The sequence below is a fragment of the Janthinobacterium violaceinigrum genome (genome assembly GCF_009208555.1).
In the GTDB taxonomy this organism is placed as follows: domain Bacteria; phylum Pseudomonadota; class Gammaproteobacteria; order Burkholderiales; family Burkholderiaceae_D; genus Janthinobacterium; species Janthinobacterium violaceinigrum.
In genome coordinates, this window is record NZ_WFLI01000018.1 from 1 (window position 1) to 114,026 (window position 114,026).

The 114,026-nt window shown below is 63.8% G+C and carries 105 protein-coding genes, 1 tRNA gene and 2 pseudogenes (1 of these 108 running past the window's edge); 85 read left to right on the top strand and 23 right to left on the bottom strand.

All coding sequences use genetic code 11. From position 1 onward, the window contains the following. The 8 genes and pseudogenes from GCN75_RS16060 to GCN75_RS16095 form a co-directional block, all read left to right on the top strand. A partial coding sequence (locus tag GCN75_RS16060; RefSeq protein WP_226941421.1) for a pilus assembly protein PilP occupies positions 1-471 on the top strand: 471 nt, incomplete at its 5' end. A gap of 98 nt (positions 472-569) precedes the next feature. Continuing rightward, a pseudogene (locus GCN75_RS16065) lies at positions 570-1,895 on the top strand (type IV pilus secretin PilQ); the annotation flags it as partial. Positions 1,896-1,992: 97 nt separating this feature from the next. Further along, the gene (locus GCN75_RS16070; protein WP_226941422.1) at positions 1,993-4,188 is read left to right on the top strand and encodes an Ig-like domain-containing protein; all 2,196 of its coding nucleotides are present in this window, start codon (positions 1,993-1,995) and stop codon (positions 4,186-4,188) included. A gap of 39 nt (positions 4,189-4,227) precedes the next feature. After that, the gene (aroKB, locus tag GCN75_RS16075) at positions 4,228-5,847 is read left to right on the top strand and encodes a bifunctional shikimate kinase/3-dehydroquinate synthase AroKB (protein ID WP_152256837.1); all 1,620 of its coding nucleotides are present in this window, start codon (positions 4,228-4,230) and stop codon (positions 5,845-5,847) included. Position 5,848: 1 nt separating this feature from the next. Next, positions 5,849-6,985: a deoxyguanosinetriphosphate triphosphohydrolase gene (locus tag GCN75_RS16080; protein WP_152283375.1), complete on the top strand. Its 1,137-nt coding sequence runs from the start codon at positions 5,849-5,851 to the stop codon at positions 6,983-6,985. Positions 6,986-7,202: 217 nt separating this feature from the next. Next, a complete protein-coding gene (gene dsrO / locus GCN75_RS16085) occupies positions 7,203-7,922 on the top strand; it encodes a sulfate reduction electron transfer complex DsrMKJOP subunit DsrO (protein WP_152283376.1) in 720 nt (239 codons plus the stop codon). Between the two features lie 3 nt (positions 7,923-7,925). Beyond that, positions 7,926-9,038 carry an NrfD/PsrC family molybdoenzyme membrane anchor subunit gene (gene nrfD, locus GCN75_RS16090; protein ID WP_152283377.1) on the top strand — a complete coding sequence of 371 codons (1,113 nt, stop codon included), beginning with the start codon at positions 7,926-7,928 and terminating at the stop codon, positions 9,036-9,038. Between the two features lie 10 nt (positions 9,039-9,048). Then, on the top strand, positions 9,049-12,276 hold the full coding sequence (locus GCN75_RS16095; RefSeq protein WP_152283378.1) for a molybdopterin dinucleotide binding domain-containing protein: 3,228 nt from the start codon (positions 9,049-9,051) through the stop codon (positions 12,274-12,276). On the opposite strand, the gene GCN75_RS16100 is transcribed toward GCN75_RS16095, so the two are convergent. The 5 genes from GCN75_RS16100 to mutM are packed head-to-tail and all read right to left on the bottom strand — an operon-like array spanning position 12,273 to position 18,662. After that, positions 12,273-12,887, bottom strand: a complete 615-nt coding sequence (locus GCN75_RS16100; RefSeq protein ID WP_152256833.1) for a response regulator transcription factor — start codon at positions 12,885-12,887, stop codon at positions 12,273-12,275. The two genes, GCN75_RS16095 and GCN75_RS16100, sit on opposite strands and share 4 nt — an antisense overlap. Beyond that, complete coding sequence (locus GCN75_RS16105) at positions 12,884-14,689, bottom strand: sensor histidine kinase (RefSeq protein ID WP_152283379.1); 1,806 nt, start codon at positions 14,687-14,689, stop codon at positions 12,884-12,886. The genes GCN75_RS16100 and GCN75_RS16105 overlap by 4 nt, the downstream gene beginning before the upstream one ends. Beyond that, positions 14,689-15,852 carry an A/G-specific adenine glycosylase gene (gene mutY / locus GCN75_RS16110; RefSeq protein ID WP_152283380.1) on the bottom strand — a complete coding sequence of 388 codons (1,164 nt, stop codon included), beginning with the start codon at positions 15,850-15,852 and terminating at the stop codon, positions 14,689-14,691. Before mutY ends, GCN75_RS16105 begins: the two co-directional genes overlap by 1 nt. A gap of 38 nt (positions 15,853-15,890) precedes the next feature. Continuing rightward, positions 15,891-17,792: a dynamin family protein gene (locus GCN75_RS16115; protein WP_152283381.1), complete on the bottom strand. Its 1,902-nt coding sequence runs from the start codon at positions 17,790-17,792 to the stop codon at positions 15,891-15,893. Between the two features lie 33 nt (positions 17,793-17,825). Then, a complete protein-coding gene (gene mutM, locus GCN75_RS16120) occupies positions 17,826-18,662 on the bottom strand; it encodes a bifunctional DNA-formamidopyrimidine glycosylase/DNA-(apurinic or apyrimidinic site) lyase (RefSeq protein ID WP_152256829.1) in 837 nt (278 codons plus the stop codon). Positions 18,663-18,829: 167 nt separating this feature from the next. Here mutM and GCN75_RS16125 point away from each other — a divergent pair, with 167 nt between their 5' ends. The 7 genes from GCN75_RS16125 to pth all read left to right on the top strand — a co-directional run bounded on the left by GCN75_RS16125 (position 18,830) and on the right by pth (position 24,947). Next, positions 18,830-20,632, top strand: a complete 1,803-nt coding sequence (locus GCN75_RS16125) for a tetratricopeptide repeat protein (protein WP_152283382.1) — start codon at positions 18,830-18,832, stop codon at positions 20,630-20,632. A 61-nt stretch (positions 20,633-20,693) separates the two neighbouring features. Continuing rightward, on the top strand, positions 20,694-21,332 hold the full coding sequence (locus GCN75_RS16130) for an outer membrane lipoprotein LolB (RefSeq protein ID WP_152283383.1): 639 nt from the start codon (positions 20,694-20,696) through the stop codon (positions 21,330-21,332). Next, positions 21,329-22,213 (top strand): 4-(cytidine 5'-diphospho)-2-C-methyl-D-erythritol kinase, encoded by an 885-nt coding sequence (gene ispE / locus GCN75_RS16135; protein ID WP_152283384.1) that lies wholly within the window; start codon positions 21,329-21,331, stop codon positions 22,211-22,213. The genes GCN75_RS16130 and ispE overlap by 4 nt, the downstream gene beginning before the upstream one ends. A gap of 78 nt (positions 22,214-22,291) precedes the next feature. Then, a tRNA-Gln gene (locus GCN75_RS16140) sits at positions 22,292-22,368 on the top strand. A 151-nt stretch (positions 22,369-22,519) separates the two neighbouring features. Further along, entirely contained in the window at positions 22,520-23,470 is a 951-nt protein-coding gene (locus tag GCN75_RS16145) for a ribose-phosphate pyrophosphokinase (RefSeq protein WP_034753270.1), read from the top strand. Positions 23,471-23,636: 166 nt separating this feature from the next. Next, the gene (locus tag GCN75_RS16150; protein ID WP_152256825.1) at positions 23,637-24,245 is read left to right on the top strand and encodes a 50S ribosomal protein L25/general stress protein Ctc; all 609 of its coding nucleotides are present in this window, start codon (positions 23,637-23,639) and stop codon (positions 24,243-24,245) included. Between the two features lie 117 nt (positions 24,246-24,362). Further along, entirely contained in the window at positions 24,363-24,947 is a 585-nt protein-coding gene (gene pth, locus GCN75_RS16155) for an aminoacyl-tRNA hydrolase (protein ID WP_152283385.1), read from the top strand. Here pth and GCN75_RS16160 read toward each other — a convergent pair whose 3' ends face one another. Then, positions 24,948-26,045: a serine hydrolase domain-containing protein gene (locus GCN75_RS16160; RefSeq protein WP_152283386.1), complete on the bottom strand. Its 1,098-nt coding sequence runs from the start codon at positions 26,043-26,045 to the stop codon at positions 24,948-24,950. A gap of 117 nt (positions 26,046-26,162) precedes the next feature. On the opposite strand from GCN75_RS16160, the gene GCN75_RS16165 reads away from it, so the two are divergent. The 12 genes and pseudogenes from GCN75_RS16165 to GCN75_RS16220 all read left to right on the top strand — a co-directional run bounded on the left by GCN75_RS16165 (position 26,163) and on the right by GCN75_RS16220 (position 39,791). Further along, positions 26,163-26,738, top strand: a complete 576-nt coding sequence (locus GCN75_RS16165) for a DUF2975 domain-containing protein (protein ID WP_152283387.1) — start codon at positions 26,163-26,165, stop codon at positions 26,736-26,738. Then, positions 26,738-26,971, top strand: a complete 234-nt coding sequence (locus GCN75_RS16170; RefSeq protein WP_152283388.1) for a helix-turn-helix domain-containing protein — start codon at positions 26,738-26,740, stop codon at positions 26,969-26,971. Before GCN75_RS16165 ends, GCN75_RS16170 begins: the two co-directional genes overlap by 1 nt. Positions 26,972-27,124: 153 nt before the next feature. Then, complete coding sequence (gene ychF / locus GCN75_RS16175) at positions 27,125-28,216, top strand: redox-regulated ATPase YchF (RefSeq protein ID WP_152256820.1); 1,092 nt, start codon at positions 27,125-27,127, stop codon at positions 28,214-28,216. Between the two features lie 226 nt (positions 28,217-28,442). Further along, complete coding sequence (locus GCN75_RS16180; RefSeq protein WP_152283389.1) at positions 28,443-28,961, top strand: sigma-70 family RNA polymerase sigma factor; 519 nt, start codon at positions 28,443-28,445, stop codon at positions 28,959-28,961. Between the two features lie 3 nt (positions 28,962-28,964). Further along, positions 28,965-29,945 (top strand): FecR domain-containing protein, encoded by a 981-nt coding sequence (locus GCN75_RS16185; RefSeq protein ID WP_152283390.1) that lies wholly within the window; start codon positions 28,965-28,967, stop codon positions 29,943-29,945. A gap of 96 nt (positions 29,946-30,041) precedes the next feature. Then, positions 30,042-31,832 carry an ABC transporter ATP-binding protein gene (locus tag GCN75_RS16190; RefSeq protein ID WP_152283391.1) on the top strand — a complete coding sequence of 597 codons (1,791 nt, stop codon included), beginning with the start codon at positions 30,042-30,044 and terminating at the stop codon, positions 31,830-31,832. Beyond that, positions 31,826-33,586: an ABC transporter ATP-binding protein gene (locus GCN75_RS16195; RefSeq protein WP_152283392.1), complete on the top strand. Its 1,761-nt coding sequence runs from the start codon at positions 31,826-31,828 to the stop codon at positions 33,584-33,586. Before GCN75_RS16190 ends, GCN75_RS16195 begins: the two co-directional genes overlap by 7 nt. A gap of 13 nt (positions 33,587-33,599) precedes the next feature. Further along, positions 33,600-34,544 carry an ABC transporter permease gene (locus tag GCN75_RS16200; protein WP_226941423.1) on the top strand — a complete coding sequence of 315 codons (945 nt, stop codon included), beginning with the start codon at positions 33,600-33,602 and terminating at the stop codon, positions 34,542-34,544. Next, a complete protein-coding gene (locus tag GCN75_RS16205; protein ID WP_152283394.1) occupies positions 34,541-35,491 on the top strand; it encodes an iron chelate uptake ABC transporter family permease subunit in 951 nt (316 codons plus the stop codon). The genes GCN75_RS16200 and GCN75_RS16205 overlap by 4 nt, the downstream gene beginning before the upstream one ends. Further along, positions 35,488-36,258 carry an iron ABC transporter ATP-binding protein gene (locus tag GCN75_RS16210; protein ID WP_152283395.1) on the top strand — a complete coding sequence of 257 codons (771 nt, stop codon included), beginning with the start codon at positions 35,488-35,490 and terminating at the stop codon, positions 36,256-36,258. Before GCN75_RS16205 ends, GCN75_RS16210 begins: the two co-directional genes overlap by 4 nt. A 1-nt stretch (position 36,259) precedes the next feature. Further along, complete coding sequence (locus tag GCN75_RS16215; RefSeq protein ID WP_152283396.1) at positions 36,260-37,243, top strand: siderophore ABC transporter substrate-binding protein; 984 nt, start codon at positions 36,260-36,262, stop codon at positions 37,241-37,243. A gap of 105 nt (positions 37,244-37,348) precedes the next feature. Beyond that, a pseudogene (locus tag GCN75_RS16220) lies at positions 37,349-39,791 on the top strand (TonB-dependent siderophore receptor). Positions 39,792-39,803: 12 nt separating this feature from the next. On the opposite strand, the gene GCN75_RS16225 reads toward GCN75_RS16220, so the two are convergent. Continuing rightward, on the bottom strand, positions 39,804-40,634 hold the full coding sequence (locus GCN75_RS16225; protein WP_226941424.1) for a MipA/OmpV family protein: 831 nt from the start codon (positions 40,632-40,634) through the stop codon (positions 39,804-39,806). Then, positions 40,631-41,125, bottom strand: a complete 495-nt coding sequence (locus GCN75_RS16230) for a hypothetical protein (RefSeq protein ID WP_152283397.1) — start codon at positions 41,123-41,125, stop codon at positions 40,631-40,633. The genes GCN75_RS16225 and GCN75_RS16230 overlap by 4 nt, the downstream gene beginning before the upstream one ends. A 132-nt stretch (positions 41,126-41,257) precedes the next feature. Here GCN75_RS16230 and GCN75_RS16235 point away from each other — a divergent pair, with 132 nt between their 5' ends. From GCN75_RS16235 to GCN75_RS16245, 3 genes are all read left to right on the top strand, one after another. After that, positions 41,258-42,352 (top strand): type II asparaginase, encoded by a 1,095-nt coding sequence (locus GCN75_RS16235; protein WP_152256807.1) that lies wholly within the window; start codon positions 41,258-41,260, stop codon positions 42,350-42,352. Between the two features lie 128 nt (positions 42,353-42,480). Next, on the top strand, positions 42,481-43,332 hold the full coding sequence (locus GCN75_RS16240; RefSeq protein ID WP_152283398.1) for an MOSC domain-containing protein: 852 nt from the start codon (positions 42,481-42,483) through the stop codon (positions 43,330-43,332). A gap of 34 nt (positions 43,333-43,366) precedes the next feature. Beyond that, positions 43,367-44,530, top strand: a complete 1,164-nt coding sequence (locus GCN75_RS16245) for a GGDEF domain-containing protein (protein ID WP_152283399.1) — start codon at positions 43,367-43,369, stop codon at positions 44,528-44,530. Positions 44,531-44,541: 11 nt separating this feature from the next. Here the strand turns inward: GCN75_RS16245 and GCN75_RS16250 are convergent, their stop codons facing one another. Beyond that, entirely contained in the window at positions 44,542-46,521 is a 1,980-nt protein-coding gene (locus GCN75_RS16250) for a monovalent cation:proton antiporter family protein (protein ID WP_152256804.1), read from the bottom strand. An 84-nt stretch (positions 46,522-46,605) separates the two neighbouring features. Between GCN75_RS16250 and GCN75_RS16255 the strand changes: the two genes are divergently transcribed. The 8 genes from GCN75_RS16255 (at position 46,606) to GCN75_RS16290 (ending at position 53,352) form a co-directional block, all read left to right on the top strand. After that, positions 46,606-47,640: a KpsF/GutQ family sugar-phosphate isomerase gene (locus GCN75_RS16255; RefSeq protein ID WP_405002820.1), complete on the top strand. Its 1,035-nt coding sequence runs from the start codon at positions 46,606-46,608 to the stop codon at positions 47,638-47,640. Further along, positions 47,640-48,173: a KdsC family phosphatase gene (locus GCN75_RS16260; protein ID WP_152283401.1), complete on the top strand. Its 534-nt coding sequence runs from the start codon at positions 47,640-47,642 to the stop codon at positions 48,171-48,173. The genes GCN75_RS16255 and GCN75_RS16260 overlap by 1 nt, the downstream gene beginning before the upstream one ends. Before the next feature lie 42 nt (positions 48,174-48,215). After that, positions 48,216-48,827, top strand: a complete 612-nt coding sequence (gene lptC, locus GCN75_RS16265) for an LPS export ABC transporter periplasmic protein LptC (protein ID WP_226941425.1) — start codon at positions 48,216-48,218, stop codon at positions 48,825-48,827. Positions 48,828-48,852: 25 nt separating this feature from the next. Next, positions 48,853-49,446 carry a lipopolysaccharide transport periplasmic protein LptA gene (gene lptA, locus GCN75_RS16270; RefSeq protein ID WP_152256801.1) on the top strand — a complete coding sequence of 198 codons (594 nt, stop codon included), beginning with the start codon at positions 48,853-48,855 and terminating at the stop codon, positions 49,444-49,446. Then, positions 49,446-50,201 (top strand): LPS export ABC transporter ATP-binding protein, encoded by a 756-nt coding sequence (lptB, locus tag GCN75_RS16275; protein ID WP_034778383.1) that lies wholly within the window; start codon positions 49,446-49,448, stop codon positions 50,199-50,201. The genes lptA and lptB overlap by 1 nt, the downstream gene beginning before the upstream one ends. 4 nt (positions 50,202-50,205) lie before the next feature. Beyond that, positions 50,206-51,684 (top strand): RNA polymerase factor sigma-54, encoded by a 1,479-nt coding sequence (locus GCN75_RS16280; protein WP_152283402.1) that lies wholly within the window; start codon positions 50,206-50,208, stop codon positions 51,682-51,684. Positions 51,685-51,753: 69 nt separating this feature from the next. Continuing rightward, complete coding sequence (gene hpf / locus GCN75_RS16285; RefSeq protein WP_152283403.1) at positions 51,754-52,113, top strand: ribosome hibernation-promoting factor, HPF/YfiA family; 360 nt, start codon at positions 51,754-51,756, stop codon at positions 52,111-52,113. 153 nt (positions 52,114-52,266) lie between these two features. Then, on the top strand, positions 52,267-53,352 hold the full coding sequence (locus tag GCN75_RS16290) for an enoyl-CoA hydratase/isomerase family protein (protein WP_152283404.1): 1,086 nt from the start codon (positions 52,267-52,269) through the stop codon (positions 53,350-53,352). A 133-nt stretch (positions 53,353-53,485) separates the two neighbouring features. Here GCN75_RS16290 and rapZ read toward each other — a convergent pair whose 3' ends face one another. The 5 genes from rapZ to ilvA all read right to left on the bottom strand — a co-directional run bounded on the left by rapZ (position 53,486) and on the right by ilvA (position 59,062). Continuing rightward, positions 53,486-54,349, bottom strand: a complete 864-nt coding sequence (rapZ, locus tag GCN75_RS16295; RefSeq protein ID WP_035824128.1) for an RNase adapter RapZ — start codon at positions 54,347-54,349, stop codon at positions 53,486-53,488. Positions 54,350-54,779: 430 nt separating this feature from the next. Continuing rightward, positions 54,780-55,715 carry an HPr(Ser) kinase/phosphatase gene (gene hprK / locus GCN75_RS16300; RefSeq protein ID WP_034753337.1) on the bottom strand — a complete coding sequence of 312 codons (936 nt, stop codon included), beginning with the start codon at positions 55,713-55,715 and terminating at the stop codon, positions 54,780-54,782. Between the two features lie 36 nt (positions 55,716-55,751). Continuing rightward, positions 55,752-56,234: a PTS sugar transporter subunit IIA gene (locus tag GCN75_RS16305; protein ID WP_071079718.1), complete on the bottom strand. Its 483-nt coding sequence runs from the start codon at positions 56,232-56,234 to the stop codon at positions 55,752-55,754. 336 nt (positions 56,235-56,570) lie between these two features. Further along, complete coding sequence (gene queF, locus GCN75_RS16310; protein WP_152283405.1) at positions 56,571-57,413, bottom strand: NADPH-dependent 7-cyano-7-deazaguanine reductase QueF; 843 nt, start codon at positions 57,411-57,413, stop codon at positions 56,571-56,573. 113 nt (positions 57,414-57,526) lie between these two features. Further along, positions 57,527-59,062 carry a threonine ammonia-lyase, biosynthetic gene (gene ilvA / locus GCN75_RS16315; protein WP_152283406.1) on the bottom strand — a complete coding sequence of 512 codons (1,536 nt, stop codon included), beginning with the start codon at positions 59,060-59,062 and terminating at the stop codon, positions 57,527-57,529. 202 nt (positions 59,063-59,264) lie between these two features. Here ilvA and GCN75_RS16320 point away from each other — a divergent pair, with 202 nt between their 5' ends. The 25 genes from GCN75_RS16320 to GCN75_RS16440 all read left to right on the top strand — a co-directional run bounded on the left by GCN75_RS16320 (position 59,265) and on the right by GCN75_RS16440 (position 85,553). Beyond that, a complete protein-coding gene (locus tag GCN75_RS16320; protein WP_152256795.1) occupies positions 59,265-59,756 on the top strand; it encodes a YqaA family protein in 492 nt (163 codons plus the stop codon). Positions 59,757-60,025: 269 nt separating this feature from the next. Next, positions 60,026-64,066, top strand: a complete 4,041-nt coding sequence (locus GCN75_RS16325) for a DUF3683 domain-containing protein (protein ID WP_152283407.1) — start codon at positions 60,026-60,028, stop codon at positions 64,064-64,066. After that, the gene (locus tag GCN75_RS16330; RefSeq protein WP_152283408.1) at positions 64,066-64,515 is read left to right on the top strand and encodes an HIT family protein; all 450 of its coding nucleotides are present in this window, start codon (positions 64,066-64,068) and stop codon (positions 64,513-64,515) included. The genes GCN75_RS16325 and GCN75_RS16330 overlap by 1 nt, the downstream gene beginning before the upstream one ends. Positions 64,516-64,524: 9 nt before the next feature. Further along, a complete protein-coding gene (locus GCN75_RS16335) occupies positions 64,525-64,977 on the top strand; it encodes a gamma-butyrobetaine hydroxylase-like domain-containing protein (protein WP_152283409.1) in 453 nt (150 codons plus the stop codon). A 214-nt stretch (positions 64,978-65,191) separates the two neighbouring features. Continuing rightward, positions 65,192-65,536 carry a YciI family protein gene (locus tag GCN75_RS16340; RefSeq protein ID WP_152256790.1) on the top strand — a complete coding sequence of 115 codons (345 nt, stop codon included), beginning with the start codon at positions 65,192-65,194 and terminating at the stop codon, positions 65,534-65,536. 2 nt (positions 65,537-65,538) lie between these two features. Continuing rightward, positions 65,539-66,780: an RNA polymerase sigma factor gene (locus tag GCN75_RS16345; protein ID WP_152283410.1), complete on the top strand. Its 1,242-nt coding sequence runs from the start codon at positions 65,539-65,541 to the stop codon at positions 66,778-66,780. A 29-nt stretch (positions 66,781-66,809) separates the two neighbouring features. Next, positions 66,810-67,544, top strand: a complete 735-nt coding sequence (gene ubiE / locus GCN75_RS16350) for a bifunctional demethylmenaquinone methyltransferase/2-methoxy-6-polyprenyl-1,4-benzoquinol methylase UbiE (protein ID WP_034753359.1) — start codon at positions 66,810-66,812, stop codon at positions 67,542-67,544. A gap of 43 nt (positions 67,545-67,587) precedes the next feature. Beyond that, positions 67,588-68,532, top strand: a complete 945-nt coding sequence (locus GCN75_RS16355) for a Tim44 domain-containing protein (protein WP_152283411.1) — start codon at positions 67,588-67,590, stop codon at positions 68,530-68,532. 147 nt (positions 68,533-68,679) lie between these two features. Further along, positions 68,680-69,318, top strand: a complete 639-nt coding sequence (locus GCN75_RS16360; protein WP_226941429.1) for a ubiquinone biosynthesis accessory factor UbiJ — start codon at positions 68,680-68,682, stop codon at positions 69,316-69,318. Further along, positions 69,315-70,886, top strand: coding sequence for a ubiquinone biosynthesis regulatory protein kinase UbiB (gene ubiB, locus GCN75_RS16365; RefSeq protein ID WP_152283412.1), 1,572 nt, complete (start codon positions 69,315-69,317; stop codon positions 70,884-70,886). The genes GCN75_RS16360 and ubiB overlap by 4 nt, the downstream gene beginning before the upstream one ends. Before the next feature lie 19 nt (positions 70,887-70,905). After that, entirely contained in the window at positions 70,906-71,508 is a 603-nt protein-coding gene (locus GCN75_RS16370; RefSeq protein ID WP_152283413.1) for a methyltransferase, read from the top strand. A gap of 91 nt (positions 71,509-71,599) precedes the next feature. Continuing rightward, complete coding sequence (locus tag GCN75_RS16375; RefSeq protein ID WP_152283414.1) at positions 71,600-71,908, top strand: FmdB family zinc ribbon protein; 309 nt, start codon at positions 71,600-71,602, stop codon at positions 71,906-71,908. Between the two features lie 40 nt (positions 71,909-71,948). Beyond that, positions 71,949-72,572: a DUF502 domain-containing protein gene (locus GCN75_RS16380; RefSeq protein ID WP_152256784.1), complete on the top strand. Its 624-nt coding sequence runs from the start codon at positions 71,949-71,951 to the stop codon at positions 72,570-72,572. A 69-nt stretch (positions 72,573-72,641) separates the two neighbouring features. Further along, positions 72,642-74,438, top strand: a complete 1,797-nt coding sequence (gene aspS / locus GCN75_RS16385) for an aspartate--tRNA ligase (RefSeq protein ID WP_152283448.1) — start codon at positions 72,642-72,644, stop codon at positions 74,436-74,438. Positions 74,439-74,525: 87 nt separating this feature from the next. After that, a complete protein-coding gene (nudB, locus tag GCN75_RS16390) occupies positions 74,526-74,990 on the top strand; it encodes a dihydroneopterin triphosphate diphosphatase (protein ID WP_152283415.1) in 465 nt (154 codons plus the stop codon). 19 nt (positions 74,991-75,009) lie between these two features. Beyond that, positions 75,010-75,303 carry a hypothetical protein gene (locus tag GCN75_RS16395; protein WP_152256782.1) on the top strand — a complete coding sequence of 98 codons (294 nt, stop codon included), beginning with the start codon at positions 75,010-75,012 and terminating at the stop codon, positions 75,301-75,303. Between the two features lie 85 nt (positions 75,304-75,388). Continuing rightward, positions 75,389-76,210, top strand: a complete 822-nt coding sequence (locus tag GCN75_RS16400) for an endonuclease/exonuclease/phosphatase family protein (protein ID WP_152256781.1) — start codon at positions 75,389-75,391, stop codon at positions 76,208-76,210. Positions 76,211-76,219: 9 nt separating this feature from the next. After that, a complete protein-coding gene (clsB, locus tag GCN75_RS16405) occupies positions 76,220-77,383 on the top strand; it encodes a cardiolipin synthase ClsB (protein WP_099378508.1) in 1,164 nt (387 codons plus the stop codon). After that, entirely contained in the window at positions 77,380-77,769 is a 390-nt protein-coding gene (locus GCN75_RS16410) for an RNA-binding S4 domain-containing protein (protein ID WP_152256780.1), read from the top strand. The genes clsB and GCN75_RS16410 overlap by 4 nt, the downstream gene beginning before the upstream one ends. 279 nt (positions 77,770-78,048) lie before the next feature. Next, positions 78,049-78,651 carry a TetR/AcrR family transcriptional regulator gene (locus GCN75_RS16415; protein ID WP_152256853.1) on the top strand — a complete coding sequence of 201 codons (603 nt, stop codon included), beginning with the start codon at positions 78,049-78,051 and terminating at the stop codon, positions 78,649-78,651. Positions 78,652-78,730: 79 nt separating this feature from the next. Further along, positions 78,731-80,521 carry an acyl-CoA dehydrogenase C-terminal domain-containing protein gene (locus GCN75_RS16420; RefSeq protein ID WP_034753387.1) on the top strand — a complete coding sequence of 597 codons (1,791 nt, stop codon included), beginning with the start codon at positions 78,731-78,733 and terminating at the stop codon, positions 80,519-80,521. A gap of 14 nt (positions 80,522-80,535) precedes the next feature. Beyond that, positions 80,536-82,935: a 3-hydroxyacyl-CoA dehydrogenase/enoyl-CoA hydratase family protein gene (locus tag GCN75_RS16425; protein WP_152283416.1), complete on the top strand. Its 2,400-nt coding sequence runs from the start codon at positions 80,536-80,538 to the stop codon at positions 82,933-82,935. A gap of 62 nt (positions 82,936-82,997) precedes the next feature. After that, positions 82,998-83,444 (top strand): PaaI family thioesterase, encoded by a 447-nt coding sequence (locus tag GCN75_RS16430; RefSeq protein ID WP_152256777.1) that lies wholly within the window; start codon positions 82,998-83,000, stop codon positions 83,442-83,444. A gap of 60 nt (positions 83,445-83,504) precedes the next feature. Continuing rightward, positions 83,505-84,701 carry an acetyl-CoA C-acyltransferase gene (locus GCN75_RS16435; RefSeq protein WP_046682137.1) on the top strand — a complete coding sequence of 399 codons (1,197 nt, stop codon included), beginning with the start codon at positions 83,505-83,507 and terminating at the stop codon, positions 84,699-84,701. 72 nt (positions 84,702-84,773) lie between these two features. After that, entirely contained in the window at positions 84,774-85,553 is a 780-nt protein-coding gene (locus GCN75_RS16440; RefSeq protein ID WP_152283417.1) for an enoyl-CoA hydratase, read from the top strand. On the opposite strand, the gene GCN75_RS16445 is transcribed toward GCN75_RS16440, so the two are convergent. After that, entirely contained in the window at positions 85,550-86,149 is a 600-nt protein-coding gene (locus tag GCN75_RS16445; RefSeq protein WP_193317535.1) for a TetR/AcrR family transcriptional regulator, read from the bottom strand. The two genes, GCN75_RS16440 and GCN75_RS16445, sit on opposite strands and share 4 nt — an antisense overlap. A gap of 41 nt (positions 86,150-86,190) precedes the next feature. On the opposite strand from GCN75_RS16445, the gene GCN75_RS16450 reads away from it, so the two are divergent. Then, positions 86,191-86,718: a dihydrofolate reductase family protein gene (locus tag GCN75_RS16450; protein ID WP_152256774.1), complete on the top strand. Its 528-nt coding sequence runs from the start codon at positions 86,191-86,193 to the stop codon at positions 86,716-86,718. Here GCN75_RS16450 and GCN75_RS16455 read toward each other — a convergent pair. Then, the gene (locus tag GCN75_RS16455) at positions 86,715-87,518 is read right to left on the bottom strand and encodes a metallophosphoesterase family protein (protein WP_152283419.1); all 804 of its coding nucleotides are present in this window, start codon (positions 87,516-87,518) and stop codon (positions 86,715-86,717) included. The genes GCN75_RS16450 and GCN75_RS16455 overlap by 4 nt on opposite strands. 153 nt (positions 87,519-87,671) lie before the next feature. Here GCN75_RS16455 and bla point away from each other — a divergent pair, with 153 nt between their 5' ends. From bla to GCN75_RS29205, 3 genes are all read left to right on the top strand, one after another. Next, complete coding sequence (bla, locus tag GCN75_RS16460) at positions 87,672-88,619, top strand: subclass B3 metallo-beta-lactamase (protein ID WP_152283420.1); 948 nt, start codon at positions 87,672-87,674, stop codon at positions 88,617-88,619. Positions 88,620-88,895: 276 nt separating this feature from the next. Continuing rightward, complete coding sequence (locus GCN75_RS16465; protein WP_152283421.1) at positions 88,896-90,104, top strand: RtcB family protein; 1,209 nt, start codon at positions 88,896-88,898, stop codon at positions 90,102-90,104. An 11-nt stretch (positions 90,105-90,115) separates the two neighbouring features. Next, positions 90,116-90,289, top strand: a complete 174-nt coding sequence (locus GCN75_RS29205; RefSeq protein ID WP_193317045.1) for a hypothetical protein — start codon at positions 90,116-90,118, stop codon at positions 90,287-90,289. On the opposite strand, the gene GCN75_RS16470 is transcribed toward GCN75_RS29205, so the two are convergent. Together GCN75_RS16470 and GCN75_RS16475 are read right to left on the bottom strand one after the other, a co-directional pair. Next, positions 90,273-91,088 (bottom strand): metallophosphoesterase family protein, encoded by an 816-nt coding sequence (locus GCN75_RS16470; RefSeq protein WP_152283422.1) that lies wholly within the window; start codon positions 91,086-91,088, stop codon positions 90,273-90,275. The genes GCN75_RS29205 and GCN75_RS16470 overlap by 17 nt on opposite strands. Before the next feature lie 46 nt (positions 91,089-91,134). Then, the gene (locus GCN75_RS16475) at positions 91,135-92,040 is read right to left on the bottom strand and encodes a LysR family transcriptional regulator (protein ID WP_152283423.1); all 906 of its coding nucleotides are present in this window, start codon (positions 92,038-92,040) and stop codon (positions 91,135-91,137) included. Positions 92,041-92,159: 119 nt separating this feature from the next. Between GCN75_RS16475 and GCN75_RS16480 the strand changes: the two genes are divergently transcribed. Continuing rightward, positions 92,160-93,026 carry a pirin family protein gene (locus tag GCN75_RS16480; protein ID WP_152283424.1) on the top strand — a complete coding sequence of 289 codons (867 nt, stop codon included), beginning with the start codon at positions 92,160-92,162 and terminating at the stop codon, positions 93,024-93,026. A gap of 57 nt (positions 93,027-93,083) precedes the next feature. Beyond that, positions 93,084-93,785, top strand: a complete 702-nt coding sequence (locus GCN75_RS16485; RefSeq protein WP_226941426.1) for an isochorismatase family protein — start codon at positions 93,084-93,086, stop codon at positions 93,783-93,785. Between the two features lie 6 nt (positions 93,786-93,791). On the opposite strand, the gene GCN75_RS16490 is transcribed toward GCN75_RS16485, so the two are convergent. Beyond that, a complete protein-coding gene (locus tag GCN75_RS16490; protein ID WP_226941427.1) occupies positions 93,792-94,547 on the bottom strand; it encodes a substrate-binding periplasmic protein in 756 nt (251 codons plus the stop codon). Positions 94,548-94,777: 230 nt separating this feature from the next. On the opposite strand from GCN75_RS16490, the gene pnuC reads away from it, so the two are divergent. Together pnuC and GCN75_RS16500 are read left to right on the top strand one after the other, a co-directional pair. After that, a complete protein-coding gene (gene pnuC, locus GCN75_RS16495) occupies positions 94,778-95,380 on the top strand; it encodes a nicotinamide riboside transporter PnuC (RefSeq protein WP_152283426.1) in 603 nt (200 codons plus the stop codon). Between the two features lie 333 nt (positions 95,381-95,713). Then, positions 95,714-98,272, top strand: a complete 2,559-nt coding sequence (locus GCN75_RS16500) for a TonB-dependent receptor (protein WP_152283427.1) — start codon at positions 95,714-95,716, stop codon at positions 98,270-98,272. Between the two features lie 19 nt (positions 98,273-98,291). Here the strand turns inward: GCN75_RS16500 and GCN75_RS16505 are convergent, their stop codons facing one another. Beyond that, positions 98,292-99,098, bottom strand: a complete 807-nt coding sequence (locus GCN75_RS16505) for a response regulator transcription factor (protein WP_152283428.1) — start codon at positions 99,096-99,098, stop codon at positions 98,292-98,294. Positions 99,099-99,476: 378 nt separating this feature from the next. On the opposite strand from GCN75_RS16505, the gene GCN75_RS16510 reads away from it, so the two are divergent. From GCN75_RS16510 to GCN75_RS16525, 4 genes are all read left to right on the top strand, one after another. Then, positions 99,477-99,971 (top strand): Csu type fimbrial protein, encoded by a 495-nt coding sequence (locus GCN75_RS16510; protein ID WP_152283450.1) that lies wholly within the window; start codon positions 99,477-99,479, stop codon positions 99,969-99,971. A gap of 11 nt (positions 99,972-99,982) precedes the next feature. After that, the gene (locus GCN75_RS16515) at positions 99,983-100,720 is read left to right on the top strand and encodes a fimbrial biogenesis chaperone (RefSeq protein ID WP_152283429.1); all 738 of its coding nucleotides are present in this window, start codon (positions 99,983-99,985) and stop codon (positions 100,718-100,720) included. 75 nt (positions 100,721-100,795) lie between these two features. Then, positions 100,796-103,153 carry a fimbria/pilus outer membrane usher protein gene (locus GCN75_RS16520; RefSeq protein ID WP_193317536.1) on the top strand — a complete coding sequence of 786 codons (2,358 nt, stop codon included), beginning with the start codon at positions 100,796-100,798 and terminating at the stop codon, positions 103,151-103,153. Beyond that, positions 103,153-104,154: a Csu type fimbrial protein gene (locus GCN75_RS16525; RefSeq protein WP_152283431.1), complete on the top strand. Its 1,002-nt coding sequence runs from the start codon at positions 103,153-103,155 to the stop codon at positions 104,152-104,154. Before GCN75_RS16520 ends, GCN75_RS16525 begins: the two co-directional genes overlap by 1 nt. Here the strand turns inward: GCN75_RS16525 and GCN75_RS16530 are convergent. Further along, positions 104,151-104,387 carry a hypothetical protein gene (locus tag GCN75_RS16530; RefSeq protein ID WP_152283432.1) on the bottom strand — a complete coding sequence of 79 codons (237 nt, stop codon included), beginning with the start codon at positions 104,385-104,387 and terminating at the stop codon, positions 104,151-104,153. The genes GCN75_RS16525 and GCN75_RS16530 overlap by 4 nt on opposite strands. 254 nt (positions 104,388-104,641) lie before the next feature. Here GCN75_RS16530 and GCN75_RS16535 point away from each other — a divergent pair, with 254 nt between their 5' ends. The 3 genes from GCN75_RS16535 to GCN75_RS16545 all read left to right on the top strand — a co-directional run bounded on the left by GCN75_RS16535 (position 104,642) and on the right by GCN75_RS16545 (position 106,865). Beyond that, entirely contained in the window at positions 104,642-105,199 is a 558-nt protein-coding gene (locus GCN75_RS16535) for a winged helix-turn-helix transcriptional regulator (protein WP_071326735.1), read from the top strand. Between the two features lie 175 nt (positions 105,200-105,374). Then, positions 105,375-105,812, top strand: coding sequence for a CHRD domain-containing protein (locus GCN75_RS16540; RefSeq protein ID WP_152283433.1), 438 nt, complete (start codon positions 105,375-105,377; stop codon positions 105,810-105,812). 99 nt (positions 105,813-105,911) lie between these two features. After that, positions 105,912-106,865, top strand: a complete 954-nt coding sequence (locus GCN75_RS16545; protein WP_152283434.1) for an AEC family transporter — start codon at positions 105,912-105,914, stop codon at positions 106,863-106,865. Here the strand turns inward: GCN75_RS16545 and GCN75_RS16550 are convergent. Beyond that, positions 106,849-107,502 carry an FMN-binding negative transcriptional regulator gene (locus tag GCN75_RS16550; protein WP_152283435.1) on the bottom strand — a complete coding sequence of 218 codons (654 nt, stop codon included), beginning with the start codon at positions 107,500-107,502 and terminating at the stop codon, positions 106,849-106,851. The two genes, GCN75_RS16545 and GCN75_RS16550, sit on opposite strands and share 17 nt — an antisense overlap. Then, positions 107,503-107,964 (bottom strand): OsmC family protein, encoded by a 462-nt coding sequence (locus GCN75_RS16555; protein ID WP_152283436.1) that lies wholly within the window; start codon positions 107,962-107,964, stop codon positions 107,503-107,505. A gap of 103 nt (positions 107,965-108,067) precedes the next feature. On the opposite strand from GCN75_RS16555, the gene pdxR reads away from it, so the two are divergent. The 7 genes from pdxR to GCN75_RS16590 form a co-directional block, all read left to right on the top strand. After that, complete coding sequence (gene pdxR, locus GCN75_RS16560) at positions 108,068-109,564, top strand: MocR-like pyridoxine biosynthesis transcription factor PdxR (protein ID WP_152283437.1); 1,497 nt, start codon at positions 108,068-108,070, stop codon at positions 109,562-109,564. Positions 109,565-109,604: 40 nt separating this feature from the next. Continuing rightward, on the top strand, positions 109,605-110,168 hold the full coding sequence (locus tag GCN75_RS16565; RefSeq protein WP_152283451.1) for a DNA-3-methyladenine glycosylase I: 564 nt from the start codon (positions 109,605-109,607) through the stop codon (positions 110,166-110,168). Continuing rightward, positions 110,168-111,799, top strand: a complete 1,632-nt coding sequence (gene mnmC / locus GCN75_RS16570) for an FAD-dependent 5-carboxymethylaminomethyl-2-thiouridine(34) oxidoreductase MnmC (protein ID WP_152283438.1) — start codon at positions 110,168-110,170, stop codon at positions 111,797-111,799. The genes GCN75_RS16565 and mnmC overlap by 1 nt, the downstream gene beginning before the upstream one ends. 197 nt (positions 111,800-111,996) lie before the next feature. Further along, entirely contained in the window at positions 111,997-112,494 is a 498-nt protein-coding gene (locus GCN75_RS16575; protein WP_152283439.1) for a rhodanese-like domain-containing protein, read from the top strand. A gap of 19 nt (positions 112,495-112,513) precedes the next feature. Next, entirely contained in the window at positions 112,514-113,515 is a 1,002-nt protein-coding gene (gene epsC, locus GCN75_RS16580; RefSeq protein WP_152283440.1) for a serine O-acetyltransferase EpsC, read from the top strand. Between the two features lie 7 nt (positions 113,516-113,522). Continuing rightward, positions 113,523-113,747, top strand: a complete 225-nt coding sequence (locus GCN75_RS16585) for a helix-turn-helix domain-containing protein (protein WP_070305409.1) — start codon at positions 113,523-113,525, stop codon at positions 113,745-113,747. Between the two features lie 132 nt (positions 113,748-113,879). Continuing rightward, on the top strand, positions 113,880-114,026 hold the 5' portion of the coding sequence (locus GCN75_RS16590; protein WP_071325557.1) for a family 2A encapsulin nanocompartment shell protein. It continues 786 nt past the right edge of the window; the window shows 147 of its 933 coding nt (coding positions 1-147); the start codon lies at positions 113,880-113,882; its stop codon lies beyond the right edge, outside the window.

Sequence of the window (114,026 nt, forward strand, 5' to 3'; positions counted from 1 at the left end):
AGGCGGCCAGATGCGGATGGACGCGCGGCCGTGTTCGTTCCCGTCTCGGGCGTCAAGGAAGATGTCTTGTTGACTATACGCAAGGGAGCGGCCGCCGCCTTGGCCGACCCTTTTGGCGCATTGCCGCCGGCGAGCGCGCCCGGCCAGCGGAGCAGCGTGGCGGGCCCCGACCCGCGCCGGGTACGCGAGCCGCTGGAAAGCGTGCCCTTGCCAGCCATCAGCATGGTGGGCAGCGTGCAACAGGCGGGACGCCTGAGCGCGCTGCTGCTGGCGGGCCAGCGTGTGTACCGGGTGGCGGTAGGCCAATATCTGGGGCCGGACCACGGTCTCGTCACGCAGGTCAGCGAGCAGGCGCTGCAGTACCGGGAGTTGCTGCAGGACGCGGGAGGCGGGTGGCGCGAACGGCGTGGCAGCCTGTCGCTGCAAAAGACGGGCGAGGTCAAAGCCGGTGTGCGGGAGGACGCGCCATGAAGCCGTTTGTCTGGCTGTGCTCGATGTGCCTGAGTTGGCTGCATGGCGCCGCCATGGCCGGGGACGAAGCGGTGGTGCAGGTGACGGCGCCGCGATTGTATGCGGGCGAGAAAATCTCCGTCGATTTCCAGAACGTGGGCGTGCGCGCGGCCCTGCACATCCTGGCCGACGCGTCGGGGCAAAACATCATCGCCAGCGACAGCGTGGCGGGCAACCTGACTCTGCGCCTGCGCGACTTGCCGTGGGACCAGGCGCTCGACGTGCTGCTGCAGGCGAAAGGCCTGGACATGCGGCGCCATGGCAACGTGCTGTGGATTGCACCGCGCGAGGAAATCCTCGCACGCGAAAAACTGGAGCTCGAAACGCGCGCGCAGATCGCGGAACTCGAACCCTTGCAGTCGGCCATCTTCCAGCTCAATTACCAGAAGGCGGAAGCGTTCCGCACCGTGTTCGGCCTCGATGCGGGGGAAGGGCGCAGCCGGCTGCTGTCGCGCCGCGGCAGCGTGCTGATCGAGCCGCGCACGAACCAGCTGTTTGTGACGGACGTGCCGGTGCGCCTGGAACAGATCCGCCAGCTGATCGCCAAGACAGATATTGCAACACGACAAGTCATGATCGAGGCGCGCATCGTCGAAGCGAACGACAGTTTCAGCCGCAACCTGGGCGCGCGCCTGGGTTTTACGGACCAGCGGCTGGCGGCGGGCCAGGTGCCCGGCTTTTCCCTGGGCGGCAGCGGGCGCCGCGCGGCCATCGGCGGCACGTATCAGGGCGTGGGCGAGGCGACGGGACAAACGGTGGCCGGCGCCGGTGCCTTCGTGCCGAACACGCAATTCGTCAACTTGCCGGCCGCCAGCATCAATGGCTTGCAGCCGGCCAGTTTTGCCCTGAGCCTGTTTTCGGCGGCCGCCAACCGTTTCCTGAACCTGGAGCTGTCCGCGCTGGAAGCCGATGGCCGGGGCAAGATCATATCGAGTCCCCGCGTGGTGACGGCCGACAAGGTGCTGGCGCTGATCGAGCAGGGCATCGAGCTGCCGTACCAGGTGGCCACCAGCAGCGGTGCCACGTCGATCACGTTCCGCAAGGCAAACCTGCGTCTGGAAGTGACGCCGCAGATCACGCCGGACGGCAACGTGGTGCTGGACGTGGATGTCAACAAGGATAGCGTGGGCCAGGAAACCCGTTCCGGCTTCGCCATCGACACCAAGCACGTGCGCACGCAAGTGATGGTGGAAGACGGTGGCACGGTCGTGCTGGGCGGCATTTATCAGCAGTCCGAACGGGGCACGGACAGCAAGGTGCCGCTGCTGGGCGACATCCCCGTACTCGGCGTTTTTTTCCGCAGCACGGGCCGCAGTCAAGAAAAAACGGAACTGATGGTGTTTATTACGCCGAAAATAGTGGCAGATCGGCCAGCAACACGTTAATGTCACATCTTTACGTTTAAGTAACAATGCAGACGAAAGCGGACTGATGGCGACTATGCGGAATTTTTCTTTGGGCAATACTTCTTGGAGTAGGGCATTGAATTGGCTGGCTTTGCTGGTGATGAGCACGGTACTGGCCGCCTGTGGTGGCGGTGGCGGCGACCCGACCCTGGGCGTCAAGGATGGCGCGAATGCCGGTGTCGGCAGCGTGGTATTGGTTACTGGTGCAACAACTATTGTTGCTTCGGGCGCGGATGGCACGGAAGTCGTGCTGACGGCCGTGGTGAAAAATCCCGGCAATAATGCCATGACAGGGCAAACGGTGACCTTCACTGCCAGTTCCGGCACCGTCAGCAATACCAACCGCGTGACGGATGCCAACGGCACGGTGACGGAAAAACTCAGCGTGAAAGGCGATGCGAGCTTGCGCGACATTACCATCAAGGCCAGCAGCGGCGGCGTGGAATCGGCCCCCGTGGTGGTGAAAGTGGTGCCTGTCACGTCCGGCATCGCCACCTTGTTGCTGACGTCGTCCGGCGGAACCCTGGCGTCGTCGGGCGGTACCTCCGTCAACGTGATCGCCTTTGTCAAAGATGCCAACAATGCCGTGGTGCCCGATGCCAGCGTGACATTCAGTGCCGATTCGGGCGCGCTGGGCGCGACGAAGGTCAGCACCAATGCGCAGGGGCAGGCTTTGGTCAGCCTGAATACGGGCGGCGACGCCAGCTTGCGCACGATCAAGGTCACGGCCAGCGCGGGGGCGCAGACGGCCAGCACGGACATCGGCGTCAGCGGCACGCGGCTGGTCATCAACGCCTTTTCGACGGTGAACCTGAAGACGAGCACCGACATGGTGGTCAAGCTGGTCGATTCGAGCGGCAACCCCCTCGTTGGCAAGCCGGTGACGTTCAGCGCGCGCAGCAATGCCATTACGGTCAAAGGGGGCGGCGCCAGTCCTGCATTGACCGACAACAACGGCCAGCTGGTGTTGAACTATAACGCCCAGGCGGGCAGCAGCGACAGCATCAGCGTCAAGGCGCAAGGCGACAGCGTAGTGTTGCCTATTACAATCAATGCATCGAACTTCACGATCAATGCCGTGTCGGGCAGCAATGTTGCGTTGTCTACCCTGAACACGAATACCTGCTATGCGGTGACGGTGCATAGCGATGTGGCTGGCGTGCCACAAACGGGCAGTGTGCGTTTCAGTACGTCGCGCGGTACCATCTACCAGGACGCTGCGTGCGGCACGCCGTTGCAGGCGCCGCTGGCGCTGGCGGGCGGCAATGCCATCGCCTACGTACAGGCCAGCGGCGCGGGCCAGACGGCCCTTACGGCGCGGTACGAAGGCAGCGGCGTTTCGGTGCAGTCGGAAGTGGAGTTTGTCGCGCCGTTGACGGCCCAGGCCACGATCAGCCTGCAAGCCGATCCGGCGGTCATCGGCGCCAATACGGCCGGCAGCACGGCGCAGCGCAGTGCCTTGCGCGCCATCGTGCGCGATGGCACGGCGGAAAACAATCTGGTCAAGAACGCCCAAGTGAGCTTCTCGATCCAGGCCGATGCCAGCAATGGTTCGCTGAGCTCGCCTTCGCTGGTCAGCACCGACAGCGATGGCGCGGCCACGGTCAGCTACATCGCGGGGCAGGGCACCACCGGTGTCGATGGCGTCGTCGTCAAGGCGCAGCTGCAGGACGTATCGAGCAATGCCGCCACGGTCAAGCTGACGGTGACGAAAAAATCGCTGTTCATCAGCGCCGGCAGCGGCAACGCGCTCGATGCCTCCGACAGCAGCACTTACCGCAAGACGTATAGCGTGTTCGTGACGGATGCCGCCGGCAATCCCGTGCCGGATGTGATCATCACTGCCGCCGCCTGGCCCCGCTATTACTACAAGGGCTATCTGCAGTATTCCCTGGCTGCCCAGTCGTGGATAGTCGTTAGGACAGCGAATGCCTGTGACAATGAAGACAAGGACCGCAGCGGCACCTTCAATCCGAATAACGACTACAACCTGAATGGCCGTCTCGACCCGGGCATTCCGCTCAATTTGTCGACCGGCGGCAAGACCGACAGCTCGGGAACGGCGAGCGTCACCCTGACTTATCCGCGCGACAGGGCCAACTGGCTGGACGTCGAATTGACGATTCGTGGCAATAGTTCCGGGACGGAGGCAACTTATGTCGGTTACACTTTGCTTCCGGGGCTGGCTACGGACTTTAACCGCGTGGATGTTTCCCCTCCAGGCGTATTTAGTCCTTATGGGCAAGCCACTGATTGTCGAAATCCAAATTAATTGTCGCAGCACATGCAAAATCTGTTTTTAGTAGGCCTCATGGGCGCAGGCAAAACCACGATCGGGCGCATCCTGGCCCGCAAGCTGGGCTTGCGCTTTGTCGATTCCGACCACGAAATCGAGGCACGCACGGGAGCGACCATCCCGTGGATCTTTGAAATCGAGGGCGAGGCCAGCTTTCGTCGGCGCGAGGCCGAAGTTATCCGCGACCTGAGCGCCCAGGAAGGCATCGTCATGGCCACGGGCGGCGGCGCCATCCTCAATGCCGACAGCCGCGCCTACCTGAAGGAGCGGGGCACGGTGGTCTACCTGCGCGCCAGCGTCAGCAACATCCTCGCGCGCACCAGCCACGACAAGAACCGCCCCCTGCTGCAGACGGCCGACCCGCGCAAGAAGCTGGAAGAACTGACGTCGCAGCGCGAGCCCCATTACATGGAAGTGGCCGACATTGTGATCGACACGGGCCGTCCTAACGTACAATCGATGGTTCAGACCATCCTGATGCAGCTGGCCAGCCTCGAATGCGAGGCCTCGCCCAACTGCGTCATTCATGCAGAGCCTTCCATGAACGAGCAATCCAAAATGTTGTTGAGCGTAGACCTCGACGAGCGTAGTTATCCGATCGCCATCGGCCCTGGCCTGCTGGCCGACGCCGATGCGCTGCTGCGCCATATCAGCGGCCACAAGGTGGCCATCGTGACCAATACCACCGTCGCCCCCCTGTACCTGGGCCGCCTGCAGGCGGCGCTGGCCAGCGATGGCCGCGAAGTGATCAGCATCGTCCTGCCGGACGGCGAAGAATATAAAAACTGGGCCAGCCTGATGCAGATCTTCGACGCGCTGCTGGCCAACAAATGCGACCGCAAGACCACCCTGGTCGCGCTGGGCGGCGGCGTGATCGGCGACCTGACCGGCTATGCGGCGGCCAGCTACATGCGCGGCATCGGCTTCGTGCAGGTGCCCACCACCCTGCTGGCGCAGGTCGATTCCTCCGTCGGCGGCAAGACGGGCATCAACCACCCGCTGGGCAAGAACATGATCGGCGCCTTCTACCAGCCGCGCGCCGTGATCGCCGACACCTCGACCCTGGAAACCCTGCCGGCGCGCGAGCTGTCGGCCGGCCTGGCCGAAGTGATCAAGCATGGCGCCATCATCGACGCGGCATTCTTCGACTGGATCGAGGCAAACATGGCCAAGCTGATGGCGCGCGACAAGGGCGCCCTGGCTTACGCCATCGCCCGCTCGTGCGAGATCAAGGCCGACGTGGTGCGCCAGGACGAACGCGAAGGCGGCTTGCGCGCCATCCTGAATTTCGGCCACACCTTCGGCCACGCCATCGAGGCGGGCCTGGGCTACGGCCACTGGCTGCACGGCGAAGCCGTCGGCTGCGGCATGGTGATGGCGGCCGACCTGTCCTGCCGCATGGGCTATATCGACCAGGCGGCCGTGGAGCGCGTGCGCGCGCTGGTCGCCGCCGCCGGCCTGCCGGTCAAGGCGCCGGACCTCGGCGTCGAGCGCTGGCTGGAGCTGATGGAAGTGGACAAGAAGAACGAGGGCGGCGCCATCAAGTTCATCCTGTTGCAACCCCTGGGCAGCCCGAACATCACGTCCGCGCCGCACGAACTGGTGCTGGCTACCCTGGCCGCCGGAGTGCAATAACATGCTGCCAGAAGACTTCCTCGCCTCGTATGCGGCCCACTCGGCACAGGGGCAGGGACGTCGCTTTGCCGAGGCGCCGCACGCCTCGCGCAGCCAGTTCCAGCGCGACCGCGACCGCATCATCCATTCCTCGGCCTTCCGCCGCCTCGAATACAAGACCCAGGTGTTCCTCAATCACGAGGGAGACCTGTTCCGCACGCGCCTGACGCACAGCCTGGAAGTGGCGCAGGTGGGCCGCTCCATCGCGCGCAACCTGCGCCTCAATGAAGACCTGGTCGAAGCCATCGCATTGGCGCATGACCTGGGCCACACGCCGTTCGGCCACGTGGGCCAGGACGTGCTCAATGAATGCATGCGCGAGCACGGCGGCTTCGAGCACAACCTGCAAAGCCTGCGCGTGGTCGATACCCTGGAAGAGCATTACGGCGCCTTCGACGGTTTGAACCTGATGTTCGAGACGCGCGAAGGCATCCTGAAACACTGCTCGCTGGCGCACGCGCGCGAACTGGGTCCCGTGGCCCAGCGCTTCATCGACCGCACGCAACCGACCCTGGAAGCGCAGCTGACCAACTTGGCCGACGAAATCGCCTACAACAGCCACGATATCGATGACGGCCTGCGCTCCGGCCTGATCACCATCGCCCAGCTGGAAGAGGTGGAGTTCTTCGGCCGCCTGTGGCGCGACGTGCAGCAGGCGTTTCCCGGCCTGTCGGGCCGGCGCGCCATCTACGAAACCCTGCGCCGCCTGATCACGGCGCTGGCCGACGACCTGATCGTCACGTCCACTGCCCTGATTGCCGACGCCGCGCCGCGCGACGTCAGCGAAGTGCGCGCCAGCCCTCCGCTGATCCGTTTTTCGGACGCCATGCGCAAGGATGCGACAGAGCTCAAGCGCTTTTTGCGCGCAAACCTGTACCGCCACTACCAGGTCAACCGCATGCGCGTGAAGGCCAGCCGCATCGTGCGCGAACTGTATGACAGCTTCATGGCCGAACCGGCCCTGCTGCCGCCCGATTATCAGGTCAGCGGTGACGATGTCACCAAGCAGGCGCGCAAGATCGCCGACTACATCGCCGGCATGACGGACCGCTACGCGATCCGCGAACACCGCCGGCTGTATTCTCTGGATGAATTGTAGGTCGGATTAGGCCGCAGGCCGTCATCCGACAATACCGTTGGCGCGGCCGGTGGTGTCGGATTACGCGCTAATCCGGCCTACTCCGCATTACCGGTCCTGTCAATTGGCATGATCATCTAGCTTCCCACCCGATCACCCCAATACCCCCGCCGCATCTTCTTTTCTATCATGGCAGCAAGTCAACAAGGGCTTGCCGCCCATCGTCAAGGAGAGTGCCATGATTGAATCGCGCCGCAGTTTCTTGCGCGCCTTGCCAGCCGTTACCATCGGGGCGGCCATCGCGCCGCTGCCCGGCAAGGCCGCCATGGCGGCCACCAAGGGCGAAGGCGGGCAGCGCTGGGCGATGGTGGTCGATGTGCAGAAATGCATCGGCTGCCAGGCTTGCACGGTCTCCTGCATCATGGAAAACGCCGTGCCGGAAAACAGCTTCCGCACCGTCGTCTCCACCTATGAAGTGAAGGAAGAGAATCGCTGCGGCACCTACATGCTGCCGCGCCTGTGCAACCACTGCGCCAATCCTCCCTGCATTCCCGTCTGTCCCGTGGGCGCCACCTTCCAGCGCAAGGATGGCGTCGTCGTCGTCGACGGCGATCGCTGCGTGGGCTGCGCCTACTGCGTGCAAGCCTGCCCGTACGACGCGCGCTTCATCAACCACGAAACGGGCAAGGCCGACAAATGCACGTTCTGCGCGCACCGCGTGGACGAGGGCCTGCTGCCGGCCTGCGTGGAAACCTGCGTGGGCGGCGCGCGCATCTTCGGCGACCTCAATGATCCGGAAAGCCTGGTGCACCAGCTGCTGACCGAGAACAAGGTGAAGGTGCTGAAACCCGAGCAGGGCACGCAGCCCCACGTGTTCTACCTGGGACTCGATACGCGCTTCGCCGGCCACGTCGAGGGCGAAGCGACACTTTGGCAACCGAGCAAACACGGGAAATAAACCATGGACAGCCACATCACCGAAATTCTCAACGTTACGCGCGAAGCGGCATGGCTGCCGTGGGCGGTGCAGTATTTTTTCCTCATCGGCCTCAGTTACGGCAGCTTCATGCTGACCTTGCCGTACTTTGTTTTCGGCCGCAAGGCGTATGAGCGCCTGGGGCGCATCGCGCTGCTGGCCGCCCTCGTGTGCGGCATGACGGCGCCCGTGGCGCTGCTGGCCGACCTGCACGGGCCGGGGCGCTTCTATCACTTCTACATTTACTTCCAGCCGCAATCGTGGATGTCGTGGGGTTCGTTCTTCATTCCCCTGTACCTGGGCTGCCTGATGCTGTACGCGTGGCTGGCGCTGCGCGTGGATTTCGCCACGCGGGGACAGGGCAAGGACCGCTTGGCCTTCGCCTACCGCCTGCTGGGCCGCGGCGGCGCCGCTTCCCTGCGGGCCATCCGCGTCGCCGCCGCCTTCACCCTGCTGGCCGCCTTCGTGGTGGGCCTGTACACGGGCATGGAAGTGATGGTGGTGCGTGCTCGTCCCCTGTGGTACACGCCGTTCCTGCCGGCGCAATTTGCCGCCACGGCCTTCGTGGGGGCCGTTGGCCTGGCGTTGCTGTTCAACCGCTGCCTGCCGGGCCGCGACCAGGCGCTGGAAGTGTCCCTGAACCGCGCGCTGGCCCTGTCGCTGGCGCTGGTGCTGGCCTTGGGCGGCGGCTGGCTGTTCGTCAGTCTCTCCGGCGTGAGCCCCAGCCACAGCATGGCGTTTACCCAGGTGGCCGGCATGCCGCAATGGCAGTTCACGGCTGCCTGGGCCATGCTGTCGTCCATCGTGCCGATGGTGCTGGCCATCTGGCGTCCGGCCACGAGTGGCCTCGTCAACGGCCTGATTGCGCTGCACAGCGCCTGGATGATGCGCTGGACGATTTTCATCGGCGGCCAGACGATCCCGAAGACGGGCGCGGGCCTGTACGACTACCACCTGCCGATGGGGAACGATGGCTTGATGGGGATCATCGGCACGGCCGGCCTGTGGATCGCGCTGCTGTTGCTGATGCTGGAATTTTTGCCATGGGCGGGACGCGTCGTCGCTACGCGCAGCCGTCCCGCCATGGCCACGCACTGAGGAGTTAACGATGAACGATCAAGTACACCACAACGCAGACAACGGCGCCCCTGAAGACGAGCACGAAAAGCGCCGCAAGCTGCTGCGCTACGGCGCCATCGGCGGCGGCCTGGCCGCATTTGCCGCCAGCTTTTCCACCACGGCCGGCCGCATGGTCGACCACGCGTTGGGCAAGGACAAGCCCGTGCAGAAACTGCACGGCAATTCCCTGCCGCCCGAGTTTTCCGTCGATACGGCCACGGGCAAACTGACGGTCAATCCGGACCAGCAAGTGAGCTACACCATGTGCATGGGCTGCACCACGTTTTGCGGCGTGCGCGTGCGCCTCGATAAAAAAAGCGGCAAGGTGCTGCGCGTGGCGGGCAATCCGTACAGCCCCATGTCGGCCGATCCGGCGCTGCCTTATCAAACCTCGATCCGCGACAGCTTTGTCTCGCTGTCGCGCTTCCAGGAAAAGGGGTTGAAGGGCCGCTCGACGGCTTGCGGCCGCGGCAACGGCGTGCTGGAACAGATGGAGTCGCCGTTCCGCGTGCTGGCGCCCATGAAGCGCGTGGGACCGCGCGGTGGCGGCCAGTGGGAACCGATCGCCTTCGACCAGCTGGTGAAGGAAGTGACGGAAGGGGGCGACCTGTTTGGCGAAGGCCATGTGCAGGGTTTGCGCGCCTTGCGCGAGCTGGAAAAACCCATCGATCCGGCGCAGCCGGAACTGGGCCCGCAAGTGAACCAGGTGGGCCTGATGTGCAGCACCGACGATGGCCGCCTGGCGTTCGGCACGCGCTTTTTCAAGCAGTCGTACGGCAGCCTGAACCTGGTCAACCACGGTTCGTATTGCGGCGGCGCCTACCGCAGCGGTTCGGGCGCCATGTTCGGCGACATGAAGAAAATGCCGCACGCAAAAGTGGACCTGGAAAACACGGAGTTCTGCATTTTCGTAGGCACGGCGCCGGGCAATGCGGGCAATCCGTTCAAGCGGCAAGGTACCCTGATCGCGAAAGCCCGCTCGGGCAAGCGCGATTTCAGCTACGTCGTCGTCGACCCCGTGCTGACGAATGCGGACAGCCTGGCGGCGGGCGACCGCAGTCGCTGGGTGCCCATCAAGCCCGGCACGGATGGCGCGCTGGCCATGGCGATGATACGCTGGATCATCGAGCACGAACGCTATGACCGCCACTTCCTCGCGCAGCCCAACCTGAAGGTGGCGGAAGCGGCGGGCGAGGCCGCCTGGTGCAATGCCACGCACCTGATCATCAACGAGAAGGGCCACCCGCGCGACGGCCGCTACCTGCGCGGCTCCGACATCGGCGCGGTGGAACTGGGGGAAGAAGAACGCTACAAGGATGGCGACCCGTTCTGCGTGATCGACGTCGCCACGCAAGCCATCGTGCCGCACAGCGCCGCCAAGGGCGAGGCACGGCTGTTCTTCGACGGCCCGCTGGACGTGGCAGGTGGGCCGCTGCACCTGAAGACGGCCATGACGATGCTCAACGAGGAGGCGCAGCGCCACAGCATGGATGACTACGCGGCGGCCTGCGGCATTTCACGCGACATCATCGAAGGGCTGGCGCAGGAACTGACCAGCCATGGCAAGCGTGCCGCCGTCAATGCGCACGGCGGCATGATGTCGGGCGCCGGTTTCTATAACGCGTATGCGCTGGTCATGCTCAACACCCTGATCGGCAATCTGAACCGCAAGGGCGGCACCCTCGTCAACGGCGGCAGCTTCAAGGATGCGGGCCCGGGTCCCCGCTACAACCTGGAGAGTTTCGACGGCGAGATCAAGGCGGCCGGCATGCCGATCGGGCGCAATATGCCATATGAAAAAACCTCGGAATTCAAGCTGAAGAAAGAAGCGGGCAAGGCGTATCCGGCGAAGGCGCCGTGGTATCCGAACGCGCCCGCGCTGGCCACGGAATGGCTCACCAGCGCCATGAACGGCTACCCGTACACTTTGAAGGCGCTGATCCTGTGGAGCTGCAATCCCGTGTACGGCATCACGGGCTTGCGCGCGCAGATCGGCAAGGAACTGGCCGATCCGAAGAAGATTCCCCTGATCGTCGCCATCGATCCCTTCATCAACGAAAGCTCCGCGTTTGCCGACTACCTGCTGCCCGATACCTTGCTGTATGAAAGCTGGGGCTGGGCCGGTGCCTGGGGCGGCATGCCCGTCAAAATGAGCACGGCGCGCTGGCCCGTGGTCGAGCCGCGCGTGCAAAAGACGCCGGACGGCCAGACCATCTGCATGGAATCGTTCTTCATCGCGCTGGCGAAAACGATGGACTTGCCCGGCTTCGGCCCCGCAGCCTTGCAGGACATGGATGGCCAGCGCTTCCCCCTGCAGCGGGCGGAAGACTGGTATCTGCGGGGCGGCGCCAACATCGCCTGGCAGGGAAAAACCTCCGTGCCGGAAGCGAGCGACGACGACATTGCGCTCTCTGGCGTGGCGCGCATCCGTCCGGAACTGGAACGCACCCTGAAGCCAGAGGAGTGGCGCAAGGTGGCTTTCATGCTGGCGCGGGGAGGGCGCTACCAGAGCTATGGCGAGATGTTCGGCCTGCGCCTGCCGCCGCCAGCGAACCCCAAGGCGCCGGCGGCGCCGGCTCCGGCGCCGGCTGTCGACGAAACGCCGTATCCGCAGGACTGGTCCACGCACCGTTACCTGAAGCCCATGATGCTGTACAACGAGGGCCTGGGCGTGAGCAAGAACAGCTTGAGCGGCAAGCGCTTTCCCGGCACGCCCGCCTGGCGGGTGGCGGCGTTTGCCGACGGCACGCCCGTGCGCAAGGCGTATCCGGCCAGCGAATGGCCGTTCGAGTTGATCAGCTTTAAATCGGCGCTGCAGAACTCCTACAGCATCGGCGCGCGGCGCTTGCGCGGCATCCACCCGGACAATCCGGTCGCCGTGCATCCGGACGATGCGGCCCGCCTGAAGCTGGAAAACGGCGACGCGATTTATCTGGAAACGCCGGGCGGCAGGGCCAGGGCCACGGTGATGCTGCGCCATGGCGTGCAGCGGGGCGTGATCGCCGTCGAACACGGCTTCGGCCACAAGGAGCACGGCGCGCGCGCGCACCGCATCGGCCAGTCGCGCCAGCCCGACGAGCCGGCCATCGGCGCCGGCATCAACCTGAACGACCTGGGATTGACGGACCCCAGCCGCGGCGACAAGAACGTGTTTGTCGATCCCGTGTCGGGTACGTCGGTGCGGCAGGGTCTGCCGGCGCGCATCGTGCGGGCTTAAATCTGTCCACCTGCCATCAGCAGCCGGGCCACCTCGGCTGCTGAATGCAGGCCCAGTTTTTCCATCGTGTTATGGCGGTGCACCTGCACCGTCTTGTCGCTGATGCCCAGCTCGCGGGCGATGACTTTCGAGGCCTTGCCTTCGGCCATCAGCAGCGCTACTTCGCGCTCGCGCGCGGTGAGCCTGGCCAGCGCCGATTGCGCCGTATTCGCGCTGGCGGCGTGGCGGCTTTCTTCCACGCTGCGGGCCACGGCCCGGGTGACGGCATCGAGCAGCACCTGGTCCTTGCACGGCTTTTCCAAAAAATCGCAGGCGCCTGCCTTCATCGTCTGCACGGCCATGGCCAGGTCGCCGTGGCCGCTGAGGAAAATCACGGGAAGCGTAATCGCATGGCGCGACAGCTCCTGTTGCAGTTCCAGTCCGCTCATCAAGGGCATGCGCACGTCGAGCAGCAGGCAGCCCGGCGCATGGCCAGCGTAGCGCTGCAGGAATTCGCGCGCCGACTCGAAGGCTTGCACCTGCCAGCCGGCCGAATCGAACAGATAGGCCAGCGAGCGGCGCATGGCGGCGTCGTCGTCGACGACAAAGATGATCGCATCGCTTTCGTTCATGGTGTTTCCTCGTGTCTTTCCTGGTCTGCTTCCATGGCGCTATCTTCGGGCAGGCGGAACCAGACCGTCAAGCCCGGCGCGTCGGCATTGGCGTGCGCCGACAGGCTGCCGCCGAACGATTCGATGATGCTTTTGCTGAGCGACATGCCCAGTCCCAGGCCTTCGGCCTTGGTGGTGAAAAACGGCTCGAACAGGCGCGCCATCTGCGCCGCTTCCAGGCCGCATCCCGCATCGCGCACGGCCACCGTGCAGGCGCCGTTCTCACGGTGCAGCAGCACGCCGATGGCGTGGTCCGGATTGCCGTTTTCTTTCTGCGCATCGAACGCATTCTTGAGCAGATTGAGCAGCACCTGCTGCACTTGCTGCGGGTCGGCCAGCACGCGCGCGTCAGGGCTGGCGGCGCCGTGGCGCCAGCTGATCTGGGCTTGCGGATGGGCCGCGCGGAACAGGGCCACGGCTTGCTCGACGGCGTCGGCCAGGGCGAAGGGCGTGCTGTGCGCGGGACGCTTTTGCGCCATCGCGCGGATGTGGCGGATGATGGCGCCCGCGCGTTCGCTTTGCGTGGCGATTTCCTGTGCGCCGTCGAGCAGGGGCGCCGCGTCCAGCCGGCCTGCCGCGATGCGGCGCGCCATGCCGCGCGCGAAATTGCCGATGGCCGCCAGCGGCTGGTTCAATTCGTGCGCAATGGCGCTGGCCATCTCGCCCAGGATGGCCAGGCGCGCCGTGTGGTCGAGCGTGGCCTGGCGCTGGCGCGCCTGCTCTTCCAGCGCGCGCTGCTGGTGCTGGGCCGCGCGCAATTGCTCCGTGCGGCGGCTGACCAGGTATTCCACGCGCACCGTGTGCACGGCCCAGGCCACCAGCAGGGCCAGCACCAGCAGCATCCAGCCCCAGTAGCGGCGCAGCGCCGTCTCGAACGTCAGCTTGTCCAGATAGGCGTAGGGGCCGATGCGCAATTCGCGGAACAATTCATCGACGATCTGGTAATCGCTGGGCACCGTCCAGCTGTAGCCTTCGCCGGTGCGCGGCATGGCCAGCAGGGCCAGCGCCACTTTTTTCGCCAGCGCGGGGGGCGTCTGGCGCAGGGCCACGAAGGGCCAGTCCGGATACAGACGCGACGAGCTGGCGCAGCGGAAGCCGGGAATCGGCCGCGTGGTGATCACGCGCAGTTCATCGGCGCGCACTTCGCCGCGCGCCACCATCTGCTCGAGCAGGCAGGTGCGCACGATGCCCGCATCCATATGTCCCGAACGCACGGCGTCGACGATCTGCTGCGACGGGAAACCGCTGTAGCGCAGGCTGGCAAAATCGTGCGCGGGATCGATGCCCGCTTCGCGCAGTTCGCGCGCGGCGATCTGGTAGCCGCCAAACGCATCGGGCGCCACGGCCATCACGTTCTTGCCCGCCAGGTCGGCCAGGTCGTGCAGCGGCGCCGCGCTGCGTACGACGATGGCCGAGCCGATGGCCTGGCGCGGCGACTCCGTCCATGGCGATTCGAGCGTGGCGATGCGGCTGGCGCCATCGCTGTGCTCGAGCGCCACGTAATGGCCGCTGCTGGTGATGGCGAAGGCGATCGCTTGCGACTGCACGGCGCGTGTCAGGCCCGCCTGGTCGTAGTCGGCCAGGATGAAACGGATGCCGGGAATGCTTGCCTGCAGGTGGCGCGTCACATACGACCAGTCCTGCTGCACGGCGTCGCCGCCCTTGTAGGCCAGCACGCCAATTTTCACCTCGGGCAGGTCGTCCGCTGCGTGGGCGCCGTGCAGGCACAGCGCCGCCAGCGCGAGCACTACAAGACGCCGCACTAGAACATGCTGCGCTGCGCCGCGCGCGCATCGCCGAACAGGTCCAGCAGCAGTTTCTTGATGGGCGCGGGCAGCGGCGCGTCCGCAATTTTTGCGCCGTCATACCAGACGTGCGTGGCTTCCCCGGCCAGCGCCAGGCGCCGCGCCAGGGTGATGCGGCAGGGGACGATGTGCAGCTTGTAGTGCGTGAAGACGTGCACGATGGGCAGCAGCCGTTCCTGCGTTTCGATCTCGCCGAACGGCGCCACGGCGCGCGCCAGCGCATGCTGGTCGATCTCGCGCGGACAGTCTTCGTTGGCCAGCACGTGGCCGTCGAGTTCGGGCAGCGACAGCAGGCCGCCCCAGATGCCGGAACCGGGGCGCTGCTCCAGCAGCACCTGGCCGTCGTCGATGATGGCCAGCATGACGGCGTGCTTTTCGGGGCTGGTTTTCTTCGGCTTGCGCACCGGCAGATCCTTGGTGCGCCCGGTGGCGTAGGCCACGCAGCGCGGCTGCAGCGGGCAGCGGCCGCAATCGGGGCTGCTGCGCGTGCACAGGGTGGCGCCGAAGTCCATCAGGCCCTGCGTGTAGGCTTCAATGCCGGTCTCCGGCAGCAGCGCTTCGGCGCGGCGCCACATGGCTTCCTCGACCCGTTTTTCGCCGGGATAGGCATCGATGCCGAAGGTGCGCGCGAACACGCGCTTGACGTTGCCGTCCATGATGGCTGCGCGCGTGCCGCTGGAAAACGCGGAGATGGCGGCGGCCGTCGAACGGCCGATGCCGGGCAGGTCGGCCAGCAAGGCCGGGTCGCTGGGGAAGACGCCGTCGTATTCGGCCACCACGCGCTGCGCGCACTTGTGCAGGTTGCGCGCCCGCGTGTAGTAGCCAAGGCCGCTCCACTGCGCCATCACGTCTTCCACGGGCGCGCTGGCCAGGTCGCGCAGGGTGGGGAAGCGTTCGAGGAAGCGCGCGTAGTAGCCGAGTACGGCCGTCACCTGCGTTTGCTGCAGCATGATTTCGGACAGCCAGATCAGGTAGGCGTCGCGCGTGTTTTGCCATGGCAGCGCGTGGCGGCCATGCTGCTTTTGCCAGGCGATGACGGTGGCGGAAAAAGTCGGGTCGATATAGTCTTCAAGAAGTGCCGCGCCCGGGGCGGGCGAGAGCGGATGCAGCAGACGTTTCATGCGGGGTTCCAGTATCGTGTGGCGTGGTGTTGCGTATGTCAGGTCGCGCTGGCCGCGCGCAAGGCGGCCAGCAATTGCGCCAGCTGCGCCTTGTCGCGTTCGAGCGCCGCCAGGCTGGCTTCGAAGCCGGCGATTTTCTGCTCCAGGCTGCCCGTGGCGTCGTGGATGCGCTGGATCGAGGCAAAGCGCAGCTTCAGCTGTTCCTTGTATTCGACGATTTGCGCTTCGAGCGGCGCCATGATGACTTTCAGCCAGGCGCTGGCGTCGTCGTTGGCATTGATGAAGCTGCGGCGCACGCGCGAGGCGATGGTGTCGAAGAATTTTTCCATCAGCACGACGCGGCTGGTGGTGAGCAGGGTGGCCGTGCCGAACTGCTTGTGATACACGGCTTCGATATCGGCGATCTCCTGGCGGTAGCGGGCCAGCGAAAACGGCATCGGCAAGGCCAGCGCCAGGCCATGTTCGGTGGCGAATTTGCGGTACATCACGTTCATCATTTCCGTGATCTCGGCCGTCTTGCCTTCCGAGCGGTCCAGGTTCCGGGTGATGCGTTCGAAATACTGGCGCACGGCTTCGCGCAGGCCCGTGAAAAAGCGGCTGCGCTGCATGGCGGCGCGCACGCCATCGATATCGTTGCGCACGATGTCCATGCCCAGGCTCGTATACAGTTCCGTCGACAGGCGCGTAAATACGGCGCGCGTGGCTTGCAGCTTGAACAGGCTGCTGTCGAATTCCTTCTTCTCGATATCGACGCGGCGCATCATGTGCGCGATCACGCTCTGGTTCTTGCCGCGCAGGCTGTGCAGCTCGTGCAGCTGCTCGGCGATGCCGCGCGCGCGCGCCGCCGCCTGCACCTGCTGCGCCGCTTCAATGGCGTCCAGGTCGAATGCCAGCTGGTGACGGATGATGTCCTTGCGCGCGGGGATCAGCTCCTCGAACAGGGCCGTCTCCAGCGCCGGCAGGCGGCTCCTGTCCAGCAGCGCCGCGTCGTGGTTGATCTTGCCCACCAAGGCCTTTTGCGCGGAGACGGGAAATACCTGGCCCGCGTCCAGGGTCAAGAGATGCGCCACGCTGGCCTGCTGGCGTTCGATCGCCTGCGCCACTTCCGCATCGCCGCGCAGTTCGTCCCACATGCTGTCGATCTTGTTGAGCACCACCAGGCGCCCCGCGCCGGCGCCGATATGGTTGCGCCATACCTCGATGTCGCTGCGCGTGACGCCCGTGTCGGCGGCCAGGATGAACAGCACCGCATGCGCGTTCGGGATCAGGTTCAGGGTCAGTTCCGGTTCCGTGCCGATGGCGTTCAGGCCCGGCGTATCTAGAATGACGAGCCCCTGTTTCAGCAGCGGATGGGGGAAGTTGATGATGGCGTGGCGCCACATGGAGATTTCCACCCGGCCGTCCTCGTCGAGCATGGCGGGGGTATCGGCGTCCTCGGCGTCGTACAGGCCGTAGCGCGCTGCTTCTTCCTGGCTGACTTTTTTCGTCAGGCTGACCTGGCGCAGCGCTTCCTGCATGTCGCCGCCCGCATCGATGTTCAGGGGCAGGACGGTCCAGGCAGCGGGCAGGTCGCGGTAGTCGCTGGTCGACAGGTTCTGCGCGCGCGTCTCGATGGGCAGCAGGCGGATCGACGGCTGCCAGGCCCCGTCGTACAGCAGCTCGGTGGGACACATGGTGGTGCGGCCCGCGCCCGAGGGCAGGATGCGCTGGCCGTAGTCGGCAAAGAAGATGGCGTTGATCAGTTCGGATTTGCCGCGCGAGAATTCCGCCACGAAGGCGATCGAGAGACGGTCGTCGGCCAGGCGGGACCCGCAGCGCGCCAGGCGCAGCGCGGAAGCGCCGTCGACCAGGCCCGCCGCGCTGACGGCTTGCCGGTATGCCTGCAGGGCCGCCAGCACATCCTGGCGCCACGCGCTGTATTGTTCCAAGTCCCTGACCATCTGGCCCCCTTTGTTCTGACTGACTGTTGACCGCTACTTCTGGCAATGCACGCAGTAAAACGTGGAACGCTGCCCCTGCACGATTTGCCGGATCGGCGCGCCGCACACGCGGCAGGGCTTGCCCGCGCGGTTGTACGTGAAATACGTCTGCTGGAAGTAGCCGGACTGGCCGTTCACGCCGATGAAGTCGCGCAGGGTGCTGCCGCCCTGCACGATGGCTTCGGCCAGCACGTCGCGGATCGCCTGCGCCAGTTTCTCATAGCGGGCCAGGCCGATGCGCCGGGCCGGCGTTTTCGGATTGATCCCCGCGCGGAACAGGCTTTCGGAACAATAGATATTGCCCACGCCGACAACGATGTCGCCCGCCATCAGCACCTGCTTGATATTCGTGTTCTTGTTGCGCGTTTTTTCGAACAGCAGCTGGCCCGTGAAGCCGCCTTCCAGCGGTTCCGTGCCCAGGCCGCGCAGCAGCGCGTGGCCGTCCAGCGGACCGTCGGCCTCGTCGTGCCACAGCACGGCGCCGAAGCGGCGCGGGTCCGTCATGCGCAGTACCTGGCTGCTGCCGTCCGCGTCTTCCACGACGAGGTCGAAATGGTCGTGCTTTTGCGCCTCCGTCCCCGTTGGCAGCACGCGCAAATGGCCGGACATGCCCAGGTGGATGATCAGGGTGCCGTGGCGGAAGTGGATCAGCAGGTATTTGCCGCGCCGCCCCGTCAGGCCGATGGTTTGCCCCGACAGCTGTTCGCCCAGGGCAGGGGGGAAGGGCCAGCGCAGGCCGTCGCGCCGCAGCACGACGGCGCGCACGGCGCGCCCTTCGATATGGGGCGCGACACCGCGCCGTGTGACTTCGACTTCTGGCAATTCTGGCATAGGGCTCGAATGGTTGAAAACCGGGTAAAAAACAGGCGGCTTGCCGGCCGATGGCTGGTCCGGACACGCCACGCCGCCACGACGTATATATTTCGTTACATACGTGAAGTACGCGATAGCCGCGTTGGGCGTAGAATCAAACTTTGCCGTTTAGCCAGGATCAGCCTTTGAAAAACGCTTTCGCCATTGTAACCTTGTCCGCCCTGATGGCCACGCATGCCATGGCGCAGACGCCCGTCGCCCCTGCCGATGCTGCGGTCGGCCCCTCTGCGGCCGTGCCCGCCACGGCGCAGGAAGAGGGCGCCGAGTCCAAGGCGGACGCCAAGACGGACGCCAAGGCGGAGGGTTTGCCGAAGGTCGAATTGAGCAGCGACCTGCTGTACAAGCTGACCAAGGCGGAAATGGAATTCAAGAACGGCCAGTGGCAAGGGCCGTACGTGACGATGATGGTGGCGGCGCAGCAGACGCGCGACCCGCGCCTGGCGCGCCGCGCTTCCGAAATGGCGCTGGCCGCCAAGCAGGGCGGCGAAGCGCTGGCGGCCATCCGCCTGTGGCGCGACCTGGCGCCCGAATCGGACGAGGCAACGCAGTTCTTCCTCGGCTTCGTCGTCCTGACGGACAAAATCGAGGAAGCGGAACCGATCTTTGCCGAGCGCCTGGCCAATGCGCCGCCGGGCGCGCGCGGCGTGGCCCTGTTCCAGATGCAGCAAATCCTGTCGCGCTCGAACGACAAGCTGTATGCCTATTCGATGGTGACGCGCCTGGTGCAGCCCTACCTGGACATGTTCGAAGCGCACCTGGTGCTGGCGCAGGGCGCCCTGTCGATCGGCGAGCGCGAGCGCGCCATCGGCGAGGCGAACAAGGCGCTGGCGATCAAGCCGAACTCCGAGCTGGCCGTGCTGACCCTGGCGCAGGTGACGGGCGAACCCGAGGCAGCTGGCAAGGTGCTGGCCACGTTCCTGCAAAAGAACCCGGACGCCGTCGAAGTGCGCAGCGCGTATGCGCGCCTGCTGGTCGAGCAAAAACAGCTGGAACCGGCGCGCGACCAATTCCTGCTGCTGCTGAAAACGCAGCCCGACAACGTGGGCGGCCTGTATGCGCTCGGCATCGTGGCGCTGCAGCTGGAAGACACCAAGGGCGCGGAGCAGTACTTCAAGCGTTTCCTGGCCGTGCTCGAAAAATCCCCCGGCGACACGCGCGACCCGTTCAAGGCCCTGATGATCCTGTCGCAGATCGCCGAAACGCGCGGCGACACGGCGGGCGCCATCGCCTGGCTGGACAAGGTCGACAACAGCGCATCGAGCGGCTATGTCGAGGCGCGCTTGCGCCGCGCCCAGCTGATCGCCCGCGGCGGCAATCTCGATGCGGCGCGCAAGGCGCTGACGGAAATCGAAACGGACGATCCGGCAAGCCAGGCGCAGGTGCTGCTGGTCGACGCGCAATTCCTGCGCGACGCCGGCTATGTGCAAAGCGCGTACACGGTGCTGGAAAACGCTTTGCTGCGCTTTCCCGACAATCCGGAACTGCTGTACGACTACGCCTTGCTGGCCGAGCGCCTGGACAAGATGGAGTTGATGGAAGCGAGCCTGCGCCGCGTGATGGCGCTGGCGCCCGACAACCAGCACGCGTATAACGCCCTCGGCTACTCGCTGGCCGAACGGGGCATCCGCCTGCAGGAAGCGTATGCGCTGATCGAGAAGGCGCTGCAGATGGCGCCGGGCGATCCGTTCATCATGGATAGCATGGGCTGGGTGCAGTTCCGCATGGGGAACCTGGCCGCGGCGGAAAGCGCGCTGCGCCGCGCGTATGCCGTGCGCAGCGATCCGGAAATTGCCGTCCACCTGGGTGAAGTGCTGTGGCAGAAGGGCGACAAGGATGAAGCGCAAAAACTGTGGCGCGAGGCGCAAGGCAAGGACCCGAAAAACGATGCGCTGAAAAGCACGCTGGCGCGCCTCAATGTCAGTCTGTGATTGAATCGATTAACCCAACTCTGAAAAACCAGCGCCCTGTCGCTGGTTTTTACGTATGCCCATGTCAAAAAATCTCCTCGCTCTGACGGCTCTGTGCCTGTCCCTCTCGGCCTGCTCGACCCTGACTTCGCCTTTCTCGTCCGGCACCGCGCCTTCGAGCGTGGCCGTGGCGCCCTACCGCGAACAGGTGGAGCTGACGGGCCGCCTGAACGTGGTGTACCAGAAGGACGACAAGCCCGAATCGGCCACCGTCAATTTCAACTGGCTGCAGACGGCCGCGCGCACGGACGTGACCCTGTATACGCCCGTCGGCAGCACCCTGGCGACGATTGCCGTCACGCCGCAGCAGGCCGTGCTGACGCAAAGCGGCAAGGCGCCGCGCAGCGCGCCCGACGTCGACACCCTGAGCGCGCAGATGCTGGGCTGGTCCTTGCCCGTGTCGGGCTTGCGCGACTGGCTGCAGGGCTATGCCACGGGCGCCGATGGCAAGCGTTTCGTGGCCTCGCCCGCCAACGACAGCGTGACAACGAAGGACGGCTGGCGCTTGCGCTATGTGTCGTGGCAAGATGCGCCTGACAATACACCGGGCGCCTTGCCCCAACCGCGGCGTATCGATGCCGAACGCAATGCCAGCGCGCAGGCCGATGCCGTGTCGCTGCGCATCGTGCTCGAACCCGCCCCTTCCGCATCTGCACCATGACATTGACGACCTTGAACAACTGCCCGGCCCCGGCCAAGCTGAACTTATTTCTGCACGTTAACGGCCGCCGCGCCGATGGCTATCACTTGCTGCAGACGGTATTCCAATTGCTCGACCATGGCGACACCCTGCACTTCGCCTTGCGCGACGATACGCTGATCCGCCGCGTGACGGCGCTGGCCGGCGTACCGGAAGAGCAGGACCTGATCATCCGCGCCGCGCAGCTGCTGCAGGCGGAAGTGCTGCGCCGCACGGGCGCCTTGCCGCGCGGCGTCGATATCGCCATCGACAAGGTGCTGCCCATGGGCGGCGGCCTGGGGGGCGGCTCGTCCGACGCGGCCACGGCCCTGATGGCCTTGAACCGCCTGTGGCAGGCGGGCTTGACGCGCGAGGAATTGATGGCGCTGGGCTTGCCGCTGGGCGCCGATATCCCGTTTTTCATCTTTGGCGAGAATGCGTTTGCCGAAGGCGTGGGCGAGGCCCTGCAGCCCGTCGCCACGCCCGATTGCTGGTATGTGGTGATCGAGCCGGGCGTGCAAGTTCCCACCGCTGCAATTTTTTGCGCGGAAGGCTTGACGAGAAATACCGAACCCGTCACAATAGCGGACTTTTCCAGGTACCTCGCAGAAGGAAACGATGCGGGTGGATTTGGTAAGAATGATTTACAGCAAGTGGCATGCAGTCTTTTCAAGCCGGTAGCAGATGCGGTAGAATGGCTGGGTGCTTACGGTGAGGCCAGGATGACTGGTTCCGGTGCTTGTGTGTTTAGTGCGTTTGGCAGTCAGGAAGAAGCGGATGCGGTGCTCAGCAATGTGCCACCAGTCTGGATCGCCTGGAAGGCAAAAGCGCTGAATCGCCACCCGATGCTCACGGTGTTGTAAAGAGCAAAAAAAGATTTTGCTTAGCGTCAAATAGTCGGTATAATACTGGCCAACATGACGGCAAGCAGTCAGTTGCGTAGGGGAATCGCCAAGCTGGTTAAGGCACTGGATTTTGATTCCAGCATGCGAAGGTTCGAATCCTTCTTCCCCTGCCACCCATTTCACCGTAGTCTGTCGATGCGAAGTTAGCGTCCAGTACGGGAAAAAGCAGATATGTCGCCACGCGGCATATTCTAAACAATGACTGACCGGGCCTATGCCCGGTTAGTGCTTTTCAAGACTTCTATATCACCTCTTGGGACTCCCATGGCTTACGAAAACCTGATGGTTTTTACCGGCAACGCGAATCCAGCGTTAGCAGAGGGGGTCGCAAAAAACCTCGGCATCCCTCTCGGTAAAGCAAACGTTTCGAAATTCTCTGACGGCGAAGTAATGGTCGAGATTAACGAAAACGTGCGCGGCAAGGATGTTTTTGTTTTGCAATCCACCTGTGCGCCAACCAACGACAGCTTGATGGAAATCATGCTGATGGTCGATGCCTTGAAACGCGCTTCCGCTGGCCGCATCACCGCCGCAATTCCTTACTTCGGCTACGCCCGCCAAGACCGCCGTCCACGCTCCGCGCGTGTGGCGATTTCGGCCAAGGTGGTGGCGAACATGCTGGAAGAAGCCGGTGTCGAGCGCGTCCTGATCATGGACTTGCACGCTGACCAGATTCAAGGTTTCTTCGATATCCCAGTCGACAACATCTACGCTTCGCCAATTTTGCTGGGCGACCTGCAAAAGAAAAACTACCAGGATCTGCTGGTGGTCTCGCCGGACGTCGGCGGTGTGGTACGTGCGCGCGCCCTGGCAAAACGCCTGGGCTGTGACCTGGCCATCATCGACAAGCGCCGTCCAAAAGCGAACGTGTCCGAAGTGATGAACATCATCGGTGAAGTCGAAGGCCGCAACTGCGTGATCATGGATGACATGGTCGACACGGCAGGTACGCTGACCAAGGCTGCCGAAGTGCTCAAAGAGCGCGGCGCGAAAAAAGTCGTGGCGTATTGCACGCACGCGGTGCTGTCCGGCCCGGCGATCGACCGTATTTCGGCGTCGCCACTCGATGAGCTGGTCGTGACCGACACGATCCCCCTGTCCGAAGCGGCCCTGGCCTGCGGCAAGATTCGTCAATTGACGTGCGCGCCGCTGCTGGCCGAGACGTTCAAGCGCATCATCAAGGGCGATTCGGTTATTTCCCTCTTCATCGATTAATTCGACAAGAGCAGCAACAGACGTCACCTGCGGCGCGACCGGCTTTTTGCCTGTTGCGCCGTAGTATTTTAGTTTTCGGGGCGCGCATGCGCCCATTTTCGAAGATTCCTGGTCGCGGGAATCTTCATAACACAAGGCGCAAGCCTTGTTCTTCTTGGAGTTTCACATGAAAGTTATCGCATTTAAACGCGAATTGCAAGGTTCCGGAGCGAGCCGCCGCCTGCGCATTTCCGGCCAAACCCCTGGTATCGTCTACGGCGGCGCTGAAGCCCCAGTGCTGATCTCGCTGGATCACAACGCCCTGTACCACGCGCTGAAAAAAGAAGTGTTCCACTCGTCCATCCTGGACCTGGAAATCGACGGCGTTTCCCAGCAAGTTCTGTTGCGCGACTTCCAAGTCCACGCATACAAACAACTGGTTCTGCACGCTGACTTCCAACGCGTTGACGCTAAGCAAGCTATCCACGTGAAAGTTGCTCTGCACTTCACGAACGCTGACGTTTCCCCAGCAGTCAAACTGCATGGCGCGACCATCAGCCACGTTGCCAACGAAATCGAAGTATCGTGCCTGCCAGGCCAACTGCCAGAATTCATCAACGTTGACCTGTCGAACATCGACGTCGGTCACTCGCTGCATGTCGGCGACCTGGTCCTGCCAGCTGGCGTGACCGCTGTCACCCACGGCGCCAACCTGACCATCGCTACCGCTTCGGTACCGGCTGGCCACGTTGCTGCTGAAGCCGCTGCTGCTGAAGTTGCTGCTGACAAGAAGTAATTTTGCCGCCGCAGCAATGCGGTAGTCGCAAGGAAAAACCCGTCCGGTTCGCTCCGGACGGGTTTTTTTCTGCCTGTTTTCACCGATAATGCTTTCTTTTACATTGCAGACACAGCCATGCCCATACGCCTGATCGTCGGCCTCGGCAACCCGGGACCCGAATACGAACAAACCCGCCATAATGCCGGCTTCTGGCTGGTGGACAACCTCGCCAACAGCTTGCCCGGCACGCGCCTGCAGCGCGATTCGCGCTACAACGCCATGCTGGCGAAAACGTCGATTGGCGGCAAGGAAGTCTGGCTGCTCGAACCGCTGACCTTCATGAACCGCTCGGGCCAGTCCGTGGGCGCGCTGGCGCGTTTCTTCAAGATCGCCGCCGATGAAGTGCTGGTCGTGCACGACGAACTGGACTTGATGCCCGGCATCGCGCGCCTGAAGAAGGGCGGCTCGGCCGGCGGCCACAATGGCTTGAAGGACATCACGGCTGCGCTGGGCACGCAGGATTACTGGCGCTTGCGCCTGGGCATCGGCCATCCGCGCACCCTGAGCCTGCAGCAGCAAGTGGCCGATTTCGTGCTGCACCGTCCGCGCCGCGAAGACCAGGAGCTGATCGAGCAAGCGATCGAGAAATCCTTGCAAGTCATGCCGCAGATCGTCGACGGCAAGTTCGAGGCGGCCACCATGAAGCTGCACACCGCCTGATTACTTCCCCGCCTTGCCGAAGCCGGCCATGATGGTTTTCGCCATCTGCTGCTGGCTCGCCTGGGCGCTGCTGCCTTCGCCCGCGTTGGCGGCGATCAGCACGCCGTCGCCGCTGCCGGGCGCCAGCGCGATCAGCGCGTGCCAGTAGCCGTTCGAGCCCAGGTGCGTCAGCACGCGCTGCGGCGCCTGCGGCGGGAAGTGCATCACGCCCCAGCCCAGTGCCGCGTTCGTGTCGCCCTGCGCCGTGTGCAGGAACACATAGCTTTCCCGTTGCAGCAGCTTGCCCTTGCCTTGTTCGCCTTGCAGCTGGTCGAGCGCAAACTTGGCCCAGTCGGCCATGCTCAGGTGAATCTCTCCATCGGGCGCCATCATCAGCGGGTTGCTGGCCATCAAGCCAGCGATGGGCTTGCCTTGCTTGTGGCCCAGGTTCTGCCCGCGCACGGTGGGGCCGAACGCGGCGCGCATGCTCAGCGGGCCGAACACCTCCGCCTGCATCAGTTCCTCATACGTCTTGCCCGTGACCCGTTCTGCGATGGCGGCGGCGATCATGGCGCCGCTGTTCGAGTAATGCGATTCGCCGCGCGGCGCGGCGACTGGCGCGTCGGCCAGCGCGCGCTGCGCGTATTCCAGGCGCAGCAGGGGCAAGGGGCGCGTATCCGTGTAGGTGGCATTGATCCACGCTTCATCGGGATTGGGCGGCAGGCCGGCGCGGTGCGACAGCAGGTCCATCAGGTTGACGCCGCGGTATTCGGCGCGCATGCCGGCGCTCAGCGCGGGCAGCATGCTTGACAGCGGCGCATCCCACGACAGCACGCCCCGTTCCACCAGGCGCGCGATCAGGGTCACCGTCATGGCCTTGCCGTCGGAGCCGATATTCCACACGTCGTCGGCGCGCACGGCGTCATGGCCATCGCTGGCCCGCACGCCCGCCTGCGCCTGCGCCTCGATCTTGCCGTCGCGAATGACAAGGATCGCCATGGCCGGCACGCTCTTGTCGGCCAGCGCCTGCTGCAGCATGGCGTGCAAGTCATGGGCGCGGGCGGGGCCGCTGAGCAAAAAGGCGGTGCTGCAAACGAGTGAGGCAAGCAGGGTCTTCATGGTGTCTCCAGTCGATAGGGTAGGCGAACATGTTAAAATGGTCGCAAAACATGATTTAATTATTGTTTTACGATAATTTATTCTATCGACACTTTGCGTGTTCGTATACTTTTAAATATGAAAAAAAATAATGCGGGACCAGCCGTACTGAGCCGGAGCGTGCGCCTAGGCGTGACGGGCTTCTTTGCCTTGTACCTGTTGCTGACAGTGCTGGGCTGGCTGGCGCCCGCGCCGGCCGCGCACGGCACCATGGGGGGCGCCGGTATGTATGAGCTGGTCTTGCAACTGCAGAGCCAGCCATTCGAGCGCCTGGCTGCCATGTCCTGGTGGCAGCGGGCGCTGGGCCTGGCGCTGGCCTTGCCGGCCCTGCTGGTGCTGGGCGATGCCGTGCGCCAGCTGGCCCGGGTCTTGCGCCAGTTCGAGCAAGGCGTGTACTTCACGCCCCAGGTGGCGGCGTGCTTTCGCCGTTTCGCGGGCGGCCTGCTGCTGGGAACGTTCTTGACCTTGCTGGAGCCGACCGTGCGGGGCATGCTGTTCGGCTTGCTGGAAGAGGGGGCAGGTCAGCTGCGCCTGGTGGTCGACATCACGGGCGGCGACCTGTGGACCTTGCTGCTGTGTTCCGTGTTCTTTGCGCTGGCGCAAATCCTGCACGAAGGCCAGCGCCTGGCCGATGAAAACAGCGGGTTCATCTGATGGGCATCGTCGTGCGCCTCGACCTGGTACTGGCCAGGAAAAAAGTGAAATCGAAGGAACTGGCGGCCTTCATCGGCATCACGGAGCAGAACCTGTCCCTGTTGAAATCGGGCAAGGTGCGCGGCGTGCGCTTCGATACCTTGTCGAAGATTTGCGAAATGCTCGAATGCCAGCCCGGCGACATCCTGGAATTCGACTCGTCGCAGCGGGACGAAGGAGATGGCGACACTTAGCGCCGCCGGGGCGGTTTTTTTGAAGAGTAGGGTGCATAGAGGTACAATTGACCCTTACCAGATTTATTACAGCAAGATTATCCAGAAAACGCCGGTACAGGCCGTTTTTGCACCAGCCGCTTGCCGGCAAAATTGATTATTTAAAGGTTTTCCATGAGTCTCCAATGCGGTATCGTCGGCTTGCCGAACGTCGGCAAGTCCACCCTGTTCAATGCACTGACGAAAGCCGGCATCCCGGCTGAAAACTATCCGTTCTGCACCATCGAGCCGAACGTCGGCGTCGTCGAAGTGCCGGATCCGCGCATGGATGCGCTGGCCGCCATCGTCAAGCCGGAACGCATGGTCAACGCCATCGTGGAATTCGTCGACATCGCCGGCCTGGTGGCTGGCGCGTCGAAAGGCGAGGGCCTGGGCAACCAGTTCCTGTCGCACATCCGCGAAACGGACGCCATCGTCAACGTCGTGCGCTGCTTCGAAGATGACAACGTCATCCACGTGGCCGGCAAGATCAACCCGCTCGACGATATCGAAGTCATCCAGACCGAACTGGCGCTGGCCGACATGGGCACCGTGGAAAAAGCCATCCACCGCGAAAACAAGAAAGCCCGCTCGGGCGACAAGGACGCGGCCAAGCTGCTGGCCATCATGGAACGCATGATGCCTTACCTGAACGATGCCAAGCCGGTGCGCGCCATGGGCCTGGACGCCGACGAAATGGAACTGATCAAGCCTTTGTGCCTGATCACGGCCAAGCCGGCCATGTTCGTTGCCAACGTGTCGGACACGGGCTTCACGGACAACCCATTGCTGGACCAGCTGACCGCCTACGCGAAATCGCAGAACGCGCCCATCGTCGCCATCTGCGCGGCGCTGGAAGCGGAAATCGCTGACCTGGACGACGCCGACAAGGGCGCCTTCCTGGCCGACATGGGCATGGAAGAGCCGGGTCTGGACCGCCTGATCCGCGCCGGCTACAAGCTGCTGGGCCTGCAAACCTACTTCACGGCAGGCGTGAAGGAAGTACGCGCCTGGACCATCCCCGTCGGCGCCACGGCACCGCAGGCGGCCGGCGTGATCCACACGGACTTCGAACGGGGCTTCATCCGCGCGCAAACCATCGCCTATGACGACTTCATCGCCTACAAGGGCGAAGCGGGCGCCAAGGAAGCGGGCAAGATGCGCGCCGAGGGCAAGGAATATGTGGTCAAGGATGGCGACGTGCTGAACTTCCTGTTCAACGTCTAACTCCCGACGCTGTTCCCATGCCTGGGCATGGGACAGTAACAAACCCTGCAAGTCATTGATTTGCAGGGTTTTTTATTGCCTGCTTGCCACGCGTGGCCTGGCTGCCGGCTCCGATGCACGGGGCACGACGGTTGCGGCGGTCCAGTTTTTTCCTGTATGATGAGAATAATTCTCATTTATATGAATGTGCCACTTCTTGCTGGCCGTCGACCACAGGAAGGGTATCGTGAGCACCGCCGAGTTAGCGCTTCAGCAGCAAGTCAGCAGTCTGTACACCGACCACCATGGCTGGCTGCGGGGCTTGTTGCGCCGCAAGCTGGGCAATGCCTTCGATGCGGCCGACCTGGCGCACGACGTGTATCTGCACCTGATGAAGACAGGGCGCGTGCCGCCCGCCGGGGAGTCGCGCCGCCACCTGACGCAGATCGCCAACGGCATGGTCATCGACCTGTACCGCCGCCGCCAGATCGAAGCCGCCTACCTGGAAGTGCTGGCCCTCGTGCCCGAGGCGCTGGCGCCGTCCGAAGAGGAGCGCGCGCTGGTGGTCGAGGCGCTGGCGGAGATCGACGCGGTGCTGCACAAGCTGCCCGCCAAGGCGCGCAAGGCCTTGCTGCTGTGCAAACTCGACGGCATGAGCTACCGCGACATTGCCGCCGAATTGCAGGTGTCCGTCTCGTCCGTCGAAAAATACATCGCCGCCGGCTTGCTGGCCTGTTACCAGGCCTTGCATGCGCCCGACGCCTGAGCCATGGACGTGGTGATCGCGCCGGCCATCGTCCAGCAGGCGGCCCAGTGGATGGCGCGCCTGTGGTCCGACGACGCCAGCGACGAAGACCGGGCCGCCTGTGCCCGCTGGTGCGCCGCCCATCCCCATCACGCCATCGCCTGGCAGCGCCTGCAGGCGTTCGAAGGCAAGCTGCACAGCGTGCCGCGCGACGCCGCCCGGCACGCTCTGCGCGAGCCGCCGCCCGCCGCCTACCTGAACCGCCGCCGTGCCCTGAAGCTGCTGGCCGTGCTGCTGCCTGTGGGCGGCATGGCGTACATGCTGCGCGGCACGGATGCCTGGCAAGTGGCCACGGCCGGACACAGCACGGCGACGGGGGAATTGCGCGAAATCATGCTGCCTGACGGCACGCGCGTGATGCTGGCCTCGGCGTCCGCCGTCGATGTGCGCTTTGACGCCAGCGAGCGCCTGCTGATCCTGCGCACGGGCGAAATCCTCGTCACCACGGCGCACGATCCGGACCCGGCGCAGCGGCCTTTCCGCGTGCAAAGCCGCCACGGCACGGTGCAGGCGCTGGGCACGCGTTTTACTGTGCGGCAAGACGAACACACGTCGCGCGTGGCCGTCTTCGAGGGCGCCGTGGAAGTGCGCCTCGCGCATGCAGCGGGCCGGCCCGTGCGCATCGCCACGGGCTACAGCGCCGTGTTTTCGGCTGACATCGTGCAGTCTGCCGCACCCGTGTCCGCCAGCGCGGCGGCCTGGACGAAGGGCGTGCTGGTGGCCGACAACCTGCGCCTCGATGCCTTGCTCGCGGAACTGGCCCGCTACCGGCCGGGCCTGCTGCGCTGCGACCCGGCCGTGGCCAGCCTGAAAGTCAATGGCGTGTTTTCGCTACGCGACACGGACCGCGCGCTGCACAACCTGGCGCTGGCCCTGCCCATCGAAGTTGTTGCGCGCACGCGTTACTGGGTCACAGTGCAGGCCATGCCCCAGGCCGCTGTTTGAGATTTTCCGCTGGCCCGATTGAGGGTTTTGCCATCTCGTTCGGGATATAGGGTGAGAGCCACTCTTTTCTTCTGACACCATGCATGCCCTTTTTTCATGAGTACCCATGACGCGGCTCCGGCCGAACCCAAACAGGCGGACCCGATCCGCCGCATATTGCAGCCCATCCGCGGACGCCTGATCGTCGCTGCCCTGCTCACCGGCATCGGTTCCATGTTCACCTTGGTGCCGCTGGCCGGCATCGCACAGCTGGCAACTATGGCCCTGGGCCCCGCCGGCGCGCTGGCGCAGGGCGACGTGTGGCGCATCGTCATCGCCAGCGCCGCCAGCCTGTTCCTCGGCATGGCCCTGATCTCGCTGGGCGAGCTGGCCGCGCACCTGGCCGACAACCGCATCACCCATCAATTGCGCCTGCAAGCGATGCGGCGCCTGGGGCAAGTGCCGCTGGGCTGGTTCACCAGCCGCGCCTCTGGCGAAGTCAAGCAGGCGATGCAGGATGACATCAATACCCTGCACAGCCTCACGGCCCACTTCTACACGACGACGGGGCGCGCCGTGGGTGCCATCGCCATTTCCGTTGTGTACCTGTTCGCCATGGACTGGCGCATGGCCCTGATCGCCATCCTGCCCTTTCCCGGCTTTTTCCTGTTCTTCGGCCGCGCCATGAAGGCCAGCGGAAGCAATATGGACCAATTCGTCGCCGGCATGGGGCGTATCAACCATGCGGTGGTGGAATTCGTCAACGGCATTCCCGTGGTCAAGGCCTTTGGCGCCACGGGCCGCGCGCACGGCAGCTACCGCGCGGCCGTCGATGCGTTTGCCGACGCGTTTGCCGCGTTCACGCGGCCGCTGGTGGGCTCGATGGCCAACGCGAATGCGCTGATCGCGCCCGTGGCCGTGCTGGGCGTGGTGGTCATCGCCGGCACCGTGTTCGTGGCCCTGGACATAATGGCGCCCGTCGACGTGTTGCCGTTCGCCCTGGTGGCGCCCGGCATCTCCGCACCGATGCTGCTGCTGCACTACCTGACGCATGACCTCAACAACGCCACCGGCGCCGCCCAGCGCGTGCTGGCGCTGCTCGACACGCCCGTGCTGGCGCAGCCGGCGCCCGGACAGCAGCAGTTGCCGAACGGCACCGAGATCCGCCTGGAAGGCGTCGGCTATGCCTACGATGGGCAAAACCAGGTGTTGTCGGATATCAACCTGACTTTGCGGCCCGGCACGGTGACGGCCATCGTCGGCGCCTCCGGTTCCGGCAAGTCGACCCTGGCGCGGCTGCTGCTGCGCTTTTTCGACCCGAGTGTCGGGCGCATCACCCTGGGCGGCGTCGACCTGCGGCAGATCGCCACGACCGAGCTGTACCGGCGCGTCGGCTTCGTGCTGCAGGAAGTGCGCCTGATCCATGCCAGCGTGCGCGAAAACATCGCGCTGGGCCGGCCTGGCGCCAGCAGCGGCGAGGTGGAAGCGGCTGCGCGCCTGGCGAACATCCACGAACGTATCCTGGCCTTGCCGCGTGGCTACGATTCCGTCATCGGCGAGGATGCGCAATTGTCCGGCGGCGAGCTGCAGCGCGTGAGCATCGCGCGCGCCGTGCTGCTCGACCCGTCCGTGCTGGTGCTTGATGAAGCGACGGCGGCCGCCGACGCGGAAAACGAGGTGGCGATCCAGGATGCGCTGTCGCGCTTTGCGCGTGGCCGCACCCTGCTGGTGATCGCGCACCGGCTCGACACCATCATGCACGCGGACCACATCGTCGTCGTCGAGAACGGCGCCATTCTTGAGCAGGGCAGCCATGCCGGACTGCTCGCAGACAAGGGCCGCTATGCGCAACTGTGGGCGCTGGGCGGCTACCAGGATACCCAGGAAGACGCGGTGCTGCCATGCTGAAGACCTTCATTCAACTGCTGGGCGACGATGCGCCCGTGTTCCGCCGCTACTGTGCCATGGCGCTCGCCTATGGCGTACTCAGCGGGTTGACGATGACGGCGCTGGTGCTGGCCCTGGGCCGCTTGCTGGCCGCCGATACGGGCGGTGCGGCCCTGTGGCTGCTGGCGCTGCTGGCCGGGCTGGTGGCTTGCTGGGCCTGGCGGCGCCAGGTGGAAAAGGCTGGCGTGCGCGTGGGCGTGACGATCCTGCAAGGGGCGCGCCAGCGCCTGGGCGACCATGTGGCGCGCCTGCCCGTCGGCTGGTTTACGCCGGACAACACGGCAAAGCTGGGCCATGTCATTACGCAGGGCATGATGAATGTGGCCCAGCTGCCCGCCCACGTGCTGACGCCCGTGATTTGCGGCGCCGTCACGCCCCTGGTGCTGCTGGCCGCACTGTTTGCGCTGCACTGGCCGCTGGGCGTGATTGCCCTGCTGGCGCTGCCTATCCTGGCCGGCGCCTTGCGGCTGACGGCGCACCTGGGCCAGCGCGCCGATGATGCGTATCACCGGCATTTTGCCAGCACCAGCCAGCGCCTCGTGGAGTTTGCGCAAGCGCAATCGGTGTTGCGCGCATTTAATGGAGAGGGGGGCGGCACGCGTTTCCTGCAGCAAGCGATCGATGCGCAGCGCCACGCCGGCACGCGGCTGATCTATCTGTCGGCGCTGTCGACGGTGCTCAACGCCTGGACCGTGCAAGCCATCTTTGCCGCCTTGCTGGCCGCCGCCGCGCTGTGGCTGAACACGCTGCTGGGCGGGGCCGCCGGTACGGGCGACGCCATCGCCGTCATCGTGGCGCTGTTGCTGGTGGTGCGCTTTGTCGACCCCTTGCAGGAAGTGGCCAGTTATGGCGAAGTGCTGCGCGGCGCGCGGGGGCCGCTCGATGCGGCGCGCGATATTTTTGCCGTGCAACCCTTGCCGGCAGCGGCCGTGCCGCAAGCGCCGCGCGATGGCGCCGTCGAATTGCGCGGCGTGGGATTTCGCTATGCACAGGATCAAGCCGACGTATTGACGGACATCAACCTGCACTGCGCGCCGGGCAGCATGACGGCGCTGATCGGCGTGTCCGGCTCCGGCAAGACGACCCTGGTGCGCCTGATCGCGCGTTTCTTTGACGCCAGCCAGGGCGCCGTGCTGGTGGGCGGCGTCGACGTGCGGCACATGTCCAGCGAGCAATTGGCGGGCCAGATCAGCCAGATTTTCCAGGACAGCTATCTGTTCCAGGGCAGCATCGCCGACAACATCCGCCTCGGCAAGCCGGACGCAAGCGATGCCGAAGTGCTGGAAGCGGCGCGCCAGGCTGGCGTGGCCGAGATCATCGCCCGCCTGCCGCAGGGACTCGATACCCCGGTGGGCGAGGGCGGGGCGCGCCTGTCCGGCGGCGAACGCCAGCGCATCGCCATCGCGCGCGCGCTGATCAAGGATGCGCCGATTTTGCTGGTCGACGAAGCCACGGCCGCGCTCGACGCGGAAAACCAGGCGGCCATCGCCGAGGCGCTGGCACGGCTGCGCGGCAAGCGCACGGTGATCGTCATCGCCCACCAGCTGTCGACGGTGGCCATGGCCGACCAGATCGTCGTGCTCGACGGGGGCCAGGTCCGCGAGCAGGGCGCGCCGGCACAGCTGCGCGCACGCGATGGCCTGTATGCGCACTTCCTGGCCCAGCGCCAGGCGGCCAAGGGCTGGCGCATCGCTTCCGCGGCGCCGCAGCAATGAACGGGATGACGATTTGACACGCGCGCGTCTGTTTTGCCTGTTCTTCCTGCTGTGTGGTATGTCGCTGTTGGTGGGCGCGCGGGACATTGCCTGGACGCAGCTGTTTGCGCTGTCCGGCGATACCTGGCTGACCTTGACGGCCAGCCGGCTGCCGCGCCTGGCGGCGCTGGTGCTGACGGGCGTGGGGCTGTCCGTCTGCGGCGTCATCCTGCAGCACATCGTGCGCAACAAATTCGTCGAGCCGGCCACGTCGGGCGGCCTCGACGCGGCCAAGCTGGGCATCCTCGTCTCGCTGACGATGACGCCCGCAGCGGGCACGGCGGGCAAGATGGCGTTTGCGCTGGCCTTTTGCTTTGCCGCCAGCCTGGTCTACGTGGCGCTGATCCGCCGCATCCGTTTCAAGAACACGATACTCGTGCCCGTCATCGGCCTCGTGTATGGCGGCGTGCTGAGCGCCGTGGCCGAGTTCTATGCCTACCGCAACAATATCCTGCAAAGCATGCAGGGCTGGCTGCTGGGCGATTTCTCGAAGATCGTGCAGGGCAACTATGAAATCATTTATCTGATCCTCCCCATCGTCGCCCTCACGTATCTGTACGCGCAGCGTTTCACGGTGCTGGGCATGGGCGAGGGCATGGCCACCAGCCTGGGCCTGAACTATGGGGGCACGGTAGCGCTGGGCTTGATGCTCGTGGCCGTCACGGTGGCGGCCACGGTGATCACGGTGGGAGCCATTCCGTTTGTCGGCCTGGCCATCCCGAACCTGGTGGCCTTGCGCTACGGAGACAACCTGGGCCGCACCCTGCCCATCGTCGCCCTGTGCGGCGCCTCGCTGCTGCTGGCCTGCGACATCGCCGGGCGCTTGCTGATCTATCCGTTCGAGGTGCCGATCGGCCTGACGGCGGGCGGTGTGGGCGGCTTGCTGTTCCTCTTCCTGATCATCCGGGGGCGGCGATGAGGCGCGGTGTGAAGCAGTGGACGCTGTGGCTGGCCGTTGCCGTGCTGGCGGCGGCGTTTCTCTTGCTCGGCGCGAATCTGGACTTCGATTACATCATCCCGAAGCGCCTGGCGCGGCTGGCCGCCATCGCCATTGGCGGCGTCTGCGTGGCCGTGTCCTCCATCGTGTTCCAGACCATCGCCGGCAACCGGATACTCACGCCGGCCGTCATGGGCTATGAAGCCGTGTATCTGCTGCTGCAGTCGCTGCTGATCCTCGTGATGGGCATGCACAGCCTGGTGCTGCTGGGACAGAACGGCAATTTTGTCCTGTCGATTGCGCTGATGCTCGCGTACTCGTGGGCCATCCACTATTGGCTGTTTCGTGATGGCAAGAACAACGTGTATTTTTTGCTGTTGCTGGGCTTTGTGCTGACGATGGTGATCGGCACGTTTACCCAGTTCATCCAGCTGCGCATCAGCCCGGGCGAGTTCGCCATTTTGCAGGGGTTCAGCCAGGCTTCGTTCAACAAGGCGCAGCCCGGGCAATTGCTGTATTCGGCGTTGCTGGCGGGCGTCGCGTGCGTGGCCGTGGCGAAGACCTTGCCCGCGCTCGACGTGCTGGCGCTGGGCCGCGAGCAGGCCATGTCGCTCGGTATCGATTACCGGCGCATGGTGCAGCTGCAACTGGCGCTGATCGCCGTGCTGGTGGCGGTCTCGACTAGCCTCTTGGGGCCCACGGCCTTCATGGGCATCTTCGTTGCAAACACGACCTATGCCCTGGCCCGCACGGGGCGCCACCGCGCCACCTTGCCCCTGGGCTGCGCCATCGCCATCGCCATCTTCCTGGTCGCCCAGTTGCTGGTCGAGCACGTTTTCAATTACCGCACCACGGTCGGCATTCTCGTCAACCTGGTGTGCGGCGCGTATTTTCTCGCGCTCATGGTCCGCACCCGAGGCACCGCATGATTCACGTCCAACAGATCGAAAAAAGCTACGGCGCCAGGACGGTGCTGGCCAACGTCAACGTGCAGTTTCCCAAAGGACAGGTCACGTCCTTGATCGGCCCCAACGGCGCCGGCAAGACGACCTTGCTCATGCTGGTCGCGCGCCTGATCGAGCCCAGCGATGGCGATATCCTGCTTGGCGGGCGCAGCATTGCGGATATCCGCCTGGCCGACTATGCGCGGCAAGTGGCCACCCTGCGCCAGTCGCCCGATTTCAACCTGCGCCTGACGGTGGAAGAACTGGTCGCCTTCGGCCGCTTTCCCTATAGCCGCGGCAACTTGACGGCGCAGGACCGGCAAGCGATCGACGAGGCCATCGCCTTTCTGTCGCTCGACGCGCTGCGTGCCGCCTACGTCGATGAGCTGAGCGGCGGCCAGCGGCAGATGGCTTTCCTGGCCATGACGATTGCCCAGCAGACGGATATTCTGCTGCTCGACGAGCCGCTCAACAACCTGGACATGAAACACGCCGTGCAGATCATGCGCGCGCTGCGCCGCCTGTGCGACGAACAGGGCCGCACCGTGATCCTGGTGATTCACGACATCAATTTCGCCGCCAATTATTCGGACCATATCGTCGCCATGCAGGGCGGCGCCGTGCGCTTCAGCGGCCCTGCGCACGAGGTCGTCACCGAGGAACGCTTGCGGTCCCTGTACGACATCGATTTTCACATCGTGCGCGATGAGCGCGGCTGCGTCTGCAATTACTTTACCCCCACAGGAGCTTGAGATGATCTGGAACACACCTTTCTGCGCGCTGGCCGTGCTGCTCACTGCCGTGGCCGCCTTGCCCGGCTGCAGCGACAAGGCTGCCACGGTACCGCCGGCGCCGGCCGCCACGGCGTCACAGCAGGCATACGCTCCCATCACCATCGAGCATAAACTGGGCACGACGGTGATCGCGCAGCGTCCGCAGAGGGTGGCCGTGCTGGACATGAATGAAGTCGATTTCCTCGACCAGCTGGGCGTGCCCGTGGCCGGCATGGTGAAGGATTATGTGCCGCATTTTCTGGCCCGCTACAAGGAGGACCACGGTATCCGCGACCTGGGCGCCATCGTGCAGCCCAACCTCGAGCACATCCACGCGCTCAAGCCCGACCTGGTACTGATGACGTCGATCCAGGCCAACCACTACAAGGAGCTGAGCCAGATCGCGCCCACCTTGCACTTCGACGTGGACTTCAAGAATAGCCAGGGCAAGCACATCGACGTGGTCAAGCAGCACTTGCTGACACTGGGGCGTATCTTCGGCAAGGAAGATATCGCCGCCCAGAAAGCCGCCGAGCTCGACGCGAAGGTGGCGGACGCCCGCAAGGTGACGCAGGACCGTCCCGAGAAAGCCCTGATCGTGCTGCACAACAACGGCGCCTTCAGTTCGTTCGGCGTGCAGTCGCGCTACGGTTTTGTTTTCGATGCGCTCGGCGTCAAGCCGGCCAGCTCGGCCATCGAAGCGGGCTTGCATGGACAGCCGATTTCCAGCGAGTTCATCCAGCAAGCCAACCCCGACATCATCTATGTAGTGGACCGCACGGCCGTGATGGAGCACCGTCCCGTCATGACGGCCGAGCAGATGGCCAATCCTCTCTTGCGCCAGACCAATGCCTGGAAGAATGGCCGCGTCGTCTTCGTCGATGCGGACGCCTGGTACATCACGGCGGCCAGCGTGACGTCGTTGAAGCTGGTGATCGACGATGTACTCAAGGGTTATCGGTAATTGCGATATTTTTCGTAATGAGTCGTATTTGCATTGAGGATTCTGCCTTTTCGTTCGGGAGATAGGGTGAGAGCAAGCAATCATCCATCTGAAAGGAATTACCGTATGAGCAAACGCATGGCATCGCGCCACCTTCCCGCCTTGACATTGAGCCGCATCGCCACCGCCGTGCAGCTGGCGCTGATCACGGGTCTGACGGCGGGGGCGCTGGGCGTGGCGGCCCCGCCGGCGTTCGCGCAAGCGGCGCAAGCCCGGCAAGCGTTCAATGTGCCGGCCGGTTCGCTGGGCCTGGCGCTCAATACCTTTGCCGCCGAGGCGGGCATCGAATTGACGGCCGAGGCTAGCCTGCTGCAGGGCAAGAGCTGTGCGGGCCTGTCCGGCAGCTACAGCGTGCCGGAAGGTTTTTATACCTTGCTGCGCGGACACGGCCTGGAAGCCGTGCGCGAGAGCAATGGCAGCTACACCTTGCGCCGCGAACCGGTGCACAGCGCCGCCGAAGCCGCCGCGACCATGCCGGCCGTGACCGTGTGGGGCAAGGGCAATGCAGTGACCGATGCCTATGTGGGCGGCCAGGTGGCTTCCGGCGGCCGCGTGGGTTTTTTGGGCGACAAGGACTTCATGGAGACGCCCTTCAACACCATCAGCTACACGGATAAATTCATCGAAGACCGGCAGGCGCGCGACATCACCGATGTGATTTCCGCCACCGATCCCACCGTCTTCAGCAGCGGCATGACGGGCATCATCGGCGAGAATTATTCGATACGGGGCTTCAGCTCGAATATCGGCGACGTCGCGTTTGGCGGGCTGTACGGCATCTCGCCGTACTACCGCACCTCGCCCGAAATGTTCGAGCGCATCGAAGTGCTGAAAGGGCCGTCGGCCTTGCTCAATGGCATGCCACCGGGCGGCTCGGTGGGTGGCAGCATCAACCTGGTGCCCAAGCGCGCGGGCGACACGCCGCTGGCGCGCGTGACGGCGTCGTATATGTCGGATTCGCAATGGGGCGGCCACGTGGACCTGGGCCAGCGCTTTGGCGACAATCAACAATTCGGCATCAGAGTCAACGGCGTCTACCGTGACGGCGACGGCGCCATCGACCACCAGAAAAAGAAGACCCAGCTTGTTTCCGTGGGCCTGGACTGGCGCGGCAACGGCGCGCGCCTGTCGGCCGACCTGTATCACAGCGAGGACCGCGCCGACGGCTTGAACCGGGGCGTCAACCTGGCCGCCGGCTTGCCCGTGCCGCGTCCGCCGAAAGCGGAAACCCTGCTCAATCCCAGCTGGGCGTTTTACGATACCAAGGACAAGGGCGCGATGCTGCGCGGCGAACTGGATGTGAACGAGCAGGTGATGGCCTACGCCGCCGTCGGCGCCAGCCAGGCCGACTACCAGTCGACGGGCGCGTATCTGATCCAGGTGTTCAACACGGCCGGCGACTACCGCACCAACGTTGCCGACCTGGGCTTCGACGTAAAAAAGCAGTCGGCGGAAGCGGGTGTGCGGGGCAAGCTGCGCACGGGCGAGATCGGCCATCAGTGGGCCGTGAACGCCACGTATTATCACCACACGGACAAGCAGTACGGGCGCCGCAATACCCTGGCGAAAGACTGGATCACGAATATCTACAATCCCGTCTGGGGACCGGCAACCCGCTTCGAGGCGCCGCAAATTTCCAAGGCGGAACTGCGCCTGGCCAGCTTTGGCCTCGTCGACACGCTGTCCTTTGCGCAAGACAAGGTGCAGCTGACGGTGGGTTTGCGCCGCCAGGAAGTGCTCAGCGATAACTTCAACATCAAGACGGGCGCGCGCACGTCGCGCTATGACGAAAGCGCCACCACGCCCGCCGTTGCGCTGCTGGTCAAGGCCAGCAAGAATATCTCGCTGTACGGCAATTACATCGAAGGCTTGAGCCAGGGCGCCACGGCGCCGTTGACGGCAGCCAATTCGGGCGAGGTCTTTGCGCCGTACAAGTCGAAACAGGCGGAGCTGGGCTTCAAGGTTGACCTGGGCGAGTTCGCGCACACGGTCAGCGTGTATGAAATCAAGCGGCCCAGCAGCTATGTCGATCCGGTCAGCAATATCTTTTCCTTTGGCGGAGAACAGCGCAACCGCGGTGTTGACTGGGGCTTCTTCGGTTCGCCCCTGCGCGACGTGCGCCTGATGGGCGGCGTGGCCTATGTGGACCCCGTCTTGACGAAGACCGTGGGCGGCAGCAACCAGGGCAAGCAGGCGACGGGCGTGCCCAAGCTGCAAGCCAAGCTGGGCATCGAGTGGGACACCCCGGCCGTGCCCGGCGTGACCCTGACGGCCAACGCGACGGCGGCATCGAAGCAATACATCAATGCGGACAACTCGCTGTCCGTGCCGGGCCGTACCGTGTTTGACCTGGGCGCGCTACGCCACCCGCGCGGCGGGCCGGCCCCTGACCGTGCGCGCCAGCGTGAGCAACGTCGGCAACAAGGCTTACTGGGCGCTGCCGCAGTGGACCAGCCTGGGCCTGGGCGCGCCGCGCACCTTCATGCTGTCGGCCACGACGGAGTTTTAAGCCGTCTTGCCGCTAGTCCTCAGCGCCCCGCGCCAGACTGCTTGAACGTTGCCAGGTCCACATCAGTCCTATGCCGGCCGAGGTGCCGTTGTTTTGGCGCAACAGGGGGCTGGCGCGGTTGGCGGCACCCGTGTAAGTGTCATAGCGTACAAAGGCAAAGGCGCGCCAGTCCGGGTGCAGCCGGTACGAACCGCCCAGGCCCAGCCGGGTGAGCATCAGCCCGCTTTTTGCCGCATACGCCGGGCGCTGGCCGGTGGCAAACGCGGGACTGACGCCATAAAAATAATCGTTGATGGCGGTATTGCCCAGTACGGCGCCGGCGCTGGCATCCACATGCCATGCCTGCTGCTCGCCTTGCAGCGCGTAGACGAAGCGCGGCTCGAACGTGGCGCCCTGGCGGCGCAGGCCGCCGCGCGCTTCGATGACGGCGCGCAAGGGCAGTTCCAGGCCCAGGCGGCTGCGCTGCGTCGGCTCGGCCAGCTTGATCTTCAGGCGCGGGCCAAACTCCACCAGGGTACCCAAGTCCGGCATGCCGCGCCGGGCCGGCACGTCGCTGGAGCGGGCCGGCAAGGACAGCGCGAAACCGATATCGAAATCGAGGCGGTCCGTATCGAGCAGGCGCGCGCCCACGCCGGAGCGGTCGGCACGCAAGACTTTCCCGCGATAAATCAGATAGGGCAGGGCCAGGCTGCGCGTCGAGCGTTCGCTGGCGCCGGGATAGGCGGGCGTGACGGCCGTGCCGCCAAACACGCCCGCTTCCCACAAGGGCAGCGGTGGTTCGACGGCGCGCGCCGGCGCCATGGCGAGGGCGCAGGCGGCCAGCAGGGGGCGTGCGATATTCACCGCTGGACTCCGCAAGGTTTGCCGACCGGCAACGACTCCAGGTCGGCAAACGCCCCCAGCGCCCATGATTGATGCCAGCCCAGTTCATTGCGCACGGCCAAGGCTTCCGTCGCCTTGCCCTGGCGTTCATACAGGTCGATCAGCGCCTTGTAGCTGAGGGCGCTCGATTGTTTGCTGCGTTTCGCCAGCGCGATGGCTTCGCGGAAATGAAATGCGGCCGCGTCGTAGCGGCAGGCCCCGCTGGCGGCGCGTCCCGCCTGGTGGTGCAGCTGCGCTTGCCAAGCGAGATCGCCATGGCCCAGTTCGACATTCGCGACGGCGTCCGCGTAGTTGCGCATGGCTTGCGCCCAGTGGCCCTGGCTGGCCGCTTCCTGCGCGAACTGTTCCTGTTGCGCCGCCATGCGCAGTTCGACTTGCGTGGAGCAGGCATTGAGCGCCATCAGGACGAGCGGCAGGACGAGGCAGGAGCGGATGGGCAGCAGTGTGGACATGGCGCCACTGTAGCCGATGGGCAGGCGCGCACGTTTGCGCAATACGCATGAATTGGGATTTTCCCCGGCATGGATGGCATATAATTTGCACACGACTTTGTTATTTTTGACAGTACACCTCACGGGAGCACCATGTTTTCACGCAAATTCCATTCTTGTGCACAGCTGATGCTGGCTACCTTGCTGATGGGCTTTATCGCCGCGTCCCCGGCGCGCGCGCAGCAGGCGGCCGTCAAATTGCCGAATGTGGTGATCCTGGCCACGGGCGGCACCATTGCCGGCAGCGGTGCCGACAGCACCACCACCGTGGGCTATACCTCGGCGACCGTGGGCGTCGAGCGGCTGATCGCGGCCGTGCCGGAATTGAAGAAAGTGGCAAATGTGAAAGGCGAGCAAGTGTTCCAGATCGCCAGCGAAAGCATGGGCAATGAACACTGGCTGACCCTGGCCAAGCGCATCAACGTGCTGCTGGCCTCGAACGACGTCGATGGCGTGGTCGTCACGCACGGCACCGACACCATCGAGGAAACGGCGTATTTCCTGAACCTGACCGTGAAAAGCCATAAACCCGTGGTGGTCGTGGGCGCCATGCGTCCGTCGACGGCCATCTCGGCTGACGGCCCCATCAACCTGTACAACGCCGTGATGCTGGCCGGCAGCAAGGAAGCCGTGGGCAAGGGCGTGCTGGTGGCCTTGAACGACCAGATCAACGCGGCGCGTGAAGTCACCAAGACGAATACGTCGACGACGGACACCTTCAAGTCGCCGGAACTGGGCATGCTCGGCTACATCCAGGGCAGCAAGGCCTTTTTCTACCGCCAGTCGACGCGCAAGCACACGCTGGAAACGGAATTTGACATCAGCAAGCTCGATGCCCTGCCGCAAGTGGACATCGTGTATGGCTACGCCAACATGAACCGCGTCGGCATGGACGCGTTCATTGCCGCCGGTGCCAAGGGCATCATCCACGCAGGCGTGGGCGATGGCAGCGTGGCCGCGCAAATGAAGCCGGCCCTGGTGGAAGCGCGCCAGAAGGGCGTGCTGATCGTGCGCTCGAGCCGGGTCGGCCAGGGCATCGTGGCGCGCAATGGCGAAGCCAACGACGATGAACTCGACAGTGTCGTGTCCGACACCCTGAACCCGCAAAAAGCCCGCATCCTGCTGATGCTGGCCCTGACCAAAACGAATAGCACGCAAGAAATCCAGCGTATTTTCTACACGTATTGACCGCTGCCGCGCCAGGCCAGCCTCATAGGTTGAGCCTGGCTGATTTACGCTTGCCTGCTTTGCTGCCATACTTCGTTTCTGAATAACTTCCTGGCAGAAGCGGCAACACTGTTCCTTCTCCCTTGTCCATGGCTATCCTGTCCGACATCATCCTGTATCCCATCAAATCGTGCGCGGGCATCCATTTGCGCGAGGCGGTCCTCACGCACTCCGGGCTGATGAGCGAGCATGTGTTCGACCGCGAATGGATGGTGGTGGACGAGCAGGGCCGCTTCCTGACCCAGCGCGAACATCCGCGCATGGCGCTGATCGTGCCGTCCATCAAGGCCACGACCCTGGAGTTGCGCGCGCCGGGCATGCTGCGGCTGGAAATCGAACTGGGCTTGCCGGATCCGCAACACGCGCCCATGCTGGAGGTGCAGGTGTGGGACGATACGGTGCGTGCCTACGATTGCGACGACGTCACGGCCACGTGGTTTTCCAGGGCCGTCGGCGTGCCGTGCCGCCTCGTGCGCTTTCACCCGGACGTGGTGCGCGCCACCAGCACCAAGTGGACGGGCGGCGTGGCCGCCTCGACCATGTTTGCCGATGGCTATCCGGTGCTGATCGCCGGCAGTGCCTCGCTCGCAGACGTCAATGAGAAGCTGTGCGCCGCCGGCCGCGAGGCCTTGCCGATGAACCGTTTCCGCCCGAACCTGGTCATCGGCGATATTGCCCCGTTCGAGGAAGACTACGCCGACTTCCTGCAATTTGGCGCCACCACCTTGAAACCCGTCAAGCCGTGCTCGCGCTGCCCGATCCCGTCGGTGGACCAGGCCACGGGCGTGCCGGGGCCCGATCCGCTCGACGTCATGCATGGCTACCGCGCCAAGCCCGAGCTTGACGGCGCCATCTGCTTCGGCATGAACGCCATCGTGACCGCAGGCGGCGACGAGCGTATCGTGGTGGGACAAGACATCGGTTTCGAACTGGCATTTTAAGCATGGCGCCCGTACAGAAGGGTTTAAGGTTTCTATGAATCAAGCAATACCGCCGGACCCGCGCATTGCCAGCCTCGAAGCCGAAAACCAGGCCTTGCGCGCGCGCATGGCTTTCCTGCTGGAACAGGCCGAGCGCAACCACGACATCATGTGCCGCCACCAGGCGTTTGACCTGGAAATCGTCAGCGCGTCCACGTTTCCCGAATTGATCGGCACCATCTTTCGCACCTTGCCCGTGATTTCCGACCTCGACGGCGTCACCTTGAGCCTGCTCGACGAAGACGACGATATCGTGCTGGTGATGGAAAAGCTGGGCGTCGATTTCAGCGCGTTTCCGCAGTTGCTGTTCGTGCATGAAGTGGCGGAACTGGGCTTTGCGCCGCCGCTGCCCGTGGCCGAAGGCGAAGCGGCCTTGCCGCCGCTGCCGCTGCTGGGCCAGTTCGACGCGCCTGTGCATGGCCCCCGTTTTCCGCAGATCGACGCGCCCCTGCGCAGCGTGGCGCTGGTGCCCCTGTTGCGCAACAAGCGCCTGATCGGCAGCCTGAACCTGGCCAGCAGCGACGTGACGCGCTTTACGCCTGCGCTGGGCACGGATTTCATCAAGCACATGGCGTCCATCATCGCCATTTGCCTGGAAAACGTGATCAGCAATGAAATGCTGAAATACATCGGCTTGACCGATTCCCTCACGGGCGTCTACAACCGCCGCTATATCGACCGCCGGCTGCTGGAAGAAATCGCCCGCGCGCGGCGCCAGGATTATTGCATTTCATGCATGTATATCGATATCGACCATTTCAAGTCGGTCAATGACACCTACGGTCACCAGGGCGGCGACGAAGTGCTGCGCGAGGTGGCCACGCGCATCCGCACGGAATTGCGCCGCTCCGATGCGCTGGGCCGCTTCGGCGGCGAGGAATTCGTCGTGCTGCTGATCGACGCCGACCTCGACAGCGCCACCTTTGTTGCCGAGCGCATCCGCGCCAGCATCGCCGGCACCATGTTCGACTTGCCGGGCAGCGCGCAAGCGTGGGTCAGTGTGTCGATCGGCGTGGCCAGCCTTGAAGCGGATGCGGCGCTGCTGCCGATCGAAACGGTGGCGCAGCAACTGGTGGCGCACGCCGACCAGGCCCTGTACCAGGCCAAGGCCGATGGCCGCAACAAGGTCGTCAGCTGGCAGGCACAGGTCGGCGGATGAAGACCTGCTGATTATTTCAGTAACAAGGTTTCCGCCTTGGCCACGGCGTCGGCCGTGCCGCGCAGCACCACCACGTCGCCGCTGGCCAGCTGCGTCTCGGGGGTGACATCGAGGCGGCCGCGGCCGCGGCGGATGGCCGTCACCGCCGCGCCGCAGCCCGCCACGTCGATCGTGCTTAACGGCAATCCCACGCATTGCGCGCCCTCGTTGACGGTGACCGTATGCAGGCGTTCCAGCTCGGCATCGTCGCCCGCGTCGCTGGAACCGTGGAAATAGCCGCGCAGCGAGGCGTAGCGCTCCTCGCGCGCCGCCTGCACGCGGTGCACGACGCGGCGCAGGGGCACGCCCATCATAATCAGCGCGTGCGAAGCGAGCATCAGGCTGCCTTCCATCAATTCCGGTACCACTTCGGCCGCGCCCGCCTTTTTCAGCTGGTCGAGGTCGGTATCGTCGTGGCTGCGCACGATGACGGGCAGGGTGGGCGCCATTTCATTGAGCAAATGCAACAGGCGCAGCGCCGACGGCGTGTTCGCATACGTAATCACGACGGCGCTGGCCCGGTAGATGCCGGCCGCCACCAGGCTTTCGCGCCGGCCCGCATCGCCATACGAGACGTGGGCGCCGGCCAGCTGCGCTTCCTGCACCCGTTCCGGGTCCAGGTCCAGCGCGTGGTATTCGATCTTTTCTTCCGCCAGCAGGGTGGCCAGGCTTTGTCCGCTGCGCCCGAAGCCGGCGATCAGCACGTGTTTTTGCGAGGCCATGGTGCGCGTGGCGATCTTCGTCAGGGCCAACGATTGCATCATCCAGTCGTTGGCGGCCAGTTTCATGACGATGGCGTCGGACTTGGCGATAAGGAAGGGTGCCACCAGCATCGACAGCACCATCGAGGCCAGCACCACCTGCACGACGAACGGGTCCATCAGCTTGATGCCGCCCGCCAGGTTCAGCAGCACGAAGCCGAACTCGCCCGCCTGCGCCAGCCCCAGCCCCGTGCGCAAGGCCACGCCATTGCTGGAGCCGAACAGCCGGGCCAGGCCTGCGATCAGGGCGAATTTCAGCAGCACGGGGCCGCACAGCAGCAGCAAGACCAGCCACCAGTTGTCGAGCACCACGCGGATATTGAGCAGCATGCCGACGGTGATGAAGAACAGGCCCAGCAGCACGTCGCGGAAGGGCTTGATATCTTCTTCCACCTGATGCTTGAATTCCGTCTCGGAAATGAGCATGCCGGCAACAAACGCCCCCAGGGCCAGCGACAGCCCGGCCCGTTCCGTGATCCACGCCGCGCCTAGGGTGATCAGGAGCAGGTTGAGCATGAACAATTCCTGCGAGCGGCGCTTGGCGACGATGGTCAGCCAGCCCCGCACCAGCTTCTGGCCGATGAACAAGAGCAAAATGAGGACGACCAGCGCCTTGCCGCCGGCCCAGGCCAGGGTTTCTGCCAGGTTGTCCGAATCGCGCGTGAGGGCGGGAATCAGGATCAGCAGGGGGACTACGGCCAGGTCCTGGAACAGCAGGATGCCGATGATCTTGCGGCCGTGTTCGCTTTCCAGCTCCAGCCGTTCCGTGAGCATCTTCGAGACGATGGCCGTCGACGACATGGCCAGCGCGCCACCGAGGGCAAACGCCGCCTGCCAGCTCAGGTGGATGTAGGCGGACAGGTAGCGGGCGACGAACCAGCCGAAGACGACGGTGGCGACGATGGTGGTGACCACCTGCGCCATGCCGAGGCCGAAGACGATGCGCCGCATGGCGAGAAACTTGGGAAGAGAAAATTCGAGCCCGATGGAAAACATCAGGAAGACGACGCCGAACTCGGCCAGGGTGTGGCTGGCCTCGTTTTCCGCCGCCAGGCCCAGCGCGTGGGGGCCGATGACGATGCCGACGGCCAAGTAGCCGAGCATGGGCGGCAAATGCAACATTCTGAAAGCGACCACGCCCAGCACGGCGCTGCCGAGTAACATCAGGGTCAGTTCAAGCGAGGAAAACATGGGTTGCCCGGTGCGGTCAATGGAAATCGTTGTTTGTTGTGACTGGCAAGTTTTTTGCTTTCCTAATTCGTTTATACTTTGGGCATGAGTGTAACCCATGAAAAAACAATGCTGAAAGCTTTTGATCGAATTGACATGCAAGCGACGACCGAGCGCGCTGTCGCGCTGGCCCGTACCACCTTGCAGATCGAGTCCGACGCCATCAATGCCCTGCACGCGCGCCTTGCCACGGACGACAGCGTGGGCCGCGCCGTGGCGATGTTGCTGCAATGCAAGGGGCGTGTCGTCGTCTCCGGCATTGGCAAGTCCGGCCATATCGCGCGCAAGATTGCCGCCACCCTCGCGTCCACCGGCACGCCGGCCCTGTTCGTGCATCCGGCCGAAGCGGCCCATGGCGACCTGGGCATGGTCACTTCGGACGATGCTTTTATTGCCATATCGTATTCCGGCGAATCGTCGGAACTGATGGCCATCATGCCCGTCGTCAAGCGCATGGGCGGCGTGCTGATTTCCATGACGGGCAAGCCGAATTCGAGCCTGGCCCAGCTGGCCGATGTGCACCTGGATATTTCTGTTGAAAAAGAAGCCTGTCCGCTGAACCTGGCGCCGACGGCCAGCACCACCGTCACCCTGGCCTTGGGCGACGCGATCGCCGTGGCCTTGCTCGACTTGCGCGGCTTCAAGGAAGAAGATTTCGCCCGTTCGCATCCGGGCGGGGCCCTGGGCCGCCGTCTGCTCACGCACGTGCACGACGTCATGCGCAGCGGCGAACGGGTGCCGAAGGTGTCCGTGGACGCGTCCTTGCTGCAGGCGCTGGAAGAAATGACGAAGAAGGGCATGGGCATGACGGCCGTCGTCGATGGGGACAACCACCCCGTGGGCGTGTTTACCGACGGCGACCTGCGCCGCATGTTCGAGCGCGTGCAGGATTTCACGCAGGTGGCGATCCGCGACGTCATGCATGCGCAGCCGCGCAGCATCGCGCCCGAACGCCTGGCCGTGGACGCCGTGGCCGTGATGGAGCAGTTCCGCATCAACCAGATGCTCGTCGTCGATGCCGACGGCAAGCTGGTGGGCGCCCTGCATATCCATGACCTGACGCAAGCGAAGGTGATCTGATGGATAGCGTAGCGGACAACCTGGCGCGGGCGGCCAAGGTCAAATTGATGATCTTTGACGTCGATGGCGTGCTCACCGACGGCAGCCTGCATTTCGGCCCGGACGGCGAGATGATGAAAACGTTTAATGTGTATGATGGCCTGGGCATCAAGCTGCTGCAGGAATCGGGCGTGCAGACGGCCATCATCAGCGCGCGCCGCTCGCCCATCACGGCACGCCGCGCGCAAGACCTGGGCATTACCCATGTGCACCAGGGCGGTCACGACAAGCTGACGCCGTTTCGCGAGTTGCTGGCGTTGACGGGCTTGACGGAAGAGCAATGCGGCTATATCGGCGACGACGTCATCGATGCGCCCATCCTGCGCCGCGTGGGGTTTGCCGTCAGCGTGCCGGGCGGGCGTCCGGAAGTGCAGGGCCTGGCGCACCATGTGACGCAGGCCGGCGGCGGTCGCGGCGCGGTGCGCGAGATCTGCGAATTCCTGCTGCGCGCCCAGGACAACTATGCGCGCGTCATGGCGCCGTTCCTGGAGTGAGGCGCGCCTTGCCGCCCGTGACATTTGAAAGAGTGAAGCCCTATGCGTAAGCCAGGAGGCGCCCATCGCTGGCGCGTGATTTTTACCGTGCTGGGCGCAGTCGTCGTTGCGCTGGGCAGCTTCTGGCTGCTCGAAGTGATGAACAAGAATGGCCAGGACATCACGGCCAGCAAGCATCTGGATGAGCCCGACTATTTCATCACCAATTTCAGCCTGGTGCGCATGGACTTGACGGGCAAGCCCAGCTATATCGTGTCGGGCACCAAGCTCACGCACTATCCGCTGGACGATTCGTCCGATATCGACCAGCCCTTCGTGCGCAAGCTCACGCCAGGCATGCCGCCGATGAACATGAATGCGGAACTGGCGCATATCGACCAGGACAATACCCGGCTGCAACTGCACCGCAAGGTCGTGATCGACCGCGTGGCCAGTCCGAAGGCGCAGAACCTGACGGTCAGGACGGAAGCGCTGACGGTGTTTCCGGATGAGGAAAGAATGGAAACGGACGTGCCTGTCGATATCCTGACGGGCGCTTCGCGCATCAATGGCGTGGGCATGCAAGCCAATAACGCCACCGGCGTGGTGCAGGTGCACAATGCCTTGCGCATGGTCCTCCCGCCGAAACCGCGCCCGGCCGCGGCGGCAAAATGACAGAATGAAACAAGGAAACCATACTATGAAAAACATCTTGCTGTTGACTCTATTCTCGACCGTCTGCTCGCTTGGCGTGATGGGCGCGGCGCATGCCGAGAAGGCCGATTCCGAGAAGGAAGCCGTCATCACGGCACGCAGCGGCCTGGTCGACGACGTCAAGCAGACGCGCACCCTGACGGGCGACGTGGTGCTGGTCAAGGGCACCCTGACCATGAAGGCGGGCCGGGCCCTGATCACGGAAGACCCGCAAGGCTACCAATTCATCACTTTCTGGGCCGATCCCGGCAAGCTGGCCACCTTCCGCCAGAAGCGCGATGGCGCGGGCGACCTGTGGGTGGAAGGCGAAGCGGAACGCGTGGAATACAACAACAAGACGGAAGTGGTGAAACTGTTTTCCAAGGCCAAGCTGACGCGCCTGGAAGGCACGAAGCCGACGGACGTGGCCAACGGCGCCTTCATTTCGTATGACAGCCGCAAGGAAGTGTTTACGATGGAAAATTCCGACAGCGGCACCAGCACCCCGGATGGCGGCAGCGTGCGCATGGTGATCCAGCCGAAGACCAAGGCACCGGCGGCGGAGAAAGCGCCGGCCACGCCTGCGCCAGGAAAGAAATAATGGACAATACACGTTGCGGCAGTACCCTGATCGTTCGCGGGCTGCAAAAAACCTACGGCAAGCGCCAGGTCGTGCATGACGTCTCGCTGCAAGTCGAATGCGGCGAAGTGGTGGGGCTGCTGGGCCCGAACGGCGCCGGCAAGACCACCTCGTTCTACATGATCGTCGGCCTGGTGCCGTCCGATGGCGGCAGCATCGATATCAGCGGCGTGGATATTTCCAGCCTGCCGATCCACCGCCGCGCCCAGATGGGCCTGTCGTATCTGCCGCAGGAAGCCTCCGTCTTCCGCAAGCTGACGGTAGAAGACAATATCCGCGCCGTGCTGGAAATCCAGACCGTCGAAGGCCGTCCGCTGACGAAGGCCGAGATCGAGGTGCGCCTGGATAAACTGCTGGCCGATTTGCAGATTGAAAAGTTGCGCGAAAACCAGGCGCTGTCGCTGTCGGGCGGCGAGCGCCGCCGCGTGGAAATCGCCCGCGCGCTGGCCACCGATCCCCGTTTCGTGCTGCTGGACGAACCGTTCGCCGGCGTCGATCCGATCGCCGTGATCGAAATCCAGCGCATCGTGCGCTTCTTGAAGGAGCGCAATATCGGCGTGCTGATCACCGATCATAATGTGCGCGAGACGCTGGGTATTTGCGACCGTGCCTACATCATCAACCAGGGCTCGGTGCTGGCGTCGGGACGCCCCGACGACATCATCGCGAACGAGTCGGTACGCCGGGTCTATCTGGGCGAACACTTCCGTATGTGAGCCAATGAAACAATCATTGCAGCTGCGCACTTCGCAGCATTTGGCACTGACGCCGCAGTTGCAGCAATCGATACGCCTGTTGCAATTGTCTACCCTGGAATTGCACCAGGAATTGGAGCAATTGCTGACGGACAATCCTTTGCTCGAGCGCCTCGATGATCCGCTCGACCGTTCGCTGCGCCTGCTGTCCGACGGCGCCTTGAGTTCCACGGCCGCGCCGGCCGAAGCGCCGCCCCAGCCGCCAGGCCAGGAAGCGCCTGCGGCGCCGGCCGAAGGGGAAGCTTTTGACGGCGAGGCGGGCGAGGGCCCGGCCGCCGCGGACGGCGGCGACAGCGACTGGAGCGAAGCGAGCCGGGGCAAGACGCCCGACGACGAAGATTCCCGCCCGCAACTCGAAGCCCATCACTGCACCCTGCGCGAGCACCTGATGGAACAGATGCGCGTGACGGTGCTCGAATTGCGCGACCGCGCGCTGGTCGAGCTGATCATCGATGCGCTCGACGACAATGGCTACCTGGAAGAGTCGCTCGACGACATCCTGGCGCGCCTGCCGCACGAGCTGGAAATCGACGCCGACGAGCTGCGCACGGCCTTGTCGCTGCTGCAAAGTTTCGATCCGCCCGGTGTGGGCGCGCGCAATGCGTCCGAATGCCTGGCGCTGCAGATCAAGCGCTTGCCCCATATCGCCATGGTGACGCGGCGCATGGCCCTCGTCATCGTGGAAAAGCACCTGGCCTGGTTTGCCCAGCGCGATTTCAACAAGCTGAAAAAAGCCCTCGATTGCGACGATGAAGACTTGCGCGAAGCGCAGACGGTGATTCGCCAGTGCAATCCGCATCCGGGCGCCGTGTTTGCCTCCGACGTGTCCGATTACGTGGTGCCCGACGTCGTCGTCAAGCGCGCGCGCAATGGCTGGCAAGTCACCTTGAACAACGATGTCATGCCGCGCCTGCGCGTCAATGCCATGTACGCCAACTTGCTCAAGCAGGGCAAGGGGGAAGGCGCCATGGGCGCACAGTTGCAGGAAGCCAAGTGGCTGATCAAGAATATGCGCCAGCGCTTCGACACGATACTGCGCGTGGCACAGGCGATAGTAGAAAGACAAAAGAACTTTTTCTCGCATGGGGCCGTTGCCATGCGCCCCCTTGTGCTCCGTGAAATAGCTGATACACTGGGTTTACACGAGAGTACTATCTCGCGGGTAACAACTCAAAAGTACATGCTGACCCCGCACGGCATGTTCGAGTTGAAATATTTCTTTGGTAGCCACGTCGCCACCGAAGCGGGGGGCGAAGCGTCATCGACGGCGATACGGGCATTGATCGTGCAACTGACAGGAGCAGAAGACCCTAAAAATCCTTTATCCGACAGTAAGATTGCGGACATGCTGGGGGAACAAGGCATGGTGATTGCGCGACGTACTGTTGCCAAATACCGGGAAGCATTAAAAATTCCGCCAGTGAGCCTGCGTAAGTGTTTGTAAGTTTTTTTCGGTTCCTCTGCGGGCCGGATACGATGGACCGCACGAACCCGATCATCTTTAGGAGTGTGTATGAATCTCACCATCAGCGGACATCATCTCGAAGTGACACCAGCCATCCGTGAATACGTACAAACGAAGCTGGAGCGCGTGAAACGTCATTTCGATCAAGTCATCGATATCGCCGTGATTCTGACCGTGGATAACCTCAAAGAGAAAGAAAAACGTCAAAAGGCTGAAGTCAATCTGCGTCTGAGCGGCAAGACCGTCTATGTGGAAAGCCTGGCGCAAGACCTGTATGCGGCAATCGATGCCCTGATCGACAAGCTCGACAGGCAAGTGATGAAATACAAAACCAAAGTGCAAGGGCACGGTAAAGAGGCGATCAAGCATCTGCCAGACAGCTCGGAAGAGGAATTCGCCGCCGCCTGAGCGGGCCGCGACTTTCAACCGGCTGTGATCAACTAAGGGCGCACATTGCGCCCTTTTTTGCGCCCGTCGCCCTTGCCGGGGTGCGCCATGGGAACGCAATGTTCCATCCGAAGGCGCTAGAATGTTCCCATACTTACTTCTTTCCATTCTGCCATGAGCGACTTCGTCCAGACCTCCATCCGCAACCGCACGGGCCACATCGTGCTCGACCGCCCGAAAGCCTTGAATTCCCTGTCGCTGGACATGGTGCGCGCCCTGAGCGCCGTTTTGCTGGCCTGGCGCGACGATCCGCTGGTAGACGCCGTGGTGATCCGTTCCAGCAGTGAAAAAGCCCTGTGCGCCGGTGGCGACATCCGTTTCTTTTACGATGCGGGCCGGGCCACGCCGCAAGGTGGCAGCGCGCAGCTGGAAGATTTCTTCACGGAAGAATATGCGCTCAACCATCTCATTCATTTCTATCCGAAACCGTATATCGCCGTGATGGATGGCGTGGTGATGGGCGGCGGCATGGGCGTGGCGCAAGCCGGGCCCGGTAACCGCCTGCGCATCGTCACGGGCCGCACGCGCATGGCCATGCCGGAAGTCAATATCGGTTTGTTCCCGGACGTGGGCGGCAGTTATTTCCTGTCCCGCCTGGCCGGCCAGCTGGGCTTGTACTTGGGCTTGACGGGCTTGACGATCAACGCGGCCGACGCCCTGTACACGGGGCTTGCCGACGTGTACCTGCCCGAGTCGCAGATGGGGGCGCTACTGGCCCTGTTCGAATCGACGCCCGGTGAAGGCTTGCCGGTCGCCATCAAGGCCCTGGCCGCGCCATTCCAGTCCCAGGCGGGCGCTTCTGCGCTGGCCACGGCGCGCGCGGCGCTGGACCGCCATTTCAGCGCCCCTTCCGTGGCAGCCATCATGGCGTCGCTGGCACAGGACGACAGCGCGTTTGCCGGCAAGGCCCTGGCGGCCATGCGCCTGCGTTCGCCGCTGATGATGTCGGTGACCCTGGAATTGTTGCAGCGGGGCGCCCATCTGGGCGTGGCCGACTGCCTGCGCCTCGAGCGCACGGTGGTGCGCCACAATTTCGAACATGGCGAAGTGATCGAGGGCGTGCGCGCGCTCGTGGTCGACAAGGACAATGCGCCGCGCTGGCAGCCCGCCAGCCTGGACGACGTCGATGCGGCCATGGTGGCGCGCTTCTTCTCCCCCGTCTGGCCGGCTGCGGCGCATCCGCTTTATCATCTGACGTAACAACGCCGGATAAAACCGTAGCGAGCGGAAGGGAGAGGTGGTTGAGAAGCGGAACTGTGCTGGGCACGGGGCCGCCGAGGCAGTGAGCATCGCAGACCACCTATACCGACGCGCAGCAGGTTTTATTGGCGTTCTAGCTGCGCTCGCGGTGGCGCAGGACGACCCGTTCGTTGGGGCCGAAGTATTGCGCCAGCCGTTCGGCCATGTACACGGAGCGGTGCTGGCCGCCCGTGCAGCCGAGGGCCACCGTCAGGTAGCTGCGGTTGTCGGACTTGAATGATGGCAGCCATTTCTCGATGAAGGCGCGGATATCGGCCAGCAGTTCCAGCGCGCTGGGCTGCGCGTCGAGGAAGGCGATCACGGGCGCGTCGCGGCCGTCGAGAGGCCGCAGCGCCAGGTCGTAATAGGGATTCGGCAAGGCCCGCACGTCGAAGACGAAATCGGCATCCAGCGGCACGCCCAGCTTGAAGGCGAACGATTCGAAGAACAGGGTCAGCGGCGCGCGTTCGGAGGCGACGATATCCTTGATCCAGGCGCGCAGCTTGTTGGCGCTCAGTTCCGAAGTGTCGATCACATGGCCCAGTTGTTCGATGGCCGACAGGCGTTCCCGTTCTTCCGAGATGCATTCGATCAGGGTGCGGCGGCTGGCTGGATTCTGGTTCGGACGCAATTCGTGCGACAGCGGATGGCTGCGCCGCGTTTCCGAGAAGCGCGCCACCAGCGAATGCGTGGTGGCCGTCAAGAACATGACCTTCACGTCGTGCCCCTGGTCGCGCAGCAGGGCCACATTGTGCGGCAGGCTAGTCAGCGACTCGGCGCTGCGGGCATCGACGGCGACGGCCAGTTGCGGTGTGCCTTCGTCGAGCAAGGTTTGCACCAGGCTGGGCAGCAAGGCCGGCGGCAGGTTGTCGACGCAGTAGTAACCGGTATCTTCCAGCACATTGAGCGCAACGGATTTACCGGAACCGGATATTCCGGTGATAAGGACGATATGCATACGCCGATCATACAATAAAGATCGGCACTGTGCTCCCGAGGCAATTATCTTTACAAACTATTGCAATTCGGCTTGTGGTGTTGGTTAAACAAAAGAGCGAGGACTCCTTGCAACGCTAGTCGCCGCTCATTGCCAAACGTTGGTGTAGCAGGGGTTTCGGAGAGCCCTGCTCTCCGCCTGCGCAACGGTTCGCCCTTGCAAGGGCGAACTCCACTGCAGACTAATCCCCGCTCATTGCTAATCTCTGGTGTAGCAGGGGTTTCGGAGAGCACTGCTCTCCGCCTGCGCAACGGTCCTCGCCTACGAGCGAGGACTCCTTGCAACGCTAGTCGCCGCTCATTGCCAAACGTTGGTGTAGCAGGGATTTCGGAAAGCCCTGCTCTCCGCCTGCGCCACGGTCCTCGCCTACGAGCGAGGACTCCTTGCAACGCTAGTCGCCGCTCATTGCCAAACGTTGTCGCTCCATGAACTCCTGCAAGGTATCGATGCCGCGCAGCTGCAGTATCGTATTGCGCACGGCCGCTTCCAGCAGCACGGCGATGTTGCGGCCCGCGGCGACGGGGATGACGACTTTGCGCACGGGCAAGCCAAGCACGTCTTCCGTTGGGAACAGGAAGGGCAGGCGCTCGACTTCTTCTTCCAGCGCATTGCGGCGCACCAGGTGCACGATCAGTTTCAGGCGCATCTTGCGGCGCACGGCCGTTTCGCCAAAGATGGCCTTGATGTCGAGCAAGCCCAGGCCCCGCACTTCGAGCAGGTTTTGCAGCAGGGGCGGGCAGCGGCCTTCGATCATGTTGGGCGCGATGCGCGAGAACTCGACGGCGTCATCGGCCACCAGGCCGTGGCTGCGCGAGATCAGCTCCAGCCCCAGTTCGCTCTTGCCCAGGCCCGAATCGCCCGTGATCAGCACGCCCACGCCCAGCACGTCCATGAACACGCCATGCATGATGATGCGCTGCGCCAGTTTTTTTGACAGGTAGACGCGCAGGAAGTCGATCACTTGCGCGGCCGGCAGCGGGGTGGAGAACAGGGGAATGTTTTGCTCGTCGCAGATGGCGAGGATGTCGGGCGGCGTTTCCAGCCCTTGCGCGATGATCAGCGCGGGCGGGCCGCCGGCGATCAGTTCGCCGATCACGTGGGTGCGCGTATTGACCTTCAAGCGCTGATAGTAATTGATTTCCTGGTGGCCGAAGACCTGGATGCGGCCCGGATGGATCAGGTTCAAGTGGCCCACCTGGTCGGCGGCTGACGAGACGTCGCCCGAGATCAGGCGTTCGCCGCCGGGGAAGCCGGCGAACCAGCCCAGTTGCAGACTTTCACGATTATCGTCGTACAGGCGTTGTATCGTCAGCGGCGTTTGCAACATGGCAGTCTTCTTCAGGAGTGGAGGAATACCTGAAGTTTAACCCGCCGCTTGCAGACTGGGTTGCCAATTGACGATGCGCGAATGCACGGATTTCGGTTCCGGATCCGTGGCCAGTGCCGTACGGAAAGCATCGTCGGAAAACATCTCGGCGATTTCCGACAGGATTTCCAGATGTTGCTGAGTGACATGATCGGGAATCAGCAGGAAAAACAGCAGATTGACGGGCTTGCCATCAGGCGACTCGAACGGAATCGGTTCGGCCAGGCGCACGAAGGCGCCCAGCGGCGCTTTCAGGGTCTTGCTGCCCTTGACTCTGCCATGCGGCACGGCCACGCCGTGGCCCAGGCCCGTCGAGCCCAGGCGTTCGCGGGCAAACAGATTGTCCGAGACGGTAGAGCGGGCGATGCCGTAATTGTTTTCGAAGATCAGGCCGGCTTGCTCGAAGGCGCGCTTTTTACTGGAGACTTCCAGGTCCAGCAGGACGTTTTCGAGGGATAATATTTTGCTAAGATTAGTCATGACACTCAATGAAATGGTGCAATGCGCAGAGGGCTTGCGAGCCGAATTATAGGCCTGTTTCCGCGGCCTGTAACGCCAATTCTCAACAGTATACGCCCGCTGCGGGCGCAGTGGGCGCTACAGCCTATGTCGTCATCATTTTAGCAAAAAAATAACATCGGGGTGTATCGGCTATTTCTTGATTAAAAACACGCGGCGAACCGGTTTTTCCGCCGCCGAATGCCGAATTTCCGATTTTTCAGCGTCTTTGACATGCACTGCGGCACTACTACAACGTTGTTTTAAAACACAGCCAACATTCCTGTTGGCATGGTTTTATGGTGTTGTTGCGCGGTATTACTGGCGCGCATTGCGCAGGTTGCCCGGCATCGCCTCCGTGCTGAAGTTGCTGCGCCAGGGGTTGATGTCGAGACCGCCGCGGCGCGTGTAGCGCGCATACACGGACAGTTTTTGCGGCTTGCACTGGCGCAGGATATCGACAAAGATGCGCTCCACGCATTGTTCGTGGAATTCATTGTGCTCGCGGAAACCAATCAGGTAGCGCAACAGGCTTTCCTGGTCGATCTGCGGTCCCGCATACTCGATCTGCACGCTGCCCCAGTCGGGCTGGCCCGTTACCAGGCAATTCGATTTGAGCAAATGCGAGACGAGTTTTTCTTCCACGGGCGCCTCGTCCAGCGCCGCCTTGAGCAGCAGCGGCGAGGGCGTGTATTGCGTGATTTCCAGGTCCAGGCGGTCCAGCAGCACGCCGTCGAATTCGCCCATTTTCAGCTTGCCGAAATCTTCTTGCAAGGTCAGTTCCACTTGCACGGGCGCGCCGAAACCGTTGGACAGATCCTGTTTCAACAAGGCCAGCAGCGCTTCCGGGCCGTCCAGTTTGGTCTGGTTGAACGAGTTCAGGTACAGCTTGAACGATTTCGATTCGATGATGTTGGGCGAATCGGCCGGCGCGCTGACCTTGGCGATGGCCACCTGCGGCTTGCCGCGCTGATTCAGCCACGACAGTTCATACGCATTCCAGATATCGAGGCCGAAGAAGGGCAAAGTGCCGCGCAATTCCAGCTCGTCGCGCTTGCCCTGGCGCGGAATGGGAAACAGCAGTTCCGGCGCGTAATCGGTGCGGTAGGCGGAGCTTTTTCCCAGCGGGGATTGTTCGGCGAGGTCGTTGGTGGTGGTCATGGTGGCGTGGCTACAAATTCTGTGAAGGGTGAATGGTAGCTTATTTCAACCCAACGGCGACGGCTGGGGTCGTACCCTGCAGGGTACGACCCCAGTATTTGCAGTTGGGCTTATCACCCCAGGAACAGTTTATAGACGGGATTGCTGCTTTCATCCCAGTAACGATAGCCCAGCGTATCGAGGAAGCGGGCGAACTCGCCCATTTCATCGGGCGGCACTTGCAGGCCCACGAGGATGCGGCCCACGTCGCCGCCCTGGCTGCGGTAATGGCACAAGGAAATATTCCAGTTCGGCGCCATGCTGTCGAGGAAACGCATCAGCGCACCGGGACGCTCGGGGAATTCGAAGCGGTACAGCAGTTCGTCCTGCGCCAGGCGGCTCTTGCCGCCGACCAGGTGGCGGATGTGCGACTTTGCCAGTTCATCGTGCGTCAGGTCCAGCGTCTTGAATTCGTGCTCCTCGAATTTCTGCGCCATCGCGCCGGACTCATGCCGGTCGGCAATCTGGATGCCGACAAACACGTGCGCTGCCTTTTCATCGCTGATGCGGTAGTTAAATTCCGTCACGTTGCGCGCGCCGATGAGCGAGCAGAAGCGTTTGAAGCTGCCCCGCTGTTCGCGCATGGTGACGGCAAACAGGGCTTCGCGGAATTCGCCCAGTTCGGCCCGTTCCGCGACGAAGCGCAAGCGGTCGAAGTTCATGTTGGCGCCGCTGGCGATGGTGATCAGGGTTTCATTGTTGACGGGATGCTTGGTCAGGCTGGCCCGTTCCACATAGGCCTTGGCGCCGGCGATGGCCAGCGCGCCGGACGGCTCCAGAATGCTGCGCGTATCCGTAAACACGTCCTTGATGGCGGCGCAGATGGCGTCCGTGTCGACGGTGATGATTTCATCGACATACGCCTGCACCAGGCGGAAGGTTTCCTCGCCCGCCAGGCGCACGGCCGTGCCGTCGGCGAACAGGCCCACGTCGTTCAGGGTCACGCGCTCGCCCGCCTTCAGCGAACGGGCCATGGCGTTCGAATCGACGCTTTGCACGCCGATGACCTTGATGTCGGGACGGATCTGTTTCACATAGGCGGCGATGCCGGCAATCAGGCCGCCGCCGCCGATGGGCGCGAAGATGGCGTGGATGGGGCCGGCGTGCTGGCGCAGGATTTCCATGCCGATCGTGCCCTGGCCGGCGATCACGTCCGGGTCGTCGAACGGGTGCACGAAGGTCAGCTTCTGCTCTTTTTCCAGAGTCAGCGCATGGTTGTAGGCATCCGTGTACGACTCGCCGTGCAGCACCACTTCCACGTTGACGCCGCCGCGTCCCTTGACCGCCTCGACCTTCACCAGCGGCGTGGTGGTGGGCATGACGATGACGGCGCGGCAACCCATGCGGGCGGCCGACAGGGCCACGCCCTGGGCATGGTTGCCGGCCGAGGCGCAAATCACGCCCCGCTTGCGGTCCGCTTCGCTCAGCTTGGACATCTTGTTGTAGGCGCCACGAATCTTGAAGCTGAACACGCTTTGCATGTCTTCGCGCTTGAAGTAAATCTGGTTGTTCAGGCGCTGCGACAGGGCAGGGGCCAGTTCCAGCGGCGTTTCGGTGGCGACGTCATAGACGCGGGCGGTCAGGATTTTCTTGAGGTAGTCGATGTTCATAGTCTGCAAGCAAGTGATTCTGGGCCAGAAAGGGTCTGGAGCGTGTCGGGCGATATCGGCGGCGCCGCGGCGGATAGCCTGGCGACAATAGTGCTCTGTGGATCTAGGGGGCCGGTGAGCCCTTGCCGGTCGGCGCGGATTGTGCGGCGCGCAAGCTGCTCTTCATTATAATGGAGAGCCTTACTGCATCGCGAAGTGTTCCATGATCGAATCCGCAATCGCCTGGCTGCTGCAGCTGATCGCCGCACCGGAAGTCGGGCTGACATCGGTCTTTCTGATCAGCTTTATTTCCGCCACCCTCTTGCCGCTGGGCTCGGAACCGGCCGTGTTTGCCGTCATCAAGGCCAATCCCGCGCTGTTCTGGGCCACCATCGGCGTCGCCACCCTGGGTAACACCCTGGGCGGCGTCGTCGACTACTGGATGGGCTACCGGGCCAAGCAGGCGTTCGCCAAGGAACGCGACACGCGCTGGTTCCGCTGGCTGGCCCGCTATGGCGCCAAGACCATGCTGCTGGCCTGGCTGCCCATCGTGGGCGATCCCCTGTGCACGCTGGCAGGCTGGCTCAAGCTGCCGTTCTGGCCCAGCGTGGCCTACATGGCCATCGGCAAGTGTGCGCGCTACCTGACCATGACGGGTTTGCTGCTGTACGTCCCCGATGGCGTATGGCACCGGATTGGACAAATGCTGGCTTGATCGGCACGCAAACGGGGCGCAATGCAACGCCTGTTTGCCCTGTTTTTGGGCAGTTTGATAGTTTGTGGCTGAGTCTGATTCTTGGCATTTTTGCGTCAAAAAATCATCGGGACTGGTTTTTTATTCACAAAAAATAAGACTTCCCCATATTTGCTATGGCGGCGGATCGGGTGCTTAAACCTTGGGCGGCATAAGGCTGTTCCCGCATGGTGCGGCGCAATAAGATAAAATGGGCCTTTAGGGTCCAGTCCACATCGTCACCACACTCCATGAACGCTCCCGCACATATCCAAGCTTTACTGGCAGAAACGCCGAATGGTCCCGCAGCAAGCCGCCTGCGCGAAATCCCGTATAACTACACGTCGTTTTCCGATCGCGAGATCGTCATACGCCTGTTGGGGGAGGACTCCTGGCGCCTGCTCGACGAGCTGCGCGGCGCCCGCCAGACGGGCCGTTCCGCCCGCATGCTGTACGAGGTGCTGGGCGATATCTGGGTGGTGCGCCGCAATCCCTACCTGCAGGATGACTTGCTGGACAACCCGAAGCGCCGCCAGGGCTTGATCGATGCCTTGCATCACCGCCTGGCCGAAGTCGATAAGCGCCGCCTGGGCATCGATGCGGCCGGCGGCGACGCGCTGGCTGCCGGCGAAGCGCCGGAAGTGGCCAAGGCGCGCAGCGCCAACGTGGAACTGCTGCTGAAGGCGGCCAGCAAGGCCGTGGCCGACTTCGGCGACGAATTCCGCAAGACCTACGACTTGCGCAAGCGCACGGTCAAGGTGCTGGGCCGCTACACGGAAAAACACAATGTGCGCTTCGACGGCATGACGCGCGTGTCGCACGTGACGGACGCCACCGACTGGCGCGTGGAATACCCGTTCGTCGTGCTCACGCCCGACACGGAAGAAGAAATGGCCGGCCTGGTCAAGGGCTGTATCGAACTGGGGCTGACCATCATCCCGCGCGGCGGCGGCACCGGCTACACGGGCGGCGCGATTCCATTGACGCCGATGTCGGCCGTCATCAACACGGAAAAACTCATTACCCTGGGCGCCGTCGAAATGACGGTCTTGCCTGGCCTCACGCATGAATACGCGACCATCCATTCGGGCGCCGGCGTGATCACGAACAAGGTGTCGGAAGCGGCGGAAAAGGCTGGCTTCGTGTTTGCCGTCGACCCCACCTCGGCGCACGCCTCGTGCATCGGCGGCAACGTCGCCATGAATGCAGGCGGCAAGAAAGCCGTGCTGTGGGGCACGGCGCTGGACAACCTGGCGTCGTGGCGCATGGTGGACCCGAACGGCGACTGGCTCGACGTCACGCGCCTCGACCACAACCTGGGCAAGATCCACGATATCGCGCTGGCACGTTTCCAGCTGGAATGGCGCCACCCGAGCACGCGCGACGCGACGAAACCGAACGCGCCGTTCAAGACGGAAATCCTGGAAATTCCTGGCCGCAAGTTCCGCAAGGAAGGCCTGGGCAAGGACGTGACGGACAAATTCCTCGCCGGCTTGCCGGGCATCCAGAAAGAGGGTTGCGACGGCCTGATCACATCGGCGCGCTGGATCTTGCACAAGATGCCGAAGTTCGCCCGCACCGTCTGCCTGGAATTCTTCGGCCAGGCGCGCGATGCGATCCCGTCGATCGTGGAAATCAAGGATTACCTCGACGGCTTGCCGGCCAAGGGTGAGCAGTACACGACCATCCGCCTGGCGGGCCTGGAACATCTGGACGAGCGCTACCTGCGTGCCGTCGGCTACGCCACGAAGTCGAAGCGGGGCGTGCTGCCGAAGATGGCCCTGTTCGGCGACATCGTCGGCGACGATGAAAATGCTGTCGCGCAAGCGGCGTCGGAAGTGGTGCGCATCGCCAACACCCGCGTGGGCGAAGGCTTTGTGGCCGTCAGCCCGGAAGCGCGCAAGAAATTCTGGCTCGACCGCGCCCGCACGGCAGCGATCGCCAAGCATACGAACGCGTTCAAGATCAATGAAGACGTGGTGATTCCGCTCAACCGCATGGGCGAATACACGGACGGCATCGAGCGCATCAATATCGAGCTGTCGATCAAGAACAAGCTGCAGCTGGCCGCAGCGTTGAGCGACTTCTTTGGCAAGGGCAACCTGCCGATCGGCAAGAGCGACGATGCGTCCGATGACCGGGTCGACGATGCGGAAATGCTGGGCGATCGCGCTGAGCAGGCGCAGCAGTTGCTGGCGCAGGTCACGGCACGCTGGACCTATCTGCTGGGCCAGCTGGACCGTCCGCTGGCCGATGTAAAGGGCGAACTGGCGGAACTGGGCATGGAGCGCTTGCTGCCCGTCTTCGATGCGCGCCTGGAAACGCAGCCCGACGCCACCCTGTTCGACGTGGTGCAGGACCGTACCGTGCGCATTACCTGGAAGCAGGAAATCCGCGCCCAGCTGCGCCAGATATTCAACGGCGCCGCGTTTAAACTGATCCTCGACGAGGCGACGGCGATTCACGCGCGCATCTTGCGCAGCCGCGTGTTCGTGGCCCTGCACATGCATGCGGGCGACGGCAACGTGCACACGAACTTGCCCGTGAACTCGGACAACTACGAAATGCTGCAGGACGCCCACGAAGCCGTGGGCCGCATCATGATTTTGGCCCGCTCGCTCAATGGCGTGATTTCCGGCGAACACGGTATCGGCATCACCAAGCTGGAATTTTTGACGGAAGAAGAGATCGGCGAGTTCCGCAGCTACAAGCAGCGCATCGATCCGGAAGGCCGTTTCAACAAGGGCAAACTGCTGAACCTGCCAGGCATGGGCGCCGACTTGCGCAATGCTTACACGCCATCGTTCGGCCTGATGGGGCACGAGTCCTTGATCATGCAGCAAAGCGATATCGGCGCCATCGCCGACAGCGTGAAGGATTGCTTGCGTTGCGGCAAGTGCAAACCCGTGTGCTCGACCCACGTGCCGCGCGCCAATTTGCTGTACTCGCCGCGCGACAAGATCTTGGCGACCTCGTCCCTGATCGAAGCCTTCCTGTACGAAGAACAGACGCGCCGCGGCATTTCCATCAAGCATTGGGAAGAGTTCGAAGACGTGGCCGATCACTGCACGGTCTGCCATAAATGCGTGACGCCGTGCCCCGTGAATATCGACTTCGGCGACGTGTCGATGAACATGCGTAACTTGCTGCGCAAGATGGACAAGAAGAGCTTTAATCCGGGCACCAAGGCCACGATGATGTTCCTCAACGCCACCGATCCCGTGACCATCAATGCCACGCGCAAGGTCATGATCGGCTGGGGTTACAAGGCGCAGCGCCTGGGCCATGATTTGCTGAAGAAATTTGCCAAGAAGCAAACCAAAGCGCCGCCGCCATCGACGGGCAAGCCGCCCGTCAAGGCGCAGGTGATCCATTTCATCAACAAGAAAATGCCGGGCAACTTGCCGAAGAAATCGGCGCGCGCGCTGCTCGACATCGAAGACGACAAGGTCATCCCGATCATTCGCAATCCGAAGACGACGACGGCCGATACGGAAGCCGTGTTCTACTTCCCTGGTTGCGGCTCGGAACGCCTGTTCTCGCAAGTGGGCCTGGCCACGCAGGCGATGCTGTGGGAAGTGGGCGTGCAGACGGTCTTGCCGCCTGGCTACCTGTGCTGCGGTTATCCGCAGCGGGGCGCGGGCGAGTTCGACAAGGCCGAGAAGATGATGACGGACAACCGCGTCCTGTTCCACCGTATGGCCAACACGCTCAATTACCTGGATATCAAGACGGTGCTCGTGTCGTGCGGCACCTGCTACGACCAGCTGGCCACGTATCAGTTTGAAAAGATCTTCCCCGGCTGCCGCATCATGGATATCCATGAGTATCTGCTGGAAAAACAGGTGAAGCTGGAAGGCGTGAACGGCACCCGTTATATGTACCACGAGCCATGCCACAATCCGATGAAGTTGCAGGAATCGGGCAAGACCATCAACTCCCTGATCAGCACGGTAGACAACGTGAAGATCGAGAAGAATGACCGTTGCTGCGGCGAATCGGGTTCGCTGGCTGTCACGCGTCCCGACATTTCCACGCAAGTGCGTTTCCGCAAGGAAGAAGAGATGGTCAAGGGCGCCGACAAGCTGCGCGGCGATGGGTTTACCGGCGACGTCAAGATCCTCACCAGCTGCCCGTCGTGCCTGCAAGGCTTGTCGCGCTACAATGACGATTCGGGCACGACGGCCGATTACATCGTCGTCGAAATCGCCAAACACTTGCTGGGAGAGAACTGGATGCCGGATTACGTGAAACGCGCCAATGACGGCGGCATCGAACGGGTGCTCGTGTGATGTCCACGGGCTGCGATCTGTGCACCTTGCTGGACGGCTACGCCAACAAGCAGGGTCTGGAGACCTTGCTGTGGCGCAGCGAGCGGCTGTCCGTGGTGGCCGTCGACGACCCCGCCTATCCCGGCTTTTGCCGCGTGATCTGGAACAAGCACGTGAAGGAAATGACGGACTTGACGCCCGGTGAGCGCAACTACGTGATGGAAGTCGTGTGGCAAGTCGAGCTGGCCGTGCGTGAAGTGATGCAGCCGGAAAAGGTCAACGTGGCCAGTTTCGGCAACATGACGCCGCATGTGCACTGGCACGTGATTCCCCGCTACCGCGACGATGCGCATTTCCCGAACCCCAGCTGGGCCGTCGTGCAGCGCGAGACGGCGCCCCAGGTGCTGGCCGCGCGCCGCGCCCTGCTGCCGGCCTTGCGCGACGCCATCATTCAACGTTTATCCGCATAAAGTATTGTCATGACTGAAAAAGCAGCAACACCCCAACCCACCGGCTTGACCGTGCACAACCAGTCGCGCGTGCTCGACGTGGCCTTCGACGATGGCAGCGAATTTGCGCTGCCGTTCGAATACCTGCGCGTGTATTCGCCGTCGGCCGAAGTGCAGGGCCATGGCAAGGGCCAGGAAACCTTGCAATTAGGCAAGCGCCTGGTGGGCATCACGGGCATCGAGCCGGTCGGCAACTACGCCGTGCAGCCGACCTTCAGCGATGGCCACAATTCGGGCCTGTACACGTGGGCCTACCTGTACCAGCTGGGCGCGGAGCAAGCGACCCTGTGGCAGGATTACCTGGACCGCCTGGTGGCAGCCGGCTACCCGGGCGACAGCGGCCGCGACGCCAAGGCGGACATGACGGTCAAGCAATCGTCCGGCGGTCATGTTCATGGACCCAGTTGTGGGCACAAACATTAAAACACCTGAAAAACCTACTGCGCGTCGCCATTTGCGGCCGCCGATGCTCACTGTGCTCAAGCACAGTTCCGCTTCTCGGCCACAACTTGCTTCCGCTCGCTACGGTTTTTTAGGTGTTTAGAAAAAATAATGCGGTAATCTTGTCGGATTGCCGCCGCCCCGTTCGTCGTATGGATGCCCGCGCTTGCGGGCATTTTCTTTTGGAGAAGAGACTATGGAATACATGATCCTGATCTACGCCGACGAGGCGCGCTATGCCGCCATGGAAGAGGGGCAGATGGCCAGCCTGATGGCTGACTTTGCCAGCTATACGCAGGCGCTGGAAGCCGCAGGCGTGCTGCGCGGCGGTGCGGAACTGGCGCCCGTGCACAGCGCCACCAGCGTGCGTGTGCAAAATGGCAAGCCCGTCATCACGGATGGACCGTTTGCGGAAACCAAGGAGCAGCTGGGCGGCTATTACCTGCTGGACTGCGCCCACCTGGACGAGGCGCTGGCCTGGGCCGCGCGCTGCCCCGTGGCCTCGCTGGGCACCATCGAAGTGCGGCCCGTCACGGCTTGAGCATGGCTGGCGACGCCATTACGGCCGTCGAGCACGTCTTTCGCCAGGAACGGGGCAGGGTGCTGGCTGGCCTGATGGGGCGTTTTGGCGACCTGGGCCTGGCGGAAGATGTGCTGCAGGAAGCGTGCCGCAAGGCGCTGGAACTGTGGCCGCAGGCGGGCATTCCGTCCAATCCCGCCGCCTGGCTCAGTGCCGTGGCGCGCAACGCTGGCCTCGATCACGTGCGCCGCGCGGGCAAGAGCGTCACCGAGGCCGAGGCCGTGCTGGCGCGTCTGCCGGCCGCCATGGTTGATGAGACGCAAGCGATCGAGGACGACCGCTTGCGCCTGCTGTTCATCTGCTGCCATCCCGCGCTGGCGCCCGAGGCGCAAGTGGCACTGGCCCTGCGCACCCTGTGTGGCTTGTCCACGGCCGAGATCGCGCGCGCCTTCGGCCTGGCGGAAACGGCGCTGTCGCAGCGCGTATTGCGCGCCAAGCGCAAGATCGCCGAAGCGCGCATCCCCTTCGAGTTGCCGCCAGCGCAAGACTGGCCGCAACGGCTGGCGCAAGTACAGCACGTCATCTATCTGGTGTTTAGCGAAGGCTATTGCGCCAGCGGAGGCGATAGCCTGTTGCGCGCCGACCTGTGCGCGGAAGCGCTGCGCCTGGCGCGCCTGCTCGACAGCCTGCAGCCCGGCCAGCCGGAGGTGCAGGGCTTGTTGGCCTTGCTGCTGCTGCAGGCGTCGCGGGGTCCGGCCCGCCTCTCGCCCGAAGGCGATCTGCTGACGCTGGAAGAACAGGACCGCCGCCTGTGGCACGGCGACTTGATTGCCGAAGGCCTGTCCGTGCTGGCGCAGGCCTTGCCGGCGCGCGCGCCGGGGCCATATCAGTTGCAGGCCGCCATCGCCGCCCTGCACGCCAGGGCCGTCACGGCAAGCCAGACGGACTGGCGCCAGATCAGCGCCCTGTATGGCGCCTTGCTGCGGCACAAGCCGGAACCCCTGATCTTGCTCAATGCCGTGATCGCCTGCGCGATGGCGCATGGCGCCGAGCACGGCCTGGCGTGGCTCGATCGCCTGGAAACCGTGCCCAGCCTTGCCAACTCGCATTATCTGCACGCGGCCCGGGCCGACTTGCTGCGCCGCCAGGGCGACCGGGCGGGGGCGCTGGCGGCGTATGCGCAGGCGGCAATGCTGGCTGCGAATACAGTGGAAAGGCAATACCTTCTCCGGCGTCACGGGGAAATGCGCCTGCCGCTTGTATAATGCACGCAAGTTCAAACAGACTGCCTACCATGACCAATACGACCCATTTCGGATACAAAACAGTTGCAGAAGACGACAAAGTGCGCGAAGTCGCCAAGGTGTTCCATTCCGTCGCTGCCAAATACGACGTGATGAACGACTTGATGTCGGGCGGGCTGCACCGTCTGTGGAAGACGTTTACGATTGCCAACGCGGGCGTGCGCCCCGGTTTCAAGGTGCTCGACATTGCCGGCGGCACGGGCGACCTGTCGAAGGCGTTCGCCAAGCAGGCGGGGCCTACCGGCGAAGTCTGGTTGACCGATATCAATGAGTCGATGTTGCGCGTGGGCCGCGATCGCCTCTTGAATCGGGGCCTGCTCACCCCCACCTTGTTGTGTGACGCGGAAAAACTGCCATTCCCCGATAACTATTTTGACCGTGTCAGCGTGGCTTTTGGCCTGCGCAACATGACGCACAAGGATGTGGCGCTGGCGGAAATGCGCCGCGTGCTGAAACCGGGCGGCAAGCTGCTGGTGCTGGAGTTTTCCAAGGTGGCGGCGCCCCTGCAAAAGCCGTACGACCTGTATTCGTTCTCGGTCTTGCCGTGGTTCGGACAGAAAATCGCCGGCGACGCGGAAAGCTATCGCTACCTGGCTGAATCGATCCGTATGCACCCGGACCAGGAAACCTTGAAGACCATGATGGAAACGGCGGGCCTGGAGCGCGTGCAGTACTACAATTTGACGGCAGGCATTGCCGCTTTGCATACCGGCATCAAGATGTAACTCAAGCTGTAACTCACCCTTGTCGGTGATTTTAGGAGATGGAATGAAACTGAAGAAATTTATGGTCGGCATGATGCTGGCCGCGACCACGGTATCCATGCTGGGCGAGGCGCTGGCCCGTCCCATGGGCGGTGGCCGTTCGTTTGGCCGCCAGTCGCAAAACGTGGGCCGCCAGGCTCCTGCGCCGGCACCGGCCCCTGCGCCGGCAGCCGCGCCACGCCAGGCGCAACCGGCGCCAGCCCCTGCACCGGCTCCTGCCGCGAAGGCGCCTAGCCGCTGGAAGGGCTTGCTGGGCGGCGCCTTGCTGGGCCTGGGCTTGGGCGCGCTGCTGTCGCATTTCGGTCTGGGCGGCGCCCTGGCCAGCATGATCAGCACCTTGCTGATGGTGGCCTTGCTGGCTGGCGTGGCCTTCTTCATCTACCGCATGGTGCGCGGCAAGCGCGATAGCAACGCCAGCGGCAATGCGCCGTTCGCGGGCTTTGGCGGCAACCAGCCGGCACCGGCCGGCAACGTGCCCGACATCGGTTCGCGCATTGCGCCGCTGCCGCCGCTGCAGCCCGTCTCGTCCGGCGTAGGACTGGACAAGCCGGCGCCGGCTGCCGCGCCATGGGGCGTGCCAGGCGACTTCGACAAGGAAGCATTCCTGCGTCACGCGAAAAGCAATTTCATTCGCCTGCAAGCGGCCTGGGACAAGGCGGACGTCAACGATATCCGCGAATTCACGTCGCCGGAAGTGTATGCGGAACTGCGCATGCAAATCCAGGAACGGGGCGCGCAGCCGGACTTTACCGATGTCGTCACCATCGATGCCGAATTGCTGGGGATCGAAACGAGCGTCAACGACTACCTGGCCAGCGTGAAGTTTACGGGCATGATCCGTTCGGCGCCTGGCGCCGCAGCGGAACCGTTCGCGGAAGTGTGGAATATGTCGAAACCCGTCAGCGGCAACAGCGGCTGGGTCCTGGCAGGCATCCAGCAATTGAATTAATTGTCAAAACTTGCTGAATAATGGCTTAAGTGCATGCGGAATGCATGATGCTTGACAGATATTTCCTGCTGAACTGGTAAGATCGAAACCGCCCACGTTGTTTTACGGGCGGTTTTTTCTTTTTGGGGGCGCGAAGCGCGCAACATGATGGCACCACTTTCCGATCTTTCCCTGATGACGCCCGTCATCGCCACTATCAACCACTTGCTGGCGCAGGAGCCGTGGGCGCGCCAGCAGCTGGCCGTGCACGCCGGCAAGCTGGCCTGCATCGACACGGGCGCCGTGGCCTTGCGCCTGCGCGTCGACAGCGCAGGCATGCTGGAAGCGGCGCCGGCCGACGTGCCGGCCAACGTCACCATCCGCGTGAAATTGTCCGATGTGCCGCTGATCCTGCAAAACCGCGAACGGGCGTTTTCCTACGTCAAGATCGAAGGCGATGCCGAGTTTGCCAATGCGATTTCGCAATTGAGCAAGGGCTTGCGCTGGGAAGCGGAGCACGACCTGGAAAAGGTATTGGGCCCCGTGCTGGCCACGCGCCTCGTGTCCGGCGCCAGGGATGCCGCCGCCTTTGTCCGCACGGGCCAGCAGAAGCTGGCGGAAAACGTGGCTGAATACTTTCTCGACGAACAGCCCATGCTGATCCGTCCCGCGACCTTGCAAGAATATTCCGCTGGCGTGACGCGCGTGCGCGATGACGTCGAACGCCTGGCCAAGCGCCTTGCCCGGCTGGAAAAGGCGGCCGCCGCCCTCCAGCCGCAGTCCTCCTCACCGGATTTGTCTACATGATATTGAAATTCCTGCGCCTGTTTAAAATCATCCGTGTTTCCATCAAGTACGGCCTGGATGAGATAGCGATTTCTGGTCTGCAAGTTCCCCGCACCGCCAAATTGATCGATACCCTGATTTTCTGGCGCGACTTGTCGTCGCCGCGGGGCTTGCGCCTGCGCCTGGCGCTGGAAGAGCTGGGCCCGATCTTCGTCAAGTTCGGCCAGGTGCTGTCGACCCGGCGCGACCTGATGCCGCCCGATATCGCCGAAGAGCTGGCGCGGCTGCAGGACCGGGTGCCGCCGTTCGACTCCGACCTGGCCGTCGCGCAAATCACCAAGTCCCTGGGCGCGCACCCGGACCAGTTGTTTGCCCGCTTCGAGCGCGAGCCGGTGGCGTCCGCCTCGATTGCCCAGGTGCACTTCGCCACCTTGAAGGATGGCCGCGAAGTGGCCGTGAAGGTCTTGCGTCCAGGCATGAAGAAGCTGATCGACGAAGACGTGGCCCTGATGCACATCGCGGCCGGCTGGATCAGCCGCCTGTGGGCCGACAGCAAGCGCTTGAAGCCGAAAGAGGTGGTGGGCGAGTTCGACAAATACCTGCACGACGAGCTGGACCTGATGCGCGAGGCGGCCAACGCCAGCCAGCTGCGCCGCAACTTCGCCAACTCGGACTTGCTGCTGGTGCCGGAAATGCACTGGGATTACTGCTCCAGCAGCGTCATCGTGATGGAACGCATGTATGGGATTCCCGTGTCGCAGACGGACCGCCTGGTGGCGGCCGGCGTGGATTTGCGCAAGCTGTCCAGCGATGGTGTGGAGATTTTCTTCACGCAAGTGTTCCGCGATGGCTTTTTCCATGCGGACATGCATCCGGGCAATATCCTCGTGTCGATCGCGCCCGAATCGTTCGGCCGCTACATCGCCCTGGACTTTGGCATCGTGGGCACCCTGAACGATTACGACAAGGATTACCTGTCGCAAAACTTCCTCGCCTTCTTCCGCCGCGACTACAAGCGCGTGGCCGAGGCGCATATCGAATCGGGCTGGGCGCCGAAGGACACGCGCGTCGATGAGCTGGAAGCGGCCGTGCGCGCCTGTTGCGAGCCCATCTTCGACCGTCCGCTGAAAGATATTTCTTTTGGGCAAGTTCTGCTGCGCTTGTTCCAGACCTCGCGCCGCTTCAACGTGGAAGTGCAGCCGCAGCTGGTGCTGCTGCAAAAGACCCTGCTCAATATCGAAGGCCTGGGCCGCCAGCTGGACCCGGAACTGGACTTGTGGCAAACGGCCAAGCCCTACCTGGAAAAATGGATGAGCAACCAGGTGGGACCGCAGGGCTTCATGGAGCGCCTGCGCGCCGAGGCGCCCCGTTATGCGCACATCTTCCCGCAACTGCCGCGCTTGCTGCACCAGGCCTTGACGGTGCATGGCGAGCCGCGCGAAAACGAGGTGGAACTGATGAAAACCTTGTTGGCGGAGCAACGCCAGACGAACCGCCTGCTGAGCTTTATCGTGTACTTCGTGGGTGCTTTCGCGCTTGGCGCGCTGGGCTTGCAAGTATTCATGCGCTGGCACCAACTGCCGTTTTAACTGGATCAGGACGTAAGTGATGGCTGACTTTCACACCCGCGATCCGCTGTCGCCCGCCTTCTGGGACGAGCGTTTCGAGAAGCAATTCACGCCGTGGGACCATGGCGGCGTGCCATCGCGCTTGCGCCGCTTCGTTGCCGGCAGCCCGGCGCCGCTGCGCTGCCTGATTCCCGGCTGCGGCTCCGCGTACGAGCTGGTCTTCATGCTGGAACATGGCTGGGATGCCACGGCCATCGACTTTGCGCCGGCCGCCGTGGCCGCCGCGCGCGCCGTCGTCGGTGAGCGGGCAGGGCAGGTGGTGGAGGCGGATTTCTTTGCCTGGCAGCCGGCAGCGCCGCTGGACCTGATCTATGAACGGGCTTTCCTGTGCGCCATGCCGCGCGCCATGTGGCCGCAGGTAGCGGCCCGCTGGGCGCAGCTGCTGGCGCCCGGTGCCATGCTGGTCGGCTACTTCTTCTTTGACGACAATGCCAAGGGACCGCCGTTTGGTATTTCGCGTGAGCAACTGCAGGCCTTGCTGGCGCCGCATTTCGACTGCCTGGCCGATGAAGCCGTGGACGATTCCATCGCCGTCTTTGCCGGCAAGGAGCGCTGGATGAGCTGGCGCCGCCGGGCGGACTGAGGCTGACAGGCCCGGTGGGTGGGCATTTTCCGCTGGGAATGGCGGAAAAGCTTTATAATTCAGGGTTTTTGATGATTTTCTCGGAGTAGAGATGCCGATTTACGCTTACCGTTGTGACGAGTGTGGTTTTGCCAAGGACGTCTTGCAAAAGATCTCCGATCCAGTACTGACGGTGTGCCTGTCGTGCGGCAAGCCCAGTTTCAAGAAACAATTGACGGCCGCCGGTTTCCAATTGAAGGGCACTGGCTGGTACGCAACGGATTTCCGCGGCGGCACGGCGCCTACCACGGCGATTCCGACGGGCCCGGCCGATAGCGCCAAGCCTGCCCCGGCCGTCGAGAGCGCGCCTGCCGCAGCCCCTGCGCCCGCCCCGGCTGCCGCTGCGCCGAAAGCGGACTGAAACGCGCGCCGCGCCGATACTATCCCTTACCGAGAAACCGATGCGTAAATACTTTATTACCGGATTGCTGATTTTAGTACCGCTGGCCATCACCGTCTGGGTACTGAATCTGGTGATCGGCACCCTGGACCAGTCGCTGCTGCTGGTGCCGGAACGTTTCCGCCCGAACTCGCTGTTCGGCTTTGACATTCCTGGCCTGGGCACGATACTGACGATACTCATCGTTTTCCTGACGGGATTGCTGACGAATAACCTGGTCGGCAATTACGTGGTGAAACTGTGGGAAAAATTGCTGCATCGCATACCCATCGTCAATTCCCTGTATTCGAGCGTCAAGCAAGTCTCGGATACCTTGTTTTCCTCGTCGGGCAATGCTTTCCGCAAGGCCGTGCTGGTGCCGTATCCGCACCAGAATTCCTGGACCATCGCGTTCCTGACCGGCGTGCCGGGCGGCGATGCGGCGAACCACCTGGTGGGCGACTATGTCAGCGTATATGTGCCGACGACGCCGAATCCGACATCGGGCTTTTTCCTGATGATGAAGCGCAGCGATGTCGTCGAACTCGACATGAGCGTCGATGCGGCGCTCAAATATATCGTCTCGATGGGCGTGGTGGCGCCTGCGGAAGTTGTTGCTGTACCGGCCCCGGCAGCCAAAGAATAAAGGCAGGCGTCCCGTGCGGGACGTGGCCGGATTGAACACTCACTAACCTGAACTGAGAATTTTATGTCTATGCGTACTGAATATTGCGGCCTCGTTACCGAAGCCATGCTGGGACAAACCGTCAGCCTGTGCGGCTGGGTACATCGCCGCCGCGACCACGGCAGCCTGATCTTCATCGACTTGCGCGACCGTGAAGGCCTGGTGCAAATCGTCTGCAATCCGGAACAAGCGGAAATGTTCAAGGTCGCCGAAGCCGTGCGCAACGAATTCTGCCTGCGCGTGACGGGCGTGGTGACCAACCGTATCGAAGGCACGATCAACAACAACCTGAAATCGGGCAAGATCGAAGTGGTGTGCTCGGAACTGGAAGTGCTGAACCCTTCCGTGCCCGTGCCGTTCCAGCTGGACGACGACAACCTGTCGGAAACGACGCGCCTGACGCACCGCGTGCTGGACCTGCGCCGCCCGCAAATGCAGAACAACCTGCGCCTGCGCTACAAGGTGACGATGGAAGTGCGCAAGTACCTCGACGCGCTGGGCTTCATCGACATCGAAACGCCGATGCTGACCAAGTCCACGCCAGAAGGCGCGCGCGACTACCTGGTGCCATCGCGCGTGAACGCAGGCAGCTTCTTCGCCTTGCCGCAATCGCCACAGTTGTTCAAGCAACTGTTGATGGTCGCTAACTTCGACCGTTACTACCAGATCACCAAGTGCTTCCGCGATGAAGACTTGCGCGCTGACCGCCAGCCGGAATTCACGCAGATCGACTGCGAAACCTCGTTCCTGACGGAACAGGAAATCCGCGACCTGTTCGAAGACATGATCCGCGTCGTCTTCAAGAACACGCTGGACATCGACCTGCCGAACCCGTTCCCGGTGATGGACTTTGCCGAAGCGATGGGCCTGTACGGTTCCGACAAGCCGGACATGCGCGTCAAGCTGGCCTTCACGGACTTGACCGAAGTCATGAAGTCGGTCGAATTCAAGGTCTTCAACGGCGCCGCCAACATGCCGAACGGCCGCGTGGTGGCCCTGCGCGTACCGCAAGGCGGCAGCATGCCCCGTTCGGAAATCGATGCCTACACCCAGTTCGTCGCCATCTACGGCGCCAAGGGCCTCGCTTACATCAAGGTCAACGAGAAAGCCAGGGGTCCTGAAGGCTTGCAGTCGCCGATCGTCAAGTTCCTGCCCGCCGACGTGCTGGCCACGATCCTCGAGCAGACGGGCGCGCAGGACGGCGACCTGATCTTCTTCGGCGCGGACAAGGCCAAGGTCGTCAACGACGCCATCGGCGCGTTGCGCGTGAAAATCGGTCACAGCGAGTTCGGCAAGAAAGCGGGCCTGTTCGAAGACGTGTGGAAACCATTGTGGGTGGTCGACTTCCCGATGTTCGAACACGACGAAGAAGCGGACCGCTGGACGGCAACCCACCATCCATTCACGGCGCCGAAAGATGGCCATGAAGACATGCTGGAAACCAATCCGGGCGCCTGCATCGCCAAGGCCTACGACATGGTCTTGAACGGCTGGGAACTGGGTGGCGGTTCCATCCGTATCCACCGCGAAGAAGTGCAAAGCAAGGTCTTCCGTGCATTGAAGATCGATGCCGAAGAAGCACAGCTGAAGTTCGGCTTCCTGCTCGACGCCCTGCAATACGGCGCGCCACCGCATGGCGGCCTGGCATTCGGCCTGGACCGTATCGTGACCATGATGACGGGTTCCGAATCGATCCGCGACGTGATCGCCTTCCCGAAAACCCAGCGCGCACAAGATCTGTTGACCCATGCGCCGTCGGAAGTAGACGAGAAGCAATTGCGCGAACTGCACATCCGTTTGCGCAGCGCCGAGCCAAAAGTAGTGTAATGAAGCATGCGGCTGCCCAGGCAGCCGCTACCGTTTTACTTGCTGAGGCAAAAAAAGGCGCTGCGAGGCGCCTTTTTCATTCTTGATATGAGCCATAAAATTCCCGTTTCCGTGCTGGTCGTCATCCATACGGCGGATCTGGACGTCTTGCTGATCGAACGCGCGGGCCAGCCCGGTTTCTGGCAATCCGTGACGGGTTCCGTCGATGCCGCCGATGAACCGCTGCTGCAGACGGCCGTGCGCGAATTGTGCGAAGAGACCGGCATCGTTGCCGATGGGCACGACATCGTGCTGCGCGACTGGCACCTGTCGAACGTGTACGAGATCTATCCGATCTGGCGCCACCGCTATGCGCCGGGCGTGACGCGCAACACGGAGCACGTGTTCAGCGTGCAAGTGCCGCGCGACATCGCCATCACCCTGAGTCCGCGCGAACACTTGCAATACACGTGGCTGCCGTACCTGGCGGCGGCTGACCGTTGTTTCTCGTCGTCCAACGCGGAAGCGATTTTGCAGTTGCCGGCCATGACGGGCCTGGCGCGTCCCATCTGATTTCCCTAGAAAGCATTCCATGTTGAACTGGTTCCATTTGACTGCGCAGCAAAAACTGCTGGGCACCCTGGGCATCGTTTTCTGCCTGTGTTTTATTTTCCTGCTGTTTAGCTCCACCGTGCCTGGCCGCACGCCGCCCATCGGCATGCCGCTGATGGCCATCGGCTGGCTGCTGCACCCGGGGGCATTTGCCAAGGGCAAGCGCACGGTGGCCTGGCGCGGCGCACCGTTGCTGGTGAAAATCGTCTGGGCGGCCGGCATCACGGCGCTGATCGTCAGCGTGACGGCGGGCGTGGGACGCATGCTGGCCTGATGGTGTGCGTGATTGTGCTCGTTTAGGTGCGCACGCGCACCTACGCCGGCGCCGCGCGGGGCCTGTCTGGGAGTAGAATCAATGCATGAAAATCCGCGTAGCAACTTATAATATACACAAGGGTGTCTCCTCCGTGCGGGGCTTGCCCAGGGTGCATGCCTTGAAGCAGGCGATCGCGCTGTTCCATGCAGATGTTGTTTTTTTGCAAGAGGTGCAGGGCAAGCATGACCGCAATGCGGCCCGCTATGGCGCCGAGAAAAACGGCCACAAGCATTGGCCGGAGGCGTCGCAGCATGAGTTCTTTGCCGGCGCCGAGCACCATTCCGCGTACGGCATGAATGCCGTGTATGACCATGGCCACCACGGCAACGCCTTGCTGAGCAAATTTCCCATCGCTTCGCAAACCAACCACGACGTCTCCGACCACGCCTACGAGCAGCGCGGCATCCTGCACTGCGTGCTCAAGACGCCGCAGGCCGACGTGCACTGTTATGTCGTCCACCTGGGCCTGTTCGAGTCGGGACGGGGCCGCCAGACGCAGGCGCTGATCGATGCCGTCATGGAATCGGCGCCAAATGGCGAGCCCGTCATCATCGCGGGCGATTTCAACGACTGGCGCAACACGCTCAGCGACAAGCTGCGCAATGCGCTGGGCGTGGTGGAAGTGTTCGACCAGCGCGCGTCGAATTCGGCCTTGGGCGACCTCGTGCGTACCCTGGCGCGGCGCCAGACGAAAACCCCCGTGCCCGTGCCGGCGCGCACCTTTCCCGCTGCCTTGCCCTGGTTCCGCCTGGACCGCATCTATGTGCGCGGTTTCCATGTGGAAGGTGCGCAAGTGATGCACGGCACCTTGTGGGCAAAACTGTCGGACCACGCGCCGATAGTTGCTGCTTTGAAACTCGCGTAGACTGCCGGCATGCGCACAGTCAATTTCATCGCCCACAACGACATCCAGCTGCTGTATTGCGGCACCGATTACTTCCCCGCGCTGATTGCCGCCATCGACGGTGCGCGCTCGGAGGTCTATTTTGAAACCTATATCTTTGCCGACGACGCCACGGGCACCCTGGTGCTCGACGCCCTGAAGCGGGCGGCCGCGCGGGGCGTGCTGGTGTGCATGATCACGGACTGGTTCGGCACGGGCAACCGCCGGGTCAACGCCATGCATGCGCAACTGGAAGCGGCGGGCGTGCACCACCGCATCTTCAACCCGTGGTTCCGGCGCGGCATCACGCGCACGCACCGCAAGATCTGCGTGGCCGATGGTGAAATTGCCCTGGTGGGCGGCATCAATATCAACGACGACATGTTTTGCGACTACGACCACAACATCAGCCTGGAAGCGCCGCGCTGGGATTTTGCCGTGCAGGTGAAGGGCCCGCTGGTGGACGCCATCCACGAGGAAGTGCAGGCGCAGTGGGCACGATTGGGCAAGATGAACCTGGTGCGGCGCATCAAGCTGTACCGCAAGATGCGCGTCGTCAGCAAGGAGCTGGCGAAGAACCCCGTGGTGGCCGGCTTTGTCGTGCGCGACAACCTGCGCAACCGCCGCACCATCCAGCGCGCCTATCTGCAGGCGCTGGGCCAGGCGAGGAAAAGCGTGATGCTGGCCAACCCGTATTTCGCGCCCGGCCACAAGCTGCGCCGCGCGCTGGCCCAGGCGGCCCAGCGGGGCGTCGACGTGGTGCTGCTGATCGGCGTGGGCGAATTTCGCATGCAGGATGCCGTGGCGCACTCGTTTTATCCGAAGCTGCTGGCTGCCGGGGTAAAGATCGTCGAATACCGCAAGACGCAGCTGCACGCCAAGGTGGCCGTCGTCGACGATGACTGGGCGACGGTCGGTTCCAGCAACATCGATGCGCTGAGCCTGTTCCTGAACCAGGAAGCAAACGTGGTCATCAAGGATGTGGCGTTTGCGCAAAGCCTGCGCCAGCACATCGAGCAGGGCGTGGCCGACGGCATCGTCATCCACCAGGACGATTTCAAGCACATCGGCCGTTTCCGCCGCCTCGGCTATGAAGCGGCGTTTCTCGCGTACCGGCTGGTGATGCGCATTTTTTCAGTAGGCAAGTACGCATGAACGACATGACAACGGTAAGGCTGGACAAATGGCTGTGGGCCGCGCGTTTCTTCAAGACGCGCTCCCTGGCCAGCGAGGCCGTCGACACGGGCAAGGTGAAAGTGGGCGGCGAGCGCGTGAAACCGGCGCGCAGCCTGCGCGTGGGCGACGAGCTGGCCATCGACAATGGCGCGGAGACGTGGGAAGTGGCCGTGCTGGGCTTGTCCGACAAGCGCGGCGCGGCGCCCGTGGCGCGCCTGCTGTACGGGGAAACGCCGGCCAGCATCGCCCGCCGCGAGCAGTTGGCCGAGGAGCGCAAGCTGTTCCGCGAGCCCGGCAGCACCATCAAGGGCCGGCCGACCAAGCGCGACCGCCGTCAATTGAGCAAGGCAGGCGGCCTCGACTGAGGCATGCCGCCGGCGGCGCGGGCGGGGAAAATCCGGGGCAATCCCCGGCAAAACCCGTGTTTGCCGCCCCGAAAGCAGCACCAATCACGCGGTCGAAGAATGCTGCGCTGCACCAATAGAACGCCGGCTCTAAAGTTCCCGTTTGACTTTTACGTGGTAGTGGATAATAGTACGAGCGTTCGGATTTTTTCGAGGCGTGCTTTTTTTACCCTCGCTTCACTCCGCCAGATCGGCAACATCACTTTTAGAACGGTACTCTTGAATACTTCAGTCAAATTCATGCGCAAGGGCGAACTGACCCGTGCCGCCATCCTCGACGTGGCGCTGGACTTGTCCAGCCGCGACGGCCTGGAAGGCCTGACCATCGGCTTGCTTGCGGACAAAATGAACATGAGCAAGTCGGGCGTGTTTGCCCACTTTGGCTCGCGCGAAGACTTGCAGATGGAAGTGCTCAAGCTCTACCACTATCGTTTCGAGCAAGAAGTCTTTTTCCCCAGCATGAAAGAACCACGCGGCATCCAGCGCCTGCAATCGATGTTTGCGCGCTGGGTCAAGCGGGTCAGCGTGGAAATCGCTTCCGGCTGCATCTATATCAGCGGCGCCGTCGAGTATGACGACCGTCCCGGCCCCATCCGCGAAGCCCTGGTGGCCATGGTGCGGGCCTGGCAGGGCGCGCTGCTGCGCTGTGTCGAGCAATCGATCGCCACGGGCGACCTGAAAGCGGACACGGACGCCCAGCAGCTGGTGTACGAGATGTATGGCCTGATCCTGGCCCTGCATCACGACGCGCGCTTCCTGCGCGTGCCGGGCAGCATCGAACGGGCGCAAGCAGGCTTTGTCCGCCTGCTGGCGTCGTACCAGAATCCAGTCACAAGCAAATAAGCCGTCAGGCAGTATCCGCAGCAACGCACACGCAGTTCACAAGTACAACACTTTAGCTAATCGCCTTCAGGAGAAAATTATGGGTCAATACGTCGCGCCAATCCGGGATATGCAATTCGTCCTGCATGAGTTCCTGCAAGTGGAAGAAGAACTGAAGCAAATGCCGTCGTACGCCGACGTCGACGCCGACATCATCAACCAGGTGCTGGAAGAGGGCGGCAAATTCACCTCCGAAGTATTGTTCCCGCTGAACCACTCCGGCGACCGCGAAGGCTGCCACCACGATCCCGTCACGAAAAGCGTGACCACGCCGAAAGGTTTCAAGGAAGCCTACAAGCAGTACGTCGAAGGCGGCTGGGCGGCGCTGGCGTGCGATCCGGAATACGGCGGCCAGGGCTTGCCCGTCGTACTGAACAACTCGTTCTATGAAATGCTGAACTCGTCGAACCAGGCCTGGTCCATGTACCCTGGCCTGTCGCACGGCGCCTACGAGTGCCTGAAGGAACACGGCACCGACCACCAGAAGGAAGTGTATCTGCCGAAGCTGGTGTCGGGCGAGTGGACGGGCACCATGTGCCTGACCGAACCGCACTGCGGCACCGACCTGGGCCTGCTGCGCTCGAAAGCGCTGCCTGAGGCGGACGGTTCCTGGACCATCACCGGCAACAAGATCTTCATCTCGGCCGGCGAGCACGACATGGCGGAAAACATCCTGCACCTGGTGCTGGCCCGCGTGCCGGACGCGCCGGAAGGCTCGAAGGGCATCTCGCTGTTCCTGGTGCCGAAATTCCTGCCGAACGCGGACGGCACGGTCGGTGAACGCAACCCGATCACCTGCGGCGCCATCGAAGAAAAAATGGGCATCCACGGCAATTCGACCTGCCAGATGAACCTGGACGGCGCGAAAGGCTGGATCATCGGCCAGCCGAACAAGGGCTTGAACGCCATGTTCGTTTTCATGAACGCGGCCCGCCTGGGCGTGGGCATGCAGTCGCTGGGCCTGACGGAAATCGCCTACCAGAACGCGCTGATCTACGCCAAGGACCGCACGCAAATGCGTTCGCTGTCCGGCATCAAGAACCCGGAACTGCCGGCCGACCGCATCATCGTGCACCCTGACGTGCGCCGCATGCTGTTGACGGGAAAAGCCTACGCCGAAGGCGCGCGCGCCTTCACTTCCTACGTGGCGCTGCAGATCGACCGCGAACTGCACCACCCTGACGCCGACGTGCGCAAGGAAGCGGCCGACGAAGTGGCGCTGCTGACGCCCGTCATCAAGGCGTTCATCACCGACAACGCTTGGATCGCCACCTCGGACGCGATGCAAGTGTTCGGCGGCCACGGCTACATCTCGGAATGGGGCATGGAACAGTATGTGCGCGACGCGCGCATCAACATGATCTACGAAGGCACGAACACGATCCAGTCGCTGGACCTGCTGGGCCGCAAGATCCTGGGCGACAACGGCGCCAAGCTGCGCAAGTTCGGCGAAAAGATCAAGGCTTTCGTCGAAGACAACGGCACCGATGAAGCGATGAGCGAATTCGTCACCCCACTGGGCGACCTGGGCGACAAAGTCACCAAGCTGACCATGGAAATCGGCATGAAGGCATTCCAGAATCCGGACGAAGTGGGCGCGGCATGCGTGCCTTACCTGCGCGTCGTCGGCCACATGATCTACAGCTACCTGTTCGCGCAGATGGCCAAGATCGCCCTCGAAAAAGAGTCCAGCGGCGACAAGTTCTACACCGCCAAACTGGCTACCGCACGTTTCTACTTCGCCCGCTTGCAGCCTGAAACGGCAACCCTGATCCGTCAGGCGCGTTCCGGTTCGGCCAACCTGATGGCACTCGACGCAGACCTGTTCTAAGACTTGAGGAAAATATGACCAATTTCATCGTTAAAAAAGTAGCCGTCCTGGGCGCCGGCGTGATGGGTGCGCAGATCGCCGCCCACTGCATCAACGCGAAAGTGCCGGTCGTGCTGTTCGACCTGCCGGCCAAGGAAGGTCCGAAGAATGGCATCGTGCTGCGCGCCATCGAGAACCTGAAAAAGCTGTCGCCTGCGCCGCTGGGCAACAAGGATGATGCCGCGCTGATCCAGGTCGCCAACTACGAAGACAACCTGGACCTGCTGGCCGGTTGCGACCTGATCATCGAAGCCATCGCCGAGCGCATGGACTGGAAACACGACCTGTACCAGAAGGTGGCCCCGCACATCGGCCCGAACGCGATCTTCGCCTCGAATACCTCGGGCCTGTCGATCACCAAGCTGGCAGAAGGCTTCGACGCCGACCTGAAATCGCGCTACTGCGGCGTGCACTTCTTCAACCCGCCGCGCTATATGCACCTGGTCGAGATCATCCCGACCGCGTTCACCAAGCCTGAGATTTCCGACCAGCTGGAAGGCTTCCTGACGACCACCCTGGGCAAGGGCGTGGTCCGCGCCAAGGACACGCCGAACTTCATCGCCAACCGCGTTGGCGTGTTCGGCATCCTGGCCATCGTGCACGAAGCCGAGAAATTCGGCCTGTCCGTGGACGTCGTCGACGACCTGACCGGCTCCAAGCTGGGCCGCGCCAAGTCGGGCACCTTCCGCACGGCGGACGTGGTCGGCCTGGACACCATGGGCCATGTGATCAAGACCATGCAGGACTACCTGCCGAACGACCCGTTCGCTGCCGTCTACAAGACGCCGGCCGTGCTGGCATCGCTGGTGGAAAAAGGCGCGCTGGGCCAGAAGAGCGGCGCGGGCTTCTACAAGAAGGTCGGCAAGGAAATCCAACGCCTGGACTTCGCCACCGGTGAATACGTGGCCGGCGGCGCCAAGGCTGCCGACATCATCGCCCGCATCCTGAAGGAAAAGGATCCGGTCAAGAAGATGAAGGCGCTGCGCGAATCGACGAACCCGCAAGGCCAGTTCCTGTGGGCGATCTTCCGCGACGCTTTCCACTACATCGCCGTCCACCTGGACACCGTGGCCGACAATGCGCGCGACATCGACTTCGCCATGCGCTGGGGCTTCGGCTGGAACGTGGGCCCGTTTGAAACGTGGCAGGCATCGAACTGGCTGCAAGTGGCCAACTGGGTCAAGGAAGACATCGACGCCGGCCACGCGCTGTGCAATGCACCGCTGCCAGCCTGGGTCTTCGAAGGTCCGGTCGCTGAAAAAGGCGGCGTGCACACGCCGGAAGGTTCGTACTCCGCCGTGTCGAACAGCTTCGTGCCCCGTTCGACCCTGTCCGTGTACGACCGCCAGCCATTCCGCGCGCCAGTGCTGGGCAGCGGCGCCATCGACGGCAAGACCGCCGGCACCACCGTCTTCGAAGACGAATCCGTGCGCGTCTGGCACACGGGCGACGATGTATTGATCATCTCGTTCAAGACCAAGATGCACGTGATCGGCGAAGGCGTGATCAACGGACTCAAGCTCGCGCTGGCCGAAGCCGAGAAGAACTTCAAGGGCCTGGTGATCTGGCACGCCGACGCAGCCGAAGGCGGTGCCTTCTCGGCCGGCGCCGACCTGCAATCGGCCCTGCCTGCGTTCATGCAAGGCGGCGTGAAAGCCGTCGATCCGATCATCGCCGAACTGCAGAACACCTTCATGTCGCTGAAATACGCGAACGTGCCGGTGATCGCCGCGGTCGCTGGCCTGGCACTGGGCGGCGGTTGCGAGCTGGCCTTGCACGCGTCGAAGCGCGTGGCCTCGATCGAGTCGTACATCGGTCTGGTGGAAGTGGGCGTGGGCCTGATTCCAGCCGGCGGCGGCCTGAAGGAAGCGGCGCAGCGCGCCTACAAGGAAGCCAAGGGCAACGACATCCTGCAATTCCTGAAAACGGGCTTCACCAATGCAGCCACCGCCAACGTGTCGAAATCGGCGCTGGAAGCGAAGAAAATGGGCTACCTGAAGGAAGACGACGTCATCGTGTTCAACGCCTATGAGCTGCTGCACGTGGCCAAGGTCGAAGCGCGCGCCATGTTCGACGCGGGCTTCCGTCCGCAACTGCCTTCGCTGATCCAGGTGACGGGCCGTTACGGCTGGGGCACCATCAAGGCGCAGCTGGTCAACATGCGCGACGGCGGCTTCATTTCGGCGCACGATTTCAAGCTGGGCGAGATGATCGCCGAGATCGTATCGGGCGGCGACGTGGACCAGGGCAGTTTCGTCAGCGAACAGTGGCTGCTGGATATGGAACGCAAGGCATTCCTGGAGCTGTTGAACCATCCGAAAACCCAGGAACGGATCATGGGCATGATGCAGACCGGTAAACCGGTACGCAACTAAGCACAGCGTCGATGACGATCCTGTCCCTCGTATTCAAAGTATTACTGCACGTGAGGCCAAGCATGGTGTATGACCGTATCAAACAACAGATGATGGACACCTTGCCCTTCGTGCGGCTGCTGGGGATCAGCATCGACGAAATCGGCGCCGGCACCTCGAAGGTGTCGATGCCGGAAGATCCCAGACTGAATAATCACCTGGGCACGCAGCATGCGGGCGCCTTGTTTACCCTGGCCGAAACGGCTTCCGGCGCGGCCATGGCGGGCGGCTTCGCCGAGCTGATACTGGGCCTGCGCCCGGTGGCCAAGGAGTCGCGCATCCAGTACCAGAAGGTGGCCAAGGGCGCGACGCGCGCCGAAGGCCGGGTACCGGGCGACCTGGCGGCACTGAAGGCGCAGCTGGCGCAGGATGGCAAGGTGGCGTTTCCCGTGGAAGTCGATATCTTCGACTCTGAAGGCACGCTGGCGGCACAGGTGACGGTGGACTGGTATTTGTCGCAGAAGCGATAGGCCTCTACCCCGGACATTCGACAGAACACGAACTTCGTTCAACATCTTTGAAAGAACAAAATGAGCAAACAACTTCAAGACGCGTACATCGTCTCTGCAACCCGCACCCCGATCGGCAAGGCGCCGCGCGGCATGTTCAAGAACACCCGTCCGGACGACCTGCTGGTGCGCGTGCTGCAATCGGCACTGGCGCAGGCGCCTGGCCTGGACCCGGCATTGATCACCGACGCCATCATCGGCTGCTCGTTCCCGGAAGCGGAGCAGGGCTTCAACATCGCGCGTAATTCGGTGCTGCTGGCCGGCTTGCCGAAAACCGTGGGCGGCGTCACCGTCAACCGCTACTGCGCATCGGGCATCACGGCCATTGCCATGGCGGCCGACCGCATCCGCGTGGGCGAAGCCGACGTGATGATCGCCGGCGGGATCGAATCGATGTCGATGGTGCCGATGATGGGCCACCACCCATCGATGAACCTGGACATGTTCAGCGACGAAAACATCGGCATGGCTTACGGCATGGGCCTGACGGCCGAAAAAGTGGCGCAGCAATGGAAAGTGTCGCGCGAACAGCAGGACGCGTTCTCCGTCGAATCGCACCGCCGCGCCATCGCCGCGCAGCAAGCCGGTTTCTTCAAGGCGGAAACGACGCCCGTGGAAATCATCACGCGCACGCCGAACCTGGCGACCGGCCAGGTCGATGTGACGCGCCGCACGGTCGACACGGACGAAGGCGCGCGCGCCGATTCGTCGATGGAGTCGCTGGCCAAGCTCAAGCCGGTGTTCGCCGCCAAGGGTTCTGTCACGGCCGCCAACAGCTCGCAGATGTCCGACGGCGCCGGTGCGCTGCTGATCGTCAGCGAAAAAATCCTGCGCGAGCATAACCTGACCCCGCTGGCGAAATTCTCCTCGTTCGCCGTGCGCGGCGTGCCGCCGGAAATCATGGGCATCGGTCCGAAATTCGCCATTCCGGCAGCGTGCGCCGCCGCCGGCATCACGCAAGACCAGCTGGACTGGATCGAGTTGAACGAAGCGTTTGCCGCACAGGCACTGGCCGTCATCGGCGACCTGGGCCTGGACCCGGCCAAAGTGAACCCGATGGGCGGCGCGATCGCCCTGGGCCACCCGCTGGGCGCCACCGGCGCCATCCGCGCAGCCACCGTGATCCACGCGCTGCAGCGCACCAAGCAGAAGTACGGCATGGTCACGATGTGCGTGGGCGCCGGCATGGGCGCCGCCGGAATTTTCGAGCGCGTCTAAGTTTGGCGGGCTAAAGCAATAAAACAGGGCGCTGTGGGATGACTCCGGCGCCCTTTATCATTTGGAGACGACATGGATATTTTGTGCAGCACGAGCGAGGGTATTCTGACCCTGGAATTTAACCGCCTGGAACGCAAGAATGCGATCACGGGCGCCATGTACCAGACCCTGGCCGATGCGCTGGTGGCGGCGGAGAGCGACGACGCCGTGCGCGCCATCCTGATCTGCGGCAAGCGCGAGATTTTCACGGCCGGCAACGACCTCGATGATTTCATGAAGACGGCGCGCCCGAAGGATGGCTCGCTCGACCATGACCGTCCCGTGTTCCAGTTCATGCGCGCCCTGTACGGCAGCAGCAAGCCCGTGGTGGCCGCCGTCTCCGGCCCCGCCATCGGCATCGGCACCACCTTGCTCATGCATTGCGACCTCGTGTATGCAGCCGACAATGCCAGCTTCTCGATGCCGTTCACGCAGCTGGGCCTGTGCCCGGAATTCGGTTCCAGCCTGCTGCTCACGCAATTGGCCGGCTACCCGCGCGCGGCGGAAAAACTGATGCTGGGCGAATCCTTCCCGGCCAGCGAAGCGCTGGAAATGGGCCTCGTGTCGAAAGTAGTGCCCCTGTATGAGTTGATGACGTTCGCCCAAGGCCAGGCCGCCAAGCTGGTGGCCCTGCCGGCCGCCTCCATCCGCGCCACCAAGCGCCTGATGAAGCAAAGCCGCATGGAGCCGATGAAGGCGGCCATCGCGGACGAAAACAAACTGTTCAGCGCCATGCTGGGCGGCGCGGAAGCGAAGGAAGCGTTTACGGCCTTCTTTGAAAAGCGCAAGCCGGACTTCAAGCAGTTCAATTAAGCGCCTGCCTGCACGCCGGCGCGCATGCCCGCCAGGATCAGGCCGACCGAGGCATGCCAGTCGGTTTCGCTGGCGGGCCGGCCTGCCAGCGCGTAGCCGTGCAGGAAATCGACGAGCGCATCGCGCCCGCGCAAGCGGGTTTTCCTGTCCAGCGCCAGGCCATCGACGGCCAGGTCGAACAGCGCCGCAAACCGTTCGGCCACGTCCGCTTGCGTGACCAGGCCGCGCGCCATCAGGCGCACGAAATACGGCGTGGCGCTGACCAGCTCCAGGTACAGCGCGCATAGCGCCAGCAAACGCCGCCGGTGCGCCTGGCGGGGCGTAAACGGCGGCTGCTGCGGGTCGAGCGCGATAAAACGCTGCGCCATCAAGGCCAGCAGCAATTCCTCTTTTCCCGCGTAATAGTGATACAGCGCCATGGCATCGACGCCCAGGCTGTGCGCCAGCGCGCGCATGGAAAACGCTTCGCCTCTTTCTTCCAGCAGGACCAGGGCGGCCTGCAGGATGGCGGCGTTGTCGAGCGCGGGCGCGATGCGGCGGGGCCGACCCGCGCGCCGCACGGGATGTGCAATGGCTTGAAGTTTTGTGGAGTTCATGGGCATAATTCTACACTGTAGAATTAATTGGATGGCACATCATGCAACAACCTTTCGTCAGCGTCTTTCTCGGCATCAGTCTCGATGGCTGCATCGCGGGAGAAAACGGCGACCTGTCCTGGCTGGCCGAACTGGCCCCCGATACGCCCGAGGCTACCGGCTACACGCAATTGATGGAGCAGGTCGATACCTTGCTGATCGGCCGCACCACCTACGACGCCGTGCTGGGCTTCGAGCCGTGGCCGTATGCGGGCAAGCGCGTGGCGGTATTGAGCCACCGCGATTTCGCGCCGCGGCATGGGGAAGAGCGCTGCGAAGGCAGCGTGCGGGAAGTGCTGGCGCGGCTGGCCGAAGCAGGCTGCCGCCATGTGTACATCGACGGCGGCGCCGTCATCCGCGCGGCCTTGCGCGAAGGCGTCATCGACAGTCTCACCTTGTCCGTGCTGCCCGTGGTGCTGGGCAAGGGCGTGCGCCTGTTCGAGGATGGCTTGCCGCGCAGCGACTGGCGGCTCAACGGCACGCGCCAGCTGCCCAGCGGCGTGGTGCAGCTGCGCTATGAAAAACGTTAAACCGTGCCGGCCAGGTCGACGATGAAGCCGGAGTCAAAACGCTCGTTTTCGGGCGTGCCGTCCGGCCGCCTGTAGCCGCAGGGATTGCACACGACGCGGCAGCCGCCTATGCGATAGTCGAGCGAGGCGTGCATGTGGCCATGCACCCACAGGTCCGCCTGCGCCACCAGCGCGTCCAGATGCGAGGCGAACGCGGGCGAGCCCAGGTTCGTCGCATACTGCGCTTCCACCGACAGCATCGAGGGCGCCATGTGCGTGACGACGACGGTCTTGCCATCGAACGGTTGCGCCAACTGCCGCTCCAGCCAGGCGCGGTGCTGCGCGTGCAGCTGCGCCGTGTCGGTGGCACACAGCAGGCGCGGCGTGTCGCCGCCCGTGCTGATGCGCTTGTAGTCGGGCATGTAGGCTTGCGCCGCCTGCAGGGCCTCTTGCTGGCGCTCGGCGCCGAACAGCAGGAAATCCGTCCACAGGGTGATGCCGAGGAAGCGCACGCCGCCGAGCGTCACGGCATCGCCGTCGAGCAGGCGGATGCTGGCGCCGTGCGCATTGGCGCTGGCGCACGCGTCGCGCACGGCGTCCTGCATGTGTTCGAGCTGATGTCCATAGCCTTCGTGATTGCCGTGCACGTACAGCACGGGCAGGGCGCCAAAGGTGCGCGCGGCCCAGGCGATGGCCTGGCTGCCCGTGGCGATGTCGCCGGCCAGGATCACCACGTCGGGGCGGCAGGAGGCAAGGTCGATGGACGGGGAGTCTTCACCCCAGACTTCCAGGTGCAGGTCGGACAGGATCAGCAAACGCATGGCAAGAGGGCGGCAAGGCGCACGGCAGTCAACGGACCTCTATCGTAGCGCAATTGGCGGGATGGACGGCAAGCGTGCCCCGCTGCTTGACCGCGCGAGGCTGGCGACGTTACCCTATGGCATCAATTATCGACCATACACTCCTGGAGCCGCATGCCGCCTTTCTTCTTTTCCAAGACCTTGCTGAGCGCCGCGCTGGCCGCCATGGCGCTGCCGTTGACGGCGCACGCCGCCACGCCCGCCATCGATCCCCTGACGCAGCCGATCGCCTCGCCCTACGCGGCGCAGTGGAACCGCCCGCAGCAGCCGGCGCGCATCCACGGCGACACGTATTACGTGGGCGTGGGCGGCTTGAGCGTGGTGCTGATCGACACGCGCGAAGGCTTGATCCTGATCGATGGCGCGCTGCCGCAATCGGTGGCCGCCATCAAGGAGCATATCCTCGAGCTGGGCTTTCGCCTGCAAGACATCAAGTTCATCCTGAATACGGAAGCGCATTTCGACCATTCGGGCGGCATTGCCGCTCTGGCCCGCGACAGCGGCGCGCAAGTGGTGGCCAGTCCGCTCGGCGCGCAGGCGCTGCGCGCGGGCTCGGTGCTCGCCCTGGACCCGCAAGCGGGCGCAATCGATCCCATGCCGGCCGTGGAGAACGTGCGCGAGATCGCCGATGGCGAAACCCTGCAGCTGGGCGGCGTGACTATCACGGCGCGCTACACGCCCGGCCATACGCCGGGCAGCACCAGCTGGACCTGGGTCTCGTGCGAGGACGCGGAAGGACACGAATGCCTGAACGTGGTGTTCGGCGCCAGCCTCACGCCGGTGGCGGCCGACGATTTTCATTACCTGGGCGATGAGCGCCATGCAGACCTGACACCGGCCTTTCGCCGCGTCATGCAGGACTTCGCCAAACTGCCCTGCGACATCCTGATCTCGGCCCACCCGGACCACTCCGGCGGCGACCTGAAACTTACGCAACTGCTGGAAGGCGTCACGCCGAATCCCTTCATCGATACGCAGGCGTGCAGCAACTACGCTGCCAGGAATGAGGCGAAGCTCGATGCGCGCATCGCCAAAGAAAAAGAAGCGGCTGCGACAAAATAACAACGTTGGCGCATGCACCATGAAAAGCGGTTGACGCACTGCAGCATACGGTGCAGAATCATCGTCCGCAGTTCAGATTAACCAGACAAAAGAAAGGATACCCATGTTCGAGCAGGCTGGCAGCAAGTACTACCACTAGCCCCGCGCATGACGCTCGGGGCCATCGGCACATTGCCGATCCCGAGCCGGTGTCCTTCAAACCCCGGTGAGGAAACTCGCCGGGGTTTTTTGTTTCATAGGGGGCCCCGGCATAACGACAAGACCAAGGAATACGTTATGCCCATCCACCAGACATTGCGCGGCGCCCACGTGCCCGTGCATATTTTTACCGACGATATCGATGCGCAGGCGCTGCGCCAGCTGCACAATATCGCCAGCCTGCCCATCGTCCATCCGCATGTGGCGGCCATGCCCGACGTGCATGCCGGCATCGGCGCCACCGTCGGCAGCGTGATTCCCACGCGCGGCGCCATCATCCCGGCCGCCGTGGGCGTCGACATCGGCTGCGGCATGAACGCCGTGCGCACGACCCTGACGGCCAGCCAGCTGCCCGACAACCTGGCGCGCCTGCGCAGCGCCATCGAGGCGGACGTGCCCGTCGGCTTCGAGCAGCACGACTGGAGCCGCGTGCAGGGCTCGCGCCATGCGCGCGCCGCGCGTCCTCTCAGCGGCCGCCTGGAGCGCATCGTCGACCGGCACCGGGGCATCGCCAAGATGCTGCGCCAGTTCGAGCGCACGTGGATCTGCCAGGCGGGCACCCTGGGCGGCGGCAACCACTTCATTGAAATCTGCCTCGATGAGGAACAGCGCGTGTGGGTCATGCTGCATTCGGGGTCGCGCGGCATCGGCAATGCCATCGGCCGCTATTTCATCGCCGCCGCGCAGAAGGACATGCGGCGCCACCAGCTGCAGTTGCCCGATGCGGATCTGGCGTACCTGAGCGAAGGTTCCACGGTGTTCGACGACTACGTGGAAGCGGTGGACTGGGCGCAGGACTATGCACTGCTCAACCGCAGCGAAATGATGCGCCGCGTGCTCGACGCGCTGGCGAAGTTTGCGCCGCCGTTCCAGCTCGATGGAGAGGCCATCAACTGCCACCACAACTACATCGCGCGTGAAACGCATGGCAACGCGGATTTGTATGTGACGCGCAAGGGCGCCATTTCGGCGCGGCAGGGCGAGCTGGGCATCATCCCCGGCAGCATGGGCGCGCGCAGCTTCATCGTGCGCGGCAAGGGCAACCCGGACTCGTTCTGTTCCTGCTCGCACGGGGCGGGGCGCAGCATGAGCCGCAGCGAGGCGAAGCGCCGCTTCAACCGCTTTGACCTGGCCGAGCAGACGGCCGGCATCGAATGCCGCAAGGATGGCGGCGTGGTCGATGAAATCCCGGCCGCCTATAAGAATATCGACGCCGTCATGGCGCACCAGAGCGACCTGGTGGAAGTGGTGCATACCCTGCGCCAGGTCGTCTGCATCAAGGGCTGAAAGGAGACAAGATGAAAATCAAACTGAAAGCCACGCCCAAGCCGCGCAACCCGCTGGTGGCGGCCGCCCGATTGCGTGGCGGCGCCGGCGCGCACCAGTCGGAGGCGTCGCCGCGCGCGGCGCGCCGGGCCGGCAAGCATCGCCTGCAGCAATGGCTGGCGGGCCGTCTCAAGCCTGACGATTAAGGGCCGGCAGCTCGACGATGTAGTTCGGATCGAAAGCGGGATTTTGCGGCGCGCCGCTGCGCGTCTTGTAGCCGCACGGGTTGCTGACCACGCGGCACGGGCCGATCCGGTAGTCGCGCGAGGCGTGGATGTGGCCATGCACCCACAGGTCGGCCTGCGCGGCCAGCTCGTCCAGGCGCGAAGCGTAGGCGGGCGAACACGCTTCGCTGCCATACGCGTCGTCCACCGATTGCAGCGACGGCGCCATGTGGCTGACGACCACGGTGCGCCCATCGAAGGGCTGCGCCAGTTCGCGCGCCAGCCACGCCTTTTGCTGTGCGTGGAACATGGCCGTGTCGGCCGCGCGCAGCTTGCGAAAGCCCATGTTGGCCAGGCGGATGCGCTTGTAGTCGTTCATGACGGCTTCCGCGTCGCGCATGGCCGCTTGCCGCGTGTCGTCGCCCAGCAGGCGGAAATCCGTCCACAGGGTGGCGCCCAGGAAGCGCACCTTGTTGCCCGCCGGGTCTTCCATGACGTGAGCAGTCGCATCGAGAAAACGCACGTTCGGCGTGGCCGCGCAGGCGGTGCGCAGCTCCTGGCGCACCTTGTCCAGGTGGTGGCCATAGCCTTCGTGGTTGCCGTGCACGTACAGCACGGGCAGTCCCGCAAACGCGCTGGCGGCCCAGGCGACGGCGCGGGCGCCCGTGTCGATGTCGCCGGCCAGGATCACGACGTCGGGACAACTGAGCGCAAGGTCCCCTTGCGGCGCTTCGTCGCGCCATAGCTCATGGTGCAGGTCCGACAGAATCAATAAACGCATGCGGCGTCCAGGCGATGGGAGAGGATGCCATCGTACCTGAAAAGCCTCACTCTTCTTCCAGCGCGGCGAAGCCGTGCGCCAGGTAGTCGATCAGCGCGCGCACGGCCGGCAGCAGGCCGCGCCGCGAAGGAAACACGGCATGGATGATTTCGCGCTGCGGCCGCCATTGCTCCATCAGCGGCAGCAGGCTGCCATCGGCGATCTGCTCGCCTATCATCATGGTTGGCAGCTGCACCACGCCCACGCCGGCCACGGCCGCGTCGCGCAAGGTCAGCATGTCGCCCGTGACGAAGCGCGGCACGTGGCGCAGCTGGGCGCGCGCGCCGTCCGGGCCGTGCAAATCCCACTGGTAGTGCTGTTGCGGCGTGCCCAGGGCCAGGCTGGGCCAGTCGGCCAGGTCGGCCGGCGCCTTCGGCGCGGGCGCGCCGGCGAACAGCAGCGGGCTGCCCACCATGCACTGGCTGCGCTCGGCCAGCACGCGCAGCACCAGGTCGCTGTCGGGCAGCGGCGGCGGGCGCACGCGGATGGCCACGTCGATGCCTTCGGCCACCAGGTCGACGCGGCGGTTGGTCGCTTCCAGCAGCAAGGTCACTTGCGGATGGTCGCGCATGAAGCGGGCCAGCATGGGACCCACCAGCGTGTGCAGCAGGGCGATGGGACAGGACAGGCGCACCGTGCCGCGCGGCGCCGCGCGCGTCAGTTCGATCGCTTCCTGCGCCGCTTCCGCTTCCACCAGCATGGCCTTGCAATGCTCGTAAAACGACTGCCCCACGTCGGTGACGGAAAAGTGGCGCGTCGTGCGCTGCAGCAGGCGCACGCCCAGCCGTTCTTCCAGCAGCGCGATGCGCCGGCTCAGCCTTGATTTTGGCATGCCCAGCGCGCGTCCGGCCGGGGCGAAGCCGCCATGGTCGACCACCTGCACAAAGTAATACAAGTCGTTCAGATCCTGCATGCTGTCTCCTTGATCGTTCTATTTTTGGAACGCTGATGGCGAATTTTACCGTCTACCGCGCTTATCGTTGCAAGCGTATTCTGTCTCCATCGTAATGCACACCCGAACAGGAGAGCGAGATGAACAAAATTACCGGTATCTACAGCGCACCGCGCCAGCACTGGGTCGGCGACGGTTTTCCCGTGCGCTCGATGTTTTCGTACAACGGCCATGGCAAGCAGCTGAGCCCCTTCCTGCTGCTCGACTATGCAGGCCCCGCCGAGTTTGCCCCCGGCACCCGTCCGCCCGGCGTCGGCTCGCACCCGCACCGGGGCTTTGAAACGGTGACCATCGTCTACAAGGGCGAAGTGGCGCACCGCGATTCGACGGGCCAGGGTGGCGTGATCGGTCCCGGCGACGTGCAATGGATGACGGCCGGCGCCGGCATCCTGCATGAAGAGTTTCACTCGCCCGCCTTCACGCAGTCGGGCGGCACCCTGGAAATGGTGCAGCTGTGGGTGAACCTGCCGGCCAAAAACAAGATGACGGCGCCCGGCTACCAGGCCATCGCCAGCGATACCATTCCCACCGTGGCGCTGCCCGATGGCGCCGGCGCGGTGCGCGTGATCGCCGGCGACTTCGGTGGCCGGCATGGCCCGGCCCGCACGTTCTCGCCGATGCAGGTGTGGGACATGCGCCTGGCCCAGGGCAAGCTGACGGAACTGCCCGTGAACAAAGGCTGGAGCACGGCGCTGATCGTCCTGCACGGCACGGTGCTGGTCAACGGCGAGAGCGTGGTGCGCGAAGCGCAGATGGCCTTGTTCGAGCGCGATGGCGACAGCATCACCATCGAGGCGAACAACGACGCCGTGGTACTGCTGCTGAGCGGCGAGCCGATCGACGAGCCCATCGTCGGCCACGGCCCGTTCGTCATGAATACCGAGGCGGAAATCGTGCAGGCGTTCGAGGATTTCAACAGCGGCCGCTTCGCCCGCATCGAGAAGTAAGTCACTTTGTGCAGTACCCATGCCGCATCCCGCGGCATGGTTTTCCAGGAGACCACCATGAGCACCCCCGCCAACTTCCAAGGCTTGCCGCCGATGATAGACCCCGACGACGCCGTCATGCTGCTGATCGACCACCAGAGCGGCTTGTTCCAGCTGGTGCGCGACATCGAACAGCACGTGCTGCGCGGCCACGTCACGGCGCTGGCCAAGCTGTCGCGCCTGGCCAACATGCCGACCTTCACCACCGCTTCCGTGCCCGATGGCCCGAACGGTCCCCTGATCCCGGAAATCCACCATTTCAATCCGGAAGCCGTCTACATCCCGCGCACGGGCCAGATCAATGCCTGGGACAATCCGGCCTGGGTCGAGGCCATCGAAAAGACGGGCCGCAAGACGCTGCTGATCGCCGGCACGCTCACCAGCGTGTGCATGGCTTTTCCCACCATCAGCGCGCTGGCGGCCGGCTACAAGGTGTTTGCCATCATCGACGCCTCGGGCAACTGGTCGAAGATGGCCACCGACATCACCATGGCGCGCGTGACGCAGGCGGGCGCCGTGCCGATCGATACGTATGCCGTGCTGGCCGAAGTGATGAGCACATGGAACCGCGCCGACGCGATGGCGTTTGCCGCCATCATGACCGACCATATCGTGCCGCCGTACCGCGCGCTGATCGAAAGCTACGACAAGGCGCAGGGCGTGCAAAAGAATGGCCGGGAAACCCGGCTGGAGATCCTGGAAGCGGCTGCCGGGAGCTGAGCGCCGCTACGGCGCTTCATAGCGGGCGCGGATCGCCGGCAGCGTGCCGCGCTGCTCCAGGCGCGTGATGGCGGCGTTCAGGCGCGCCAGGTCGGCGGCGCTGGTATTGCGCGCATTGAGCATCAGGTGCACGGGCGCGCGCAGGGCCAGGAAGGGCAGGGCGGCCAGCGCCACGCCCTGCTGACGCGCCTCGTGGCGCACGGCCAGCACGTCGCCCAGCAGCAGGTCGGCGCGGCCCGCATCGAGCATGCGCACGCCTTGCTGGAAGCTGCCGAACGCATTCAGGCGGCCGGCCTTTTCCAGCACCGGCCGGGCCGCCGCGTACTGTGCGCCATACCAGCCCACCTTGGGCGCCAGCAAGGTCGACTTGCCGCCCGCGAGCTGCGCGAAGCTGGCGATCTGGCGCTGGCCGCCGGGTGCGCCGGCCTTGCTGAACAGCCCCACGGCTTCGTCGCGGTACGAGATGGAAAAGCGGGCATAGGACTGGCGTTCCGGTGTCTCGGACGCGGCCAGCATCAGGTCCAGCCCCCCTTTCTGAAACAGCAGCTGGCGCCGCGCGGTGGGCAGTTCCGGCAAGGTGACCAAGGTGCACCGGGCTTCCTTGAAAATGGCTTGCAGCAACTCCAGGTCCAGGCCCGTATAGCGGCCCTGGGCATCGCGGTAGACATACGGCGGCCACTGCTCCAGCGCCATCGTCATGCGGCAGGCCACGGCGGGCAGGGCGGATATGCCCAGCACTGCCGCAAACAGGAGATGGCGCATGCGCATACGGAGACTTCCCTAGAGTTTCAACTTGATATTCAATTTGCCAGAATCGCCACGGAAGTCAAGGGCTGCGGCGGCTGAAGACCCCTCCGAAGCGCATTTCCTGGATTTTTGCGCGTTTTTTTTCTTCCCGGCCCCGTCGTTTTCGCCTCGGGCATGGCGAACACCGTACAGTGTAATCGGCTATAGTGACGCGGTGCCACCACTGCCCCGCAAAGGAAGACCGCTTGACTGCCCCGCTCGAGATCGCCGCCAATGTACTGATGACTGCCTCCATCATTCTGGCTGGACGCAACAATATTCATTCCTGGTGGATCGGCATTGTCGGTTGCGTGCTGTTTGCCGTCCTGTTTTTCCAGGTCAACCTGTACGCGGACGTGATGCTGCAACTGTTTTTCATCGTCACCTGCGTCATCGGCTGGCTGCAATGGCGGCGCGGCGCCGGCGGCAAGCCCTTGCCGATCACGCGCACGGGCTGGCGCAGCCTGGCCTGGGTGGTGCCGGCCGGCATCGCTTCCGTGGTGATCTACGGCATGCTGCTGCACCGCTTCACGAATGCCTACGCGCCCTTCATCGATTCGGCAGTGTTGGTATTTAGCATCATCGCGCAATTCTTGCTGATGAGCCGGCGCATCGAAACCTGGGGTTTCTGGCTGCTGGTCAACACCGTGGCCGTGCCGCTCTACTACAGCCGCGGCCTGCACCTGACGGCCGTGCTGTATGCGGCTTACTGGGTCAATGCCCTGATTTCCTGGTACTGGTGGGGCGTGCAGGCGCGCCGCGCGGCGCAGGCGCCCGCTGGCCCGTCCGCGTCCACCGCCGATGCCTGAATGTTGTCAAACGACAAGTGCTTAGATCCAAATCGTATATACATTCAATTTTTAATTCGTTCACGCCATAAAGGCGCCGCGATATAGTGGCCTTTCCCCGCTTACCGGTGTCTTTTATGTTGCGTTCTACCCCTTCTGCCAGTTTTTACGCCACTCGTCATCAGCTGACCATGCAATGCATGGCGCAGTGGATGCCGATGCGTGGCCGTCCACGCATCCCGTAAGTCACTCCCACCCGTTTCGTTGCCGTTTGCCCGCTGGCCCACCCGGTCCGCGTGCCCCTGCTCGGCCTTTTTTATCGGAAAAAGGCTGCAATCCCAATAAGAGGAAACCATGTTCAAACCACTCGCCATCAGTCTTGCCATCGCCGCCGCCTTCCCCGCCTTCGTCCATGCCCAGGAGGACATGGTGCGCGTCAACGTCACCGGTTCGAATATCCGCGTCAGCGAAAAGGAGGGCGCCAGCGCCGTGCAGGTCATCACCGCCAAGGAATTGAAAGCCAGCGGCAAGACCAGCGTCTCGGATGTGCTGCGCGCCATCTCCGCCAACAGCGGCAACAGCTACAACGAACAATACACGGGCAGCTTTTCGGCCGGCACCTCGGGCTTGTCGCTGCGCGGCATCGGCCAGAAAAATACCCTGATCCTCGTCAACGGCAAGCGCGTGGCCAGCTATGCCACGGCGCAAAACCTGCAGGAAACCTTTGTCGACCTGAACAGCCTGCCGATGGCGGCCGTGCAGCGCATCGAGGTGCTCAAGGATGGCGCTTCGTCCATCTACGGTTCCGACGCCGTGGCCGGCGTGGTCAACATCATCCTGTACAAGGAATTCACGGGCACGGACGTCACGGCGCAGTGGGGCGGCTCGACGGAAGGCACGGGCCAGCACGAAAAGAGCGCGGCCCTGCAGACGGGCTTCGGCAAGCTCGAGGAAGACGGCTACAGCCTGGTCTTCTCGATCGACGCGCAGCAGCGCGACAAGCTGCAGCAGAGCGACGTGGCGTGGATGCGCGATGCGGATTTCCGCAACCAGCAGCGGGGCAGCCTGGGCTGGGCCATCACCAACTACGCGGGCACCGATCCCACCAAGACCCTGGGCGGCGTGCGGGGACCATTGCAACTGGTCAATTATGGCGACATCACGTCCGGCAAGACGGGACAAGTGCTGGCCTACAATCCGTCGCCGTATAAAACCCTGATCCCCGGCATCCAGCGCGTGCATACGGCCGCGCGCGCCACCTTCAAGCTGAACGCGGATACGGAAGCGTATGTCGATCTGCTGCACAGCTATTCGCGCGCCGACCAGACGTTCAGCGCGCCGCTGACGGTGAACAACGCCACGCGCGTGTGGAACAATGCCACGCAGGCGCTCGACACCATCCCCGTGGTGCTGCCCGTGGGCCATCCCAACAATCCGGGCGCGACGCCCCTGCCGTTCACGGCCACCCTGTTCGACCTGGGGCCGCGCCTGAAGCAGGACCGGGTCACGTTCTACCGCGCGCTGGCGGGTCTCAAAGGCACCCTGGCGGGCTGGGACTGGGATGCGGCCGTGGGCCACTCCAGCAGCAAGCTGGAAGAAACGGTGCAGAACTTCGTCAACCGCTATGAATTCCAGAAGGTGCTGGCCGACGGCAGCTACAATTTCTTCGACCAGTCGCAAAACAGCGAAGCCGTGCGCAACCGCCTGCGCCTGTCCACCCTGCGTCCGGCCGAGTCGACGCTCGATACCGTCGACTTTTCTGCCGCGAAAGACCTGTGGCAATTGCCGGCCGGTCCGCTGGGCTTTGCCGCCGGTGCCCAGTGGCGCCGCGAAAAGATGGATTCGCAAACCTCGACGGCCGTGCTGTCGGGCACGGAGCTGCGCCCGGCCATCAACATCATCAACGGTTCGCGCAGCGTGTCGGCCCTGTTTGCCGAATTTAACGTGCCCGTCGTCAAAGACCTGTCCGTCAACCTGGCCGGCCGCGCCGACCATTACAGCGATTTCGGCAATGCGTTTTCGCCGAAAGCCAGCGCCCGCTACCAGGCGGCGCCGTGGCTGCTGGTGCGCGGCACCGTGTCGCGCGGCTTCCGCGCGCCATCCTTGCCGGAAATCACGCAAAGCACGGCCGTCAGCTATGTCAGCGTGCTCGATCCGCGCGACCCGATCACGCCCACGCAGACGCGCGGCGTGACGGCCATCACCATCGCCAATACGGCGCTGCGTCCCGAGCGTTCGAACAACCTGAACCTGGGCGTGGTGGTCTCGCCCACCAGCAGTTCGAGCATCGGTCTCGATTACTACCGCATCAAGCAGGATGGCGTGATCGGCACGGAAAGCGCCACCACCACCATCGCCAACGAAGCGTCGGCGCCGCAAAAGATCACGCGCGATGCCGATGGCCGCATCACCACCCTGTACCGCCAGTACCGCAACCAGGGCCAGCGCGAAGTGTCCGGCATCGACCTGGACCTGCGCCAGCGCTTCGTCGACAAGGACTGGGGCAAGCTGACCCTGGCCGGCCAGCTGAGCCGCGTGCTGCGCTTTGCCGAGCCGCTGTCCGACGGCGCGCCGCTTACCGATGGCGCCGGCACCAATTACTTCGGTTCCATCCCGAAATGGCGCGGCGTCACCTCGGCCACCTGGGAGCAGGGCAAATGGTCGTCGACCCTGACGTGGAATTACGTGGGCAGCTATGCGCAGAACACGCACCTCGATGAATCGGTAGCCGCCTTCAGCACGTTCGACGTGACCACCAGCTGGCAGGTGACGCCCGCGGCGAACGTCACCTTCATCGTGCAGAACCTGGCCAACAAGCGCGCGCCGTGGGATTACTCGGCTTCGGGCTTCGACTATACGCAGGCCGATCCCCGTGGCCGCTTTGCGTCCCTCAAGCTGAACTACAAGTTCTGAGCGCGCCGCACAGGCACGGTTAGCGTCCGCCCGCCGCCTGCCGCTGTCCCGTCTGCTCCTGCAGGCGCTGGCGGTAGGCGCTGGGCGTGACGCCCATGCGTTCGCGAAAGGCGGTGGCGAAGTTGCCCGCATTGTGAAAGCCGATCAGCAGGGCGATATCCTGCACGTCGATGTCCGTCTGCTGCAGCAATTCCACGCCGCGCGCGATGCGCGCTTCGCGGATGAAGGCAAACACGGTCATGCCCGTCTGCTCGCGGAACATCAGGGTCAGCTTTTCGCGGTAGGTGCCCACGCTGCGGGCGATTTCGGACAGGTTGGGCAGGCTGCCCAGGTTGTCGAGAATGAGTTGCTTGACGGCATTGACGAACACCTGGTCGGGATGCTGGAGCTTGTCGCTGATCGGTGTCGTTGCCGGTAAGTCACTGTTGCTTTTACGCATCAAACCCAGGTGGATATGGATGCGCACGGCCAGTTCTTCCGGCGTGAACGGCTTGGAAATGTAGTCGACGCCGCCCACCTGCAAGCCCATGATGCGCTCCTTGGCCGCATCGGCGCCGCTGAGAAAGATCACGGGGATCTGTTCCGTTTCGGGGTTCGCCTTGAGCAAGCGGCATGCCGTGTAGCCATCCATCTCAGGCATGCGCACGTCGAGCAGGATCAGGTCGGGATGCGTGGCCAGCGCCAGCTGGTAGCCCTGGTAGCCGTTGAACGCGATGCTGAAACGGTAGGGCTGCTCGCTGAGCAGTTCCATCAGCATGCGCTGCTCGAACGCGGAATCGTCCACGATCAAGATGTTCTTTTTGATGGTTTCGCTGGTCAATGGCATGGCATGGATGACTTAACCAAAAAGCAAGTTGTGGTTTATTATGCCCTGCTTTTTCTTTTTTTTCTGCTTTTCTCGTGTTTCAAAAGATGTTTCTCCGCCAGAAGAAGCGGCGATTTTTTAGATCGCTAATAATCCAGTCGTACATTGATTAAAAGCAATGTCGGTTGCAAAAAAATATGGTTTGCAATCGAGGCAAGCAAGTGGATGTCCCAAGCGGTTCGACTCCTTAGCGATGTATGTGTTGTCCTGGTTTGCGTGCCCTAGAAAACGCCGGCAATTCCGTGACTATCCTCAGTGCCCTTGCTGCAAGGGCCCGTTCATGATGTTCCATCATCCGGAGGCTTTATGTTACGCGTTAAATTTTCCCCTCTCGCCGCAATGGCCGTTGCCGCTGCGATCGCTGTCAGTGTACCTGGCGTCAGCAATGCTGCCGTGTATTCGAATGGCACCAATACGACGACGTTCGACGTCACCTTGAAAATCATCGCCAACTGCGTGATTTCGGCCCTGCCACTCGACTTCGGTCAAACTCAGGGTGTACTGGCTACTGCCGTGAACGTCAATACGACGCTGAACGTCACGTGCACCAATACCACGCTGTACAACGTGGGCCTGAATGCGGGCACGGGAGCAGGTTCCGTGGGCACGACGCGCTATCTGAGCGGCACGGGCGGCAATACGGCCACGGTGCAGTTCAACCTGTTCCAGGCTGCCGGCGCCACCGTCTGGGGCAATACCCAGGGCACGGATACGCATGGCGGCACGGGCAACGGCACGGCCCAGCCCATCACCGTGTACGGCAATGTACCGCCGCAAAGCACGCCCATGCCCGATACCTACAAATCGACCATTACCGCGACCGTCTACTTTTAAGCGGAGCGCCCATGACGTTGCGCCGCGCCTTTCTCTCCTGGCCGCTGCTGGCTGTGCTTTGCAGCGCGCCGTGGCCGGGCGCGGCCAGCGCCGCCAACCTGCAGATCTCGCCGGTAACCCTCACCATGCGGGCCGAGCAGACTGCCGCCGGCATCACCTTGCAAAACCTGGGCGAAGCGCCCCTGTTTGGCCAGGTGCGCGTGTTCGTGTGGGACCAGGCAAATGGCGAGGAAGCGCTGGCGCCGACGCAGGAGCTGGTCGCCAGTCCGCCCATCGTGGAAATCGCCGCCAACAGCCGGCAAACCATCCGTCTCGTGCGCACCCAGGCCGCTCCGTCGGCGCAGGAGCGCACGTATCGCGTGCTGATCGACGAGGTGGGGCGCGATGACGATCCGGCGCGCAGCGGCGTCGATATCCGGCTGCGCTATTCGGTGCCCGTGTTCGTGCTGCCCAGCGGCGGCCCGGGCAAGGAAACGCTGGACTGGCAAGTCTTTCGCAAGGAAGGCGAATGGATGATGCGCATCAAGAATAGCGGGAATTTTCATGCGCAGATCGGCAGCATGGTGCTGGCCAACCAGGCCGGCAAGGAATTTGCCGTCAGCAAGGGATTGTTTGGTTATGTGCTGGCGGGGCGCATGCGCGAATGGCGCCTGCCCGTCGCCAGGGACGCCGCGCTGGAAGGGCCGCTGGCGATTTCCGTCACCGTCAATGCAAAGGCGATCGTTGCCCGAAATTCGACACCACTCTGAACATTGCCGGCAGGGCACGCGCCTGCTGAACCGGGTCACACCATGAAATGGTCGCTCACTTGGCAGGCGTGCTCGATGCTGTTACTGGCCAGCATGCCATGCGTGGGCAGGGCGGACGGCACGGCGGAGGTGACGATGGCGGGTGCCGCAACGGGTGCCGTGTCGGGTGCGGACCCCGGTCCCGCCAGCTTGCCGCGCGATCAGGCGGTACCGAATGAATTGTATCTGGAGGTTATTTTGAATGCAGAAGCAACGGGACTGATCTTGCGCTTTACCCAGCAGGGTAAAGGCTTGTTCAGCAGCGTGGAGAATTTGCAACAGCTTGGGCTGGACCCGGCGCGCTTCGTCGCGCCGGGCCAGACCGAGGTGGCGCTCGACGCGATTCCGGGGCTCAGCTACGATTACGATGCGGCGCGCCAGAGCCTGTCGCTGCGCGTGGCCGACACCTTGCGCGCGCCGTTCATGGTCAGCGCCCGCTCCGTCGGCCGCACGCCGCCCGCGCAGGTCACGCCAGGCGCCGTGCTCAACTACGAAGCTTATGCCGAACTGGGCCAGACGCACCGCACGGCGCTGTTCAATGATTTTCGCTATTTCAACCACAGCGGCGTGTTCAGCAATACCGGCACGCTGAACCTGGGCGCCGGCCAGCGCCGCTACATGCGTTTCGATACTTTCTGGAATCATTCCGATCCCGATACCCTGGAATCCTGGCAACTGGGCGACGTCATATCCGGCTCCCTCGCGTGGAGCCGCGCCGTGCGCATCGGCGGCGTGCAATGGCGCAAGAATTTCCAGCTGCGCCCGGACCTGCTGACCTTTCCCGTGGCTTCGGTCGATGGTTCGGCCGTCGTGCCGTCGTCGTTGAGCCTGTATATCAATGGCGTGCAACAATATTCGGCCAGCGTGCCCAGCGGCCCCTTCGTGCTGAACCAGGTGGCCGGCATCAATGGGGCGGGGCAGGCGACCGTCATCACCCGCGACGCGCTGGGCCGCAGCGTGGCGATGACCTTGCCGCTGTATGTCGACACGCGCCTGCTGGCCATGGGGCTGACCGATTATTCCATCGAAGTGGGCGCCATGCGGCGCGACTATGGCCAGCGCGTATTTTCCTATGAGAAAAAACCCGTGGCCAGCGCCACGGGCCGCTACGGCGTGAGCGACAGTTTCACCGTGGAAGGCCATGGCGAACTGGCCTCCGGCGTGCTCAATGGTGGAGCCGGCGCCTTGCTGCGCCTGGGACAGGCTGGCGTCATCAATGGTGCGCTGTCCGCCAGTGCGGGCCGCTACCGCGGCGTGCAAGCGAGCGCCGGTTACCAGTACCTGGGCCCCCGTTACAGCATCGACCTGCAAAGCGTGCGCGCCAGCGCCCGCTACGGCGACCTGGCCTCGCGCGACGGCAGCCCCGTGGCGCGCGCCGCCGACCGCGTCTCGCTGAACCTGGCCCTGCCGGCGGGGCAAAGCGTCAATTTCAGCTATATCGGCTACCGCGCGCCCGGCTTGCCCGCCTCGAAGATTGCCACCGTCGGCTATTCGGCCACCGTGTTCAAGGGCGTCTTCATCAATACCAGCGCGTTCCAGGATTTGCGGCAGCGGGAAAAACGGGGCTTTTATGTGGGCCTGAGCATGGCGTTCGACAATAACGTCGCCCTCAGCGCCAATACCAGCCGGCAAAATGACTTGAACAGCCGCAGCTTCTCTGCCCAGCAGAGCGCCGATTTCGGCGGCGGCTTCGGCTGGGCCGTGCAATCGGGCACGTCGGGCGGCTCCGCCTACCGCCAGGGGCAGGTCGATTACCTGGGCAACGTCGGCCGCGTGACGGCGCGCATGCAGACAAATGCCATGAGCAATGCCGGTTCGCTGGGCGCCGCGGGGGCCCTCGTGCTGATGGATGGCCACGTGGCCGCCGCGCGCCAGGTGGGCAATGGCTTCGCGCTGGTCTCGACGGGCGGCGTGGCGGACGTGCCCGTGCTGCATGAAAACCGGCAGATCGGCGTGACGGGCCGCAGCGGTTATTTGCTGGTGCCGAATTTGAATCCGTATGGCAATAATCAGATCAGCATCGGCACGGATGGCCTGGATGTCGATGCAAGAGTGCCCGTGACCAATATCAATGTGGTGCCCAGCAATCTGTCCGGCGTGCTGGCCGCGTTTCCCGTCGAGCGCTACAGCGCCGCCACCATCGTCGTGCACGGCGCCGATGGCAAGCCGCTGGCCACGGGCTTGCCCGTGTTGCATGTGCAAAGCGGCAAGCACACGGTGGTGGGCTTCGACGGCCTGACGTTTGTCGATGACCTGAGCGGGGAAAACGAATTGCGCATCGGCGACAGCGACAGCCTGTGCTCCGTGCATTTTGCGTACGTGCGTCCCGCCACGGGGAGCTTGCCCATGCTGGGACCGCTCACTTGCGTTGCCGTCGCCGCGGGAGGCCGATAATGCGCCGCCTGCTGCTGTGGCTGATCGTGCTGCTGGGATGCGCCAGCGGCGCGGCGCGGGCCGACACCTGTTCCGTCAGCATGACCAATATCGATTTCGGCAACATCAGCCCCATTTCCGGTACCGATTACGTGGCGCAGGCAACGGGTACCTTCAGCTGCGTGTTTTCTTCGCTGAACCTGGGGCAATTGCTCACGCCAAATGCGCAAGTGTGCATTTCGCTGGGACTGGGCACGAATTCCACCTCGGCCCTGCCGCGCAAGCTGGGCAATGGCAGCAACCGCATGGAATACAACGTGTATGTGGACGGCAGCTATGCGCCGGCAAAGATCTGGGGCGGCGCCGGCGTCACGGGGGCACCATCGACCTTCGGCATGATTTTGTCGGCCGGCCTGCTGGCCCCGCCCGGCACCTACTCGATGAACTTTACCGTGTACGCGAAGATTCCTGCCGGCGCCGCGCTGGCCGCCGTGCCGACGGTGGCCAATGCCAACACGGTCTATACGTCCAGCTTTGCGGGCCTGGGCACCTATACCTACACCACGTACGGCCTGGTCAATCTGTTTGGCTGCACGGTCAACAGCGGCAGCTTCGGCTTTACGGTGAACGCCACGGCCATCAACGATTGCACGATCACGGCCACGCCGATGGCGTTCGCGAACGCGTCGATTTTGACGGGCAATTTGCGCAGCACCAGTACCTTGTCCGTGCGTTGCGTGAACAGCAACGCGTACCAGATCGCCCTCAACGGCGGCAGCGTGGCGGGCAATGTGGCGAATCGCCAAATGAAAAATACCGTCACGACGGACAAGGTCAGCTACCTGCTGTCTGCCACCCTCGATGGCGCGCCATGGGGCGATGGCACGGCGGGCACGAGCATGGTGACGGGCACGGGCACGGGCTCCAGCGTGCCGGTGACGGTGTATGGGCTGGTGCCGGCGCAGAGCGCGCCGTCGCCCGGCGACTACAAGGATACGGTGACGGCGACGATTTATTTTTAGAACGTGACAGTGATGAGGCCGCCGCCCGATGGCGCGGCTTGCTGGTGCAGCTGGTAGGGCGTGTTGTGGCGGCAGTGTACCTGCGCCGGCGCGCGCTGCGTGCTGACGGTGCAGACCTCGTGGATGACGAGGGTGGCCTGGAACGATGCGGAGGAGACGGTACCGGCGGTGGTGGTCTGGCAAACGGCAAGGGCAAACAGGGCTGGCAGTACGGCAAGCTTCAAAGGAGTCATCTTGGATGCATCTGGCGAAAAACGGGCGTGGTCAGCGACGCCGCATGGCAAGGCTGACACCATTTTTCGTACCGGGTTGAGGGGAACAGAACGAGCCATGATTGTACTGGAACAAGAAAAGTGTGAGTTTGTGCGTATTTTCAGGCCGCCATCATGGGGTGAATGAAGCTTTCAAGATGATAGTAACTAAGTTTCCGTATTGCAACTGAAATACTTTTTCGATTGTTGTGTTGAATCAACGTGAGGAGATGGTCATGAAACATACCAACTTTAATAATTTGCCCTGCCCGATCGCACGCAGCCTGGGCAAGGTGGGCGAATGGTGGAGCATCCTCATCCTGCGCGAAGCGTTTTACGGCAAGACGCGTTTCGACGAATTTGAAAAAAGCCTCAAGATTGCGCCCACCATCCTGACGCGCCGCCTGGCCGACCTGGTCGAAGGGGGCTTGATGACGCGCCGCCTGTATTGCGCCAAGCCGCCCCGCTACGACTATGTGCTGACCAAGTCCGGGCGCGCCTTCAAGCCCGTCCTGCTGGCGTTTATTGCCTGGGGTAATGAAAACTTCGCGCCCGAAGGCGCCAGCCTCGTCATCGCCAGCCGCGACACGGGCCTGGCCGCCGATCCGGTGCTGGTCGACGCCATGACGGGCCTGCCCATCAATGACGAGTACTATGCGTTCGCGCCAGGACCGGCGGCCAGCGACAGCATGCGCAGCATCATCCTCGACGCGGAAAAAAGCAGCGGCATCGCGCCCAAGCCGAAGGCGCCCGCCGCCAACCGGGGCTGGGTGGCGGAAGGGCATCTGGCCTGATCGCTGCGCGATGTTGCCGGGAATGGGCCGGCACGCGCGGCAAGTTTGGCGAAAAGCAAAGCGGGCGGCGCGGCCTGGGAGTACTCTCGCACCAGGTAGTGCAAGTGCGGCGTAGGCCCGGCTGTGCGGGGCAGGGCGCCATCCGTGAGCCGATGTCCGTTGAAGGAGTACTGCGATGAGCACATTGCAACAACACGCGCGCCGCGCCGCCACCGTGCTGGCGCTGGCAACCCTGCTGGGTGCCTGTTCCCATGGCCCGCACCAGCCGGGCGGCCATGACGTCACCTTGACGGGCGGGCAGGAAGTGCCGGCCAATACCAGCACGGCCAGCGGCAGCAGCAATATCCGCGTCGCCCACGACCGCAGCGTCAGCGGCGGCGTGCGCTACACGGGCATGGTGGCCACCGTCGCGCACATCCATGAAGCGCCCGTCGGCGCCAACGGCCCCGTCATCGTGCCCCTGGTGCAGACCGGCGCCGGCATGTTTGCCGTGCCTGCCGGCACCATGCTCACGTCGCCCCAGTATGCGAGCTACCAGGCCGGCAACCTGTACGTGAACGTGCATAGTGCCGCCTACCCGGCCGGCGAGATCCGCGCCCAGCTCAAGCCCTAGCGGGCCACCCGCGTTTTTCCGAAAACCTCCTTGGGCCGCGCGAGCGGCCTTTTTTTGCGCCAGCGGATGCCACGCGGGGGCGCGCTACAATGGCGCTCCATGCTGACCATCCTTGCCATCACCTTTCCCTTCTTCGCGCTGGTGCTGTGCGGCTACCTGGCCGTGCGGCGCACCTTGCTGCCGCTGGCCGCCATCGGCGGCTTGAACAGTTTCGTGCTGTACTTCGCGCTGCCGTGCATGCTGTACCGCTTCGGCGCCGCCACGCCCATCGCCCAACTGCTCGACGCCAGCGTCTTTGGCGTCTATCTGCTGTGCGCCCTGATCATGGTGGGCGTCACCACGGCCATGACCCTGAGCCAGCGCATCGACTGGAACAATGCCGCCTTCGGCGCGCTGGTGGCGGCGTTCCCGAACACGGGTTTCATGGGCGTGCCCCTGCTATTGACCTTGCTCGGCCCCCGTTCCTCAGGCCCCGTCATCGTCACCATCGTGGTCGACATGCTCATCACCAGTTCGCTGTGCATCGCCCTGTCGCGCATCGGCAGCGGCGGCGCGCACGGCAGCCGCGCGGCCGTCATGAATGCCTTGAAGGGCATGGCGGGCAATCCCATGCCGTGGGCCATCGTGCTGGGCGCCTTGTCGTCGTGGCTGGAACTGGCCTTGCCCAAGCCGTTGATGCAGACGGTGGGTTTGCTGGCCGATGCCGCCTCGCCGGTGGCCCTGTTTACCATCGGCGCCGTGCTGGCCCGTTCGCAGATGAGCACGGCCGACCCGGCGCCGATGAAAGAGTACGTGCCGGTGGCGCTGAAAAAACTGCTGCTGCATCCGCTGCTGGTGTGGGGCGCCGGCCACGCGGCCATCGCGCTGGGCGCGCCGCTCGATCCGTTCGCGCTCACCTGCATGGTGCTGGTGGCGTGCCTGCCCAGCGCCAGCAACGTCGCGCTGCTGTCGGAGCGTTTCGGCGCAAATACGGCGCGCATCGCCCGCATCATTCTGGTGTCGACGGCGCTGTCGTTCCTGACGTTTTCGGCGGCCGTCAGCTGGCTAACTTGACGTTGGCGGCGATCAGCGCGCCCAGGGCCTGCGCCGCTCCCGGTTCCGCGTCCTGCGCCAGGCCATGCGCCATGCTGGCCTGGTCCTGCATGCTGCGGTTCTGCCCCAGCTTCCATTTCCCCTCCAGACGCGCGAGGGGGATTTCGATGCCGACGATGGCCTTTAACAGCTTGTCGATATAGCCGGCCGGCGCATCGCCCACTTGCCACGGCGCGGCTTGAGCTGCCTCGTGGCGCGCCGTCAGCCGTTCCACCAATCCCAGCAGCCACGCCGCGTCATCGATGGCGCGCAAGGGGCCGTGGGCATGCACGACCGCGTAGTTGAAGGTGGGGACTTCCTTGCCGCTGCGCTGCTTTTCCGCATACCAGGCGGGCGTGATGTAGGCGTGCGGCCCCTGGAAGATCACCATGCAGTCATCGCCGCCGCCGGCGCTGCGCCACAGCGGGTTGGCGCGCGCCACGTGGGCGCGCAGGATGCCGAACGGGGCCTCGGGCGTGGGCGCGGCGATCTCGAACGGCAGGTGGTCGGCGCACAAGCCCTCGTCGCCATGGCGCACCAGCGCGCCCAGGGGATGGGCGGCAATCAGTCCATGCAGCACGTCGATGCGCTCTTCGCGGAAGCTGGCGGGCGTGTACATCTAGGCCGCTCCTTCCACCACCACCTCGGCGGTGATCGAATTGGCGATGTAGCAGCGTGCATGCGCGTCGTGGTGCAGGGCCGCCAAGTCCTCGGGCGTGGGCGGCGTTCCCGCGAAGGCGATGCGCGGGCGCAGCACGATGCGCGTCATGGCCAGGCGGCCCGCGCTGTTTTTTCCCAGTTCGCCGACGGCTTCGTCGCGGTAGCCGTCGATGACGTAGCCGCGCTGCGCTGCCAGCGACAGGAAGAACAGCATGTGGCAGCTCGACGTGGCGGCCACCAGCGCTTCTTCCGGATCGACGTTTTCCGCCACCGACATGGGCAGCGGCACGGACAGGGGAGAGGACGAGGCGGGGACCGTCAGGCCGCCGTCGAACTGCCATTCATGGCCGCGGCTGTAGCGCTGGCCGGCGAAATCCTGGCCGTCGCGCTGCCAGGCCACGGTGGCGAAAAACTGATGCATGGATGCTCCACGGGAGTAGGGGGATGCGCCATCTTAGCGCCAGTCTTGGCTATTTAAAACATCCAATAAGTGCTATCTTGAAGCTACCAATTTGAGGATCTCCATGCCCGCCACGCACCTGCACCAGATCATCGCCACCTTGCCGCTGCGGCGCGGCGGCACCGAGCCCCTGTTTCGCCAGCTGTATGCGGCCATCAAGGCCGCCATCCTCGATGGCCGCATGAGTCCCGGCATGCAGCTGCCGCCCACGCGCGACTTTTGCCGCCTGCTGGCCGTGTCGCGCCAGACGGTGCTCAATGCGTATGCGCTGCTGGTGGCGGAAGGCTATCTCGATGGCGCCGTGGGGCGCGGCACCTTTGTCAGCCGCGACGTTCCGCTGCCCGTGTCCATGGCCGCGCCGGCCGGCAAGATGGACGCGCCCGGCCTGCTGCGGCCCCTGTCGGCGCGCGGACAGGGCGTGGTGGCGGCCATGCGCCAGGTGGCGATACACCGTGGCCCGCTGCGCGCTTTTCGCGTCGGCATGCCGCGCATCGACCATTTCCCGTTCGACGTGTGGAACCGCCTGGAGGCGCGGCGCTGGCGCCGCCCCGACCACCAGTTCGGCTACAGCGATCCGGCCGGCTACCTGCCGCTGCGCGAACTGCTGTGCGTGTACCTGAAGGCGTCGCGCGGGGTCCAGTGCACGCCGCAGCAGATCGTCATCACCTCGGGTTCGCAGCAGGCGCTGTTTTTGCTGTCGACCATCCTGCTGGCGCCCGGCGACGCGGCCTGGATGGAGTCGCCCGGCTACCGTGGCGCCAGCGGCCCGCTGCGCGCGGCCGGCGCGCGCGTGTTTCCCGTCCCCGTCGATGCGCAGGGGCTGGATGTGGCATATGGCGTGGCGCACTGTCCGCAGGCGAAGCTGGCCTACGTGACGCCGTCGCACCAGATGCCGCTGGGCGCGAGCATGAGTTTGCCCCGCCGCCTGGCCCTGCTGGCCTGGGCCGCGCAGCACAAGGCGTGGGTGGTGGAAGACGATTACGACAGCGAATACCGCTACACGGGCGCGCCGCTCGCGTCGCTGCAAAGCCTGGACCGGGCCGGCTGCGTGGTGTACGTGGGCACCCTGTCGAAAGTGCTGTTCCCCGGGCTGCGCCTGGGCTACATGGTGGCGCCGCCCGCGCTGGCCGAGGCGCTGGTGCAGGCCAAGGCCGTGATGGACCGGCACACGGCCATCGTGCCGCAGATGGTGCTGGCCGACTTCATCGCCGAAGGCCACTTTGGCCGCCACATCCGCCGCACGCGCGACAGCAATGCCGAACGGCGCGATCTGCTGGTGCGCGGGATTGCGCGCGAACTGGACGACCAGCTCATGTGCGGTCCGGCCGACAGCGGCCTGGAACTGTGCGCGTATTTTCGCGACGGGCACGACGAGGAAGCGGTGTCGCGCGCGGGACTGGAACGGGGCATCGAACTGCGTCCGCTGGGCCACTATGCGGACCCCGACGCCGGCGCCGCCTGCGCCACGCCGCCAGGGCTGCTGCTGGGCTTTGCGGCGATTCCCCCTGCCGAGATGGCGCACGGCCTGCTGGAACTGGGGCGCATCCTGCGCGGCCGATAAACTATACTGACACTTGCCTGTACACGAAGACACCATGACCATGAACACGATCCGCTGCTCCTGGGCCAATCCGGCCAATCCCCGCTACCTTGCGTATCACGACACGGAGTGGGGCGTGCCCTGCCACGACGAGCGCCGGCTGTTCGAGATGCTGAACCTGGAAGGCGCGCAGGCAGGCCTGAGCTGGGAAACCATCCTCAACAAGCGCGATACCTACCGTGCGGCCTTCGACGGCTGGGATGCGGAAAAGATCGCCGCGTATGGCCCGGACAAGGTGGCGCAGCTGCTGGCGGACCCCGGCATCGTGCGCAACCGCCTGAAGGTGGCGGCGGCCATCACGAATGCGCAAGCCTATCTGCGTTTGCGCGCGGAAGGCCAGACCCTGGACGGCTTCCTGTGGGCATATGTCGATGGCCAGCCCATCGTCAACAGCTGGCAGCCCGGCGAGCGTCCCGCCAGGACGGATTTGTCCGACAAATTGTCGAAAGACTTGCTCAAGCGGGGCTTCAAGTTTGTCGGTTCGACCATCGTCTATGCCTACATGCAGGGCATCGGCATGGTCGACGACCATGCGCCTGCCTGTTTTTGCCGCGCGGGGCGCTGATGCGCCGCGCGCTGGTCCTGCTCGACACGGACTTTGACGGCGCGCGCCTGCGCGCCGCCTGTGCCGCGCATGGCGGGCGCCGCCTGCATTACATCGCGCTGGCGCCGCGTCCCGTCGACGCCAGCCACCTGCCCGAGGAATGGCGCATGCAATGGCCGCCCTGCGTGCCGGGCCTGCACCGCATGGTATCGCGCGATGGCTTGCTGACCCTCGACGTGCTGATCGGCGAGCCGGAGGCTTGCCTGGCGCAGGTAGCGGCGCGCATCGATGAAGTGCTGCTGGCGTGGGTGCCTGCCGCCGTGCCGCTGCTGGCGCGCCTGCTGGTGGACGGCGCCCGCCTGCAGGCCGTGCACCTCGACGAGGCGCAGCGCGCGGCGCTGCAGAAGAACGGTTTTGTCTTCGACGAGAGCCGTTTGCGCGCCGTGTTTTATGCGCGGCGGGGAGAACACGTGGCTGCCGTGGCGCCCGAGCGGCGCGCCATCGTCATCGGCGCGGGCGTGGCCGGCGCGGCCGCCTGCGAACGGCTGGCCGCGCGGGGCTGGAAAGTGACCCTGGTCGAGCGCCACGCGCAGCCGGCCAGCGAAGCGTCGGGCAACCTGGCGGGCATCTTCATGCCGCAGCTGTCGAAGGACGACAATATCGCCACGCGCCTGGTGCGCGCCGCCTATCTGTACTCGCTGCGCTACTGGAAAGACCTGGGCGGCATCGGCGCCGCCTTCGACGGCGCGCAATGCGGCGTGCTGCAGCTGGCGCGCGACGGCGCGCATGCGCAGGTGCAGCGGCAGATCGCCGCCAGTGGCCTGTATCCGCGCCAGTACGCCCGCTGGCTGGACGCGCCCGAGGCGAGCGCCATGCTGGGCGCGCCGGCACCCGATGGCGCCTGGTGGTTCGAACAGGGCGGCTGGGCGCGCCCATCCTCCGTCTGCGCGGCCATGCTGGATGCCTGCGGCGCCTTGCTCACGCGGCGCTTTTCCAGCAGCGCCCTGCGCCTGGAACGTGGCGACGAGGAATGGCTGGTGCGCGATGCCGACGGCGGCCTGATCGCGGCGGCGCCCACCGTCATCCTGGCGGCCGGCACGGGGGCGGTTGATTTCGCGCAGGCGGCGGACCTGCCGCTGGACGCCGTGCGCGGCCAGGTCACGCACCTGGCCGCAGGCAGCCTGCCGTCGCTGCCGTTTGTCGCCTGCCGCGAAGCCTACATGACGCCGGCGCATGAGGGCGTCGTCTGCGTCGGCGCCACCTACGACGCCGAGGCGGATGCCACGGTGCGCGCGGCCAGCCAGCACGAGAATATCCGCAAGATCGCCGATATCCTCGACATTCCCGTGTTCGATGCGCCGCTGGCCGGACGCACGGGTTTTCGCTGCGTGGCGCCGGACCGCCTGCCGCTGGCGGGCGCTTTGCCCGATCCCGGCGTGCCGGGCCGCTGCGAGCGCCTGCGCGACGTGCCCCGCTGGCCCGGCCTGTTTGGCTTGCTCGGCTACGCGTCGCGCGGCTTGATCTGGGCGCCGCTGGCGGCCGAACTGCTGGCTTGCCAGCTCGAGGGCGAGCCGCTGCCGCTGGAGCGCCAGCTGGCGGAGGCGCTCGATCCTGCGCGCTTTCTGCTGCGCGAGCGCCGCCGGGCTTCCTGATTACACCCGGAAGCGAGTTCCGGGGGCGGACCCTCGGGGGGAATATGCCCCAATGGGGCATATTCCGATTCCGAAGGAACTGATCCCATATACGTTTTTCAGCTTTCCAAACTCTTTTTAATTTGTTTTCCGAACAACATAAGTTCGCTACAGTGAGCTTGTGCTTGTTTTTGACGACGGAATGAAGAGGTGGAAAGATGGCTGCTGCAGAACTGGTGTTCGATCCCCGCGCCGTGCATGGCGAAGGGGCGTTCGAGGAAGTGCTCAAGCATGCGCGCGCCCAGGCGCAGGCGCAGGGCTTGCCGTATGCGGGCATCGTCAGCGCGCAGGATGCGTGGCAGCTGGTGCAGGCCGGCAAAGCCGTGCTGGTCGACGTGCGCACGAACGAGGAGCGCACGTTCGTCGGCTACGTGCCCGCCTCGCTGCACGTGGCCTGGGCCACCGGCACGTCCATGAACCGCAATCCCCGCTTTACGCGCGAACTGGAAGCCAGGGCGGGCGGCAAGGATGCCGTCGTGGTGCTGCTGTGCCGCAGCGGCAAGCGCTCGGCGCTGGCGGCCGAAGCGGCGGCCAAGGCCGGTTTTACGCACGTCTTCAATATCGCACAAGGCTTCGAGGGCGACCTCGACGAACAGCAGCAGCGGGGCCACAGCGGCGGCTGGCGCTGGCACAGTTTGCCTTGGCTGCAAGATTAAATCTCCCTTCAGGACCACCATGAACCAGCGAGCCACTCCCCCTGCCTCCCTTGCCGCGCAGCCGCAATGGGAATTGCGCCAGATCGTCGATGAATTGCGCGCCGTGCGCGAGCAGTGGCGCGAAGGGCTGGCCAGCAGCCAGGAGTGCGGCGCGCGCGAATTCCCGTCGCGCCAGCATTTGCGCGATATCGTGAGCGCCCTGTGCGCGGCCCTGTTCCCCATGCGCCTGGGGCCCCTCGACCTGCAGCAGGAGAGCGAGGATTTCTTTGTCGGCCACACGCTCGACACGACCTTGACGGGCTTGCACGAACAGGTGCGGCGCGAACTCAGTTATCACGCGCGCCAGCACGGCTTGCAGCAGACGGTCTCCATCGAGCAGCAGGCGCTGGCCATCGTGCAGCGTTTCGCCCGCGCGCTGCCGCGCATCCGCGCCCAGCTCGACACGGACGTGGCGGCCGCCTTCCATGGCGACCCGGCCGCGCACAGCGTCGATGAAGTGCTGCTGTGCTATCCGGGCATCCTGGCCATCATCCATTACCGCCTCGCCCATGCCTTGTATGCGCTGGGTGCGCCGCTGGTGGCGCGCATCATCGCCGAAGTGGCCCATTCGCAGACGGGCATCGACATCCACCCGGGCGCCATCATCGGCAGCAGTTTTTTCATCGACCATGGCACGGGCGTGGTGATCGGCGAGACGGCCATCATCGGCGAACGGGTGCGCATTTATCAAGCCGTCACCCTGGGCGCCAAGCGCTTTCCCGCCGGCGCCGACGGCGTGCTGAAAAAGGGCTTGGCGCGCCATCCCATCGTGCAGGACGACGTGGTCATCTATGCGGGAGCGACGATCCTGGGACGGGTGACCATCGGCCAGGGCTCCGTCATCGGCGGCAACGTCTGGCTGACCCGCAGCGTGGCGCCAGGCAGCCATGTCACGCAAGCGCACAGCCAGCAGGAGGCGGCCGAATTGCCGGCCCTCGCCGCTACCGTTGCACCGCATTCCGCCTTTGCCCATCACCCATGAGGACAGCATGTTGATCAAACAGTTTGGACTGGCCGTGCGCCAGTTGCGCGAAGGGCACGGCTGGTCGCAGGAGCGCCTGGCCGAAGCGGCCGACTTGAACCGCTCGTTCATCGGCGAGATCGAACGGGGCGCCGCCACGCCGTCGCTGCTGACGGTGGAAAAACTGGCCGTCGCGCTGGGCGTCGGCCTGGCGGGTCTGATGGCGCGCTGCGAGCCGGAATTGGTCGATTAAGGCGGGTCGATTAAAGCGGGTGGATTAAACGCTGCATTGGTGGCGATAGCATGTTGAGCAAGTGAGAGGGGTAATCGATACTTTATTTGTTTTTCAGATAAGCATATTCACTTTTCTCATTAGGAGTCGTTGATGGCCGAAGCAACCCCCGATAGCCAGTTCGCGCTGGGCGATAACGCCGCGCGCCAGCTGGCCAATGCAAGCAAGAGCGTCCCCCAGCTGTCCACGATCACGCCGCGCTGGCTCGTGCACCTTCTGCAATGGCTGCCCGTGGAAGCG

Excerpts from the sequence above, each read along its gene's own strand:
- aroKB (WP_152256837.1), top strand. The coding sequence starts at position 4,228 with ATGGGCGCAGGCAAAACCACGATCGGGCGCATCCTGGCCCGCAAGCTG.
- GCN75_RS16080 (WP_152283375.1), top strand. The coding sequence starts at position 5,849 with ATGCTGCCAGAAGACTTCCTCGCCTCGTATGCGGCCCACTCGGCACAG.
- dsrO (WP_152283376.1), top strand. The coding sequence starts at position 7,203 with ATGATTGAATCGCGCCGCAGTTTCTTGCGCGCCTTGCCAGCCGTTACC.
- nrfD (WP_152283377.1), top strand. The coding sequence starts at position 7,926 with ATGGACAGCCACATCACCGAAATTCTCAACGTTACGCGCGAAGCGGCA.
- GCN75_RS16095 (WP_152283378.1), top strand. The coding sequence starts at position 9,049 with ATGAACGATCAAGTACACCACAACGCAGACAACGGCGCCCCTGAAGAC.
- GCN75_RS16100 (WP_152256833.1), bottom strand. The coding sequence starts at position 12,887 with ATGAACGAAAGCGATGCGATCATCTTTGTCGTCGACGACGACGCCGCC.
- mutY (WP_152283380.1), bottom strand. The coding sequence starts at position 15,852 with ATGAAACGTCTGCTGCATCCGCTCTCGCCCGCCCCGGGCGCGGCACTT.
- GCN75_RS16115 (WP_152283381.1), bottom strand. The coding sequence starts at position 17,792 with ATGGTCAGGGACTTGGAACAATACAGCGCGTGGCGCCAGGATGTGCTG.
- mutM (WP_152256829.1), bottom strand. The coding sequence starts at position 18,662 with ATGCCAGAATTGCCAGAAGTCGAAGTCACACGGCGCGGTGTCGCGCCC.
- GCN75_RS16130 (WP_152283383.1), top strand. The coding sequence starts at position 20,694 with ATGTCAAAAAATCTCCTCGCTCTGACGGCTCTGTGCCTGTCCCTCTCG.
- ispE (WP_152283384.1), top strand. The coding sequence starts at position 21,329 with ATGACATTGACGACCTTGAACAACTGCCCGGCCCCGGCCAAGCTGAAC.
- GCN75_RS16145 (WP_034753270.1), top strand. The coding sequence starts at position 22,520 with ATGGCTTACGAAAACCTGATGGTTTTTACCGGCAACGCGAATCCAGCG.
- GCN75_RS16150 (WP_152256825.1), top strand. The coding sequence starts at position 23,637 with ATGAAAGTTATCGCATTTAAACGCGAATTGCAAGGTTCCGGAGCGAGC.
- pth (WP_152283385.1), top strand. The coding sequence starts at position 24,363 with ATGCCCATACGCCTGATCGTCGGCCTCGGCAACCCGGGACCCGAATAC.
- GCN75_RS16160 (WP_152283386.1), bottom strand. The coding sequence starts at position 26,045 with ATGAAGACCCTGCTTGCCTCACTCGTTTGCAGCACCGCCTTTTTGCTC.
- GCN75_RS16165 (WP_152283387.1), top strand. The coding sequence starts at position 26,163 with ATGAAAAAAAATAATGCGGGACCAGCCGTACTGAGCCGGAGCGTGCGC.
- GCN75_RS16170 (WP_152283388.1), top strand. The coding sequence starts at position 26,738 with ATGGGCATCGTCGTGCGCCTCGACCTGGTACTGGCCAGGAAAAAAGTG.
- ychF (WP_152256820.1), top strand. The coding sequence starts at position 27,125 with ATGAGTCTCCAATGCGGTATCGTCGGCTTGCCGAACGTCGGCAAGTCC.
- GCN75_RS16185 (WP_152283390.1), top strand. The coding sequence starts at position 28,965 with ATGGACGTGGTGATCGCGCCGGCCATCGTCCAGCAGGCGGCCCAGTGG.
- GCN75_RS16190 (WP_152283391.1), top strand. The coding sequence starts at position 30,042 with ATGAGTACCCATGACGCGGCTCCGGCCGAACCCAAACAGGCGGACCCG.
- GCN75_RS16195 (WP_152283392.1), top strand. The coding sequence starts at position 31,826 with ATGCTGAAGACCTTCATTCAACTGCTGGGCGACGATGCGCCCGTGTTC.
- GCN75_RS16205 (WP_152283394.1), top strand. The coding sequence starts at position 34,541 with ATGAGGCGCGGTGTGAAGCAGTGGACGCTGTGGCTGGCCGTTGCCGTG.
- GCN75_RS16210 (WP_152283395.1), top strand. The coding sequence starts at position 35,488 with ATGATTCACGTCCAACAGATCGAAAAAAGCTACGGCGCCAGGACGGTG.
- GCN75_RS16215 (WP_152283396.1), top strand. The coding sequence starts at position 36,260 with ATGATCTGGAACACACCTTTCTGCGCGCTGGCCGTGCTGCTCACTGCC.
- GCN75_RS16230 (WP_152283397.1), bottom strand. The coding sequence starts at position 41,125 with ATGTCCACACTGCTGCCCATCCGCTCCTGCCTCGTCCTGCCGCTCGTC.
- GCN75_RS16235 (WP_152256807.1), top strand. The coding sequence starts at position 41,258 with ATGTTTTCACGCAAATTCCATTCTTGTGCACAGCTGATGCTGGCTACC.
- GCN75_RS16240 (WP_152283398.1), top strand. The coding sequence starts at position 42,481 with ATGGCTATCCTGTCCGACATCATCCTGTATCCCATCAAATCGTGCGCG.
- GCN75_RS16245 (WP_152283399.1), top strand. The coding sequence starts at position 43,367 with ATGAATCAAGCAATACCGCCGGACCCGCGCATTGCCAGCCTCGAAGCC.
- GCN75_RS16250 (WP_152256804.1), bottom strand. The coding sequence starts at position 46,521 with ATGTTTTCCTCGCTTGAACTGACCCTGATGTTACTCGGCAGCGCCGTG.
- GCN75_RS16255 (WP_405002820.1), top strand. The coding sequence starts at position 46,606 with ATGAGTGTAACCCATGAAAAAACAATGCTGAAAGCTTTTGATCGAATT.
- GCN75_RS16260 (WP_152283401.1), top strand. The coding sequence starts at position 47,640 with ATGGATAGCGTAGCGGACAACCTGGCGCGGGCGGCCAAGGTCAAATTG.
- lptC (WP_226941425.1), top strand. The coding sequence starts at position 48,216 with ATGCGTAAGCCAGGAGGCGCCCATCGCTGGCGCGTGATTTTTACCGTG.
- lptA (WP_152256801.1), top strand. The coding sequence starts at position 48,853 with ATGAAAAACATCTTGCTGTTGACTCTATTCTCGACCGTCTGCTCGCTT.
- lptB (WP_034778383.1), top strand. The coding sequence starts at position 49,446 with ATGGACAATACACGTTGCGGCAGTACCCTGATCGTTCGCGGGCTGCAA.
- GCN75_RS16280 (WP_152283402.1), top strand. The coding sequence starts at position 50,206 with ATGAAACAATCATTGCAGCTGCGCACTTCGCAGCATTTGGCACTGACG.
- hpf (WP_152283403.1), top strand. The coding sequence starts at position 51,754 with ATGAATCTCACCATCAGCGGACATCATCTCGAAGTGACACCAGCCATC.
- GCN75_RS16290 (WP_152283404.1), top strand. The coding sequence starts at position 52,267 with ATGAGCGACTTCGTCCAGACCTCCATCCGCAACCGCACGGGCCACATC.
- rapZ (WP_035824128.1), bottom strand. The coding sequence starts at position 54,349 with ATGCATATCGTCCTTATCACCGGAATATCCGGTTCCGGTAAATCCGTT.
- hprK (WP_034753337.1), bottom strand. The coding sequence starts at position 55,715 with ATGTTGCAAACGCCGCTGACGATACAACGCCTGTACGACGATAATCGT.
- GCN75_RS16305 (WP_071079718.1), bottom strand. The coding sequence starts at position 56,234 with ATGACTAATCTTAGCAAAATATTATCCCTCGAAAACGTCCTGCTGGAC.
- queF (WP_152283405.1), bottom strand. The coding sequence starts at position 57,413 with ATGACCACCACCAACGACCTCGCCGAACAATCCCCGCTGGGAAAAAGC.
- ilvA (WP_152283406.1), bottom strand. The coding sequence starts at position 59,062 with ATGAACATCGACTACCTCAAGAAAATCCTGACCGCCCGCGTCTATGAC.
- GCN75_RS16320 (WP_152256795.1), top strand. The coding sequence starts at position 59,265 with ATGATCGAATCCGCAATCGCCTGGCTGCTGCAGCTGATCGCCGCACCG.
- GCN75_RS16325 (WP_152283407.1), top strand. The coding sequence starts at position 60,026 with ATGAACGCTCCCGCACATATCCAAGCTTTACTGGCAGAAACGCCGAAT.
- GCN75_RS16330 (WP_152283408.1), top strand. The coding sequence starts at position 64,066 with ATGTCCACGGGCTGCGATCTGTGCACCTTGCTGGACGGCTACGCCAAC.
- GCN75_RS16335 (WP_152283409.1), top strand. The coding sequence starts at position 64,525 with ATGACTGAAAAAGCAGCAACACCCCAACCCACCGGCTTGACCGTGCAC.
- GCN75_RS16340 (WP_152256790.1), top strand. The coding sequence starts at position 65,192 with ATGGAATACATGATCCTGATCTACGCCGACGAGGCGCGCTATGCCGCC.
- GCN75_RS16345 (WP_152283410.1), top strand. The coding sequence starts at position 65,539 with ATGGCTGGCGACGCCATTACGGCCGTCGAGCACGTCTTTCGCCAGGAA.
- ubiE (WP_034753359.1), top strand. The coding sequence starts at position 66,810 with ATGACCAATACGACCCATTTCGGATACAAAACAGTTGCAGAAGACGAC.
- GCN75_RS16355 (WP_152283411.1), top strand. The coding sequence starts at position 67,588 with ATGAAACTGAAGAAATTTATGGTCGGCATGATGCTGGCCGCGACCACG.
- GCN75_RS16360 (WP_226941429.1), top strand. The coding sequence starts at position 68,680 with ATGGCACCACTTTCCGATCTTTCCCTGATGACGCCCGTCATCGCCACT.
- ubiB (WP_152283412.1), top strand. The coding sequence starts at position 69,315 with ATGATATTGAAATTCCTGCGCCTGTTTAAAATCATCCGTGTTTCCATC.
- GCN75_RS16370 (WP_152283413.1), top strand. The coding sequence starts at position 70,906 with ATGGCTGACTTTCACACCCGCGATCCGCTGTCGCCCGCCTTCTGGGAC.
- GCN75_RS16375 (WP_152283414.1), top strand. The coding sequence starts at position 71,600 with ATGCCGATTTACGCTTACCGTTGTGACGAGTGTGGTTTTGCCAAGGAC.
- GCN75_RS16380 (WP_152256784.1), top strand. The coding sequence starts at position 71,949 with ATGCGTAAATACTTTATTACCGGATTGCTGATTTTAGTACCGCTGGCC.
- aspS (WP_152283448.1), top strand. The coding sequence starts at position 72,642 with ATGCGTACTGAATATTGCGGCCTCGTTACCGAAGCCATGCTGGGACAA.
- nudB (WP_152283415.1), top strand. The coding sequence starts at position 74,526 with ATGAGCCATAAAATTCCCGTTTCCGTGCTGGTCGTCATCCATACGGCG.
- GCN75_RS16395 (WP_152256782.1), top strand. The coding sequence starts at position 75,010 with ATGTTGAACTGGTTCCATTTGACTGCGCAGCAAAAACTGCTGGGCACC.
- GCN75_RS16400 (WP_152256781.1), top strand. The coding sequence starts at position 75,389 with ATGAAAATCCGCGTAGCAACTTATAATATACACAAGGGTGTCTCCTCC.
- clsB (WP_099378508.1), top strand. The coding sequence starts at position 76,220 with ATGCGCACAGTCAATTTCATCGCCCACAACGACATCCAGCTGCTGTAT.
- GCN75_RS16410 (WP_152256780.1), top strand. The coding sequence starts at position 77,380 with ATGAACGACATGACAACGGTAAGGCTGGACAAATGGCTGTGGGCCGCG.
- GCN75_RS16415 (WP_152256853.1), top strand. The coding sequence starts at position 78,049 with ATGCGCAAGGGCGAACTGACCCGTGCCGCCATCCTCGACGTGGCGCTG.
- GCN75_RS16420 (WP_034753387.1), top strand. The coding sequence starts at position 78,731 with ATGGGTCAATACGTCGCGCCAATCCGGGATATGCAATTCGTCCTGCAT.
- GCN75_RS16425 (WP_152283416.1), top strand. The coding sequence starts at position 80,536 with ATGACCAATTTCATCGTTAAAAAAGTAGCCGTCCTGGGCGCCGGCGTG.
- GCN75_RS16430 (WP_152256777.1), top strand. The coding sequence starts at position 82,998 with ATGGTGTATGACCGTATCAAACAACAGATGATGGACACCTTGCCCTTC.
- GCN75_RS16435 (WP_046682137.1), top strand. The coding sequence starts at position 83,505 with ATGAGCAAACAACTTCAAGACGCGTACATCGTCTCTGCAACCCGCACC.
- GCN75_RS16440 (WP_152283417.1), top strand. The coding sequence starts at position 84,774 with ATGGATATTTTGTGCAGCACGAGCGAGGGTATTCTGACCCTGGAATTT.
- GCN75_RS16445 (WP_193317535.1), bottom strand. The coding sequence starts at position 86,149 with ATGAACTCCACAAAACTTCAAGCCATTGCACATCCCGTGCGGCGCGCG.
- GCN75_RS16450 (WP_152256774.1), top strand. The coding sequence starts at position 86,191 with ATGCAACAACCTTTCGTCAGCGTCTTTCTCGGCATCAGTCTCGATGGC.
- GCN75_RS16455 (WP_152283419.1), bottom strand. The coding sequence starts at position 87,518 with ATGCGTTTGCTGATCCTGTCCGACCTGCACCTGGAAGTCTGGGGTGAA.
- bla (WP_152283420.1), top strand. The coding sequence starts at position 87,672 with ATGCCGCCTTTCTTCTTTTCCAAGACCTTGCTGAGCGCCGCGCTGGCC.
- GCN75_RS16465 (WP_152283421.1), top strand. The coding sequence starts at position 88,896 with ATGCCCATCCACCAGACATTGCGCGGCGCCCACGTGCCCGTGCATATT.
- GCN75_RS29205 (WP_193317045.1), top strand. The coding sequence starts at position 90,116 with ATGAAAATCAAACTGAAAGCCACGCCCAAGCCGCGCAACCCGCTGGTG.
- GCN75_RS16470 (WP_152283422.1), bottom strand. The coding sequence starts at position 91,088 with ATGCGTTTATTGATTCTGTCGGACCTGCACCATGAGCTATGGCGCGAC.
- GCN75_RS16475 (WP_152283423.1), bottom strand. The coding sequence starts at position 92,040 with ATGCAGGATCTGAACGACTTGTATTACTTTGTGCAGGTGGTCGACCAT.
- GCN75_RS16480 (WP_152283424.1), top strand. The coding sequence starts at position 92,160 with ATGAACAAAATTACCGGTATCTACAGCGCACCGCGCCAGCACTGGGTC.
- GCN75_RS16485 (WP_226941426.1), top strand. The coding sequence starts at position 93,084 with ATGAGCACCCCCGCCAACTTCCAAGGCTTGCCGCCGATGATAGACCCC.
- GCN75_RS16490 (WP_226941427.1), bottom strand. The coding sequence starts at position 94,547 with ATGCGCCATCTCCTGTTTGCGGCAGTGCTGGGCATATCCGCCCTGCCC.
- GCN75_RS16500 (WP_152283427.1), top strand. The coding sequence starts at position 95,714 with ATGTTCAAACCACTCGCCATCAGTCTTGCCATCGCCGCCGCCTTCCCC.
- GCN75_RS16505 (WP_152283428.1), bottom strand. The coding sequence starts at position 99,098 with ATGCCATTGACCAGCGAAACCATCAAAAAGAACATCTTGATCGTGGAC.
- GCN75_RS16510 (WP_152283450.1), top strand. The coding sequence starts at position 99,477 with ATGGCCGTTGCCGCTGCGATCGCTGTCAGTGTACCTGGCGTCAGCAAT.
- GCN75_RS16515 (WP_152283429.1), top strand. The coding sequence starts at position 99,983 with ATGACGTTGCGCCGCGCCTTTCTCTCCTGGCCGCTGCTGGCTGTGCTT.
- GCN75_RS16520 (WP_193317536.1), top strand. The coding sequence starts at position 100,796 with ATGCTGTTACTGGCCAGCATGCCATGCGTGGGCAGGGCGGACGGCACG.
- GCN75_RS16525 (WP_152283431.1), top strand. The coding sequence starts at position 103,153 with ATGCGCCGCCTGCTGCTGTGGCTGATCGTGCTGCTGGGATGCGCCAGC.
- GCN75_RS16530 (WP_152283432.1), bottom strand. The coding sequence starts at position 104,387 with ATGACTCCTTTGAAGCTTGCCGTACTGCCAGCCCTGTTTGCCCTTGCC.
- GCN75_RS16535 (WP_071326735.1), top strand. The coding sequence starts at position 104,642 with ATGAAACATACCAACTTTAATAATTTGCCCTGCCCGATCGCACGCAGC.
- GCN75_RS16540 (WP_152283433.1), top strand. The coding sequence starts at position 105,375 with ATGAGCACATTGCAACAACACGCGCGCCGCGCCGCCACCGTGCTGGCG.
- GCN75_RS16545 (WP_152283434.1), top strand. The coding sequence starts at position 105,912 with ATGCTGACCATCCTTGCCATCACCTTTCCCTTCTTCGCGCTGGTGCTG.
- GCN75_RS16550 (WP_152283435.1), bottom strand. The coding sequence starts at position 107,502 with ATGTACACGCCCGCCAGCTTCCGCGAAGAGCGCATCGACGTGCTGCAT.
- GCN75_RS16555 (WP_152283436.1), bottom strand. The coding sequence starts at position 107,964 with ATGCATCAGTTTTTCGCCACCGTGGCCTGGCAGCGCGACGGCCAGGAT.
- pdxR (WP_152283437.1), top strand. The coding sequence starts at position 108,068 with ATGCCCGCCACGCACCTGCACCAGATCATCGCCACCTTGCCGCTGCGG.
- GCN75_RS16565 (WP_152283451.1), top strand. The coding sequence starts at position 109,605 with ATGAACACGATCCGCTGCTCCTGGGCCAATCCGGCCAATCCCCGCTAC.
- mnmC (WP_152283438.1), top strand. The coding sequence starts at position 110,168 with ATGCGCCGCGCGCTGGTCCTGCTCGACACGGACTTTGACGGCGCGCGC.
- GCN75_RS16575 (WP_152283439.1), top strand. The coding sequence starts at position 111,997 with ATGGCTGCTGCAGAACTGGTGTTCGATCCCCGCGCCGTGCATGGCGAA.
- epsC (WP_152283440.1), top strand. The coding sequence starts at position 112,514 with ATGAACCAGCGAGCCACTCCCCCTGCCTCCCTTGCCGCGCAGCCGCAA.
- GCN75_RS16585 (WP_070305409.1), top strand. The coding sequence starts at position 113,523 with ATGTTGATCAAACAGTTTGGACTGGCCGTGCGCCAGTTGCGCGAAGGG.